This window comes from Tahibacter aquaticus, assembly GCF_004363655.1.
GTDB lineage: Bacteria > Pseudomonadota > Gammaproteobacteria > Xanthomonadales > Rhodanobacteraceae > Tahibacter > Tahibacter aquaticus.
The window spans coordinates 54,895-168,240 of sequence record NZ_SNZH01000010.1 but is presented as its reverse complement, the minus strand read 5'-3'; the positions used below and the strand labels follow the sequence as shown (position 1 = coordinate 168,240).

General features: G+C 66.4%; 98 protein-coding genes, 1 tRNA gene and 1 pseudogene (2 of these 100 cut by a window edge). 46 read left to right on the top strand and 54 right to left on the bottom strand.

Translation table 11 applies throughout. The features are described from left to right. Positions 1–1,013, bottom strand: partial view of a hypothetical protein gene (locus DFR29_RS16680; RefSeq protein WP_166654149.1) — the 5' portion only. 553 nt of this gene lie to the left of the window's left edge; 1,013 of the gene's 1,566 nt are visible here — the first part of the coding sequence; it begins with the start codon at positions 1,011–1,013; its stop codon lies beyond the left edge, outside the window. A 236-nt stretch (positions 1,014–1,249) separates the two neighbouring features. After that, positions 1,250–3,667, bottom strand: coding sequence for a winged helix-turn-helix domain-containing protein (locus tag DFR29_RS16675; protein ID WP_166654148.1), 2,418 nt, complete (start codon positions 3,665–3,667; stop codon positions 1,250–1,252). 67 nt (positions 3,668–3,734) lie between these two features. Here DFR29_RS16675 and DFR29_RS16670 point away from each other — a divergent pair, with 67 nt between their 5' ends. The 3 genes from DFR29_RS16670 to DFR29_RS16660 all read left to right on the top strand — a co-directional run bounded on the left by DFR29_RS16670 (position 3,735) and on the right by DFR29_RS16660 (position 6,140). After that, on the top strand, positions 3,735–4,481 hold the full coding sequence (locus DFR29_RS16670) for an alpha/beta hydrolase (RefSeq protein ID WP_133819743.1): 747 nt from the start codon (positions 3,735–3,737) through the stop codon (positions 4,479–4,481). Between the two features lie 96 nt (positions 4,482–4,577). Continuing rightward, on the top strand, positions 4,578–5,153 hold the full coding sequence (locus DFR29_RS16665) for a glycine zipper 2TM domain-containing protein (RefSeq protein WP_133819742.1): 576 nt from the start codon (positions 4,578–4,580) through the stop codon (positions 5,151–5,153). Positions 5,154–5,381: 228 nt separating this feature from the next. Continuing rightward, positions 5,382–6,140 carry a hypothetical protein gene (locus DFR29_RS16660; protein WP_133819741.1) on the top strand — a complete coding sequence of 253 codons (759 nt, stop codon included), beginning with the start codon at positions 5,382–5,384 and terminating at the stop codon, positions 6,138–6,140. Positions 6,141–6,183: 43 nt separating this feature from the next. On the opposite strand, the gene DFR29_RS16655 is transcribed toward DFR29_RS16660, so the two are convergent. Next, positions 6,184–7,566, bottom strand: a complete 1,383-nt coding sequence (locus DFR29_RS16655) for an L-serine ammonia-lyase (protein ID WP_133819740.1) — start codon at positions 7,564–7,566, stop codon at positions 6,184–6,186. A gap of 67 nt (positions 7,567–7,633) precedes the next feature. On the opposite strand from DFR29_RS16655, the gene DFR29_RS16650 reads away from it, so the two are divergent. Further along, positions 7,634–7,864 (top strand): glutaredoxin family protein, encoded by a 231-nt coding sequence (locus tag DFR29_RS16650; RefSeq protein WP_133819846.1) that lies wholly within the window; start codon positions 7,634–7,636, stop codon positions 7,862–7,864. On the opposite strand, the gene prfH is transcribed toward DFR29_RS16650, so the two are convergent. From prfH to DFR29_RS16620, 6 genes and pseudogenes are all read right to left on the bottom strand, one after another. Further along, the gene (gene prfH / locus DFR29_RS16645; RefSeq protein ID WP_133819739.1) at positions 7,861–8,487 is read right to left on the bottom strand and encodes a peptide chain release factor H; all 627 of its coding nucleotides are present in this window, start codon (positions 8,485–8,487) and stop codon (positions 7,861–7,863) included. The genes DFR29_RS16650 and prfH overlap by 4 nt on opposite strands. Further along, positions 8,487–9,839 (bottom strand): GTP-binding protein, encoded by a 1,353-nt coding sequence (locus DFR29_RS16640; protein WP_133819738.1) that lies wholly within the window; start codon positions 9,837–9,839, stop codon positions 8,487–8,489. The genes prfH and DFR29_RS16640 overlap by 1 nt, the downstream gene beginning before the upstream one ends. Positions 9,840–9,864: 25 nt before the next feature. Next, entirely contained in the window at positions 9,865–10,398 is a 534-nt protein-coding gene (locus tag DFR29_RS16635) for a YceI family protein (protein WP_133819737.1), read from the bottom strand. A gap of 121 nt (positions 10,399–10,519) precedes the next feature. Next, positions 10,520–11,056 (bottom strand): annotated as a pseudogene (locus tag DFR29_RS16630) (cytochrome b); the annotation flags it as partial. Continuing rightward, a complete protein-coding gene (locus DFR29_RS16625; RefSeq protein ID WP_133819735.1) occupies positions 11,037–11,729 on the bottom strand; it encodes a YceI family protein in 693 nt (230 codons plus the stop codon). The pseudogene DFR29_RS16630 and the gene DFR29_RS16625, both read right to left, overlap by 20 nt. An 89-nt stretch (positions 11,730–11,818) precedes the next feature. Further along, entirely contained in the window at positions 11,819–13,309 is a 1,491-nt protein-coding gene (locus DFR29_RS16620; protein ID WP_133819734.1) for a GTPase, read from the bottom strand. A gap of 224 nt (positions 13,310–13,533) precedes the next feature. On the opposite strand from DFR29_RS16620, the gene DFR29_RS16615 reads away from it, so the two are divergent. After that, entirely contained in the window at positions 13,534–17,049 is a 3,516-nt protein-coding gene (locus DFR29_RS16615; protein ID WP_133819733.1) for a hybrid sensor histidine kinase/response regulator, read from the top strand. Here DFR29_RS16615 and hemE read toward each other — a convergent pair. The 5 genes from hemE to aroK all read right to left on the bottom strand — a co-directional run bounded on the left by hemE (position 17,046) and on the right by aroK (position 21,342). Further along, entirely contained in the window at positions 17,046–18,107 is a 1,062-nt protein-coding gene (gene hemE / locus DFR29_RS16610) for a uroporphyrinogen decarboxylase (RefSeq protein WP_133819732.1), read from the bottom strand. The two genes, DFR29_RS16615 and hemE, sit on opposite strands and share 4 nt — an antisense overlap. Before the next feature lie 46 nt (positions 18,108–18,153). Beyond that, complete coding sequence (locus DFR29_RS16605) at positions 18,154–19,320, bottom strand: SPOR domain-containing protein (protein WP_133819731.1); 1,167 nt, start codon at positions 19,318–19,320, stop codon at positions 18,154–18,156. A 70-nt stretch (positions 19,321–19,390) separates the two neighbouring features. After that, positions 19,391–19,651: a WGR domain-containing protein gene (locus tag DFR29_RS16600; protein WP_133819730.1), complete on the bottom strand. Its 261-nt coding sequence runs from the start codon at positions 19,649–19,651 to the stop codon at positions 19,391–19,393. Positions 19,652–19,714: 63 nt separating this feature from the next. Continuing rightward, a complete protein-coding gene (gene aroB / locus DFR29_RS16595; RefSeq protein WP_133819729.1) occupies positions 19,715–20,797 on the bottom strand; it encodes a 3-dehydroquinate synthase in 1,083 nt (360 codons plus the stop codon). Further along, positions 20,794–21,342, bottom strand: a complete 549-nt coding sequence (gene aroK, locus DFR29_RS16590; protein ID WP_133819728.1) for a shikimate kinase AroK — start codon at positions 21,340–21,342, stop codon at positions 20,794–20,796. The genes aroB and aroK overlap by 4 nt, the downstream gene beginning before the upstream one ends. Positions 21,343–21,475: 133 nt before the next feature. Here aroK and xrtH point away from each other — a divergent pair, with 133 nt between their 5' ends. The 13 genes from xrtH (at position 21,476) to DFR29_RS16530 (ending at position 33,146) form a co-directional block, all read left to right on the top strand. Continuing rightward, positions 21,476–22,012 carry an exosortase H gene (xrtH, locus tag DFR29_RS16585; protein WP_133819727.1) on the top strand — a complete coding sequence of 179 codons (537 nt, stop codon included), beginning with the start codon at positions 21,476–21,478 and terminating at the stop codon, positions 22,010–22,012. After that, positions 22,009–22,869, top strand: a complete 861-nt coding sequence (locus DFR29_RS16580) for an SDR family oxidoreductase (protein WP_133819726.1) — start codon at positions 22,009–22,011, stop codon at positions 22,867–22,869. The genes xrtH and DFR29_RS16580 overlap by 4 nt, the downstream gene beginning before the upstream one ends. 181 nt (positions 22,870–23,050) lie before the next feature. Continuing rightward, positions 23,051–23,254, top strand: coding sequence for a dodecin family protein (locus DFR29_RS16575; protein ID WP_133819725.1), 204 nt, complete (start codon positions 23,051–23,053; stop codon positions 23,252–23,254). A gap of 42 nt (positions 23,255–23,296) precedes the next feature. After that, positions 23,297–23,995: a response regulator transcription factor gene (locus DFR29_RS16570; RefSeq protein ID WP_208113621.1), complete on the top strand. Its 699-nt coding sequence runs from the start codon at positions 23,297–23,299 to the stop codon at positions 23,993–23,995. A 37-nt stretch (positions 23,996–24,032) separates the two neighbouring features. Then, positions 24,033–24,767 (top strand): hypothetical protein, encoded by a 735-nt coding sequence (locus DFR29_RS16565; protein ID WP_133819724.1) that lies wholly within the window; start codon positions 24,033–24,035, stop codon positions 24,765–24,767. Positions 24,768–24,784: 17 nt separating this feature from the next. Further along, positions 24,785–26,527 (top strand): hypothetical protein, encoded by a 1,743-nt coding sequence (locus tag DFR29_RS29245; protein ID WP_166654147.1) that lies wholly within the window; start codon positions 24,785–24,787, stop codon positions 26,525–26,527. Beyond that, entirely contained in the window at positions 26,524–27,024 is a 501-nt protein-coding gene (locus DFR29_RS29240; RefSeq protein ID WP_166654146.1) for a Rab family GTPase, read from the top strand. The genes DFR29_RS29245 and DFR29_RS29240 overlap by 4 nt, the downstream gene beginning before the upstream one ends. After that, positions 27,021–28,553: an ATP-binding response regulator gene (locus DFR29_RS16555; RefSeq protein WP_133819722.1), complete on the top strand. Its 1,533-nt coding sequence runs from the start codon at positions 27,021–27,023 to the stop codon at positions 28,551–28,553. The genes DFR29_RS29240 and DFR29_RS16555 overlap by 4 nt, the downstream gene beginning before the upstream one ends. Before the next feature lie 152 nt (positions 28,554–28,705). After that, entirely contained in the window at positions 28,706–29,296 is a 591-nt protein-coding gene (pdxH, locus tag DFR29_RS16550; protein WP_133819721.1) for a pyridoxamine 5'-phosphate oxidase, read from the top strand. Between the two features lie 226 nt (positions 29,297–29,522). After that, positions 29,523–30,317 (top strand): ABC transporter substrate-binding protein, encoded by a 795-nt coding sequence (locus DFR29_RS16545; RefSeq protein ID WP_243746085.1) that lies wholly within the window; start codon positions 29,523–29,525, stop codon positions 30,315–30,317. A 91-nt stretch (positions 30,318–30,408) separates the two neighbouring features. Next, the gene (locus DFR29_RS16540) at positions 30,409–30,927 is read left to right on the top strand and encodes a hypothetical protein (protein WP_133819719.1); all 519 of its coding nucleotides are present in this window, start codon (positions 30,409–30,411) and stop codon (positions 30,925–30,927) included. 291 nt (positions 30,928–31,218) lie between these two features. Continuing rightward, on the top strand, positions 31,219–32,151 hold the full coding sequence (locus DFR29_RS16535) for a lipase family alpha/beta hydrolase (protein ID WP_279571521.1): 933 nt from the start codon (positions 31,219–31,221) through the stop codon (positions 32,149–32,151). Further along, positions 32,148–33,146, top strand: coding sequence for a lipase secretion chaperone (locus tag DFR29_RS16530; protein ID WP_133819718.1), 999 nt, complete (start codon positions 32,148–32,150; stop codon positions 33,144–33,146). Before DFR29_RS16535 ends, DFR29_RS16530 begins: the two co-directional genes overlap by 4 nt. Before the next feature lie 30 nt (positions 33,147–33,176). Here the strand turns inward: DFR29_RS16530 and DFR29_RS16525 are convergent, their stop codons facing one another. The 6 genes from DFR29_RS16525 to DFR29_RS16500 all read right to left on the bottom strand — a co-directional run bounded on the left by DFR29_RS16525 (position 33,177) and on the right by DFR29_RS16500 (position 37,662). After that, on the bottom strand, positions 33,177–34,214 hold the full coding sequence (locus DFR29_RS16525; RefSeq protein ID WP_133819717.1) for a phosphotransferase family protein: 1,038 nt from the start codon (positions 34,212–34,214) through the stop codon (positions 33,177–33,179). Positions 34,215–34,298: 84 nt separating this feature from the next. Then, complete coding sequence (locus tag DFR29_RS16520) at positions 34,299–35,003, bottom strand: histidine phosphatase family protein (RefSeq protein ID WP_133819716.1); 705 nt, start codon at positions 35,001–35,003, stop codon at positions 34,299–34,301. Then, positions 35,000–35,458 (bottom strand): DUF4426 domain-containing protein, encoded by a 459-nt coding sequence (locus DFR29_RS16515; protein ID WP_166654145.1) that lies wholly within the window; start codon positions 35,456–35,458, stop codon positions 35,000–35,002. The genes DFR29_RS16520 and DFR29_RS16515 overlap by 4 nt, the downstream gene beginning before the upstream one ends. A gap of 50 nt (positions 35,459–35,508) precedes the next feature. Continuing rightward, positions 35,509–36,084 (bottom strand): YggT family protein, encoded by a 576-nt coding sequence (locus tag DFR29_RS16510; RefSeq protein WP_133819714.1) that lies wholly within the window; start codon positions 36,082–36,084, stop codon positions 35,509–35,511. Positions 36,085–36,087: 3 nt separating this feature from the next. Beyond that, on the bottom strand, positions 36,088–36,924 hold the full coding sequence (proC, locus tag DFR29_RS16505; RefSeq protein ID WP_133819713.1) for a pyrroline-5-carboxylate reductase: 837 nt from the start codon (positions 36,922–36,924) through the stop codon (positions 36,088–36,090). 60 nt (positions 36,925–36,984) lie between these two features. Next, positions 36,985–37,662, bottom strand: coding sequence for a YggS family pyridoxal phosphate-dependent enzyme (locus DFR29_RS16500; protein WP_133819712.1), 678 nt, complete (start codon positions 37,660–37,662; stop codon positions 36,985–36,987). Between the two features lie 90 nt (positions 37,663–37,752). Here DFR29_RS16500 and DFR29_RS16495 point away from each other — a divergent pair, with 90 nt between their 5' ends. Both DFR29_RS16495 and DFR29_RS16490 read left to right on the top strand, forming a co-directional pair. Then, a complete protein-coding gene (locus DFR29_RS16495) occupies positions 37,753–38,790 on the top strand; it encodes a type IV pilus twitching motility protein PilT (protein WP_133819711.1) in 1,038 nt (345 codons plus the stop codon). A gap of 139 nt (positions 38,791–38,929) precedes the next feature. Then, complete coding sequence (locus DFR29_RS16490; RefSeq protein ID WP_133819710.1) at positions 38,930–40,057, top strand: PilT/PilU family type 4a pilus ATPase; 1,128 nt, start codon at positions 38,930–38,932, stop codon at positions 40,055–40,057. Between the two features lie 859 nt (positions 40,058–40,916). Here DFR29_RS16490 and DFR29_RS16485 read toward each other — a convergent pair. Further along, the gene (locus tag DFR29_RS16485; RefSeq protein WP_166654144.1) at positions 40,917–41,603 is read right to left on the bottom strand and encodes a histidine phosphatase family protein; all 687 of its coding nucleotides are present in this window, start codon (positions 41,601–41,603) and stop codon (positions 40,917–40,919) included. 318 nt (positions 41,604–41,921) lie between these two features. Beyond that, complete coding sequence (locus tag DFR29_RS16480; RefSeq protein ID WP_133819708.1) at positions 41,922–42,620, bottom strand: alpha/beta fold hydrolase; 699 nt, start codon at positions 42,618–42,620, stop codon at positions 41,922–41,924. Between the two features lie 299 nt (positions 42,621–42,919). On the opposite strand from DFR29_RS16480, the gene DFR29_RS16475 reads away from it, so the two are divergent. Continuing rightward, positions 42,920–45,091: a di-heme oxidoredictase family protein gene (locus tag DFR29_RS16475; protein WP_133819707.1), complete on the top strand. Its 2,172-nt coding sequence runs from the start codon at positions 42,920–42,922 to the stop codon at positions 45,089–45,091. Positions 45,092–45,169: 78 nt separating this feature from the next. Here DFR29_RS16475 and DFR29_RS16470 read toward each other — a convergent pair whose 3' ends face one another. From DFR29_RS16470 to DFR29_RS16450, 5 genes are all read right to left on the bottom strand, one after another. Further along, positions 45,170–45,955: a carbonic anhydrase gene (locus tag DFR29_RS16470; protein ID WP_166654143.1), complete on the bottom strand. Its 786-nt coding sequence runs from the start codon at positions 45,953–45,955 to the stop codon at positions 45,170–45,172. Positions 45,956–46,662: 707 nt separating this feature from the next. Next, positions 46,663–48,042 carry an MATE family efflux transporter gene (locus tag DFR29_RS16465; protein ID WP_133819705.1) on the bottom strand — a complete coding sequence of 460 codons (1,380 nt, stop codon included), beginning with the start codon at positions 48,040–48,042 and terminating at the stop codon, positions 46,663–46,665. A 751-nt stretch (positions 48,043–48,793) separates the two neighbouring features. Next, the gene (locus DFR29_RS16460) at positions 48,794–49,702 is read right to left on the bottom strand and encodes an NIPSNAP family protein (protein ID WP_208113620.1); all 909 of its coding nucleotides are present in this window, start codon (positions 49,700–49,702) and stop codon (positions 48,794–48,796) included. Positions 49,703–49,864: 162 nt separating this feature from the next. Further along, on the bottom strand, positions 49,865–50,287 hold the full coding sequence (locus DFR29_RS16455) for a DNA polymerase III subunit chi (RefSeq protein WP_133819704.1): 423 nt from the start codon (positions 50,285–50,287) through the stop codon (positions 49,865–49,867). 96 nt (positions 50,288–50,383) lie between these two features. After that, on the bottom strand, positions 50,384–51,862 hold the full coding sequence (locus DFR29_RS16450) for a leucyl aminopeptidase (protein ID WP_133819703.1): 1,479 nt from the start codon (positions 51,860–51,862) through the stop codon (positions 50,384–50,386). Positions 51,863–51,997: 135 nt separating this feature from the next. Here DFR29_RS16450 and lptF point away from each other — a divergent pair, with 135 nt between their 5' ends. Both lptF and lptG read left to right on the top strand, forming a co-directional pair. Continuing rightward, positions 51,998–53,125: an LPS export ABC transporter permease LptF gene (gene lptF, locus DFR29_RS16445; RefSeq protein WP_133819702.1), complete on the top strand. Its 1,128-nt coding sequence runs from the start codon at positions 51,998–52,000 to the stop codon at positions 53,123–53,125. Further along, the gene (gene lptG / locus DFR29_RS16440) at positions 53,122–54,219 is read left to right on the top strand and encodes an LPS export ABC transporter permease LptG (protein WP_133819701.1); all 1,098 of its coding nucleotides are present in this window, start codon (positions 53,122–53,124) and stop codon (positions 54,217–54,219) included. The genes lptF and lptG overlap by 4 nt, the downstream gene beginning before the upstream one ends. 48 nt (positions 54,220–54,267) lie before the next feature. Here the strand turns inward: lptG and rapA are convergent, their stop codons facing one another. The 3 genes from rapA to DFR29_RS16425 all read right to left on the bottom strand — a co-directional run bounded on the left by rapA (position 54,268) and on the right by DFR29_RS16425 (position 59,549). Beyond that, the gene (gene rapA / locus DFR29_RS16435) at positions 54,268–57,111 is read right to left on the bottom strand and encodes an RNA polymerase-associated protein RapA (RefSeq protein ID WP_133819700.1); all 2,844 of its coding nucleotides are present in this window, start codon (positions 57,109–57,111) and stop codon (positions 54,268–54,270) included. 153 nt (positions 57,112–57,264) lie between these two features. Then, the gene (locus DFR29_RS16430) at positions 57,265–57,489 is read right to left on the bottom strand and encodes a YbdD/YjiX family protein (protein WP_279571520.1); all 225 of its coding nucleotides are present in this window, start codon (positions 57,487–57,489) and stop codon (positions 57,265–57,267) included. After that, positions 57,486–59,549 (bottom strand): carbon starvation CstA family protein, encoded by a 2,064-nt coding sequence (locus tag DFR29_RS16425; protein ID WP_133819699.1) that lies wholly within the window; start codon positions 59,547–59,549, stop codon positions 57,486–57,488. Before DFR29_RS16425 ends, DFR29_RS16430 begins: the two co-directional genes overlap by 4 nt. Before the next feature lie 169 nt (positions 59,550–59,718). Between DFR29_RS16425 and DFR29_RS16420 the strand changes: the two genes are divergently transcribed. Both DFR29_RS16420 and DFR29_RS16415 read left to right on the top strand, forming a co-directional pair. Next, positions 59,719–60,090, top strand: a complete 372-nt coding sequence (locus tag DFR29_RS16420; RefSeq protein ID WP_133819698.1) for a diacylglycerol kinase — start codon at positions 59,719–59,721, stop codon at positions 60,088–60,090. A gap of 197 nt (positions 60,091–60,287) precedes the next feature. Then, the gene (locus tag DFR29_RS16415; protein ID WP_133819697.1) at positions 60,288–61,493 is read left to right on the top strand and encodes a class I SAM-dependent rRNA methyltransferase; all 1,206 of its coding nucleotides are present in this window, start codon (positions 60,288–60,290) and stop codon (positions 61,491–61,493) included. A gap of 738 nt (positions 61,494–62,231) precedes the next feature. Here the strand turns inward: DFR29_RS16415 and DFR29_RS16410 are convergent. Beyond that, complete coding sequence (locus DFR29_RS16410; protein ID WP_166654142.1) at positions 62,232–63,686, bottom strand: DUF4832 domain-containing protein; 1,455 nt, start codon at positions 63,684–63,686, stop codon at positions 62,232–62,234. A 219-nt stretch (positions 63,687–63,905) separates the two neighbouring features. On the opposite strand from DFR29_RS16410, the gene lgt reads away from it, so the two are divergent. Then, positions 63,906–64,760, top strand: a complete 855-nt coding sequence (gene lgt, locus DFR29_RS16405; protein ID WP_133819695.1) for a prolipoprotein diacylglyceryl transferase — start codon at positions 63,906–63,908, stop codon at positions 64,758–64,760. A 506-nt stretch (positions 64,761–65,266) separates the two neighbouring features. Here lgt and DFR29_RS16395 read toward each other — a convergent pair. The 3 genes from DFR29_RS16395 to DFR29_RS16385 form a co-directional block, all read right to left on the bottom strand. Next, a complete protein-coding gene (locus tag DFR29_RS16395; protein WP_133819694.1) occupies positions 65,267–65,902 on the bottom strand; it encodes a hypothetical protein in 636 nt (211 codons plus the stop codon). Between the two features lie 36 nt (positions 65,903–65,938). Further along, the gene (locus tag DFR29_RS29235) at positions 65,939–66,445 is read right to left on the bottom strand and encodes an RNA polymerase sigma factor (protein WP_166654141.1); all 507 of its coding nucleotides are present in this window, start codon (positions 66,443–66,445) and stop codon (positions 65,939–65,941) included. Between the two features lie 697 nt (positions 66,446–67,142). Continuing rightward, entirely contained in the window at positions 67,143–69,191 is a 2,049-nt protein-coding gene (locus DFR29_RS16385) for a putative bifunctional diguanylate cyclase/phosphodiesterase (RefSeq protein WP_133819692.1), read from the bottom strand. 138 nt (positions 69,192–69,329) lie between these two features. Here DFR29_RS16385 and DFR29_RS16380 point away from each other — a divergent pair, with 138 nt between their 5' ends. Further along, complete coding sequence (locus DFR29_RS16380; RefSeq protein WP_133819691.1) at positions 69,330–70,574, top strand: hypothetical protein; 1,245 nt, start codon at positions 69,330–69,332, stop codon at positions 70,572–70,574. A gap of 55 nt (positions 70,575–70,629) precedes the next feature. Here DFR29_RS16380 and DFR29_RS16375 read toward each other — a convergent pair whose 3' ends face one another. Next, complete coding sequence (locus tag DFR29_RS16375; RefSeq protein WP_133819690.1) at positions 70,630–71,544, bottom strand: LysR family transcriptional regulator; 915 nt, start codon at positions 71,542–71,544, stop codon at positions 70,630–70,632. Between the two features lie 115 nt (positions 71,545–71,659). On the opposite strand from DFR29_RS16375, the gene DFR29_RS16370 reads away from it, so the two are divergent. The 4 genes from DFR29_RS16370 to corA all read left to right on the top strand — a co-directional run bounded on the left by DFR29_RS16370 (position 71,660) and on the right by corA (position 75,481). Further along, positions 71,660–72,115: a VOC family protein gene (locus DFR29_RS16370; RefSeq protein ID WP_208113619.1), complete on the top strand. Its 456-nt coding sequence runs from the start codon at positions 71,660–71,662 to the stop codon at positions 72,113–72,115. Positions 72,116–72,165: 50 nt separating this feature from the next. Continuing rightward, complete coding sequence (locus tag DFR29_RS16365) at positions 72,166–73,155, top strand: polysaccharide deacetylase family protein (RefSeq protein WP_133819689.1); 990 nt, start codon at positions 72,166–72,168, stop codon at positions 73,153–73,155. Positions 73,156–73,296: 141 nt separating this feature from the next. Next, entirely contained in the window at positions 73,297–74,313 is a 1,017-nt protein-coding gene (locus DFR29_RS16360; protein ID WP_133819688.1) for a zinc-binding alcohol dehydrogenase family protein, read from the top strand. A 151-nt stretch (positions 74,314–74,464) separates the two neighbouring features. After that, on the top strand, positions 74,465–75,481 hold the full coding sequence (gene corA, locus DFR29_RS16355; protein WP_243746084.1) for a magnesium/cobalt transporter CorA: 1,017 nt from the start codon (positions 74,465–74,467) through the stop codon (positions 75,479–75,481). A gap of 341 nt (positions 75,482–75,822) precedes the next feature. Here corA and DFR29_RS16350 read toward each other — a convergent pair whose 3' ends face one another. The 7 genes from DFR29_RS16350 to DFR29_RS16320 all read right to left on the bottom strand — a co-directional run bounded on the left by DFR29_RS16350 (position 75,823) and on the right by DFR29_RS16320 (position 84,540). Further along, complete coding sequence (locus DFR29_RS16350) at positions 75,823–76,611, bottom strand: substrate-binding periplasmic protein (protein ID WP_133819687.1); 789 nt, start codon at positions 76,609–76,611, stop codon at positions 75,823–75,825. A 251-nt stretch (positions 76,612–76,862) separates the two neighbouring features. After that, positions 76,863–78,146: a lipoprotein N-acyltransferase Lnb domain-containing protein gene (locus tag DFR29_RS16345; protein ID WP_133819686.1), complete on the bottom strand. Its 1,284-nt coding sequence runs from the start codon at positions 78,144–78,146 to the stop codon at positions 76,863–76,865. Next, positions 78,136–78,978: a CorC family transporter gene (locus DFR29_RS16340; RefSeq protein ID WP_133819685.1), complete on the bottom strand. Its 843-nt coding sequence runs from the start codon at positions 78,976–78,978 to the stop codon at positions 78,136–78,138. Before DFR29_RS16340 ends, DFR29_RS16345 begins: the two co-directional genes overlap by 11 nt. 210 nt (positions 78,979–79,188) lie before the next feature. Next, complete coding sequence (locus tag DFR29_RS16335) at positions 79,189–80,550, bottom strand: DUF1501 domain-containing protein (RefSeq protein ID WP_133819838.1); 1,362 nt, start codon at positions 80,548–80,550, stop codon at positions 79,189–79,191. Positions 80,551–80,561: 11 nt separating this feature from the next. Continuing rightward, positions 80,562–82,349 carry a DUF1800 domain-containing protein gene (locus DFR29_RS16330; protein WP_133819684.1) on the bottom strand — a complete coding sequence of 596 codons (1,788 nt, stop codon included), beginning with the start codon at positions 82,347–82,349 and terminating at the stop codon, positions 80,562–80,564. 104 nt (positions 82,350–82,453) lie between these two features. After that, positions 82,454–83,512, bottom strand: coding sequence for a UDP-N-acetylmuramate dehydrogenase (murB, locus tag DFR29_RS16325; RefSeq protein ID WP_133819683.1), 1,059 nt, complete (start codon positions 83,510–83,512; stop codon positions 82,454–82,456). After that, positions 83,509–84,540 carry a quinone-dependent dihydroorotate dehydrogenase gene (locus DFR29_RS16320; RefSeq protein ID WP_133819682.1) on the bottom strand — a complete coding sequence of 344 codons (1,032 nt, stop codon included), beginning with the start codon at positions 84,538–84,540 and terminating at the stop codon, positions 83,509–83,511. Before DFR29_RS16320 ends, murB begins: the two co-directional genes overlap by 4 nt. Before the next feature lie 218 nt (positions 84,541–84,758). On the opposite strand from DFR29_RS16320, the gene DFR29_RS16315 reads away from it, so the two are divergent. After that, the gene (locus tag DFR29_RS16315) at positions 84,759–86,108 is read left to right on the top strand and encodes an OmpP1/FadL family transporter (RefSeq protein WP_133819681.1); all 1,350 of its coding nucleotides are present in this window, start codon (positions 84,759–84,761) and stop codon (positions 86,106–86,108) included. A 45-nt stretch (positions 86,109–86,153) separates the two neighbouring features. Here the strand turns inward: DFR29_RS16315 and DFR29_RS16310 are convergent, their stop codons facing one another. Next, positions 86,154–88,475 carry a discoidin domain-containing protein gene (locus DFR29_RS16310; protein ID WP_133819680.1) on the bottom strand — a complete coding sequence of 774 codons (2,322 nt, stop codon included), beginning with the start codon at positions 88,473–88,475 and terminating at the stop codon, positions 86,154–86,156. Positions 88,476–88,645: 170 nt separating this feature from the next. Next, on the bottom strand, positions 88,646–90,181 hold the full coding sequence (amaB, locus tag DFR29_RS16305) for an L-piperidine-6-carboxylate dehydrogenase (RefSeq protein WP_133819679.1): 1,536 nt from the start codon (positions 90,179–90,181) through the stop codon (positions 88,646–88,648). Positions 90,182–90,553: 372 nt separating this feature from the next. Here amaB and DFR29_RS16300 point away from each other — a divergent pair. The 5 genes from DFR29_RS16300 (at position 90,554) to arsJ (ending at position 94,463) form a co-directional block, all read left to right on the top strand. Continuing rightward, positions 90,554–90,630 (top strand) — tRNA-Arg (locus DFR29_RS16300). Between the two features lie 553 nt (positions 90,631–91,183). Continuing rightward, positions 91,184–91,543, top strand: coding sequence for an ArsR/SmtB family transcription factor (locus tag DFR29_RS16295; protein WP_133819678.1), 360 nt, complete (start codon positions 91,184–91,186; stop codon positions 91,541–91,543). 100 nt (positions 91,544–91,643) lie between these two features. Then, positions 91,644–92,168 carry an arsenate reductase ArsC gene (locus tag DFR29_RS16290; protein WP_133819677.1) on the top strand — a complete coding sequence of 175 codons (525 nt, stop codon included), beginning with the start codon at positions 91,644–91,646 and terminating at the stop codon, positions 92,166–92,168. A 34-nt stretch (positions 92,169–92,202) separates the two neighbouring features. After that, positions 92,203–93,210 carry an ArsJ-associated glyceraldehyde-3-phosphate dehydrogenase gene (locus tag DFR29_RS16285; protein WP_133819676.1) on the top strand — a complete coding sequence of 336 codons (1,008 nt, stop codon included), beginning with the start codon at positions 92,203–92,205 and terminating at the stop codon, positions 93,208–93,210. A gap of 5 nt (positions 93,211–93,215) precedes the next feature. Next, complete coding sequence (gene arsJ / locus DFR29_RS16280; RefSeq protein WP_133819675.1) at positions 93,216–94,463, top strand: organoarsenical effux MFS transporter ArsJ; 1,248 nt, start codon at positions 93,216–93,218, stop codon at positions 94,461–94,463. Between the two features lie 276 nt (positions 94,464–94,739). Here the strand turns inward: arsJ and DFR29_RS16275 are convergent, their stop codons facing one another. The 5 genes from DFR29_RS16275 to DFR29_RS16255 all read right to left on the bottom strand — a co-directional run bounded on the left by DFR29_RS16275 (position 94,740) and on the right by DFR29_RS16255 (position 99,472). Then, positions 94,740–95,669 carry a sterol desaturase family protein gene (locus tag DFR29_RS16275; RefSeq protein ID WP_133819674.1) on the bottom strand — a complete coding sequence of 310 codons (930 nt, stop codon included), beginning with the start codon at positions 95,667–95,669 and terminating at the stop codon, positions 94,740–94,742. Between the two features lie 36 nt (positions 95,670–95,705). Further along, entirely contained in the window at positions 95,706–96,839 is a 1,134-nt protein-coding gene (locus tag DFR29_RS16270) for an MFS transporter (protein ID WP_166654140.1), read from the bottom strand. 62 nt (positions 96,840–96,901) lie between these two features. Continuing rightward, positions 96,902–98,344 carry an NAD(P)-binding domain-containing protein gene (locus DFR29_RS16265; RefSeq protein ID WP_133819672.1) on the bottom strand — a complete coding sequence of 481 codons (1,443 nt, stop codon included), beginning with the start codon at positions 98,342–98,344 and terminating at the stop codon, positions 96,902–96,904. Next, complete coding sequence (locus DFR29_RS16260) at positions 98,337–98,891, bottom strand: arsinothricin resistance N-acetyltransferase ArsN1 family A (protein WP_133819671.1); 555 nt, start codon at positions 98,889–98,891, stop codon at positions 98,337–98,339. Before DFR29_RS16260 ends, DFR29_RS16265 begins: the two co-directional genes overlap by 8 nt. Positions 98,892–98,938: 47 nt before the next feature. Further along, the gene (locus DFR29_RS16255; RefSeq protein ID WP_133819670.1) at positions 98,939–99,472 is read right to left on the bottom strand and encodes a MarR family winged helix-turn-helix transcriptional regulator; all 534 of its coding nucleotides are present in this window, start codon (positions 99,470–99,472) and stop codon (positions 98,939–98,941) included. A gap of 987 nt (positions 99,473–100,459) precedes the next feature. Here DFR29_RS16255 and DFR29_RS16250 point away from each other — a divergent pair. The 3 genes from DFR29_RS16250 (at position 100,460) to DFR29_RS16240 (ending at position 101,907) form a co-directional block, all read left to right on the top strand. Beyond that, a complete protein-coding gene (locus tag DFR29_RS16250; protein WP_133819669.1) occupies positions 100,460–100,603 on the top strand; it encodes an RHS repeat-associated core domain-containing protein in 144 nt (47 codons plus the stop codon). Positions 100,604–100,684: 81 nt separating this feature from the next. After that, positions 100,685–101,128, top strand: a complete 444-nt coding sequence (locus tag DFR29_RS16245; RefSeq protein WP_133819668.1) for a hypothetical protein — start codon at positions 100,685–100,687, stop codon at positions 101,126–101,128. 356 nt (positions 101,129–101,484) lie between these two features. After that, on the top strand, positions 101,485–101,907 hold the full coding sequence (locus DFR29_RS16240; RefSeq protein ID WP_133819667.1) for a universal stress protein: 423 nt from the start codon (positions 101,485–101,487) through the stop codon (positions 101,905–101,907). Between the two features lie 371 nt (positions 101,908–102,278). On the opposite strand, the gene DFR29_RS16235 is transcribed toward DFR29_RS16240, so the two are convergent. Further along, positions 102,279–103,283, bottom strand: coding sequence for a hypothetical protein (locus DFR29_RS16235; protein WP_133819666.1), 1,005 nt, complete (start codon positions 103,281–103,283; stop codon positions 102,279–102,281). 163 nt (positions 103,284–103,446) lie between these two features. Between DFR29_RS16235 and DFR29_RS16230 the strand changes: the two genes are divergently transcribed. Next, positions 103,447–104,178 (top strand): Crp/Fnr family transcriptional regulator, encoded by a 732-nt coding sequence (locus DFR29_RS16230; protein WP_133819665.1) that lies wholly within the window; start codon positions 103,447–103,449, stop codon positions 104,176–104,178. A gap of 18 nt (positions 104,179–104,196) precedes the next feature. Here DFR29_RS16230 and DFR29_RS16225 read toward each other — a convergent pair whose 3' ends face one another. Beyond that, entirely contained in the window at positions 104,197–106,188 is a 1,992-nt protein-coding gene (locus DFR29_RS16225; protein WP_133819664.1) for a PAS domain S-box protein, read from the bottom strand. Then, entirely contained in the window at positions 106,185–106,916 is a 732-nt protein-coding gene (locus DFR29_RS16220) for a response regulator (protein ID WP_133819663.1), read from the bottom strand. Before DFR29_RS16220 ends, DFR29_RS16225 begins: the two co-directional genes overlap by 4 nt. Before the next feature lie 216 nt (positions 106,917–107,132). Between DFR29_RS16220 and DFR29_RS16215 the strand changes: the two genes are divergently transcribed. The 3 genes from DFR29_RS16215 to DFR29_RS29230 are packed head-to-tail and all read left to right on the top strand — an operon-like array spanning position 107,133 to position 109,043. Then, complete coding sequence (locus DFR29_RS16215) at positions 107,133–107,840, top strand: universal stress protein (RefSeq protein ID WP_133819662.1); 708 nt, start codon at positions 107,133–107,135, stop codon at positions 107,838–107,840. Between the two features lie 22 nt (positions 107,841–107,862). Continuing rightward, positions 107,863–108,681 carry a universal stress protein gene (locus DFR29_RS16210; RefSeq protein ID WP_133819661.1) on the top strand — a complete coding sequence of 273 codons (819 nt, stop codon included), beginning with the start codon at positions 107,863–107,865 and terminating at the stop codon, positions 108,679–108,681. 26 nt (positions 108,682–108,707) lie between these two features. Further along, positions 108,708–109,043 carry a hypothetical protein gene (locus tag DFR29_RS29230; RefSeq protein ID WP_166654139.1) on the top strand — a complete coding sequence of 112 codons (336 nt, stop codon included), beginning with the start codon at positions 108,708–108,710 and terminating at the stop codon, positions 109,041–109,043. An 838-nt stretch (positions 109,044–109,881) separates the two neighbouring features. Here the strand turns inward: DFR29_RS29230 and DFR29_RS16205 are convergent. Continuing rightward, on the bottom strand, positions 109,882–110,520 hold the full coding sequence (locus DFR29_RS16205) for a DUF2238 domain-containing protein (protein ID WP_133819660.1): 639 nt from the start codon (positions 110,518–110,520) through the stop codon (positions 109,882–109,884). A gap of 207 nt (positions 110,521–110,727) precedes the next feature. Here DFR29_RS16205 and adhP point away from each other — a divergent pair, with 207 nt between their 5' ends. Together adhP and DFR29_RS16195 are read left to right on the top strand one after the other, a co-directional pair. Then, on the top strand, positions 110,728–111,756 hold the full coding sequence (gene adhP, locus DFR29_RS16200; protein ID WP_133819659.1) for an alcohol dehydrogenase AdhP: 1,029 nt from the start codon (positions 110,728–110,730) through the stop codon (positions 111,754–111,756). A 138-nt stretch (positions 111,757–111,894) separates the two neighbouring features. Continuing rightward, positions 111,895–112,779 carry a CHAD domain-containing protein gene (locus tag DFR29_RS16195; RefSeq protein ID WP_133819658.1) on the top strand — a complete coding sequence of 295 codons (885 nt, stop codon included), beginning with the start codon at positions 111,895–111,897 and terminating at the stop codon, positions 112,777–112,779. Positions 112,780–113,084: 305 nt separating this feature from the next. On the opposite strand, the gene DFR29_RS16190 is transcribed toward DFR29_RS16195, so the two are convergent. Further along, a protein-coding gene (locus tag DFR29_RS16190; protein WP_133819657.1) for a murein L,D-transpeptidase catalytic domain family protein crosses the window boundary here: on the bottom strand, positions 113,085–113,346 show its end. It continues 434 nt past the right edge of the window; 262 of the gene's 696 nt are visible here — the last part of the coding sequence; the start codon falls outside the window, past its right edge; the stop codon is at positions 113,085–113,087.

The window sequence follows — 113,346 nt, the reverse complement described above, 5'->3', positions numbered from 1 at the left end:
TTGACCGCGTTGTCCGGATCGTAGCCCCAGCCGCCGATGACCAGGCCGTCGCCGGAAACCGCGGTCACTGCGTTGAAGCTCCAGCCGTCGGGATAGGTGATGCCGTGCTGGGCCAGGTAGTCGGTCAGGAGGATCATGCCGGTCTGCGGCGTCCACAGCACGGCCTTGCGCTCCGGACCGGCACCGCTGCCGCCGCCGATCAGATTGCCGTCGTCGCTGACGCCGAAGGCATAGGCCTGGTCGAAGAAGCTGCCGGTGCCGATGATGCCGATGGCTTGCAGGCCGGTCGCCGCGGTCCAGCGCCAGGCCTCGTTGCCCATCTTGCCGGCGCCGTTGCCGACGATGCTGCTGCCGTCGCGGTTGGTGCCCAGGGCTTCGCCGACCTGCAGGCCATCGGCGTCGAGGAATTCGCTGATCTTGCCGTCGACCCATTTCACGCCGCGGCGGTAGCCCTCGTCAGTGTCGTTCCAGCCGATCACGACGCGGCCGTCGCGGCTGACCGCATTGGCGCGGGAATAGCTATCCGGATTCAAGCGCGGCAGTTCGCTGATGCCGCTGGCGGCATGCCAGCGGAATGCGACGGCGTTGTTGTCGGCGTTATAGGCCAGGCCGACCACGCTGCCGTCGTCGGCGACGTCGTAGCCCGCGCTGAGCATGCCGTCGACGGACTGTGCGCCGGGCAGGCCGCCGACCAGGATGGGATCGAAGAACTCGGCATTGCTATAGGCAATGGCGGCGACCCAGCTCTGGTTCGCATCCTGCGCCTGGCCGGCCAGCGGCTGGCCCCAGCTGTTCATGCCCTGGATGGCCTGGTAGCGATCGATCAGCACAGCGCCGTTTGCCTTGGTCCAGCGGAAGGCGCCCTGGCCGAAGAAGCTGCCGGCGCCGATGCGGCCGTGTTCGGACAGGCTGATCAATTGACTGCCTGGCTGACCGACGGAATGGAAGGTGCCTGCCAGGCTGGTGCTGGACAGGATCAGGCCGACGAGGCCAGCGATGACACGGACACGCATGCGGTAGACCCTCGATGGTGCGGAAAGAAGGTCTGCCGGAAGGCCGGCGGGGGGCGTGGGGAGGCGGGCCGACCGGCAGACGGCTGCAGTATTGGTGCTGGGCGCACAACTGCTTTCACGCTCCATGCGGCGGCGTTTCACGTTGCCTTACTTTTCCATCACTTTGTTGATTCTGTTTGGGTTTTTTGTACTCGTACGGGGTTCGCCAATGTGATGGCCATCACGTTGCGGCAAGCTCAGTGGATCTGCGCCGGCTGCGGTGGCTGGGTCAGGATGGGGGCGATCGGGCGTTCGCCCGCCAGGCCGCGGGCTTTTTGCAGCGCCTGCTGCCAGGCCGGCAGGTCGCCCTGGGCCCAATACGCCCAGACCTGCAGCAGGGCGCAGCCGAAATCCGCATCGGCCCAGCGCGCGATACGGGCGATCACCGGCGCAGCGGCCTCGCTGTCGCCGGCATCGAGCAGGGCGCCGCCGTAGCTTTGCACTACCAGGGCCAGATCCAGTGCGACGCCGGCCTGGTCGGCCTGATTGAGCAGTTCCGCATAGCGCTGGCGTGCCGGCTCGCGCCGGTTCTGCGCCCAGTCCAGCTCGGCACTGGCCAGGCCGGCGTAAAGCGGCGCGGCGGGGTCGTGCGTGCTGCCGGCCCAGTGCTGGAATTCTTCCAGGCGGCGGCGTGCTTCGTCGAACCGTTCCAGCCCGCGCAGGGCGCGCAGGCGCAGCAGCCAGAGCTGGGCGCGTTCGCGTTCGAACTGTTCTTCGGGCAGGCCTTCCAGGCCGGCGTCGGACAGTTTCAGGGCCAGGGCGGCATCGCCGTCGGCCAGGGCCAGGCGCGCCAGCACGGCATCGGCGCGGGCCTGGGTATCGTTTTCGGCGGGCAGTTCCAGTTCGCGCCGCAGGCCGGCGAGCAGGTTGCGCGCTTCCTGCAGGCGGCCGCACTGGGCCAGCACATCGGCGCGCACCACGGCCATCTGGTGACGCAGGCGCGGGCTGGCACTGCGTGCGGCCAGGCTCCAGAACTCGTCGGCGGTCTGGCTGGCGCCGGCGGTATCGAGCATTTCTGCTTGCGCCCGGGCCAGGCCGATCAGGCTGGTCAGCTGCTCGTTGACGGCGCCGAAGGCGGCAAAGCGCGCCGCGGCGCGGCGCAGGCCGGTCACGGCTTCCGGATAGCGCTTGCGTTCTATGTCGAGAATGCCGAGGTTGGCGTCGACGCGGGCCACGGCGAGTTCGTCGCCGGCCTTTTCCAGCTCGACGCGGGCGTGGGCGAACGTGCCCAGTGCCAGGTCGAAGCGGTGCTGCGCCGCCTGGGTTATCGCCAGGCCGGTATAGGCCTGGCCCAGGGCGCGCGCATCGCCGCGGTTGCGCAGCAGGTTCACCGCTTCGCTGAAGTAGCGCTCGCCCGCGAGCATCTGGTTGCGCCGTATGGCGATGGAGCCCAGTCCGTTGAGTACCTGGCCGCGCAGGCCGGCCTGGGTCTTGGCATCGAGCTTTTGCAGCAGCGGCAACAGGCGCTGGTCGACGCCTTCGTAGTCGCCGGCGCGGAAGTCGATCTGCGAGCGGCGATAGGCCAGCTCCGCATCGTCGGCGCTGGCGGCGACGGCATCGAGTTCGCGCCGGGCCGTGGCCAGATCGTCGGCCAGCAAGGCAGCTTCGGCACGCTGCAAGTGTTCGGCGCGCTGGCTGCCGGCTCGCGGCTCGGCCAGTCCCGCGCCCAGCAACTGTTGCAGCGCCTGTTCGCTGGCCTGCAATACCGTGTCGGCGCGGCCTTCGCCCTGGCGCCGGCTGCCGTCGGTGGCGTAGGCGGCAATGCTGACCTGCCATTGGCCGGCCAGGCGCCGGGCCTGCGGCTGCAGCACTAGGCGCGCGCCGCTGTCGCGGGCAGCTTTCAGGTCGCTTGCCGTGCTGCGTGGCGCGGGCTGGCGGGCCAGCAGCACCAGGGTGGTATCGCTGGGCAGCGCCGCCTGGCCGCTGGCCCGCAGGTGCGAAGCAATGAAATCCATGCCGCCCAGGCGCACCCAGGACCATTCGGCACCTTCGTCCAGTTCGACCGGCAGCACAATCGCGGCGTTGCTGCTCAGGCGCGGCTCGGTGCCGCTGCCGGTGGCAGTGACGGGTTTGTCGGCGCTTAGCCGCCACAGGCCAAGGGCAAGCAGAACCGCAGCGGCCGCGGCGACCAGCCAGGGCCACAGGGGCCGAGGTGACGGCGGCTGGACGGGTGGTGCGGTGCGGGAAGGTGCCCTTTGCGTTGCCGCGGGGGCCGCACCTGCTGCGGCGGGTGGCTCGGGTATCGCCAGCGAAGCCGCCGCCGTTTCGCGGCGAGGCTCGCCGCGTTCGGGCGCTGTCACGACTTCGGTCGGCACTACCCAGCGGTAGCCGAAACGCGGCACCGTACGTACGGCATGCTGTTCGTTGCCGGTGTCGCCGACGGCACGGCGCACGCGCAATATGGTCTGGGCGAGCAAGGTGTCGGACACCTCGGCCTTGCCCCAGACCGCGGCAATCAGTTCGTCGCGGCCGACGGCGCGTTCGCGCCGCTCGACCAGGTAGGCCAGGCAATCGAAGGCACGCGGCGGCAGGGCGACAAGCTCGCCGCTGCGCTGCAATTCGCGGGTGGCGGGGTCAAGGCGGTAGTCGCCGAAGCGGTAGGTCGGGGCAGGCATCGCCGGCAGCGTAGCTTGCCCTTGCCGCGGCGCGCCATGGGCCAGGGCGAATCGCCATAATGCGGCGATGCCGTCGTCCTGCGTATGTCCGCCCGAATCCACGCTCGCCATTCATGGCGCCGGCGGCGGCGGCTGGGAATGGGCGATCTGGCAGCGCGTCTGGCGTGCACACGCAGCGACCCTGTACGCGCCCGACCTGCAGCCGCTGGCAGCGGGACTCGGCGCAACCCTGCTCGATGATTACCTCGCACAGATGCGTGCGGCGGCCTCAGGGCTGTCGCGGCCGGTGATTGTCGGCGCCAGCCTGGGCGGACTGATCGCCCTGGCCATCGCCCGCCAAGTGCAAGCCCGTGGGCTGGTATTGGTCAATCCCCTGCCGCCGGCCGGCATCGCACCGCGGCCAGGCCGGCGGGTCGATACAGCAGGCATCATTCCCTGGGCCAGCCGGCGTCGCCTGGCCAGCAGCCAGCGCAGCCTGCCCGATGCGGATGACGCGGCCGTGCTCTACGCGTTCCGGCACTGGCGCGACGAGTCAGCGGCAGTGCTGGACCAGGCCGTGACAGGGCTGAATGTCGAACTGCCGGATTGCCGCATCCTGGTCATCGCCAGCAGCGCCGACGGTGACGTACCCACCGAGTCCAGTCGCAACCTGGCGGCTGCCTGCGCGGCGCAGCTGTGGATCTTGCCCGGCGTCAGTCATACCGGTCCTTTGCTGGGCCGCGACGCGGCGGCCCTGGCTCGGCGCGTGCTGGGCTGGACACAGGCCGAAACATTCCATACATCGCCGTCACAAGTTCCCCTGCAAACTGAATGAACGCCACGTAACTGCTGGAATTAACTAGGAATTCATCCCGTCGCCCCTACCTTGTGAGACATACGAACGGGCATGGTGCCCGGAGCAGGAGGCGGTATGAAGAACATTCCTCTCACTTTGGCCCTGGTGGCTGGCGTGGCGCTTTCCGGTCCGGCCCTTGCCCGTCGCGGCGACGACTACGGTCGTTATGACACGCGCTATGACTGGGCAACCGTGGTCGACGTCGATCCCATCATCGAACGTTCGCGTCGCCCGGTAAGCCGCGAAGTCTGTTACGACCAGCCGGTCGAGCGCTATGAGCCGGGCTATACGGCCCGCCGCAATCACACCGGCGCCACCGTGCTCGGTGCGGTCATCGGCGGTGCCCTGGGCAACCAGGTCGGCAAGGGCGACGGGCGCAAGGCCGCCACCATTGCCGGTGCAGTGATCGGCGGCGCGGTCGGCAACAACACCTCGCAGCGTCGTGGCGACTACTACGAAACCAGCGGCGGCTATACCACCGACTACGAAACCCGCTGCCGTGAACAGACCGCCTGGCGCGGCAACGACGAGATCGTCGGCTACCAGGTCACCTACCGTTATCGTGGCGACGTTTTCCACACCACGATGGATCATCACCCGGGCAATCGCCTGCGCGTCCGGGTTGACCGCGGCGTAACGCCGGCGGAATAAGGCGGCCAGCGGCTTGAAGCGCCGCGCCGTTCGCTCAACGTAAGAGCGCAGACACACCGGCACCAGGATGGTGCCGGATCGGGACGACGGGCACCTTCGGGTGCCCGTGGTTTTTCTGCGTCGGCTCAGCTGAAGCGAACCCTACCGTCCCGCAGCGCGCTAACCCTTTCGTAATCTCTGCCCGACAGCCCCTGGCTACACTGCGCGCTCCCCCCATTGCCTGATTGCATGAGCGCCGATCCGCAGCTCAACCGGCCTGAGCCACCGCGTGCCCCGCCGATCGATCCGGCGCGTGTGGCCGCGCGCGTATTGCCGATGCGCCGCGCCATGCTGCACGAATTGCGCTGGCGTGCGCCGGATGTGAACTGGCGCCGCGTGGCCGTGGCGATTCTCGTCGCGATCCTGGCCCATCTGCTGCTGATCTGGCTGGTGCGCGATGCGATGCGGGCCAAGCCCTTTGTGGAAAACCGGCGCGATGTGATCCAGGTCAGCCTGATCGAAGTGGCGCCGCCGCAGGATCTGCCGGCAGCGGTGCATGAGCTGCCGCCGCTGTCGGTCAGTTCGCCCCAGGGCGGCACGGCGCGCAATGCACCGGCGCCGTTGCGGCGCGAACGCGGCCAGCGCCCGGTAGCGGCGCCGGCTGCGGCGGCGGAAGGTGTCGATGCCATCGTCGCCACGCCCAGCGCACCCAGCCTGTACAACGCCGATGGCAGCCTGCGCCTGGCGCCGGCGCCGCAGGAGCCGGCACAGCCGCGGGCACCGATCGAGCAGGGCAAGCTGGCGGCGCAGGAACTGCTCAAGCGCGGCCACAACGTGGTGCGCTGCAAGTCGACGCGCTTCGCCCGTGCCTACGCGCCGGACGAAAGCCTGGGCGAAACCGCGGCGCGCAAATATGGACGTTATGTAGGTCTATACAATCCGGCAACGGCCAAGAAGGCCGCCGAGCGGGCGATGGAAACGCAGGAGTCCTGCGACTGGCAGGATTGAGCCGGCAAGCGCGGCGGACCCGGATGCCGCGCCGCCGCGCCGCTCAACATTCGATGACGTTGACCGCCAGCCCGCCGCGGCTGGTTTCCTTGTACTTGTCCTGCATGTCCTTGCCGGTATCGCGCATGGTCTTGATCACCTTGTCCAGCGACACGCGGTGCTTGCCGTCGCCGCGAAGGGCCATGCGCGAGGCATTGATCGCCTTGACCGCCCCCATGGCGTTGCGCTCGATACAGGGAATCTGCACCAGGCCGCCGATCGGATCGCAGGTCAGGCCGAGGTTGTGTTCCATGCCGATCTCGGCGGCATTCTCGACTTGGTAGATGCTGCCGCCGAGTGCTGCGGTCAGCCCGCCGGCAGCCATGGAACAGGCCACGCCGACTTCGCCCTGGCAGCCCACTTCGGCACCGGAGATCGAGGCGTTTTCCTTGTACAGGATGCCGATGGCGCCGGCGGTGAGCAGGAAATCGATGATCCTGTCTTCGCTCGCACTCGGGCAGAAGCGGTCGAAATAATGCAGCACCGCGGGAACGATGCCGGCGGCGCCATTGGTCGGTGCGGTCACGACACGGCCGCCGGCGGCGTTCTCTTCGTTCACCGCCAGGGCGTAGAGATTGACCCAGTCCAGGATGGTGAGCGGGTCTTTCAGCGCTGCCTCGGGCCGTGCCAGCAGTTCCGCCTGCATGTTCGGCGCGCGCCGGACCACCTTGAGCCCACCGGGCAGCACGCCCGATTCGCGAATGCCGCGGGCGACGCAGGCCTGCATGGCCTTCCAGATGGTGAGCAGGCCGCTGCGGATGTCCGCTTCGCTGCGCCAGGACAGTTCGTTCGCCAGCACCACTTCGGCGATGGTCTTGCCCGATTCGGCGCATTGCTGCAGCAGTTCGTCGCCGCTGTGGTAGGGATAGGGCAGGGGCGTGGTATCGGGCACGATGCGGTCTTCCGCCGCTTCGTCATGGTTGACCACGAAGCCGCCGCCGACCGAGTAGTAGTCGCGCGTGGCCAGTTCTTCCTCGTTGCTGCCGTAGGCGGTGAAGCGCATGCCGTTGGTGTGATACGGCAGCTTCTGGCGCTTGTTGAAAACCAGGTCGCGTTTTTCGTCGAAATCGATTTCGTGCTTGCCCAGCAGGCGGATGCGCTTGCTGTTGCGGATGCGCTCGACCGCGCCCTCGATGATGTCCGGGTTGATGCGGTCGGGCCATTCACCTTCGAAGCCGCACAGCACGGCCTTGTCGGTGCCGTGGCCGCGGCCGGTATGGGCGAGCGAGCCGAACAGCTCGCCGCGGATGCGTGCGACGCGGTCGAGCAGGCCGCGTTCCTCCAGCCAGTGGCTGACGAAGCGCGCTCCTGCGCGCATCGGGCCGACCGTGTGCGAGGAAGACGGACCGATGCCGATCTTGAAGATGTCGAATACGCTGACGCCCATGAAAAACGATTCCGGCGGTGGCTAGGCCGACTATTCTAGCCGTCCTGGCCCGGTGGACCTCATGACAATGCGACTTGTACTTTTCCAGCGCGACGAGTGCCATTTATGCGATCTCGCGCTGGAGGTGCTGGCCCAGGCGCGCGCGCCCGATTTCGCCAGCGTCTGGATCGACTTTGACAACACCTTGGAAGCCCTCTACGGCGAACGCGTGCCGGTACTGCGCGACGACGATACGCGGCGCGAGCTGGACTGGCCGTTCGATGCACAACGGGTGAGTGCCTGGCTGGCCGGCGACTAGACTGCGGAGGGGTCGGGCTCGAACGCCGCGCCGCGAAACGTGCGTACGGGGTTGCCGCGGTCGATGTCGTAATGCGCCTGGCGCCGGTCGGCGCGCTGGCCGGCGGCGGCAGCGTCGGCGCGTTCGGCCAGACGTTGCTGGATCAGCGCCAGGGCCAGGCGCTTGTTGGCGTGCTGGCTGCGTTCGCTCTGCACCTTCACGCTGAGGCCGCTGGCCAGATGGGTTGCGCGTATCGCGCTGGCGGTCTTGTTGACGTGCTGGCCACCCGGCCCTGAAGAACGCAAGGCTTCGAAACGCACGTCGTCGCCCGCAGCCAGCGTGGCGGGCACAAACCGGCGGCCACCGAAAAACCAGTTCTTGCGCCGGTGTTGCGGCCGGTACGGGCTGGCGCAGATCCACAGCAGCGAACCGCTCCAGCGCTGCGCCAGCGCAGCGGCGGCAGCACCGTCGAGGGCCAGCAGCAGCGATTGCCAGGTGCCGGGTTCCGCGCCGGCCTCGGCCTCGAGCAGGTCGACCTGCAGGCCCAGCGCCTCGGCTTCGCGTTGCAGCAAGGTCCAGGCCTTGGCTACGGCCAGCGCGCACTCGGCCGGTCCCTGCGCCGCGGACAACTGCAGCAGTTGCATCAGCGGGCCGGCCCGGCGCGCAGGCGGGCGAGAATTTCGTCGCGCGCTTCGCGCAGGATGGAATCGCGATCCAGCTGCGCGACGATGTCCTGTACCGCGCGCTTGGGTCCCGATTCGCCCCAGGATTTACCCGCCACCAGATAGCGCTCGGCGGCGCGGCCGACCACCAGCGTCGCATACCAGGCCAGTGCGCCCTGGGCGCCTGCAGTCAGCACGGTCGACAGGCCGGCGCTGGCAACCTTCAGTGCCGAGGCGACCAGGTGCACACCCCAGATCGCACCCATCAGCGCAATCAGCTGGGCACAGATGGTGGCGATCAGCTGGCCGGCTTCGCGCCGGGTCAGCGGCATGCCGTATACCTTTCCCAAATGCATGACCAGCGCCGCGTCCAGCGCGGCGGCAGCGAGCAGGTCGGCCACCGGCACGGGATTCAGCGCCACCGCCACGCCTTTGCCCAGGCAGTAGTGGCGGATAACGCGATCGGCGACGTCGCGGCGTGCCTCGGCCACGCGCTGGGCCACCTGGTCGGACAGGCGTCCGGCAAACAGGCCGGCATTCAGCGCCGACAGGGTCTTGCCCTCGCGCGCGCAGATTGCCAGCAGGCGTTCGCGCAGTTCGGCCACGTCGGCCGGACGCGGCTGCTGGCGTTCGCGCTCCACGCCCTGGGCGTCGACCTCGATCAGGCGCAACGGCGCCGGGCTGGCGGCGCAGGCGAGTACGTTGTCTGCCGGCAGCAGGCCGGCGGCGTGCTGGCGCAGCCGCGTCAGCAGGCGTTCGCGTTCGGCCTCGTCGTAGCGGTCGGCTTTGTTCAATACCAGCAGCAGCGGCCGCTCGGTGCGCGCCAGTGTGGCCAGCGCATCGCGTTCCACTTGCGTCATGTCGCCGTCGACGACGAACAGCACCAGGTCGCTGATCTCGGCTACTTCGAAAGCCAGGCGTTCGCGCGATTCGCCGTCGAGTTCATTGATGCCGGGCGTATCGATCAGGTGCAGTCCGGCGCCGCCGGCTTCGGTCCAGCGCTGCTGGTTGGCGCTGACTGTGGTGCCATGCAGTACGCCGGTCTCGAATGCGCTCTGGCCGAGCAGGGCATTGCCCAGTGCCGATTTGCCCACCGACACGCGGCCGAATACGGCCACGTGCAATTCATCGCGGGCGAGCTTGGCCAGCAGCGATTCGATGCGTGCGAATTCCTCGCCGAGTTCGCGCCGCACCGAATCGGGAATGCTCGGATCGTCCAGCAGCTGGCGCAGTGCATCGCTGGCCTGGTCAACCGGCGTGGGCGGCGCAGTGGCCGCCGCATCGCCGCGCCACCACTGGCCCAGAGAATCGATCCAGCCGCCGAGCGACTTCATGCGCGAATGGCCGGCGCGGCGTCGATTACTTCAGGACCAGATGCGAGGTGACCGTGACGTCGGCTCCGATGGTCGAGGTATCGGCGTAGTCGTCGGTGCCCACGTCGAAATCCAGCCGCTTCAGCGTGGCCTGTACGTCCAGCGTGCCGCCGTCGCCGGCGGGCTTGAAGTCGAGCTTGAGCTGCACCGGCCTGGTCTTGTCGCGGATGGTCAGGTTGCCGTCGGCTGTCAGTGCGCCGCCGCTTTCCTTTACCGCGGTGCTGACGAAGTGCGCCTTGGGAAACTTGGCGAAATCGAAGAACTTCGAGCCTTTCAGTTCGCTGTCGTAGTCGGCATTGCCGGTTGTGATGCTGGTCACGTCGATGTCGACTTCGAGCTTGGCCGCGGCCAGGTCGGCCTTGTCCAGGCTGATCTTTGCGCTGAAACGCGGGAACTTGCCGCTGAATTTCTCGCCTTGGTAGTTGCCGGAAAAGCCCAGCGTGCTGGAAGGATCGACGGTGTAATCCTTGGCCTGGGCAGCGCCGGCAAGGCAAAGCAGCAAAGCGAGGGCGAGACGCATGGGTTCAATCTCCATCGGTGGCAGGGGAATCGGGAACGCCGGCGGGCACTGGCCCCGGTGGCGGCATTGCCGGTGCGGCGACGCTCGCCACAGTGGGGGCGGCCTGGCGCCGGCGCAACAGCGGCAACATGCGGACCAGGGTTTCGTCCTTTTCCACGAAATGATGCAGCAGCGCACCGCCGATATGGCCCAGCAGCAACAGTACCAGTACGTAGAAGCCCCATTCGTGGATGGCATGGGCGATTGCTTTCAGGGCAGGGTCGGCACCGCCGCTGAGGCTGGGCAGGTTGAAGCTCCAGAACCACTGCAGCGGATAGCCGGATGCGGAGTTGTACAGCCAGCCCGACAAGGGCAGCGCCAGCATCAGCAGATACAGCAGCGCGTGCGTCGCATGCGCGGCATAGGCCTGCCAGGCCGGCATGGGCACATCGCGCGGGCGGCGGTCGAACAGGCGCCAGGACAGGCGCAGCAGGGCCAGTGCGAGCACGGTCAGGCCGACAGATTTGTGGATGGCGTATATCTTTATTTTCTGCAGCGAATTCGGCTGGTCGGCCATCCACAGGCCGACGATGCCGAGCACGATGATGAGTATCGCCATCAGCCAGTGGAAGGTGCGCGCGGCGGCGCCCCAGCGGGTGTCATCGCTTTTCAGTGCCATCGTTGCCATCCTGGTCGGGCGCAGGGGTAGTAGGTAGTGAATCCGTGGATTGTGGATCAGTGGACACTGCAGCAGCCGGCGCCAGCGCATCGGGGTCGGCGTCGCGGTCGCGCACGGCGGCGACTTCCAGGCGTAGCTGTACTTCGTCGCCGACCACGCTCAGCACCTTGTCCATGCCGAAGTCGCTGCGTTTCAGCGTCGCCGTGGCGGAAAAACCCGCGGTGCGCTTGAACGAATACGGATCGTTGCCGAGCTTGTTCAGGCGGAAGGCGATGTCCAGCGGCCGGGTCTGGCCGTGCAGGGTCAGTTCGCCGCGGATTACGCCGCTGTCGCCTGCGCGCTTTTCCACCGACAGGCTGCGGTAGTGCGCCAGTGGCCAGCGCTTGCTGTCGAGAAAGCGCCAGGAGCGGATAGTTTCTTCCCACTTCGCGTCGCCGAGCAGGATGCTGGCGCTGTCGATATCGACGGCGAGCTTTGCCGTGCTCCAGTCGTTGTCGTCGAAGCGCAGCGCGCCGGTGCGGATCTTGAACAGGCCCAGGCTCTGGTTGAAGGCCTGGTGATCGATGCTGAACTGGATCTGCGTATGCACCGGGTCCAGGCGCCAGGATGTTTCGCCAGCGCGCAGCGGCAGCACGAACAGCAGCAGCGACAATGGCAGCAGGCGCAGGGACATGCGGCCTAGCTTGGCAGAAGCGGGCAGGCGACAGAAGCCGAACCGGCTGAACGGACTTTTGTCGCCATCGCGCACAATCGCTGTGGCACTTAGGCCTCGCTGCCGTTGTCGCGGCGCAGGCTTTGCAAGGCCAGTTGAGCCACATGCGTCAGCCGCTCGCGTGCCTGCTCCGTCAGCAGGCGCTGCAGCGTGGCCTGCGCCTGGTCCTGGTCGAAGCGGTGCTGGTCGAGCAAGGTCTGGCTGACGGCGCGGCCCAGGCTGTCGAAGATCAGGCCGTACGCGATCGCATGCAGTACGCCGCCGCCCAGCGTGCCCAGGCCGGGAAACGCCTTCAGCGCATTGCCGGCGATGGCGAGGATGACGGAACTGGTGGTGCGCAAGGTCAGCGTGGCCTGGCGCAGGAACGCATCCAGGTCGAGCTGCTTGATCGGTACCTGGTGCAGCGTAGCCAGTTCGCGCAACAGCGACGTGGCCAGCGCGCCCTGGATCAGCAGGTCGGTACCTGGCGCCACTGCCGCCAGCGCACCGACGATGGCGCGGCGTGTATAGCGCTCGACGATGGCGCGGGATTCGCGTTCCAGCATGCCGCGCTCGGCGGAGCCGAGCTGCTCGTCCAGATGACCGAGGACGGCGCTGGCGCGGGCCTGTTCCAGCTGCTGCGGGCTGGCGGCCAGGCAGGCGAGCAAGCCTTCGCGCAGTGCCACGGTATCTGGCGTGGCCTGGCGCGTGAGCGTTTCCTCGCGGCCGTCGGACAGCCGGCGCAGCACGGTTTCGCTGCCGCCGGCACGTACGCCGACGATGCGGTCTACCGTGCCGGCGTAACGGCGCTGCAGCGTGGCCAGCAGTTCGTGGCGCTCGGCGTCGCTCCACTGGTCGGTCTTGTTGAGGGCCAGCAGCAGCGGCTTGCCGTAGCCGCGCAGCCATTTCAGCTCGGCATCCTGGGCGCGGGTCAGATCGCCGCTGGCGACGTAGATCACCGCATGTGCGCGCAGGGCTTCGTCGCGTGCCAGCTGCTCGCGCTCGCGCGCACCGATTTCCTGCGTTCCGGGCACGTCGGCCAGTACCAGCCTGCGCTGGCCCAGCTCGCCGCGGTGATGGCTGACCTGGGTGGTAGTACCGCCGAGCACATCGACATCGACCGGGGCCTGCGGCGCCAGCGCGCGCACCAGGCTGGACTTGCCCGCGCTGATTTCGCCGAATACCGCGATGTAATAGTCCTCGGCCGCGGCGCGGCGGTCGAGCTCTTCCAGTTCGGCCTGGAAGCGCGCGGTTTCCGCTTCCCGCGACTGCAGCCGCTCGATGCGTTTCTCTATGCCGGCGCGGTCGGCCACGACGACCGGACGCGGCGGCCGCGCGCGGGGATGCAGCAAACGCCAGACCAGCCAGGCGCTGGCACCGAGGAAGGCCGCGGCCAGCGCGATCAGGCCCAGGCGCAGCACCAGCGGCAGTCCGGCCAGTTCACGCCACAGCTCCAGCGCGCTGCGCGTGGCGCCCAGCGCCAGCCAGAGCAGACCCAGGCTGGCCAGGCCGACGCAAAGCGCCAGCAGCAGGCGTAGATGACGAGTATCGGGCGTAGTCATGCGGCCGATGCTAGCAGGCCGCCGCTGGCGCACGGGTTGCCAGGCCGTACAGTCAGGTACGCAACAAGTGCACTTTGCGCGGGGCGGTGCCGGCTTCTGGCATGATCGGGGCCGGCGCGGCGCCGCCACGGGCGGATCACGCTGCAATCGAACGGGAAGCCTGTCGTGCGGGGACGATTCCGCCTCGCCGGTGAGTTGCTGCCACGCTTTCGCGAGGAAAGGCAATGAAGTTGCGCTGGCTGTTGCCATGGCTGCTGGGCAGTGCGGTTGCGCAGGCGGCCGAGCTGGCGGACACGCCGATGTTCCGCCGTCATGGCGTGGACGACGGCCTGCCTTCGTCCATCGTCTATAAGCTGGCCGAAGACCGCGACGGCTTTATCTGGGTCGGCACTCAGGACGGCCTGGCGCGCTACGACGGCATCGCCTTCCGCGTCTGGCGCAACCTGCCGGAGGACGCGGCCTCGATCGGGGGCAACGAAGTTTCGGCGCTGTACGTGGACAAGGCCAATCGGATCTGGGCGGGCGGCGAGGGCAGCGGCCTGAATATGCTCGACGCCGGACGGCAGAAGTTCCGCCGCTATCGGCACGATCCGCAGGACGCCGCCAGCCTTGCCGCCGACGATGTCTGGGCGATTGCCGAGGACGCTGCCGGCGCGATCTGGGTAGGCACGTATTCGGGTGGACTGGATCGCCTGCGCGCCGATGGCAGTGGCTTCGACCATCTGCGCAGCGCGCAGGGCTCGGGCCTGCCGTCAGATACGGTGCTCAGCCTGCTCGGCCGTCCCGACGGCAGCCTCTGGGTCGGCACCGAGCTGGGCCTGGCGCGGCGCCTGCCGGATGGAAAAGTGGACACGGTCGCATTGGCGCAAACGCCGCCGCAGGTGCTGGCCTTGTGTGCCGACGGTGTCGATGTGTTGGCCACGACCTCGGCCGGGCTGTACCGCATCGACGCGGCGCTGGCGGTGACGCGGCTGGACCCGCAGGCACCGCCGCGCATGCTGTATGCCTCGGTGCGCGATCGCCGCGGCGAGCTGTGGCTGGCCACGCGCCAGGGCGCGGCGCGGCGCGGCAGCGACGGCAGCGAGACGGTCTATCGTGCCCAGCCCAGTCTGGCTGGCGGTCTGCCAGGCGAGGCCGTATTCGACCTGCTGGCCGATCGCGAAGGCGGCGTATGGTTTGCCACCATCGACGGCGGCGTGGCCTATCTGCCGCCGACCTGGCCGTTGTTTGCGCAGTGGCGCGAACTGCCCGGTGTGGCGGAAAGCCTGTCGCCGGGCCGCATCCAGGCGGCGGCGCTGGGCAGTGGCGATACCGTCTGGAGCGTCGGCATGGCCGGCACGGTCGACAGGCTGGATCTGCACAGCGGCGCGGTAGAGCGCTGGGGCGCGCGCACGGTCGGCACCGAGAAGCGCCAGCGATCGGTGCTGCAGGACAGTCGCGGCCGGCTTTGGCTGGGTCAGCACCGCGGCGTGCGCGTGGTTGACCTGCATTCGGGTGAGACGCGCGATATTGCCGCCGACCCCAAGGCCGCGCAGACCCTGCCGGCCGGGCCGGTCGACCTGTTGCTGGAGCAGTCCGATGCGGTCTGGGCCAGCGCCCGCGGCGCCGGCGTCGCGCGCATCGACGCGGCTACGCTGCTGCCGACGCGCTTCCTGCCGGAAGTCAGCGGCTTGCGCGACGCCGATGTGGAACAGATGCGCGCCGCCCCCGACGGTTCGGTCTGGGTATCGCATGTGCGCGGCATCGACCGCTTCGTCGCCGACGCCGGCCGTTTCGAGCTGGTGCCGGGCCTGCCGCAAGTGCGCATCCACGCGTTCGCGTTTTCGCCTGACGGCAGCGTCTGGCTGCATCGCTTCGGCGTGCTGGAACACTTTGTTCGCAATGCCGAGAGTTACCAATTGCGCGAACAGATCGGCGCCGCGCAGGGCTGGCCGGCGCTGGATGCCGGCAGCATGGTGCTCGACGCGCAGCAGCGCCTGTGGATTGGTACGCCGCGCGGGCTTTACCAGGTCGATACGCGCACCGCCCGGGTGCGCCGCTTCGGCGCCGAGGCGGGCCTGCTCAATTCCGAGCTGATTGACCGCAGCCTGCAGCTGCGTGGCGACGGCGTGGCCCTGGCCGTGACCACGGCAGGTATCGTTGCTTTCGATACGCGCGCCGGCGAACCGCCGCTGCCGCCGGCCCCCTTGTTGCTGACCGGTGTCGGTGTACATCGCGGCGGCGAGGAATTTCGTTTCGATCCGGCGGCGCCGGCGAACCTGGCCTGGAACGATCGCGACCTGCGCGTAGAAGCACGGGCCTTGTCCTATGCGGCGCCGAACCGCTACGAATTCCTGCTGCAGGGACTGGACAGCGACTGGACTGCCGGCAGCGCCGACGGCCGGCGCGAACTGGCCCAACTGCGCGCCGGCAGCTACCGCCTGCATGTGCGCGCATTTACCGGTCTGGACGGCAGGGTGGAACTGGCCGCGCCGCTGCAGCTCACGGTAGCTGCGCCACCCTGGGCGCGGCCCTGGGCGTATGCCCTGTACTTGCTTGCGCTGCTGCTGCTGGCCTGGCTGATTGCGCGGGCTTGGCGCCGGCGCGTCACGCGCGAGCACGCCCTGGCGCTGTCATCGCAGCGGCGCGAGCTGGCTGAGCAGGCCAGCCTGGCCAAGACCCGCTTCCTCGCCCATATGGGACATGAAATCCGCACGCCGATGACTGGCTTGCTCGGCATGGCCGAACTGCTGCAGCGCACCCCGCTCGACCCGCGCCAGGAAAGCTACGTCAACGGCATACGCACCTCGGGCGAGCACATGCTGCGCCTGGTCAATGACTCGCTCGACCTGGCCCGGGTCGAAGCCGGCCGCCTGAGCCTGGAGCAGGAAAGTTTCGATCCGCAGCACGTACTGCGCGACGTGGCCGATGTCGGCCATGCGCTGGCAGCGCGCAAAGGACTGGGTTTTCTCGTGCGCCTGCCGGTACAGCCGCCGGTGCCGCTGTGCGGCGATGCGCAGCGGCTGCGCCAGATACTGTTGAACCTTGTAAACAACGCAATAAAGTTCACCGATGTCGGCGGCGTCACCCTGGAGCTGTCTCAGGCTGGGCCGGGTGAGCAGTGCTTCCGCGTCAGCGATACCGGTCCGGGCATGGATACGGCGATGCAGTCGCGCCTGTTCCAGCAGTACAGCCAGGACGAGATCGGCCGCCGTGCCGGCGGCAGCGGCCTGGGCCTGGCTATCTCGCAGGAGCTGGCCCAGCTGATGGGCGGCCGCATCGTCGTGGAAAGCGCGCCGGGCCGCGGCAGCATTTTCACGGTGCAGCTGCATTTGCCGGCGGCTGCGGCCGAGCCAGCGCCGACGCCAGTGGCGACGGTGGCCGCGCTGGACGTGGTGCTGGTCGAGGACGACGCGGCGGTCGCACGCGTGGTGAAGGAACTACTGGAATCGCTGGGCCACCAGGTACGCCACGCCAGCCAGGCCCTGGCGGCGCTGGCGGAAGTTTCCGCGCGCCGGCCGCAACTGGTCGTACTGGATCTGGATCTGCCCGATGTCGACGGCTTCCAGCTGGCGCGGCTGTTGCGCGCGCAGGAGCTGGGCAATGTCAGCCGCCTGCGCCTGGTGGCGCTGAGCGCGCGCGGTGACGGCGAGGCGGAAGCGCTGGCGCGGGACGCGGGGATCGACGGCTTCCTGCGCAAGCCGGCAACCCGGGCGATGCTGGCTGCCGCCTTCGGCGACGCCAGCGGCCGAGTGGCTTAGCGAGGCGCCTGTTCGCGCCGCGACAGTTCGTGCACCGCATCGACCAGCGCGCCGACATGCTCGGGCTTCACATCGGGTGTGATGCCGTGGCCGAGGTTAAACACATGGCCGGGGGCGTTGCCGTGGCTGGCGAGTACGCGGCCGACTTCGCGCCGTATCGCCTCGGGCGAAGCGTGCAGGGCCGCCGGATCGAGATTGCCTTGCAGGGCGACATGCGGGCCGACCAGCGTGCGGGCACTGGACAGGTCGATGGTCCAGTCCACGCCCAGGCCGTTGCAGCCCGTGGCGGCGAGAGCCGGCAGATGGCCGTTGGCACCCTTGGAGAACAGGATCAGCGGCACGTCCCGCGTGGCGGCGTTTTCTTTCAGCGCGGACGTGATCTGGGCCAGGTAGTGCAGCGAGAATTCCCGGTACTGCGCCGGGGCGAGCATGCCGCCCCAGGTGTCGAACACCATCAGCGCCTGCGCACCGGCGGCGGCCTGCGCGCTCAGGTAGCTGGCTACCGAACGCGCCAGGGTATCGAGCAGGCGATGCATCAGTGCCGGTTCGTTCCACAGCATGGCCTTGGCCAGCGGGAAATTCGACGAGCCCTCGCCTTGCACCATGTAACAGGCCAGTGTCCACGGGCTGCCGGAGAAACCGATCAGCGGCACGCGCCCGTCGAGCTCGCGCCGGATCGTGCGTACCGCATCCATCACGTAGCGCAGTTCGCCTTCCGGATCGGGTACGCCCAGGCGTTCGATATCGGCGGCGCTGCGAAGCGGTGCGCGGAATTTCGGCCCTTCGCCTTCGGCGAAATGCAGGCCCAGGCCCATCGCGTCGGGAATGGTCAGTATGTCGGAAAACAGGATCGCCGCGTCCAGCGCAAAGCGCCGCAGCGGTTGCAGGGTGACTTCGCAGGCCAGATCCGGATTCATGCACAAGGCCATGAAGTTGCCGGCCTGGGCGCGGGTGGCGCGGTACTCGGGCAGGTAGCGGCCGGCCTGGCGCATCAGCCACACCGGCGTGCAGTCCACCGGTTCGCAGCGCAGGGCGCGCAGGAATCTATCGTTGCTCATTGGGTATCTTTGTAATTTGCAATTGGTATGAAAAGTGCGGGGCGGCTCAGCGCAGTTCCTGCTTGAGCGGGCCGGCGCGGCGTGGCCAACCGGCGGCGGTACCGGCGGCATTCGCTTCGGCGCGGGCCGCGCGCGCGGCGTCGACCGATTCGAAATCGCCCCAGACGGCGAGGAACCAGGGCTCGCCGTTGCGCTGCAGGGCCAGCAGGTAGATCTGGCCGCGCCCGCTGGCGAACTGGCCGGCACTGGCTTCGACCTGGTCGCGGTCGCTGCCGCTGGCCAGTTCCAGCACGTAGCGGCTGTCGCTCAGGCGGCGGAATTCGCTGCTGCCCAGGAGCGGGGTGCTGCCATGTACTGCGGCAGTGCCGGCGGCGGGCGATGCGGTAGGGCTGTCCGCGGCGGCTTCGGTAGCTGCTGTTGCGGCTGGCGTGCGGGAGGCGCTGCTGGCAGGTGTTTCGTTGCTGGGCTGGGCTGCCGTCGCGCTGGCGGTTGCGGCCTGCGGCGGTGCAGGCTGGGTGGATGCTGCCTGCGCTGCCGTGCTGCTCGCCGCTGCGGAAGCCGCCGGTGGCGCAGCGGCGGGGGCGGGGGCAGAGCTTGCGGCGGTGGTAGTCGGCGCGGTGGCTGCCGGTGCAGACGCTGTGGCGGCGACCGGAGCGACCGCCTCGCTGCGGACCGCCGCTGCAGGCGCGCGCGGCGGTTCGGCGGCAATGCTGGGTGCTGCAGGCGCGACGGTGGCAGGCGCCGGCCTGACGGCTGCTGGCTGTGGTTTCGGCGCCTCTGCCTGGCGTACAGCGGCGGCTTCGTTACGTGCGGTAGTGGTCTGTACTTCCGGTGCCAGCAGATAGTTCGGCACTTTGCGAGAGCGCGAACTGGCCGTGTCGCTGCTCGCAGAACTGGGCACTGCTGTCGCAGTGCGGGGCGATTCGGTCGCAGCCATCGGTGCGGTCGCTGCAGGCGCAGGCGGTGCTGCTGGTGTGGCGGCTGCTGCCGCCATTGCGGCAGCAGCGCTGGTTTCCGCCTCTGCCGGCACCGCGCTGCTGCTGCGCAGCTTGGGTTCGCGTGGCTTCGCGGTGGCCTTGGCTTCGCTGGCAGCGGCATCGCCGCCGGCTTCGGCAGAACGGCAGTCCCAGCCCTCGCCGTTGCTGGCCGGCAGGCAGACATGCTTGGTGCCCGGCTCGAAGATATGTTCGTCCTGCGCCTGTAGTGGCGCCATTGCAGCCATTCCCAGGCACAGCAGCAGGCCGCGAATGGCGTGTCGCAGCGGGTGCCGCAGGCGGCGTTGCCTAGCGGGCATGCGGCGCCTCCAGGCCCTGGCTGAACATTACGCGGAAACCGCGCTTGACCTGGGCGTCGCGCGCCTGGGCAAAGGCAGTCAGGGCGTCGTCGCGTTCGAGGTAGACCTCGCGCTTGCTGCTGCTGCGGCCGCCTTGCTGGCCCCACTCGCGGTAGAGCGTCCAGCCGCCAAGCAGGTCCTGTTGCAGGATGATGTCGTAGTAGCGCGGCGATTCCGCCGCGGCCACCTGGGTTTGCAGATAGATGCGCATGAGCCGGGATTGTAGCGGCGGAAGCCGCAACGGTGTCGCGGCGCCGCGCAATTCGGCCCGCGCTCAGGCCTGTTGCAGCACCTGGCGAATGGCCACGTCGCTCACGTCGGGCACGATCTCGGCCTGGCCCAGGCCGCGCCAGAGAATCAGGCGCAGCTGGCCGCTGAGGTTTTTCTTGTCCAGGTACATCAGCCGCAGCAGGGTTTCCGCATTGCTGCCGGGCGGCAGTGCAACCGGCAGCCGCAATGCCTGCAGCAGCGCCTGCAGGCGCTCGCTGTCGGCTGCGGGGGCACGGCCGAGCTGGGCCGACAGGCGCGCTGCCAGCAGCATGCCAATGGCGACAGCCTCGCCGTGCAGCAGCTGGCCGTAGCCCGACGCGGTCTCGAGCGCATGGCCGAAGGTATGGCCGAAATTGAGCAGGGCACGCTCGCCGTCTTCGCGTTCGTCGCGGGCGACCACGCCGGCCTTGTGCAGGCAGCTGCGCGCAATCGCCTCGGCGACGGCGGCGCTGTCGCGTGCGATCAGCGCAGCAGCATGCTGCTCCAGCCAGGCGAAGAAATCTGCGTCGCCGATGGCACCGTACTTGACCACTTCGGCCAGGCCCGAGCGGTATTCGCGGGCGGGCAGGCTGCGCAAGGTATCGGTGTCGATGACGACAGCACGCGGCTGGTGGAAGGCGCCGACCAGGTTCTTGCCCGCCGGCAGGTTCACGCCGGTCTTGCCGCCGACCGAGGAATCGACCTGGGCCAGCAGCGTGGTCGGGATCTGCAGGAAGTCGATGCCGCGCATCCAGCAGGCCGCGGCAAAGCCGGCCAGGTCGCCGACGACACCGCCGCCCAGTGCGATCACGCAGGCATCGCGGTTGGCTTTCTGCTGGGCCAGCGCGTCGAGTACCACGCTGCAGTGGGCCAATGTCTTGTGCTGCTCGCCGTCGGGAAGCACGACGCTGACCACGTCCAGGCCGGCCAGGCCGTGCCGCACGGCATCCAGGTATAGCGGCGCAACAATGGTGTTGCTGACGATCAGCACATGGCGGCCGCGGATGGCACGGCGCCAGCGCGCGCTATCGCTGAGCAGGCCGGCACCGATCCAGATCGGGTAGGAGCGTTCGCCGAGTACGACGTCCAGCTGTCGCGGTTCGCTCATGCCGCCGCCGTCGCGGGCTGGCGCTGCCATTCCAGCGCGAGTCGCTGGGCCAGGTCGGCGGCCACCTGGGCCGCATGTTCGTTGTCGGAGATCACGGTGAGGTCGGCCAGGCTGCGATAGAGGGGATTGCGCAAGGCGGCCATCTGTTCCAGCCGCTCGCGCCGGTCGGGTGCGGCCAGCAGCGGCCGTTTGCGGTCGCGCGCCAGCCGCGCCAGCTGAATATCGACGGCGGTTTCCAGATAGACGATGAAGCCGCGGCGGGCGAGCAGGGCGCGATTGTCCGGGTCGAGCACGGCGCCGCCGCCGGTGGCCAGCACGATGCCTTGCAGCGCGGTCATTTCATCGAGGCAGCTGCATTCGCGCCGGCGGAAACCGGCTTCGCCTTCGAGTTCGAAGATCAACGGAATGGTTGCGCCCGTCTGCTCCTCGATCACGTGATCGAGGTCGTGGAAGGGCAGCTGCAACTGCTCGGCCAGGCGCCGGCCTATGGTGGTCTTGCCGGCCCCCATCGGGCCGATCAGGAACAGATTAGGTGCGGGATTCATGCACTTGATGCTAGCACGCAGCTCGCGCGCGCCTTTGTGCAGCGATGGCATGAGCACATCCCCGCGATCGCGGGTTTCGCCTGCGGCAGCGTCACGGCGTAAGCTACTGCGAATCTCCCGCGCGTGTTTCGCCATGTTCCGCTTCCTCGCAATTTTCCTGTTGTCCTTGCTGGTGCTGTTCACGCTGGACGTACTGGCCGTGGTCGAGCTGCACGTGATCGATCCGTTCAATGCACTGCTGGCGAATATCTCGGCCAAGATCATCGCCCTGTGCGGCGGCGATGCGATCGCCCAGGGCAAGGTCATCATCAGCATGCGCACCGGGCTTGCGGTATCGATAGAGCGCGTCTGCAACGGTGTCGAGGCGGTCATCATCCTGGTGTCGGCGATGCTCGCGTTTCCGGCGCGCTGGCATCACAAGCTGATCGGCATCGCGATCGGCACGCTGGCGATCCAGAGCCTCAATCTCGTGCGCATCATCAGCCTGTATTACCTCAACCAGTGGGACGAGGTCTGGTTCGAGTGGTTCCACAGCTACATCTGGCAGGCGCTGATCGTGCTCGATGCGCTGGTGGTATTCCTGGTCTGGCTGCGTTACCTGCCGCGCAGCCGCGACGACGATGCGCCGCCGCCGCCGCTCGATCCGCCGCCGTTGCAGGCAATGGCGTGACCCAGCCCGCCGTACTGCTGGCCGGTTGTGGCGATGTGGGCATTCGCAGCGGCCTGCTGCTTGCCGCGCAAGGTCGCAAAGTGTACGGATTGCGGCGCAGCGTCGGCACTCTGCCGGCGCCGCTGCTGCCGTTGCAGGCGGACCTGACCGATGCCGCCAGCCTGGCCGCCCTGCCGTCCGATATTGCCGACGTGATCTTTCTGCCTACGCCGGGCCGGCGCGAGGAGGCGGCCTATCGCGGGCTGTTTCTGGACGGGCTCAGGCATCTGGTCGAGGCCTTGCGCGGGCGCGGTCCGCTGGGGCGGCTGCTGTTCGTGTCGTCCAGTGCGGTCTATGGCGAGCACGACGGTAACTGGGTGGACGAAGACAGCGACTGCCGGCCGCTTGCTTTCAACGGCCGATTGTTGTTGCAGGCCGAACGCTGGTTGCACGAGGCTGTGCCCGATGCGGTGGTTGCGCGCTGTGCCGGCATCTACGGTCCCGGCCGCAGCCGGCTGGTCGACCAGGTGGTCGGCGGCAGCGCGCGGCGCCCGGCCGGAGCGGCCGAGTTTTCCAATCGCATACATGTGGACGATGTCGCCGGTGCCCTTGTCCATCTGCTCGGGCTGGCGCAGCCGGCACCCTGCTATGTCCTCAGCGACGACTGCCCGGCCAGCCTGGGCGAGGTGCAGTGCTGGCTGGCCGACCAGCTCGGACTGCCGCCGCCGCCGCAGGAAACCGTCGCCGGCGAACGTGCGGTCGGCAACAAGCGCCTGCGCAACCGGCGCCTGCGCGAGTCGGGCTACGCCCTGCGCCACGACGATTTCCGCAGCGGCTATGGGACTATCCTGGCCGCAATGCGTAGAACCCCGGATTGACCGCAGCCCGGTGTTTGGGTCAATCATCGCGTTTTATCCAACGCATGTTGCGCCGCGCCATTGGACGTAACATGCCCTGCGCTGGCAGCGCGGTTGCATACTGCTACACTGCGCGCACGTCGCCATAGTTTGCACAATCGTGCAAGCCGGCCGCGCAAGCTGACCCAAACAGGGAGCCGTCATGTCCATCGCCAAGGTCATCGAAGTCAGTTCGTCCTCGCCCAAGGGCATCGACGATGCCGTGCAGTCGGGACTGCTCAAGGTCGCCACCACAGTCAAGAACGTGAAAGGCGCCTGGGTCAACGAGATCAAGGTCACCACCGACGACGACGGGCGAGTAACCGAGTGGCGGGTCAATCTGCGCGTGAGCTTTGTCGTCGAATGAGGAGCGAGGAATGGGCCGAAGGCTTGCGCTGGAAGGAGTCGCATGAGCAAGCATGAAGTGGTCATCGGTTTCCTTGAAGACGACGCCGATCAAGCCGACCTGATTTCCTTGTGGCTGGAACGCGCTGGCTATACGCCGCGCGTGTTCCGCAGCGCGAACGAGTTTCGCCGGCGCCTCGGCATCGAAGCGGTCGACCTTCTGTTGTTGGACTGGATGCTGCCGGATGCGACCGGGCTGGACGTGCTGGCGTGGATCCGCGGTTCGGCCAATGCCGAGCTGCCGGTGATCTTCCTGACCGCACGCTCGCTCGACGAAGACATCGTCAAGGGGCTGGAAAGCGGCGGCGACGACTACGTCATCAAGCCACCGAAGCAGGCCGAGCTGCTGGCGCGCGTCGCCGCGGTTCTGCGCCGTCGTGGCGTCGATGGCGAGGCCAGCACCGACCTCAGCGTGCCGCCTTATCACATCGACCTCATGCGCCGGCGCGTGGCCATCGAAGGCCGCGACATCGAATTGACCCAGCGCGAGTTCGACCTGGCCACCTACTTGTTCCGCCGCCAGGGCCGTATCGTCAGCCGCGATGCCTTGCTGGAAAACGTCTGGAACATGAGCGCCCAGGTTTCCACGCGCACCGTCGACACCCATGTCAGCCGCCTGCGCAAGAAGCTGGAGCTCGGCGGCGAACATGGCTGGCGACTGACCGCGGTTTACCAGCACGGATACCGGCTCGAACAGGCCTGAGCCGGTCGGCCAGCTGTTCCACCCGGGAATCGAGGCCATGTCCAGCAAACGTCAGTCCGGCAAGAGTGCGCCCCACAAGCCGGCAGCAGGCAAGCAACCGCCCGGCCGGGGCTTGCCGGCCGCATCGTCGCAGGTAGCATCCAAGCCGGTGTCTGCCGCGACCGTTCCAGCCCAGGCCGATGCGCAGCCCGCAGCCCTGCGCCACGTTTCGGAGACCAGTGTGAGCGAGAAGAAATCCGTCGGTCTGGACGTCAGTGCCGACCGCAATGTCGACCAGATCCGAGACATCCTGTTCGGCGGCCAGATGCGCGACTACGAGCGCCGCTTCCAGGAACTCAACGAGCGCATCGAGGCTGACCTGGCCAGCCTGCGCCAGGACCAGGAACGCCGCTTCAACCAGCTCGACAAGCGCCTGGACGAACAGCAGGAACGCCTGTCCAAGGCCCTGCGCCAGGAAATCGCCGACCGCACTGCCTCGCAGGACGATCTGGAATCGCGCCTGAGCCAGAGCGCACGCAGCCAGCGCAGCGAACTCAATACCGCCATCGATGGCCTGGCCCAGGAACTGTCCGCCAGCGAAGAGCGTCTGCGCGCCGCACTCGGCGAACTCGATGCCGCGCTGAAGGAACAGGCCAGCCGCAGCAACCAGAACCTGACCCGCTCGCGCGACGAACTGCGCGCCGACAAGGTAGGCCGCGAAGACCTGGCCGCGCTGATGACCGAGCTGGCATTGCGGCTGAAGGGCGACTTCGATCTTCCCGGCGCGCGCTGAGCGCGCGGCTCGGCGCCGTGGACGAACACCAGCGACTCCGGCGACTGATCCTCGGCGAGCAGCTCGCCGACTGGGAGACACACGCTGTGCGCATGGCGGCGCTGGAAGCTGCGCGCTCGGCGCTGCCGGAAGAATTGCCGCTGCTGCTGCAGCAAAGCCAGCTCGGCGATGGCCGGCGCAAACTGTCGCAGGCACTGGTGTTGCCGCTGACCGACGCGCTGGGCCGTGCCGCGCAGGAACAGCGCCAGGGCGTGGTCGATGCATTGTTTCCGGTGATTGGCCCGGCCATCCGCAAGGCCATCGCCGAATCGCTGCGCGATTTCACCGAAGGCTTCAATCGCGCGCTGGAGTCGAGCTTCACCCCGCGCGGCCTGCGCTGGCGGCTGGAATCCTGGCGCACCGGCATTCCCTACGTGCAGGTGGTATTGCGGCATAACCTGCGCTTCCGCCTCGACCACCTGTTCCTGATCGACCGCGCCAGCGGCCTGGTACTGGCGCGCCAGTCGGCAGCCGACCTGCCCGATCTGGATGCGGATGCCATTGCCGGCATGCTCACCGCGATCGGCGATTTCGTGCGCGATTCGGTCGGCGGCGGCAGCGAAGAAAACACCGGCACACTGGATTCGGTCAGCGTCGGCGAACACCTGGTCTGGGTGGAGCACGGGCCGCGTGCCAGCTTTGCGGTATTCCTGCGCGGCGTAGCGCCGGCCGCACTGCGCCTGATCCTGCGCCAGCGCCTGGAACAGGCGCATGCCTGGCTGTCCGATCCGCTGCGTGGCGCGTCGGCGGGCGTGCCGGACGCCGGCACCGACCCGCAGCTGCAGGAAACCCTCGGCCTGCAGCGCCTGGAACTGGCCGCGGCGGCCGATTCGGCCGCCCGGGATGGCGCGCCTGTGCGGCGCTGGCCCTTGCTGCTGATCGGTGCCGTGCTGTTGGCATTGCTGGGCGCCTGGTTCTGGCGCGACTGGCAGTGGCAGCGTCGCGTCGACGCTGTGGCGCAACGCCTGGCTGACTGGCCCGGACTGCATGTCGAAGAACTGAGCAGCGAACACGGCCAGCTTCTACTTCGCGGCCTGATCGATGCGGATGCGTCATCGCCGCGCACGGCGATGGCCGAATTGCTACCGGACGACGTCGATATCCGTACCGATTTGCGTGGCTATCTGTCCAGCGACGACGCGATTGTGCAGCGGCGTGCGCAACGCCAGCTGCAGCCGCCCGAGGGCGTGCACCTGGCTGTGCGCCAGGGCGTTCTGCACCTGCGGGGCGAAGCCGCCGCTGACGTGCTCGCGCGCCTGCGGCAGCAGGCCGGCTGGGTAGCTGGCGTCGCCCGCGTCGACGCCAGTGGCCTGGGCGAGAGCAACGATGCCCAGGCCCCGCTGCGCGCCGAATGGGAAGGTCTGCTGCAGCAACTGGCACGGCAGCACGTGTACTTTGTGCGCGAAGTGGAACTGGCCGATGCCGCCGCTGCGGCGGCGCTGCAGGCGAATGCGCTGCGCCTGGTCGAACTCGGCCGCCTGTTGCAGCGCCCCGTCGCGTTTACCTGCCATGGGCACAACGACGAGCCGGGCACGGCGACGATCAACCAGCGCCTGCGCGAAAGCCGCGCCCGCTGGCTGTGCGACCGGCTCGCCGCGGCCGGCATCGATCCCGCCAGCTTGCAGGTCGGCCGCACCGAAGCCACGCCGGCCCAGCCTATGATTCAGTACCGCGCCGCCAGCCTCAGCCTGGACGGAGCTCATCAGGGAGAGATGGAATGACGGAACTGGCGCGCAAGATCTGCATGCTCGGCGACTTTGGCGTTGGCAAGACCAGTCTGGTTGCCCGTTTTGTGCGCAACACCTTCTCTGAAAAATACCTGACCACGGTCGGCGTCAAGGTCGACAGCCGCGTCGTCGATCTGGCCGGCGGCGACCGCATGAAGTTCGTGGTCTGGGACATAGCCGGCAAGGCCGTGCTGGACAGCCTGAACCAGAACTACCTGCGCGGTGCCAGTGGCCTGATCCTGGTCGCCGACGGCACCCGCGAAGCCAGCCTGCGCGCGGCGCTGAACCTGCTGATGCAGGCGCGCGACGTACTCGACAACCCCGCCTGCGTGCTGTTCGTGAACAAGCTCGACCTGGTCGAACGCTGGGAAGTGGCACCGGAAACCCTGGCCGAGATGCGCCACAGTCTGCCGGTATTCGAGACCAGCGCCCTCAGCGGCGACGGTGTCGAGGCGGGTTTCGGCGAGCTGGCGACGAGGCTGCACGCATGAGCGAATTTCCGCAGGCGGTGGAAAATTACCTGAGCCAGGCGCTGCGCGATCGCGCCCATCCGTTGCTGTTGAGCTTCGATGCGCAGTGGCAGCTGACCGAGGTGTCCGGCGCGGCCGGCTACCACGGCCTGGAGCAGGGCGGTCCGGCCGAACTGGTACAGCAGCTGCAGGATCTGTTCCTCGGCCTGCCGCTGGACCAGACCCAGGATCTTCCCTTTGTGGAACTGTCCGACGGCCGCCATGCCCACGTGCATCTGGTGCCGGATGCGAACGACACGTTCCACCTGCTGCTGCTGGACGCCAGCGAAGAACACGAACGCACACAGAGCCAGCAGCAGCTAGGCAACCAGGCCGTGCTGGCCGGGCTGGAGAAATCGCGTACGCTGGCGCGGCTGCGCCAGATCAAGTCTGAACTGGAACAGCAGCGCGCCCGGCTGGAAGAAGCCAATGCGCTGAAAAACGCGCTGTTTGCCACCCTCAGCCACGAATTCCGCACGCCACTGACCTCGATCTTCGGCTATCTGCACCTGCTCGAACGCGGCGGCGGCGAAGGCGGCCGGGCACAGGCGCTACAGGCGCTGCGGCGCAATGCCAGCCATTTGTTCGCGCTGGCGGAAAACCTGCTCGAATACGGCCGCAGCGAAGCCGGCGAAACCCTGCTCGACGCAGCCGAGCTGCCGCTGGCGACTCTGGTCGACGACCTGGATGCGATGTTCCGCCCGCTGGCGGCGGAAAAAGGCCTGGCCCTGGTCATCGAAGCGGGCGAGGCGCCGCCGGCGACTGCCCTGTTCGACCAGATCAAGATCCGCCAGGTAGCCATCAACCTGCTGTCGAATGCCTTGCGCTATACGCCTAAGGGCTATGTGCGCGGACAGCTGGGCTGGGACGGCGCGCTGCTGCGGCTGGAGGTCAGCGATACTGGCCTGGGCATCGACGCTGCTTCGCGCGCGCGCGTGTTCAAGGCGTTCAACCGCGGTGCCCAGCACGGCGGGCGCGGCGCGGGCCTTGGCCTGTCCATCGTCAAGCGCCTGGTCGAGCGCATGGGCGGCGAGATCGAGCTCGATTCGGCGCCCGGCCTGGGCAGCACGTTTCGCATCGCCTTGCCGGCACTGGGCGCTACTGGCCTGCCCGCATTGCCGCAGGAGCAGCGCCGGCGCGGACTGGACGCACTGATCGTCGACGACGATCCCGACGTGGCCGCGCTGCTGGAAGTACTGCTCGGCGACCTGGGCGCCACCACGCGCGTCGCGTCCACCGCGGCGGCGGCTTTGGCGGAAGTCGGGCAGCGCGCGCCGGACCTTGTGCTGGTCGATGTGGAACTGCCCGGCCTGTCGGGCAATGCGGCTGTTTTCCAGCTTCGTTCACAAGGTTACAAAGGCGGCATAGTTACAGTTTCGGCAAATGCTACAGAGGAAGCGCGTCGCGCTGCGCTGGCCGCCGGTGCCGATCACTACCTGACCAAGCCGCTGGATTTCGCCCAGTTCGCCCGCGTTGTGCAGAGCCTTGGCGAGCGCGCAGCGCCGCCGTAGATGGAGGCCGGGCGAGCGCGCAGCGCCACCGTAGATGGAGTCGGGTAAAGCGCGCAACGTCGCCGCAAACCGCCACCTGCGCGCTTATGCCGCGGCCGCGCCGGCGCCTGCGTGCTAGCATTTGCGGTCTTCGTTCGACGGAGTCCTCCGCCATGTCATTGTGTGTTCCCGCGCTGGAAGAGCTGCGCCGCCTGCTGGCCGAAGCAGCCCTCAGCGGCGATCCCGAACCGACGGCCATGAATCTCAGCACCATCGACGCGCGCGGCCGTCCGCATTCGCGCATCGTGCTGCTCAAGGGCGTCGCCGAAGACGGCTTGCGCTTCTTCACCAACTACACGAGCGCCAAGGGCGAAGAGCTTGCCGCGCATGCCCAGGTTGCCCTGTGCCTGCACTGGAAGCAGCTGCGCGAAGGCATACAGGTGCGCGTCGAAGGCACGGTCAGCAGGCTGCCCGAGGCCGATTCGGACGCCTATTTCGCGTCGCGCGCGCGCGGCAGCCAGATCGGCGCCTGGGCTTCGCTGCAGTCGCAGACCCTGCCGCAGCGCGAGGATTTCGAGGCACGTATCGCCGAAGTCGAAGCACGCTTTGCCGGGTGCGAAGTGGAGCGGCCGCCGCACTGGGGCGGCTATCGGGTCGATCCCGATCTGATCGAATTCTGGTACGGCGCCAATTTCCGCTTGCACGAGCGTCAACGCCATGAACTGATCGACGGCCAATGGCGCCAACGCATGCTGTATCCGTGACCGAGTCCGGCAGCCGATGCACGAGGTTTCTGCTCGGCTGCCTGCCTCCACGGCGCCGCCAAGCGTGAGGAAGAACTGCGCACGCATCGAGGCAATGTCTCCTGTACTCGGCGCCTGCCTCGACAACTCTGCAAGACCCCTGCGCAGCAGAGGTCTTGCTGCTCCCTTGACTCAGGAGGGGGCTCCACAACAGCCCATCGCCATTGAGCGGGCAGGAGCGGCCACCTTGTATCCCTCGCGTATCGTCTGCCTGACCGAAGAACCGACCGAAGTGCTGTACGCGCTGGGGCAGGAGCACCGCATCGTCGGCATTTCCGGCTTTACCGTGCGGCCGCCGCGTGCGCGCAAGGAGAAGCCCAAGGTCTCTGCCTTCACCAGCGCCAGGATCGGCGAAATCCTCAAACTTGAGCCGGACCTCGTCATCGGTTTCTCCGATATCCAGGCCGACATCGCCCGCGACCTGATCAAGGCCGGCGTGGAAGTGTGGATCAGCAACCACCGCTCGGTGGACGGCATACTCGGCTATATCCGCCGCCTGGCCGGCATGGTCGGCCAGGCCGCCGCGGGCGAAGTGCTGGCGCAGCAGGCCGAGGCGCATATCGCCGCGGTGCGCGCCGCGGCGGCAACATTGCCGCGTAGGCCAAAAGTATATTTCGAAGAGTGGGACGAGCCGCTGATCACCGGCATCCGCTGGGTCGGCGAACTGGTGCGCATCGCGGGCGGCGACGACATCTTTCCGGAACTGACGCAACATTCCCTGGCGCGCGACCGTATCCTCGCCGACGGCAGCGAAGTGATACGGCGCGCGCCGGAACTGATCCTGGGCTCCTGGTGCGGCAAGCGTTTCCGCCCTGAACAGGTCGCTGCACGGCCGGGCTGGGATGCGATACCGGCAGTGCGCGACGGACAGCTGTTCGAGATCAAGTCGCCGATCATCCTGCAGCCCGGCCCGGCGGCGCTGTTCGACGGACTCGATGCGATTCATGCCGCCATACTGCGCTGGGCGCGGCGCGAAGATTGACCGCCGCACACCTCGGCGTTCGCTGGACTGCGTGATGTCAGGCCTGCGTGCCGGCCTGCGTATTCTGCTTCGACCGCTTACGGAGCTTGCCATGCGAACCTCTTCCCGCTGCATTGCGCTGTTTGTCCTGCTGTCTGCCGGTGCCGCCGCGCAGGCGGCCGAAACCCAATCGCTGAGCGCGCGCGTCGGCGATGCAGCCTTTGTCAGCGACGACGACGGCATCACGCTGGTGCCGCTGGGCAACTCCAGCGGCAGCTTCAGCCTGAGCGCCACTACCGCGGGCGGCAGCGCCTATCCGCCGCCGAAGACGCCGATCGACCGGCTGTCGATCATCTGCAGCGGCCTGGCTGCCGGTAAGCCGATACGCCTGGACAGCGCTTCGTTCGGCCGCGCCGAGTGCGATGTGCGGTTTTATAAAGGTGTAAAACCAATGGGCGGCGACCCCGACGCCGAATACACGCTGGACAAGCAGCACGCCGGTAATGTGTTCGAGGTACAGAGCGTTGCGGGCAAGCTGTATGCGGGCCGTTTCAGTTTTCATCTGATCGATGCATCTGGCGCTAAGCAGGCGGTCGAAGGCGAGTTCAAGGCCGAAGATCGCCAGCTCTGAGTGGCCGGTTGGCGGCCTCGGCCGTCATTGAAACGCCCGTTTGAAATCTGCGTTTGGCCGGTGTAGAGTCGGCCGGCCGGCGCAACCTGCGCGCGGTATCCAACCATCGTTTCGTCATGCTGGGGGCCTCGTCAGGAGCTGCCGTCGGTTGAACGAAGTGGTTGCCGGCGTGGCGATTCGTCGCCGCACCGGCAGCTCGCCGAAGACGGGAATCCGCGCGGCAGGAGCAACATCTCCAGGATGAAACCGGCGTAACCGGTCCAGGCCAGGCTTCCCTTGGGAGAGGGAAGTATGATGCGTTCCGTTCTCGCACGCCTGCTCGGCGTGCTGCTCTGCCTGTTCGCTGCCGCGCCGGTCGCGGCCCAGTCCGGCTATACCCAGACACGCCATCCCATCGTACTTGTACACGGCCTGCTCGGTTTCGACAGCCTGCTCGGTGTATACGATTATTGGTATGGAATTCCCTCACAATTGCGCTCCGGTGGGGCCAAGGTCTACGTCGCCAGCGTGGCGGCGGCGAACTCCAGCGCGGTGCGCGGCGAACAGTTGATCCGCGATCTCGATCATCTGCGTGCGCTGTACGGCCATGCCAAGTTCAACCTTATCGGCCATAGCCATGGCGGACCCACCATCCGTTACGTCGCCTCGGTGCGGCCAGATCTGGTCGCCTCGGTGACTTCGGTGGGCGCGCCGCATAAAGGCAGCAAGGTGGCCGATGCGCTCGATGCGACCTTGCCGCCCGGCTCGCCGCTGCGGCCGCTGGTAGCCGGTTTCGTCGATGCATTGGGCGGCTTCCTTGCTTTCCTGTCCGGCAACAGCGATCCACAGTACGCCCTCGGCGCACTCGCATCGCTCAACACGGCGGGTTCGACCGCGTTCAATACCCGTCATCCCCAGGGCATGCCGGCCAGCAGCTGCGGCGAAGGCGCGGCGACAGTGAATGGCGTGCGCTACTACTCCATCGGCGGCACCTCGGTGCTGACCAATATCTTCGATGCGTCCGATGCGCTGCTCGGCGCCGGTGGTCTGTTCTTCGGCTTCGAGGCGAATGACGGCCTGGTCGGCCGCTGCTCCAGCCATCTTGGCGTGGTGCTGCGCGACGACTACGGCTGGAATCATCTGGACGAGGTCAATCAGGTATTGGCCCTGCGTGGCCTTTTCGCCTCCGATCCCGTCAGCGTACTGCGTGCCCAGGCCAACCGGTTGAAGAACGCGGGCTTGTGAAACGTCTCTTGCCGGTGATGGCAGCAGCCCTGCTCGGGCTGCTGTTTTTTTTATTTCTATCAAAAGCGCCATCGCCGCGGGGCGTGGCGCAGCCGGTGCCGGCTACTGCTGCGTCGGTGCCCGCGGTCTCGGCCGTGGCGCCGGCAACGCCACGCGGCGCGCCTCGCCTTTCCGCGCCGCCTGCCCAGGCCGATTCCCTGCGCGGCACCGACGTCGACGGCAGCGTGCGCCGCGATGCGCAAGGCCATGTTGTCGCGGATCGCGAACTGCGCCGCCTGTTCGACTATTTCCTCTCGCGGCTCGGCGAACGCGACACGGTGCAGATCCGCGCCGACCTGCTGGCCTGGCTACAAAGCCAGGCCCAACTCGATGCGCGCGCGCGTGCCGAGGTGCTGAACCTGTTCGACCGCTACGCCGAGCTGCAGCGTGCCAGTGCCGCGCTGGGCCGCAGCAGCGATCTGCGGGCCGACCTGCAACGCCTGCGCGAGCTGCGCCGGCGTGAGCTGGGCGAATCACTGGCGCAAGCCTGGTTCGGCGAGGAAGAAGACTATGCCGCGGCGACGCTGGAACGTCTGGCCCTGGCACGCGACAACACGCTGGATCTGGCTACCCGCACGCAGCGGCTGGCGCAAGTCGAGGCCAGCGTCGATCCTCGGCAACGCGCCTCGCGTGCGGACAGCACCGACTATCAATTGGCCGTGGTGCAAAGCGAACAGCTCGATACACAACACGCCGATGCGTCGCAGCGCGTGCAGCAGCGCACCGAGCTGTGGGGCGCGGATGCGGCAGCACGCCTGGCCGAGCTCGACCAGCAGGATCTGGACTGGCAACTGCGGCTGCGTGCGTATGCACAGGCGCGCGAGAAACTGTTTGCGGACGGCACTCTGGCGTCGGGCGAGCGCGAACTGCGCCTGCTGAAATTGCTGGAAGTTTTCAGCGAGGCGGAGCAGCGGCGGGTGTTGAGCCTGGCCGAGGAAGGGCTGCTGCCGAAGTAGACGGCTGCGGCCGCGTCTCGACTGCCGGCGTTACTTTGCAGCGCCTCGATCCAGTACTTCCCACCCCATCTGCGCAATCGTGCCGGCCATGCGTCCGGCCGCCAGGGCCTGCTCGCTCGATGCATTGCCCTGCAGTGCGCGCTTCATCACGCCCTGGGCGATCGCTGCCAGGCGGAAAAAATGGAAGGCCAGATGGAACGGCCAGGCATCGCCCGGGTCCAGCCCGGTGGCGGTGCCGAAGCGGCCGAGCAGGGCAGCTTCGTCGGGAATGCCCAGGCTGTCGCGCTGCAGGCTGGCCAGGCCCGGCAGCACCGGGTTGCGTGGCAGGCGCAGCGCCATGCAGTAGTAGCCCAGGTCGGCCAGCGGATGTCCCAGTGTGGACAATTCCCAATCCACTACGGCGAGCAGTTCGCCGCTGTCGGACCACATCAGGTTGTCGAGGCGGAAATCGCCGTGGACCAGCGCGATGCGGCCGTCGTCGGCCGGCGCCGCGGCGGGCAGTGCCTCGATCAGGCGGTCCATCGCGACGAGGGTTTCGGTTTCGCTGGCGCGGTATTGCTCGCTCCAGCGCGCGATCTGGCGCACAAAATAGTTGCCGGGTTTGCCGTAATCGGCGAGACCGCAGGCCGCTACGTCCAGCTGCGCGAGCGCGATAAGCGTGTCGACGGCACGGTGGTAGTAGAAGGTGCGCTGTTCCGGCGTGGCATCGGGCAGGGCCGGATCCCAGTGCACGCGGCCGGGCACGAAGCTCATCAGATAGAACGCGCTGCCGATGACGCTGTCGTCCTCGCACAGGTGCAGCGGCTGCGCCACCGCAACAGCTGAGCCTTGCAAGGCCTGTAGCACGCGGTATTCACGTTCTACCGCATGCGCCGAGGCGAGCAGCTTGCCTGGTGGCTTGCGCCGCAGCACGTAGCGGCCGGAGGCCGCGTCGATGCGATAGGTGGGATTGGACTGGCCGCCCTTGAACTTGGTCGCCGTAAGCGGTCCGCGGAATCCCTCGACCTGCGCCTGCAGATAGTCGGCCAGGGTTTGCGTATCGAGCACGCTGTCGGCGGAGCTGGTCATGGGCTGGATTCTCCTGGGCGCCAGATTCGGCGGGAAATCGTCGCAAACCGTGGCTATCGCGCGCCTGTCGGCGCCGTGCCGGCTTCAATACCAGCTGTGCAGGGCGCGGTGCTGTTCGTCCTGCAGGTGGGGCAGGTGGCTCCAATGCTGCAATTGCCATTCCGAATCGTTTCGTACAAATTCCACAATGCCGGAATTGGCCAGGCTGAGGTTGTGCCGTATCGTGGTCGCTTCGTCCAGCGCCAGCAGGGCCTGGGCGCAGCGCGCGATGACGCCACCGGAACTGACCACCAGCGTGGTGCCACCGGCGGCCCTGGCCTCGGCGCGGTCATGCGCCCGGCGCACGCGGTCGCGGAAGGTCTGCAGCGTTTCCGGCATATGTTCGTCGAGGCGGCCCTGGTCCCAGGCTGCGAAGGCGCGGCCGATCAGGGCCTGCACCCGCGCCGGTTCCAGTCCGTCGCGCAGGCTGGGCAGGTCGGGATCGTCCAGCGCGATGCTGGCATAGCCACGCAACAGGCTTTCGTGGTCGAACTCGTTCCAGTCCGCATCGATGCTGTGTGCCGGCAGCGGGCGGTCGACCGCGGCGGCAGCCAGCTGCAGCGCGTGCAGGGTCTGGGCGTGGCGTTTCTGCGCACCGGCGACGACATGGGCGAATTCCAGCTGAGGCTGCGCCGCCAGCCATTGCGCCAGCAGTTCGGCCTGGCGCAGGCCGCGCTCGGAAAGCCGGTCGTAGTCGTCGGTGCCGAAGCTGGCTTGGGCGTGGCGGATCAGCAGCAGGCGTGCAGTCATCGGTCGGTAACGTAGTTCTTGCTGAATTTGAGCTGGTAGCTGCGCTTGCTGCCGGCCGGCGTGATGTCGATGCTGAAATTGATGGTGTCGCTGCCGCGCACGTCGAATTCGCCCAGGTAATAGACCGCGTCGGCTTCGCGGATTTCGCGTACGGCCAATTCGCTGCGCTGGCCGGCCAGATTGGCGGCGGTGCCGCTGACCTTGGCCGCCACGGCCACCGGCTGGCTGTCGCTGCCCAGCTGCTGCACAGCGATATTCACCAGTCCCTGCTTGCTCGACCGGGAAAACTTGTACTGCCTGGCGACTTCCGCCGGCAGCATGTCGGTGGAGAGGGCGTTGTAATGCACCTGGTAGTTGTCGAAGCGCTGCACCTGTTCGGCACGGCCGCGGGCGGGGAACAGCAACAGCAACAGCAGCGCGGCTGCAGCGAGGGAAAGTTTGTAGGCGAGCTTCATGGCAGGCTCCTGCAGGCGCGGGTTCGATCTTACACGCGCCCGGACTGGCATCAGAACTTGAGGAACAGGGTGCCGGCCGGGCCGACCGCATGCCAGATGGCCAGCTTCAGCAGCAGCAGGGCCAGGGTGGCGTAGAGCGGCGACAGGTCCAGCGCTGCGTTGCGCGGCGGCCAGCTGCGGAAAGGCCGCAGCAGCGGTGCGCTCAGGCTGGTTATCACTTCCACGGCCGGGTTGCGCGGGTTGGGCGAGAAGAAGCTCATGACTGCGCTGATCAGGATGATCCAGAATGCCGTATTGACGATGTAGTAGATCAGCCCGGTCACGCTGAACAGGGCGATCGCGAGCGGGTCCAGGGCCATGCGCAGAAGCAGCATGGACAGCACGAGCTGGATCATCGCGGTGAGCAGCATCAGCACCGCTGTGGCCAGGCTGAACTGCTTGTACGGCGGTATCAATTGCGCCAGCGGCCCGACTACGGGGTTGGTGAATTTATAAATAAACTGGCAGATGGGATTATTGAAACGCACCCGCGTCAGTGGCAGCGTCAGGCGCAGCAGCAGGATCAGCAGCAGCGCACTGAAAACCGCACTGATGAGCAGCATGCCTGCGTCGGAAAAAAAGCCCATGCCTCAGCCCTCCGACTTTGCGGCGAGCTCGCGCCCGCGTTCGGTCGCCGCGGCGACCGCCCTGGCTACCGTCTCGCGCAAGCCGCTTGCGGCGAAACTGTCCAGCGCGGCCTGGGTGGTGCCGCCGGGCGAAGTCACGCGCTGGCGCAGCACGGCCGGTGCTTCGCCGTCTTCGCGCAGCATGCGGCCGGCGCCCAGCGCAGTCTGCGTGGCCAGGGCGCGGGCTGCATCGCGCGGCAGGCCCTGGGCCACGGCGGCGTCTTCCAGTGCTTCGACCAGCAGGAAGAAATACGCCGGTCCCGAACCCGACAGGGCGGTGACCACGTCCATCTGCGCTTCCTCGTCTATCCACACCGCGAGACCGGCGGCGCCGAGTATGGTTTCCGCCTGGCCGCGCTGCACCGCGCTGACCTGCGCGTTGGCGCACAGGCCGCTGGCACCGGCACCGACCAGGGCCGGCGTATTCGGCATGCTGCGCACGACGGCGACGCTGCCGCCGCACCAGTGCTCCAGCTGGTCGATGCGGATACCCGCAGCGATCGAGATCAGCAGCGGTGCCTGCGCCTGCACGGCGGGCTGCAGCGATTCGCAGACCGTGCGCATCACCTGCGGCTTGACCGCGAGCAGGATGACTGCGGCACCGGCTGCCGCCGCGGCGCCCTCTGCATGGACGCCGACACCGAAATCGCGGGACAGGGCCTCGCGCAGTTCGGCATTCGGCTCGGCTACGGCGATCAGCGACGGCGCCATGCCCTGGCGTACCAGTCCGCCGATCAGGCTGCGTGCCATGTTGCCGCCGCCGACGAAGGCGATGCGCACGTTGAGTTGCGTCTCAGGCATGAGTCTTCGACTGCTGGATTAGGAACGCCGAGCATAGCCGCGCCGTGCAGCGAACTGAAATCACGCGCTGCGTGCACCGAACAGGGCCGAGCCTATGCGCACCATGGTTGCGCCATGGGCCAGTGCCAGTTCGAAATCGTCGCTCATGCCCATGGACAAGGTATCGATGCCGGCGTGCCCGGTGCGCAGCGTGTCGAACAGGCCGCGCATGGCCGCGAAGGCGCGTACGCGCAGCGCCCGGTCCGCATGCGGCGCGGGAATCGCCATAAGGCCGCGCAGGCATAGCGCCGGCTGTGCGGCAATGGCCTCGGCCAGCTCGGGCAACTGCTCGGGCCGGCAGCCCGACTTGGACGCCTCGTCATCAATGTTGACCTGGATCAGCACCTGCAACGGCCCGCGCGCGGGCGGCCGCCAGCGCGCCAGTGGCGCGATCAGCTTGGCCCGGTCCAGGCTCTGCAGCCAGTCGAAATGCTCGGCTACCTCGCGGCACTTGTTCGATTGCAGCGGGCCGATCAGATGCCATTCCAGCGCCAGGTCGGCCAGCTCGCCCTGCTTGGCCAGGGCTTCCTGCACGTAGTTCTCGCCGAACGCGCGCTGGCCCAGGCCGGCCAGCCGGCGCACCGCGTCGGCGGGCTTGGTCTTGCTCACGGCGAGCAGGCGCGCGGACTGGCCATGCTGCGCCGCAGCATGGGCGATACGGGCATGGATCTCAGTAAAGGAAGTTTCGGAGGAACTCATCTCAAGCGCGTGCGCCAGCGGAAAATTGCCGAGCTATACTCGGGCGAAACCACGCCGGCCAGCGGCGTCGACTGCATTTGGGGGATACGCATGGATATTGCCGAGCTGCTTGCTTTCTCGGTCAAGAATAAGGCTTCCGACCTGCACTTGTCCGCGGGCCTGCCGCCGATGATCCGCGTCGACGGCGACGTGCGCCGCATCAATATTCCGGCGCTGGACCACAAGCAGATCCACTCGCTGATCTACGACATCATGTCGGACAAGCAGCGGCGCGACTACGAAGAGTTCCTCGAAGTCGACTTCTCGTTCGAAATCCCCGGCCTCGCCCGCTTCCGCGTCAACGCGTTCAACCAGAACCGCGGCGCCGGCGCGGTATTCCGTACCATTCCCTCGGAAGTGCTTTCGCTGGAAGACCTGGGCTGTCCCAAGGTGTTCAAGGAGCTGATCGCCCAGCCGCAGGGGCTGATCCTGGTCACCGGGCCTACCGGTTCGGGCAAGTCGACCACGCTCGCGGCGATGGTCGACCACGTCAACAAGAACGAATACGCCCACATCCTGTCGGTGGAAGATCCGATCGAGTTCGTGCACACCTCGCAGAAATGCCTGATCAACCAGCGCGAAGTGCATCGCGACACGCACGGCTTCAACGAAGCACTGCGCTCGGCCCTGCGCGAAGACCCCGATTACATCCTGGTCGGCGAATTGCGCGACCTGGAAACCATCCGCCTGGCGCTGACCGCGGCGGAAACCGGCCATCTCGTGTTCGCCACCTTGCACACCTCGTCGGCGGCCAAGACCGTCGACCGCATCATCGACGTGTTCCCCGCCGGCGAAAAGCCGATGGTGCGCTCGATGCTGTCCGAGTCACTGCGCGCGGTGATTTCCCAGTCGCTGCTGAAGAAGGTCGGCGGCGGGCGTATCGCGGCGCACGAAATCATGGTCGGCATGCCCGCCATCCGCAACCTGATCCGCGAGGACAAGGTGGCGCAGATGTATTCGTCGATCCAGACCGGTGCCCAGTACGGCATGCAGACCCTGGATCAGTGCCTGCTCGATCTCGTCAAACGTGGACTGGTTACGCGACAGCAGGCCATCACTTATGCGAAGAACAAGGAATCCTTCAAGTAGCAGCGCAGGCCCCTTCCGCGGGCCTGCATTGCACAGGAAGTGGTCCCGCAAACTGGTTACGGCGGGCGGTGCGGGAAATGTGCGGCGGGACTGAGCCCGGCCGCCGCTAACCGGCGTCGCCGCGCTCTTGGAGCAGGCAATGAGCAGCGTAGATTTCACCTCTTTCCTCAAGCTGATGGTGCACAAGAAGGCTTCCGACCTGTTCATCACGGCCGGTGTCGCGCCGTCGATGAAAGTGCACGGACGCATCAGCCCCATCACGCAGAACCCGCTCACGCCGCAGCAGTCGCGCGACATGGTGCTGAACGTGATGACGCCGTCGCAGCGCGAGGAGTTCGAAAAGACGCACGAATGCCAGTTCGCCATCAGCGTCACCGGTGTCGGCCGCTTCCGCGTTTCCTGTTTCTACCAGCGCAACTGCGTCGGCATGGTGCTGCGTCGCATCGAGACCAAGATCCCGACCGTCGACGAACTGTCGCTGCCGCCGGTGATCAAGACACTCGCGATGACCAAGCGCGGCATCATCATCTTCGTCGGCGCGACCGGTACCGGCAAGTCGACCTCGCTCGCGGCGATGGTCGGCTACCGCAACCAGAATTCGACCGGCCATATCATCACCATCGAAGACCCGATCGAATACGTGCACAAGCACGAAGGCTGCATCATCACCCAGCGCGAACTCGGCATCGACACCGACTCCTGGGAGAACGCGCTGAAGAACACGCTGCGCCAGGCGCCCGACGTGATCCTGATCGGCGAAGTGCGTACGCGCGAGACGATGGAACACGCGATCAACTTCTCCGAAACCGGTCACCTGTGCCTGTGCACATTGCACGCAAACAACGCCAACCAGGCGCTTGACCGCATCATCCACTTCTTCAGCGACGACCGTCGCGAACAGCTGTTCATGGATCTGTCGCTGAACCTCAAGGGCGTGGTCGCGCAGCAGCTGATTCCCACGCCCGATGGCAAGGCCCGCCGCGTCGCGATGGAAATCATGCTCGGCACGCCGCTGGTGCAGGACTACATCCGCAAGGGCGAGATCCACAAGCTCAAGGAAATCATGAAGGAGTCCACCAACCTGGGCATGCGCACCTTCGACCAGAGCCTGTTCGAACTGTACCAGGCGGGTGAAATTTCCTACGAGGACGCCCTGCGCCATGCCGACTCGGCGAACGAAGTTCGTCTGCGCATCAAGCTGGCCCAGGGGGGCGATGCGCATACTTTGAGTCAGGGGTTGGATGGGGTGGAATTGATGGAGAGTTGAGCGCGGGGTTTTGCGCGCTTTGCTTTTGATACAACTGCAGAAATGGTTCGTGTGGTTGCAGGGGTTTGTTGCCTTGTTTGGAAGGCTTGCGTTGTAGGGCTTTTGACGGCGTGTCGTGTGTTTGCGAGGCGCCTGCTGCTTCGTTTGGGTAGGCTTGCCTTGTTGGGCTTTTAACGGCGCATCGCGCGCCTGCGGCGCGCTCGTTACTTCTCTTTGTGTGGACAAAGAGAAGTAACCAAGAGAAAACCACCCCAGATGCCGCGGTTTTGGGCCATCCCTGGCCCAAAACTTCGTGAGGCCGCTACGGCGGTCGGCGCACGGGACATCCTGTCCCCTGCGCCGACTCGCGGCCATCCCTGCCGCGACCCTTCGGGCTTTTCCCTACACGACCTCACCGCGGCATATGGGGCCCCGGGTAGGCGCGCTTCCTGCGCGCAGAAGCCACAGCCACAGCCAAAGCACCATCACGAGCAACGGCAACGGCAACGGCAACGGCAACGGCAACGGCAACGGCAACGGCAACGGCAACGGCAAGATAGGCTGCTGGTGTTGCGGCAGGTCTTGCGGCAGGCGGCTTTGCTTCTGGCCCCTCTCCTCCAAGCTCTGCTTGGGGGGTGAGGAGACAACGTACAGAGCCATTGGCTCTGGCCTCCGAACGCCCAACGGGCCAGAGATGCTGGGAGAGGGGGGGCGGCCGGTCACGCTGGCCGCAGCGCCAGGTTTGGCGGCGTCAAAATCCGAGTATCGGCAACAGCGATAACTTCAAACTAAACGTGCACAAGTACACCGCCGCTCCGCATCCCCACGCCGAGCGGCGCCGACTAAAAGCCTCGGCGAGGGATGTGCAGCCACCCGCCTTTCAGGCCGCAGCAGCGGTGTCTTCCACCACGGTGCTCGTTTCGCCAAGCTGGAAGGCGAACAGGCGCGCGTTCGGCACCCAGCCGTCGTCGTTGGTGGAGAGGGGGTCCTGGTCGCTGGCCATCAGCAGATAGCCCAGTGCGTTGATCACGATCTGGTGGGTAACGAGCAGCACGCGTTCACCCGCATGGCGGCGGCGCAGGTCGTGCAGGAAGTCGCGCACGCGCAGTACTACGTCGCAGCGCGATTCGCCGCCGGGCGGGCAGAAGTGGAAGCGGCCTACGCGTTCGCGCTCGGCAGCCAGTTGCGGAAAGCGTTCGGCTACGCCTTTGCGGGTCAGTCCTTCGAGTACGCCGAAGGCTTTCGGTGTCAGGCGGCGGTCGAGGGAGAAGGCGATGCGGCGGTTGGCATAGCCATGGCGAATGATGCCGTCGGCGGTTTCCAGGGTGCGCCGGTGCGGCGAACAGAGGATGCGCGTCGGCTGCTGCGCCGTGGGCAGGCTGGCGATCTTGCGGCCTAGCCATTCGGCCTGTTCCCGCCCCAGGGCGGTCAGCGGCAGGTCCGCATCGCCGCAGTTGCTGGCGACATCGAGCAGGCCGCTTGCCTCGGCTTCGGCACGGGCAGTATTGCCGCGGCTCTGGCCATGGCGACAGGCAAATACGGTGGCTGCGGGGTCGAACGTGTTCATTCTGCTCCTCCGGTGAGCATGGGCGCCGCGATCGCTGCGCTGCCATATCCAGGCGACGGCGCCCGATTGCGTCGTCGTATGTCCAGCGCAGGGCAATGGTCGTGCCAATGCATGACAAGGCCGTGTTCTGGACAAAGAAGTGAAGCATGAGCGCGCGTTGTCGCAGCTATTCAGACGGCGACCGGGGTGCGCTGGCGACATCGCGCAATGCAATCTGCCGGCTGGTGCGCCGGACAGGCGTGCAGGCCGCGGCAAGGCGGCCTACGGCAAGGACGCCGGCAATGGCGCGGCGTCTTCGCAGCGGTACAGGCGTTGCGCTCAGTCGACCAGGTCGGCCTGCAGAACCGAGGTAAACCAGAGCAGCTGGTAGTGATAGTAGGGATAGGTATAGCTGGCGTTCTCGCCGGCGATCGACGAGGAATGTACGCCGTAGACCAGGCAGGTGCCGGTGGAGCAGACGATTTCGTCGACGTAGGACTTGATCGAGTATTCCCGCGTGGCGAGCTTCTTGTTGTAGATGCCGTTCAGCAGTGGGCTGCCTATCGACAGGCCGTTGCTGCCGCAGGTCGAGGTGGGCACGTTGTAGGGATAGATGCCGCAGCTGTACAGGCCCCGATAGCCGCCGGCGATGCCGACGAAGGTGTCGACCTTGCTGGCCAGGTTGAGCTTGAGGATTTCGCGCGCGGCCAGGGTCACGCCCATGGAGTGGCCGATCACGTCGATCTTGCCGGTGCACGAAGAGGCGATGGCTGCCGTCAGCGCATTGGCGACGGGGGTCTCTTCCGTGCCGCTATGGTCGTTGCAGGCGGGACAGGTCTTGCTGCCCCAGTCGGGCAGGCGGATCTGGGCATCGGTATAGCCGCGTGCGCGCAGCTCAACATAGGTATTGTCGAAATCGGTCGGCGAGCCGCTGTTGCCGTGGACCAGAACGACGGAGTCGACGCAGGCCGCCTGTACGGACGTGGCGGCCGCCAGCGGCAAGGCCACGGCCACGGCAAGACGAATCAGCAGATGCATGGTGTATCCCTCCCAAGGACGCCGTGCAGCCTAGCGCCGGTGCAGCGGCCGCGGACGTGTACATTCGTACAAGTCGGCAGCTTGCGCAGTGCCCGCACCGGCCTGTGACGGCGGTCACAGGCTGGCCATCGACCTTGGTCGAGCCGAGGCATTCTCGTCGGCCATTTCTGTCCGTTCGTTCGCCGCAGCGGCCAGGCAGGGCAAACGCCCGCTATCGTCGTCGCCGACGCTGCGGGGGCGCATTCGTGGGGAATGGGCAACATCCGTATCCGCAGCGCACTACCGATCAAGGTGATAGCGTGGCCTCTTTCAAGAATCTGCTGGCGCTGGCCTGCGGCGCTGCCGCTGTTGCAGCGGCCGAGCTGGCTGCTGCGGGTACGCCGCCGGCGTACGCGCCGCTGTTCGCAACCACGTATACGCCGGCCGAATCGGTCAACTGGCGCATAGCGCCCGACGGCACCATCGTCACCTTCGGCAGCGGCCGCGCGCGTTCGCGGCACGAGTCAGAAAGTATTTTCTATACCTTTCCCGTTCGCTACCACGAGCACCGCACCTTCGGTTTCGAGATCCACGACCATGTCGCCGCCGGCGGCAACAGCATCGAAATCTTCTACGAACCGCAGTATGCGCACTGGCGCCAGCCCGAATGCCGCTCGGCCTACGGCAATCCGTATCGCGCTGCGTTCAATAACAATGCGACCTTCAATCCGACGCCGGTGGCAGTGGCGCGGCCGGACGGTACGGGGCAGAAATGGGTCTGCCGCATCACGCGCAACGCGCATGCGGGCAGCGACGGCGTGTTGCGCATTGGCGACTGGATGGAGGTGGAATTCCAGCAGTTCCTCGGCATCAGCCAGGGCGATCCGGTGGTGCAGGGGCAGACGGTGTATTACACCGACACCTACCGTTTCCACATCGGCTATCCGGGCCTGTTCATCGAAGGCAACGAGGCCTTGAATACCCGCCTCAGCGCCGGCGGCGCGGCGACGGCGCCGTTCGTGCGCGCCGGCGAGTCGGTGCCGCCCTCGGCGGTGATCTCGCAGCAGGGCAACCAGCTGACCTATCGCAACGATGCCAACCAGGTCGTCACGCACACGATTCTCGACGGCCTGGGCAACTACAACAACTACATCGTCGACAGCGGTGCAACCGATTACACCAGCTTCTTCCGCGAGGCGCTGAATATCCGCTGGCCCACGCACAACGATTTCCTCAACGGCCGGCGCCTGTTCCACAGTTCGTTCAAGACCGGCGCGCATTTTGAGCCGGGCAATCCCGCCAATACCGCCATCGCCGGGCTGGCCAACAGTCTTGCGGTGCAGGAGTCGTGCATCGCCTGCCATGTGCACAATGGCCGCGGTGCCGCGCCGCAGGAAGCACAGGCGTTGACGACGTCGGTGATGAAAGTGTCTTCCGGGCAGGTCGATGCGAACGGCCAGCCATTGCCGCACTACCATTTCGGCGACACCTTGCAGCCACGTACGCTGAATGCGGCACTGGCGGCCGAACCGGCGACGCGGGTTGCTTTCAGCGAACAGGCGGGTAATTACGCCGATGGTCAGGCCTTCGCCCTGCAGCGGCCGACCTACCGCTTCGTCGACAGCGACGATCGCATTTTCGCCTCTGCGTTCCAGGCGCAGGAGCCGCCGGGCCGTGGTATCGCCTATTACTCGGCGCGCATGCCGCAGACCATCGCCGGTCTCGGCCTGCTCGAAGCCATCGACGAGGAAACCCTGCTGCAGCGGCACGATCCCGACGACAGCAACGGCGACGGCATTTCCGGCCGCGTAGCGCTGGTGCCAGCGGCCGGGGCGGGTCTGCCGCGCATAGGCCGCTTCGGCTGGAAGGCGGATAAATTCAGTTTGCGGCATTTTTCCGCTACGGCGCTGCGCGGCGAGATCGGCGTAAAGACCTCGCTGCTGCCGACGCTGGACTGCGGCGTCGCCCAGCTGGCCTGCCAGCAACAGGCACAGGGAGCCGGCAGTCTGAGCGATGCAGACCTGGCGCTGATCACGACTTATGTGCAGATGACGGGCGCACCGTCGCGCCGCCCTGACAGCATCGACTTGCCCGGCGCGATTGCCGGCGAGGCGGTGTTTACACAGATCAATTGTGGCGGCTGTCATGTGGCGACCCTGCAGACCGGCTACCGCCATCCGCTGGCGGAACTGCGCGGCCAGACCATCCATGCCTATACCGATCTGCTGCTGCACGATATGGGCGATGCCTTGGCCGACCAGCTGACGCCGCAGGCGCAGGCGAATCGCGAATGGCGTACACCGCCGCTGTGGGGGCTGGGCCTGCGCGAAGCGGTGAATGGCCATGGCCGTCTGCTGCACGATGGCCGCGCCCGCAACATCGCCGAGGCCATTCTCTGGCACGGCGGCGAAGCACAGGCGAGTCGCGAAGCCTTCCGCAATCTGCCGGCGGCGGCGCGCGCCCACCTAGTGGAGTTTCTCGAGTCGCTGTAGAGCGGCGGTGGCCTGGCGATCGAAAGGCGGCTGGACGTTTCCGTCCGGCCGCCTCTACCGCCAGAGCGTCGAAGCGGCTCAGTCGTCGCGCGCCTCGGTGGATATCGCGCGACCGTTCAGCGACTGCACGGGACGGCGATTGCCGCCGGGAAATTCCAGGCCGGAATACCGCGCGTCGAACGCGGCGAGTTGCGTGATCGATGCGGTCTTGGGCCTGCCCATGACGTGCCAGGCGATGCCTTCGCTGCACGGCGGCGTGGTCAGCGAACCACTGAAACGATAGCTTGATCCGCTGGGAATCAGGCTGCGCAGGTTAAGTGCGTTGACCCTGCTTTGTCCGCTTTCCTCGGATGGAATCGCCGTGATGATTTTCTGCAGTTGCGCATCGGCGGGACCTTCGTCGTAGAACACGCCGACGACGGCGCGGCTGCCGTCCGCCGCCTGGTGCACGAAATGTACTTCCAGTGGGTACTGCTCGCCGTCGAGAAAGTTTTCGCTGGGTGTGTGTACGTGGAACTGGGCCAGCTCGTAGCGCTTGTTGCCGATGAGCAGCGCGTTGCCGGCGGCGGCCGGCTCGGTCTGTATCGTGTGGCCTTTGTTGATCACATTGACGCTGGCCGAGGTCGCGTAGGCAAAACTCAGCGCCGGCAGCGCTCGTGTATGCGCCGCCACGCGGCTCACGTCGATCGGCGACTGCATCAGGCCATCACGGCAGGCAGAGAATTCTGGGCTCAGATAGCCCCAGTGCTCGGTGCCTTCGGCATAGTTCCAGGGTGTCGGTTCGCTGGCGGCTGCCGTGGCGCCGAAGGCCAGGCTGGCGATGCTGGTCGCGGCAAATAAGGTTTTAAAAATGACTGAATGCATTGTCGAATTTCCCAAAAATTGAGCTGTGGACAGGTTCAATGGAAAAATTGCGGGCGGCATGAAGCCGGCCGCTGTTGTTGCGGCGTGCTGATTGTGCAAGTGGTTTGTTGAGTCTTGCCGTTGGCGGCGCTGCAGTCGCCACAGGGCCTGGTCAAGCCTGAGCGCGGCGCCGGAGCAGGCCTCCCAGATCTGCTCCGGCGCGCGTACGGCAACGCGCATCGCGCGATTTACGCCGCGTAGCGAGAACTTCTCGCTGGCTTCCCATCCCCCGACAGGACGCGGTAAAGCTAGTCGCAAACGGCTGTGGCAAACGGCGGGTCCATCACGCAATCTTGCCAACAGCTGTTCGGATTTGGCTGTATTTCATAAATTTTATTTTTGAAACAATTTTCATAAATTGTTGCTTGGATTGAAACTGGCATGGGGGCGGATTTTGATCGGCGCCGCTGCCAGCCTGGCCGGCGAGCAGGAGTTCACTATTATGCAAACTCACAATCTTTGCCGGCGCCGCTTGGGTCGGTAGCGACGAAGGTCGCGGGGAGCAGTGGTTCCACCCCGCGAATGCGGGGTGGCCTGGCACGCGGCGAGGCGGGACACTGTTGTCGCGGGCGTCGAAGGGGCTGCGACCTGCCGGCGGGGGCTTGCTAGCCACCCGCCGTCTTTTCTTTACGCCTGGCTGCTGGCACCTGCGCTGATGGAGCAGGGTTTCAGGGCGCCACGGTTTCCGCTGCCGGCGCAGTGCGCGGTTTCAGCAGCGGCAGGCGGCGATTGAATTCGCGCTGCAGCAATACGTAGCTCAGCAGCGCCTGCAAGGCCAGCGTCGCCACCGACAGCCACCACAGGTGGTGCAACTGGAACCAGGGCTGCTGCGACAGCCACACGGCTGGCACGACGAAGGTGACCAGGCGGCTCGCGCCGCTGGCCAGGCCCGGCAAGGTATTGCCCAGTGCCTGGAACATACCCGAGCAGCTGAAGATCAGGCCCGAGGCGACGAAATTCCACGACACGATGCCGAGGAACTCCGTGGCCACGTCGATGACCGCCTGCTCCTGCGTGAATGGCGTGAACAGCAGCTGCGGCTTCCACTGGCAGAACAAGGTCAGCGCAAACATGATCGCCGCGCCGATAAGGGCCGCGGCGCGGAAGGTTTCGCGTACGCGTTCGCCCAGGCCTGCACCGACATTCTGTCCCGCCACGGGGGCAGTGGCGAAGGCGATGGCCATGGCCGGCAGGAAGATCGCCTGCATCACGCGCGAACCTATGCCGAAACCCGCCTGGGCCGATGCGCCGAAATGGCGGATCAGCCAGTACATCACACCCATGTAGACGAACATCAGCGCGATCTCGCCGCCTGGCGGCAGGCCGATGCCGAGGATACGTTTCCACGCTGGGAATTGCGGGCGGAACAGGCGAGCGTCGAAGGCGACGTAGTGTTCCAGGCGCAGGAAGTACCAGGCCATCATGGCCACGCCCGCTGCGATCGCCAGCGAACTGGCCATGCCGGCGCCGGCGACGCCGAACGGCTTGCCGGTGAGCCAGCCGGCAATGAGTATCGGCGCAAGCAGTGCGTTGAGTACAACAGTAAACATTTGCACCAGCATGGTCGGCTTGGCAATGCCGGTGCCGCGCAGGGCCGAGCCCATCGAGATCATGGCGAACTGCAAGGCCATGCCCGGGAGGAACCAGTGCAGATAGTCCAGCCCGGCCGCCACAGTCGCCGCATCGGCGCCAAGCGTACGAACATAGGCGTCGGCCAGGCCATAGCCGCCGGCCAGTGTCACTGCTGCGCAGATCAGGGCCAGCAACAGGCTTTGGTTGAAGACGAGGTTGGCGTCGTCCTTGTCCTTGCGACCGGCGGCCTGGGCGATCAGGGCCATGGTGCCTACGCCGAGGATCTGGGTCAGCGCCATGATGATGAATTGCACGTTGCCGGCGGCGCTGACTCCGGCTACAGCCGCATCGCCTATCCGCGCAACGAAGTAGAGATCGATCAGTACATACAGCATCTGGAACAGCATGCCGATCGCGATCGGCGCGGCCATGCGCAACACATGGCCAGGGATGGGGCCTTGGGTCAGGTCTTTCATGAGAGGGCGCGCGCCTGCGGGGAAGAGTGCGCACGGTACGCCCGGCCTGGGGTGTTGCCAAGACTGCAATTTGGCGCGATACACTAGTGTGGTGGAGGGGGGTTCCTTTTTTTTGTCTCACTGTATTTGTGATTTGTTTTATTTTGAAACTGCAACTGCAACTGCAACTGCAACTGCAACTGCAACTGCAACTGCAAAAAGGCGTTTCGTGTGCCTGCGGCGCCCGAGTCACTTTCTCTTGCTGGTGGCAAGAGAAAGTGACCAAAGAGAACACACCCCGGATGCCACGGTTTTGGACCATCCCTGACCCAAAACATCGTGAGGCGCTACGGCGGTCGGCGCACGGGACATCCTGTCCCCTGCGCCGACTCGTGGCCATCCCTGGTTACGACCCTTCGGGCTTTTCCCTACGCGACCTCACCGCGGCATACGGGGCCCCGTTAGAGGCGCGCGCTTCCTGCGCGCAGAAGCGACAGCGACAACCAAATCTTGAGCGATGACTGGAGTACGTTACGGTATTGGCTGCGACTGCGACTGCGACTGCGACCGTGATGGCGACGGCAGAGCGCTTTGCGCTTAGTCCTCTCCCCCGACGGCGTCGGGGGTAGAGAGCTGGAAGAGGGGGCAGCCGGTCACGTATGCGGCGCGGCAGTTTTTTGCGATGGCTTTCGCACAGCAGTTTTCGCTATCTTGCGGCGCAATTCGCTGTGCTCATCGCGCCCTACAAATGAGTTTGTTGAATTTTATATATTCAACGCAAGAGAGAGCGCCGCGTCGGCGCCAGTCGCACTATCTCCGGCTCGCCTTTGAGGTAAGCGTGCAGGCGCTTGTCCAGTTCCTGCCAGTCGGCCGACGCTGCTTGCCTTGCAGCAAAGTCTGCATGGGCCTTCGCGTCGTCGAATGCGGTGAACACGATCAGTACGTTTTCGCCAAGTCGTATGGGTAGTTTCGGAAAGGTGTTCGGCGACGATTCGCTGGTCAGGCTGGCCAGTACCGTTGCACCATCGGCGCGCAGTTGCGGCTCCAGGCGGGTGCGCAGCAGTTTCAGCAAGGCCGGTGTCGCGGGTTCCTGCAGATGCCAGAGGGTTGCGACAATCAGGCCGGCCTTGCCGGTAGCGGCATCGTTTGCAGGCCGGCCAAGGCCATCGAGACGAAAGCCTGCCTGTTCGTGTGCGGGGCGCAGCAGCAGTACGTTGTCGGAGTCGATCATGGTTGCATTGGCGGCTTCGCGGTGCGCCTGCCAGACGGGGCCGCTGTAGAACGCTTCCAGCGAAGCTTTGCGCGCTGGCATGCTGGGGAAGCTGCGCAGCCAGACGAAGCGGTCGGGTTTGTCCAGGTCGCGGAACTGGCCGAGGACGCGCATACCGGCCTGTTCCTGGCCTTCGATGAAATTCTGTTCGAAAATTTCAATCAGCGTGTCGCGCTGGCCCGGATGCAAGGTGTATTGGCGCAGTTCGATCACGGCTTGGTCGTCGATGGCTGCGGGTGCTGCGGCCTGGGCGCTGCTGCCGGCTGCGGCGAGCAGGCCAAGGGCGCGAAGAATGTAGGCGATGGCCGGGCGAATGCGCAGGCGCCTGCGGTCGCTGCGCCGCAGCAGGCGCAGCCAGTTGTAGTCGGTGGGGGCGGCTTGCGCCGCGCCGTAAACGGTATCCATGGTCATGGCGTCAATCCTTGGCTCAGTCGTCGAAGCGCGACTCGCGCAGGGTGTCGCCAATTCAGGACAGAAGCCGCCCGGTTTGCTGGAAGCGTCGTGGTTGCAGCGCGAAAGCGTAAAAAAGCGAACGTAGGTCGGATAAGCCTCAGGCGCACCCAACCATCGCCGTCACATATCGAATTTCTTCAGCTCGAAGCCGGCCTGCTTGTAGGTCTTCCAGCGTTCGCGCGAGCCCAGGCGCTGCGATTCGTCGGCGGGGACGACTTCGAGCACGCGGTCGAACAGGCCGGGAGCGCAGTCGTCGCGCAGGTTGATCACCAGCGGACGGTCTGGCGTCGGGTTTTCCGGCGCGGCGATCAGTACCGGCGTGATTTCGTCGTCTTCGTCGCCGGCGACCTGGTGCGGAATGAAGGCGTCTTCGTCGAATTCCCACAGCTTGCCGTCGATTTCCTCAGCCTGTTCCAGCGAGCGCGCCAGGATCAGCGTGGGCTGGCCGCTGGCATAGGCGCGCTTGGCCAGTTCGCAGACCAGCAGCAGCGGATCGGCGCGGAAGCGCGGTTTGTCGATCAGGTAGAAGTCGGCGCGCGGCATCGATGGCTATGGCGTAGGGGAGGGCAGGATGTAGCTGCAGCGGCTGTGATGGAAAAGTGGTTTTGTGCCAACTTTCCGCCGCAGCCGCTACGCGATTCAGCAGCGGTCGAGCAGGTATTGCACCAGCAGCGGTACCGGGCGGCCGGTGGCGAAGCCCTTGCGGCCTTCGTCCCAGGCAGTGCCGGCAACATCGAGATGCGCCCAGCGCTGGCCTTCGGTGAAGCGCGCCAGGAAGCAGCCGGCGGTGATGGCGCCGGCGTTCTTGCCGCCGATATTGGCCACGTCGGCGAAAGCCGAGTCGAGCTGGTTCTGGTAGTCGTCCCACAGCGGCAGGCGCCAGGCGCGGTCGAGGCTGGCGTTGCCGGCGGCGAGCAGCTGCTCGGCCAGTTCGTCGTCCTTGGTCATCAGGCCGGAGGCGTGCTTGCCCAGCGCGATGACGCAGGCGCCGGTCAGGGTGGCTGCGTCGATGATGACCTGCGGATTGAATTTCTGCGCATAGGTCAGCGCGTCGCAGAGAATCAGGCGGCCTTCCGCATCGGTGTTGAGCACTTCGATGGTCAGGCCGGACATGCTGGTCAGCACGTCGCTGGGGCGATAAGCGTTGCCGTCGGGCATGTTTTCCACGGCGGCCAGGATGCAGACCAGGTTGAGCGGCAGCTTCAGGCGGCTGGCGGCGACGAACGTGCCGAACATGCCGGCGGCGCCGCACATGTCGAACTTCATTTCTTCCATGCCCGGGCCGGGCTTGAGCGAAATGCCGCCGGTATCGAAGGTGATGCCCTTGCCGACCAGCACGTAAGGCTTGGCTTCGCCGCCGCCGTTCCAGCGCAGCACGATCAGCTTGGGCGGATTGGCCGAGCCTCGCGCCACGCCGAGCAACGAGCCCATGCCGAGTTCCTGCATTTGCTCCACGTCGAGCACGTCGCAGCTGACGCCTTCCTGCTGCCCGGCGAATTTCTGCGCCTGTGCCGCGATATAGGCCGGGTTGCAGATGTTCGGCGGCAGGTTGCCCAGCTCGCGCGCCTGGCGCACGCCATAGGCGATCGCGGCGGCCTGGTCGAGTGCGGCCTGGCTGGCGGCATCGCCGGCAAACGCGATGGCGCCGAAGCTTTCGCCGCGGGGCTTGTCCTTGGACTTGAAGGTGGCGGTGTACTTGTAGGCGGCGTGATCGGTAGCCAGCGCCGCGGTGCGCAGCTTCCAGTGCAGGTCTTTGCCGGGTACCTCGACTTCGGCCAGATACGAGGTGGCCGAGCCCAGCGGCAGGCCTTTCAGTGCGCGGGCGGCGTCGCTGCTGGCGCGGTGATAACGCGCGGCGTCGAACTTCTTCTGCTCGCCCAGGCCGACCACCAGCACCCGCGCGGCGGCGATGCCGGACAGGCCGAACAGCATCTGCGTGCTGCCCAGCTTGCCGTTCAGATCGTTGCTGTCGATCAGGCGCTTGAGCGCGCCGCCGGAGGCTTCGTCGATGCGCGCCGCGGCGCTGGTCAGCATTTTGTCTTCATAGACGCCGACGACGGCGCAGGGCGTGGCTTGCGTTTCGGGAGAGGCGCTGGCGAGGGAGAACTGAATCGACATGAACGGGCACCGGACGAAAGAGGCCCAAAACAGCGGAGGCAATGCCGCGCCGCTGCGTCAGGCCGGTTAAACTCGGGGAATGTTCTTGTGCGGCGACTGGCACAAGCGCCCGGATTATCGCACAAGCCCTTGGCAATGCTCAGAATCATTGATCGTTATCTGTTGCGCGAATTGGCCTTCGGCTTTTTTGCCAGCGCTGTAGTCCTGTTGGTCGTCACTCTGGGAGGCACGGTTTCCGACGTGCTGAGCAAGGTGCTGCGCGGCCGTCTGCCCGGCAATCTGGTGTTTGAAATCCTGGGCTTGCGCACGCTCGACGCACTGACGGTACTGGTGCCGCTGGCGGTTTTCCTGGGTGTGCTGCTGGCCTATGGACGGCTGTGGCGGGACAACGAAATGGCGGTGCTGCAGGGTGCCGGCATGCCGCTGAGCGATCTGCTGCGGCCGCTGGCCTGGCTGGCCGTGCCGGTGGTCTTGCTGATCAGCGTGATCTCGTTCTGGCTGGCGCCGGCGGCAGTGCGCCTGTCGCACAGCCTGGTCGACGAAGCCAACCGTTCGCTGGTCGTGGCCGGGCTGGAAGCCGGCCGCTTCGTGCAGCTGCCTGGGCGCGGCGGCGTGATGTATGTCGGTGCGATGGACGAGAACGGTCAGCGTTTCGAGCGCATGTTCGTCGAGACCGAGCGTGCCGACGGCGAAGACACGCGCATTGATGTGATCACCGCCGAGCGCGGCGAACTGCGCCGGGAAAGCGACGGCGAGGGGCGTTTCCTCGCCTTGAGCGACGGGTTCCGCGTCGAAGGCCGCATCGGCCACGACGATTTCCGCCTGCTGCGCTTCAAGGGCAATGACATTGCCCTGGCCGACAGCGATCCGGACAGCACGCCCGAGGCGCTGCAGCGCGCCGCACCGATGCGCGAACTGCTGGCCAGCCGCGAACCGCTGCAGCAGGCCGAAGTGCATTGGCGCCTGGCCGCGCCGCTGTCGGCCCTCATTCTGGCGGTGTTGGCAGTGCCGCTGTCGCGCACGCGGCCGCGCGAGACGCGTTACGCCGGGTTGCTGCTGGCGCTGCTGTGCTATTTCATCTATCTGGGCCTGCTGGGCGTGGCGCGCAGCCTGATCGAGCAGGGCAAGATCGCGCCGGGCTTCGGTCTGTGGTGGATCCATCTGCCGACACTGGCGCTGGCGGCCTGGATGCTTTGGCGCAGCGATCGCCTGCCGCGACCGGCCCGGCCGAATTCGCGCCGGGGCAAGAAGGTACGTGCATGAACTGGCGCATCAAGCAAGTCGACCGGCTGGTCGCCTATTCGGTATTGAGCGCGGTACTGGCCACCTGGCTGTTGCTGACGGGACTGGATGCGGCCAAGGCCTTCATCGGCGCCGCCGCGGATATTGGCCAGGGCAACTATGGTATTGGCGCGGTGATGCTGCAGATTCTCTGCACGGTACCGCGGCGCGCCTACGAGTGGTTCGACAGCGCTGCGCTGATCGGTTCGCTACTGGGCATGGGCGCACTGGCCGGGACTGGCGAACTGATAGCGTTGCGCTCGGCGGGATTGTCCAAGCTGCGGATCTGTCTTTCGGTGGCCTGGTCGCTGGGCGTGCTGACCCTGCTGGTCGCGGTGATGGGCGACACGCTGGGCCCGCGGGGCGAGCAGCAGGCGCAATCGCTGCTGCTGCAGGCGAAATCCAGCAGTGTGGCGATAGGCCAGCGCTCCATGGGCGTGTGGGCGCGCGACGGCGACACCTTCATCAATGCCAAGCGTGGCATCACGCGCCAGGTCCAAGGCCTGCGCGAAGTGCAGCTGTCGGATGTGCGTGTGTTCGAGTTCGCACCGAAGGGGCAGCTGCTTTCCATCGCCGTGGCCGAGAGCGCCGTACACAGTTCCGGCCAGTGGACAATGCAAAAAGTGCGCAAGACAGAATTCGTCGATGCCCAGGCCAACAGCACCACCGAGGCGTCGGTGAGCTGGAAGTCGGGCCTGGACCCGCGCTACCTGGCCTTGTCCATCGTGCAGCCGGCTTATCTGTCCATCAGCGACCTGCGGCGCAATATTCGCGCGCTCAAGCGCAACCAGGAATTTTCGCGCCCCTTCGAACTGGCCTACTGGGCCAAGGTCTTCTGGCCGCTGAACGTACTGGTGCTTGTGGTCTGCGTGCTGCCGTTCGCCTTCGGCGCGCTGCGCAGCGGCGGCATGGGCAAGCGCATCTTCGTCGGCATGGTGCTGGCCATAGGCTGGAATTTCCTGCAGCGCGCGCTGGTGAACGTGGGCGCGGTCTACAACATCAATCTCGCCTTCGCGACCCTGCTGCCGGCCTTGCTGCTCGCGCTGCTGGCGTATCTGTATTTCCGCCGTGCCTGATGCTGGCAGGCCGGGCTGCGCAGACGCCGCCCGGTCGCCTTGGCCGTATCAACGCAGGCTGAGGAAATCCTGGCTGCAGACGAAGCGCACCGCATCCAGGCGCGGACGCGCCCGCGGCAGGGCGTCGACGATGCCATCGCGTTCGGCGCGCAGCGCGTCCACTTCTTCGGCGCGTACGGCCGGGTTCACCGCGCGCAACGCGTCGAGGCGGGCAACATCGCCGTCGAGAGCCGCCTTGGCCGTGGCCAGGGCCGTATCGATCTCGCGCACGGACACATCGCGCGCCAGCGTTTCGCAGCGCTCCAGCATCGGCGGCACCAGCTGGGCGAGGAATTTGCGATAGCGGTTGAAATCCACCGCGCGGTCTACCGATTTCTTCAGCGACACCGGATTCGGCCGGTATTCGCGCGCCTGCAGCTTAGTGTCGACCACCACGCGCAGCGGCAGCGGCGGCAGGAAGCGATCGATGCCGAGACTGCGCTGGGCAATGCATTCCAGCACATAGACCGCCTCGATCAGCACCGTGCGCGGCGGCAAGGCGTCGTCGACCAGGAAGGCCGCATTGCCTTGCTCGCCTTCGAGCAGCAGATCGAGCGCGCCGACGACCATGGGATGGTCGTTGCGCAGCAGCGGCAGTTCTTCCCGTGCCAGCGCAGTGGCGCGGTCGAAGGTAACGGTCTGCGGGCCGTCCTTGAGACCGCTGAAGCCTTCGGTGCTGAGGTATTCCGGGTCCAGCACCCAGGTGCGCGGTCCGGTTTCCTCGTGCTCTACGCCGAACTGTTCGAACAGGCGCAGGATGAAGTCTTCGGTTTCCAGGTCGGCGTCGACGGCGAGCAGGGCTTCACGCAGGGTTTCGTCGCGTGCTTCGCGGCTGCTCGCCAGTTCCAGCAGGCGGTCGCGGCCGGCATGCACCAGGCGCGAAAGTTCTTCGTGGCTGGCGCGGGTTTCGGCGATCAGCGAATCGAGTTCCTGGTCCGGGTCGGTGCCTTCCAGTGCATGTGTGGCGGCACGCTCGGCCAGGTCGGCGCCGAAGCGCTTGTACAGTTCGCGGCCGTCGGCAGGGCTGACGCGCAGGGCATCCAGGCCTTCGCTGTACCAGCGCAGCAGCACGTGCTGGGCGCTGCCGCTGAAGGCGACGGCGTGCAGCACGATGTCGTGCTGCTGGCCGATGCGGTCGAGGCGGCCTATGCGCTGTTCCAGCAGGTCCGGGTCCAGCGGCACGTCCCACAGAATCAAATGATGCGCAAACTGGAAATTGCGGCCTTCCGAGCCTATTTCCGAGCAGATCAGCAGGCGCGCACCTTCCGGGTCGGCGAAATAGGCTGCGTTGCGGTCGCGATGGATGATGGACAGGCCTTCGTGAAAGCGCGCCAGGTTGATGCCGCTGCGCGTGCGCACGGCTTCTTCCAGCGCCAGCACTTTGGCCTGGCTGCGGCAGATCAGCAGGAATTTGTCGCGCGGGTGTTTTTCCAGCACGCCGATCAGCCAGGGCAGGCGCGGATCGTCGGTGTAGTCGTATTCGTGCTGGGTCGGCGGCTGCTGGATGTCGGACAGGAATTCGGTCAGCAGGCGCTGCTGCTGGTCGTCGCGCAGCTCGGCGCCGTCCAGTATCTCGATCGTCGGCACGCGCTTGGGAAAGCCGCCGACCACGGCGCGGCGGTTGCGGAACATCACGCGGCCGGTGCCGTGGCGGTCGATCAGCGCATCGAGCAGTTCGCTGGCAACGGCGGCGTCGCCGTCGAGGCGCTGCAGCAGTGCCTGGCTGGAAGCGTCGTCGCCGAGGCGCCGGCCGAGTTCGGTTTTCTCGTCCGCATCCAGTGCATCGCCGTCGGCCAGCTTGGCCGCGATGCGCGACAGGCCGAGATAGCCTTCGGCTTCGGCGGTATAACGCTCCAGGTCGTGGTAGCGCGCCGGGTCGAGCAGGCGCAGGCGGGCGAAATGGCCGGTACGGCCCAGCTGTTCCGGCGTCGCGGTCAGCAGGATCACGCCCGGTGTCGCCGTGGCCAGGGTTTCCACCACGCTGTATTCGCGGCTGGCCGCCTGCGGCGTCCAGGCCAGGTGATGCGCTTCGTCGACGACGATCAGATCCCAGCCTGCGGCATACACCTGCTCGGCGCGGCGCGCATTGCCGGACAGGAAGGCCAGGTCGGTGATGACCAGCTGCTCGTCCTCGAACGGGTTGCGCTTGTCGCCGCCGACCTCGATCGCTTCGCAGCGTTCTTCGTCAAAAATGGAAAATTGCAGATTGAAGCGGCGCAGCAGCTCGACGAACCACTGGTAGACCAGCGGTTCCGGCAGCAGCACGAGTACGCGTTCGACGCGGCCCGAGGCGATCAGCCGGGTCAGGATCATGCCGGCTTCGATGGTCTTGCCCAGGCCGACTTCGTCTGCCAGCAGCAGCCGCGGCGGACGCCGGCTGGCGCCGATCTGGGCTACGCGCAACTGATGCGGCACCAGCGCGATGCGCGCCGCACCGAGGCCGAAATCCACGCCGCGGCGCGCACCGGCACGGCGGTTCAGGGCTTCCAGGCGGAAATCGAAACGGTCGGGCCGGTCGAGCCGGCCGGACAGCAGGCGCTCGTCGGCCTGCGACAGGCTTTGCACATCGTCGAGTTCCCCTTCCACCACGCAGGTGGCGCCGCTGTAGTAATGCAGCAGGCCCTGGTGGGTCTCGACGCGCTCTACCGTGAAACTGCTGCCCTTGCCGCTGATTTTCTGGCCAATGCGGAACTCGGCCCGCACCAGCGGTGCCGCGTGTGCGGCGTAATGACGCAGCACGCCGGCTTTGGCAAACAGGACCTGAATGCTGCGCCCCTCGATGCGCAAGATGGTGCCGAGGCCCAGTTCGGGTTCGGCATTGGAGATCCAGCGTTGACCGGGGGAGAAATGCATCAGCAGGGTGTTCCGAACGGCGGGCCGCGGATTATCCCTTGCGCGGCCCGCACTGGAAACCTTTTTACGCCGGAGCGTGCTGCCCGGTCATTGCATAAGGCCGCGTTGCAGCGCGGCAATCGCCGCTCGCTGCCGCGCGGGCCGTGCCGAAGTTCAGCAGCAGCGCGAGCGGCCGCGCCCGTAACGCGCGGCCAGGCGATTGGCAAAGAATTCCTCGTAGCTCAGCGGTTCGACATCCGGATGCTGGGCTCGTGCGTGACGCAGGTAGCTACCGTAGTCGGGCACGCCGACCGCCAGCCGCGCGGTTTCGCGCAGCTGGCGCCAGCCGGCGCGGGCCAGGGCGAGCCAGCGGTTCGGGCCCGCCCCGGCCCTGTTCACGTGCCCACCGTGGCGGCGCTGACATACGGCGTTTCCAGCGCCGTCGGCTGGCTGTTGCGCCGCGCCTTCAGCGCCGCAAGGATGCCGAACACCAGCGTGATCAGCACGACGACAGCGAACAGCGCGCAAAGCGCCGCGTCCAGGTAGTTGTTGAATGCGATCTGCTGCATGGCCGCCTGGGTCTTGGCTGGGGCGAGCAACTCGCCCTTGGCCGCGGCATCGGAGAAACGATGCGCATTGGCAAGAAATCCAATTTTTGGATTCTCATGGAACAGCTTCTGCCAGCTGGCGGTCAGCGTGCACAGCACCAGCCAGCCGGCCGGCAGCGCGGTGACCCAGAGATAGCGGTCGCGCTTCATCTTGATCAGCACGGCGCAGGCGAAGATCAGTGCGAGTGCGGCCAGCATCTGGTTGGCGATGCCGAACAGCGGCCACAAGGTGTTGATGCCGCCCAGCGGGTCGACCACGCCCTGGTAGAGGAACCAGCCCCAGCCGGCCACGCACAGCCCGGTCGCGATCAGGTTGCCGGCCCAGGATTCGGTCTGGCGCAGACCCGCATGCACGGTGCCGAGCAAGTCCTGGATCATGAAGCGGCCGACCCGCGTACCGGCGTCGATGGTGGTCAGGATGAACAGCGCTTCGAACAGGATCGCGTAGTGGTACCAGAAGGCCATCATGCCTTCGCCCGACAGCACGCTGTGCAGAATCTGCGCCATGCCCACGGCGAGGGTGGGCGCGCCGCCGGTGCGCGACAGGATGGTGCTTTCGCCGATGTCCTTGGCGGTCTGGGCGAGCACCTCGGGGGTGATGACGAAGCCCCACTGGCTGATCGCCGCGGCAGCGGATTCGACCGTGCCGCCGAGCACCGCTGCCGGACTGTTCATGGCGAAGTACACGCCAGGCTGCAGCGCCGCGGCGGCGATCAGCGCCATGATCGCGACAAAGGCTTCCATCAGCATGCCGCCGTAGCCGATCAGGCGGATGTCGGATTCGCTGGCAATCATCTTCGGCGTGGTGCCCGAGGAGATCAGCGCGTGGAAGCCCGATACCGCGCCGCAGGCGATGGTGATGAACAGGAACGGGAACAGCCCGCCGGACCAGACCGGACCGCTGCCGTCGATGAACTTGGTCACCGCCGGCATCTGCAGGTCCGGACGCACCCAGAGAATCGCGATGGCCAGCCCGACGATGGTGCCGATCTTGAGAAAAGTGGAAAGATAGTCGCGCGGCGCGAGCAGGAACCACACCGGCAGCACCGAGGCGATGAACCCGTAGGCAATCATCATCCAGGCCAGCTGGCGGCCGTCGAAATGAAAGGCTGCGGCCCATTCCGGATCGTGCGCGACCACGCCGCCGAGCCAGATGGAGACGAACAGCAACACCAGGCCGATCAGCGATGCTTCCAGAATCCTGCCGGGGCGCAGCCAGCGCATGTACACGCCCATGAACATCGCGATGGGAATGGTGGCGGCGACGGTGAAGGTGCCCCAGGGACTTTCCGCCAGTGCCTTGACCACCACCAGGCCGAGTACGGCGAGCAGGATGATCATGATGGCGAGAATGCCGAGCATGGCCACGCTGCCGGCGGTATTGCCCAGTTCTGCGCGAATCATGTCGCCGAGCGAGCGGCCGTCGCGGCGGGTGGAGCAGAACAGGATCACCATGTCCTGCACCGCGCCGGCGAAAACCACGCCGGCCAGGATCCACAAGGTGCCGGGCAGATAGCCCATCTGCGCAGCGAGTACCGGCCCGACCAGCGGCCCGGCGCCGGCAATCGCGGCGAAGTGATGGCCGTACAGCACCCAGCGGTCGGTCGGTACGAAGTCGAGCCCGTCGTTGCGCCGCAACGCGGGCGTGGCGCGGCTGGGGTCCAGCCCCAGCGCGCTAGTGGCGATAAAGCGGCCGTAGAAGCGGTAGGCAATCACCAGTGCCGCGACGGCGGCGCAGACCAGCCAGATCGCATTCACCGGTTCGCCACGTTGCAGCGCAACAACGGCGAGGCAGGCGGCGCCGAACAGCGCGAACGCGACCCAGCCCAGTTTGTTCAGTATGTTCGTCATTGCTCCCTTCCCCAAGCTCGCAGACGCCGCAAGCCTGTGCAGGTCGGCGGCTGCGGTCAAGCACTGCTTTGGTCGCGAGGCGCGCGTACGGTGAAAAAAGCTCGCGAACGGCCGTTTGAACCGCCTGTGGCAGAATACGCGGCCTTTGCGCCAGCCACCGTCGACAGCCATGCCCAGTACCGAACCGCGCGGCCCCAAACAGATCCTCAAAGCCATGCGCTGGTCCTGGCAGGGCATGAAAGCCGGCTTTACCTACGAGGCCTCGTTCCGGCTTGAGGTCTATCTGTTCGCGATCTTCGCGCCGCTGGGGCTGTGGCTGGGCCAAGGGCCGCTGGAAAAAGCCCTGTTGGTCGGCAGCCTGATCTCGGTGCTGGCGGCGGAACTGCTCAATTCCGCCGTCGAGGCCATCGTCGACAAGGCCAGTCCGGAATTCCACGTGCTGGCCGGACGCGCCAAGGACATGGGCTCGGCTGCGGTTTTCCTGCTGATGATGAACGTAATCCTGTGCTGGGGCCTGATACTGGGCACGCGCTGGCTGTAAGTCTGCCGCCCGCTGCGCCGCCGCCGGCATTCCGATCGGCGCATTTCCCGCGCGTGCGGCGCCAGTGCTGCCGCGCGCTTCGCGCCGCCGCCGCCCGCGGTGCTTGCCGACAAGCCTTGTGCCGCCGCTTCGGGCGCAGGGCGAAAATCCGTAAATTGCATTTTGTGGACGTGTAGTCCGCCCAACCAGGATCCGCCATGTCCGATGCCGTCGAATATTCTCCCCTCTATCTCAAGCGTGGCGAGGAAGCGCGCCTGCGCGCCGGACACCTGTGGGTGTTTTCCAACGAAGTCGACGTCAAGCGCTCGCCGCTGACGGCTTTCGCGCCGGGCGATATCTGCATCATCCTCGACCATGCAGGCAAGCCGCTGGGCGTGGGCTATGTCAATCCGAACTCGCTGATTTGCGCGCGCCTGGTCGCCCGCGGCCTGGATCACGCGCTGGACCGCTCGCTGTTCGTACACAAGCTCAATGTCGCGCTGAGCCTGCGCCAGCGCCTGTATGCGGAACCGTTCTACCGCCTGGTCTTCGGCGAATCCGACGGCCTGCCGGGCCTGACCCTGGACCGCTTCGGCGATGTCATCGTCGGCCAGACCACCACCGCCGGCATGGAGCGGCTGAAGGACGAGATCACCGAAGCCGTGGTCAAGGTGCTCAAGCCGTCGGCGCTGGTGTGGAAGAACGACGCGGGCATTCGCAGCATGGAACAGCTACCCGAGTACGCCGACATCGGCTACGGCAGCCTGGATGCACCGGTCGTGGTGCGCGAAGGCGGCGTCGAGTTCGAATGCGACGTGATCGGCGGGCAGAAGACCGGCTGGTTCTACGACCAGCAGGCCAATCGCGATCGCATGGCCAGGTACGTCGCCGGCAAGCGCGTGCTGGACGTCTGCAGCTATCTCGGCGGCTGGGGCCTGCGCGCTGCAGCGATGGGCGCCAGCGAAGTCGTCTGCGTCGATGTTTCGCAGCATGCGGTGGATGCGATCCGGCGCAATATCGAGCGCAACGGCCTCGGCGACAGGGTCACCGCGGTCAAGGCCGACGCCTTCGACGAACTCAAGCGCCTGCGCGAACAGCGCGAACGTTTCGACGTCGTCGTGCTCGACCCGCCCGCCTTCGTCAAGCGCAAGAAAGATTTTTCCGAAGGCCGCATCGCTTATCGCCGCCTCAACGAGATGGGCATGCAGATCCTGGCGCGCGACGGCATCCTGGTGACCTGTTCGTGCTCCTACCATATGCCGCGGGCGGCCCTGCTCGACAGCGTGCAGCAGGCGGCGCGGCATCTGGACCGGCATGTGCAGGTGCTGGAGCAGTTGCAGCAAGGGGCGGATCATCCGGTGCATCCGGGGATTGCGGAGACGGATTATTTGAAGGGGTTTATTTGTCGGGTTTTGCCGGCTTAGTTTTTTTTTCGGGGAAATTTGGAGTTGCTGTTACGGCGGCGGCTACAGCTACAGAGAATGGCGATTTCGACCGCCTGCGGCGCGCGAGTTGCTTTATCTTTGCCTGCCCAAAGATAAAGTAACCAAACAGAAAGGGCACCCCAGATGCCGCGGTTTTGTGCCTTCCATGGCCCAAAACTGCGTGAGGCCGCTGCGGACTCGCGGCCATCCCTGGCCGCGACCCTTCGGGCTTTTCCCTACGCGGCCTCACCGCAGCATATGGGGCCCCGGAAGAGGCGCGCTTCCTGCGTGCAGAAGCAACTGCAAAGGCCAAAACCAAAGCCAAAGTCCCATCACGAGCAACGGCAAGATAGGCACTGGTGTTACGGCAGGCGGCTTTGCTTTTAGCCCCTCTCCTCCAAGCTTGGAGCGTTCGAAGGCGACAGAGCCATTGGCTCTATCGCCTTCGAACGCCCAACGGGCCGGAAGGCTGGGGGGGGATGGTGTTGTCTTTCGGCGATACAGTCAGCTGTTTCGGCAACCCTTTGATGCGGTTTGCGCTTGTGTTTGTCCGAAGCCACGAATCGCGCAAAAAAGCCGGGGAAACGTCAGGGTTGAGGGGGCAGGCGGTCACGCTGGCTACAGCCTAAGGTTTTAGCCCGAGGCTCCAACGACGAACCGCTTCTCAGCGGTCGATACGAAAGCGCCTATTGATGTACCGCTCTGTCAAACCTCGATCGGGTGAAATCCTGCCTTGCCTCAATACACCGCAAAATCATCGGCAAATATGCGTTCGCCGATCACCCCCAGCGTGACCTGTCCCAGGCGCACGCCAGCCGCAGCGGGATAGCGCGGCGTGTTCTGCAGGATGATGCCGGGACGGCCAGGCAGCGCATCGGCTATGGCGATGCGCACGGTATAGATGCCGGCGGGCAGTCCGCCGAAAAACAGGCGGCCGCGGTAGATGGTGGTGGTAGCGGGTTCGGCCTGGCGCAGGTCGGCGCTGAGTACGGATGTGGAGCGCACCACGTCGCCACCATCGAGCAGTTCCATTTTCAGCTGCGCAGCATGATAGACGGGGGCGCTGCCGCGGTTGGCCAGTTCCAGTCGCCAGGGCAACGAGCTGCCCTGGGCGATGAGCGGATCGCCCAGGGCGAATCTGACGATGCTGAGGTCGTAGCCGAGTGCGCGCTTGATCCGCGCCAGCGGGGTGGCGAAGCCGGCTTGTTCGTGTTTGCCGGCGGGGCCCAGAAAGCTGAAGTGGTAGTCGCGCAATACCGTGATGACGTCGTCGGTGTCGCTGCTCCAGGTGTTCTGCTGGCTGGCCAGCGGGCTTTCGCCGGAGACGGGATTGACGCGCCAGTTCTGCCGCGCGGCCGGTACGACGTTGCTCAAGCCGTATTCGAGGTTCCAGTCGCCACTGGCGTCGCAGGCCGGAAAGCCGTAGATGCAGTTGGCGGTGAAGGACGGGAAGTAGTCTTCGTGGAAGCCAAAGCTGGCGCCGGCGACGTCGGGCGAGCGTGCATAGCGGGTCTGCAGCCGCGTTGTGGAAAATGCTGCGGTGTATGCGTCGCGCAAGACGGTCTTGATCGCGTTGCCGGGCTGGTTGGCTTCGCAGCCGCTCTGGTGCCATTCGCCCCACAGGCCGATCAGGCCGACCTGCACCGCGGTGATGCGCGGGTCGCCGTCGTAGCGCTGCGCCAGGGCCTGTACCAGTTGGACGGCCTGGTTGGCGAAGGCCGGCGCGTTCCAGTCGGGCGTGCGGCCGGGACCATCGCCGTCGCAGCTGGTGTAGTCGACGGCGCTGATGTTCAGCGGTGGCTGTTCCAGGAACAGCGGGTAGTCGCGTTCGGGCTGGCCACCGCTGTAGTAGAAGCTCAGGCCGGTGCCGACGCTGTCGGGATAGTCGGCGACCGGACGCAATACGAAGGTTGCGGCGGGATCGACGGCGAGTATGGGTTGCAGGTGGCGCTGTTCGAAGCCGGTCCAGTCGAATACCTGGTCGGCGGTCTCCAGTTCGCGCCAGGGTACGTAGACGTGGTAGATGCTGGCACCGTAGTAGTTGTCGCCGCCGCCCTGCGACCAAGTGCTGCCCCAGAGCATGAAGCCCTTGTGCGGGTTGTTCAGATCGTCGCTGCTCGGGGGCGGCGCGAATTCCGTCGCCAGTGTTGCGCCGGCGCTCAGCAGCAGGACCAGCAGCGCAGCAAAACGCATGGTTTGCATCCAGTAGGCGAATTGCGCGCGACTGTAGCGCCGGCCCGCCGCGGCGGCGAGCGCGGCGACGGCAAACGGCGACCGCGCACGCACATTGCGCGCCTCTGGTCTGCCGCGGCGATGGCGTAATCGTTGCGGCTGCGGCTGCGGCTACGGGACTGGACGCGCCGCGCCTGCCTGCCGAGAATCCAGCTCTTGCCTCGCCAGGTTGTGTATTCGATGCCCTATTTCCATGACATCAACCCGATCGCCGTGTCGCTGGGGCCCATATCCATTCACTGGTACGGGCTCATGTACGTGCTGGGAGGGGTGTTCGCCTGGTGGTTGGGCAAGCGCCGGCTGGCGCAGGGGCGCCTGCCGGTCAGCTACGATCAATATTCCGACCTGATTTTCTACGGCATGATCGGCGTGATCCTCGGCGGCCGCATCGGCTACATGCTGTTCTACGGCTTCGAGCAGATCCTGCAAAACCCGCTGGCGCTGTTCAAGGTGTGGGAGGGCGGCATGTCGTTCCACGGCGGCCTGCTCGGCGTGGTGGCCGCGGGCTGGTTCTGGTCGCGGCGTAACAATATCCACTTTTTCGATACGATGGATTTCGTCTCGCCGCTGGTGCCGATAGGCCTGGGTTTCGGCCGCCTGGGCAATTTCGTCGGCGGCGAGCTGTGGGGACAGAAGACCGACCAGGCCTGGGGCGTGATCTTCCCGCGTGCGCTGGAACATCTGAACAAATCGCAGGCGGAGCTCGTCGCCATGTACCAGGCCGGCCAGCTCAACGGCGAGGCGCGGCATCCGTCGCAGCTGTACGAGATGCTGCTCGAAGGCGTGGTGCTGTTCCTGGTGCTGTGGTTCTGTTCGGCCAGGCCGCGCCGGCGCTATGTGCTGTCGGGATTGTTCGCCCTGCTGTACGGCGCGTTCCGCTTCGGCGTGGAGTTCGTGCGCCAGCCGGATGCGCAGCTGGGCTATCTGGCCCTGGGCTGGCTGACCATGGGGCAGATCCTGTCGCTGCCGCTGATCCTGCTCGGCATCTATCTGCTCTGGCGTTCGCGCGGGCAGCCGCAGCCGGCTGCCGCCTGATACCCGGCGGGCGCGGCGAAGACCGCGCCCGCGCCCGGGGTTTGCGGCAGCGGCTGGTCGTCTCCGGCGTAGCCGCTTTTACGTGCGGCGATGCGGCAGCCCTGCGCGCAGGTTCCGGCCCGGTTGTAGTGGCCGGTCGCGTCGCTGAGCGTTTCGGCATGGACGACGAGGTCGGAGGTGAGGCTGATCAGCGAAACCGGGGCGTCTTCGATCGCCGCGGCGCTGGTGTAGTCGGTGACGCGTCCGGAGAGTTGATAGTCGGCGGCGTTGGCGCAGGCGCTGAACAGCGCCAGGGCGAGCAGCGCAAGACGGCGGTGGTATCCATGCGGCTACAGCTCCTTGGTGGGTTTACCCCCTAGCAGACGCCAGGACGACGTACCTCCCCCAAGGCCGATGTGCCCGGAATTGCGCGACAGGACGCTGTCGACACGGGGCGTTCAGGGTCGCCCCGCTCCAGCCGCGCGACAGCGCCTGCCTTGTTCCCTCTCGTGCGTAGTCGCCTGGCCTCAGCGCGCCAGCGTGAAGCCCTGGCGCAGTACTTCGACGCGCTGGCCGTCGCCCTGGCGCGCAAACACGCGCGCCGTATATACGCCGGCCGGCAGGCGCTGCGAACGGATCGCGACCGAGACCAGGCCGTCGCTGCGCGGATGCAGGGCAGGCACGCGCAAGGCCTGCTGATTGTCGCTGGCGTTGGCGATTTCCAGCTCGTAGTCGCTGACGCCGCTTTGCGCCAGCAGCGGGAACTGCAGGATCAGGCGCGGTGCATCGGCCGGGGCGAGCAAGGTCGTGCCGCTGCCGCCGCGCAGTGTGTCCAGGCGCAATACGGCGACATTGGCCTCGGCTTCCGGTACTGCGGCGTCGCGCTGCCACAGCACCAGGCTGGGCAGGGCGGCACCGGCCAGCAGTGCCGCGGCAATCGGCCAGTAGCGCCGCGGCGGCGTGGTGTAGACGGTTTCCGCGACGCCGGGTATTTCGGCCAGGCTTTGCATGCCCAGGCGCAGCAGGCGCTCGGCCTCGACGGCGTCGACCAGTTCGGGGTTGTGGAACAGCTCCAGTTCGAAGCGTTCGAGCTCGGCTTCGTCCAGGGTGTCGTCGAGGTAGGCGCGCAGGCGCTCGCTGCGCAGCGGCGAGGGGGCGTTCATGCGATCACCCGCAGGCGCCGGCACGGCGCGGCGTGTTCAGAGTGCGCCATGGTTTTTCTCCACCAGTTCGCGCAGGCGGCCGCGGGCGCGGTGCAGTACGCGGTCGAAATGTTCGACGCCGAGCGAGAAATCGCGGCACAGCCGGTCTTTGTCATGGCCCAGTACGTAGTAGCGCCAGAGCAGCTCGCGGTCGCGCTGCATCGGCAGTTCGCCGATCAGGCGGCGCACCATGCCGCCGGCCTGTTCGCGTTCCAGCTGAGCGGCCGGGCCAGCCGTTTCATCGATGGCGCTGGCAATGCTCTGGTTGTCGGACTCGGTGCGGCGCCGGTTGAGCTTGCGCTGCTCGCCGATGGCCAGGTTGATTGCGGTCTGGCGCAGGAAGCCGGCCAGGCGGTCGGGATCGTCAATGCCGTCGCCGCGCAGGCGCTCGAATACGATGAGGAAGGTTTCCTGGGTCAGGTCCAGCGCCAGTTCGGTCTGGCGCAAGCGCTTCTGCAATACGGTCATGACAGCCCGCGTATAGCGCTGCACAAGGGCAGTCATTGCCTCGCTGTCACCCTTGGCGACACGCGCGGCGAGCTCAGCATCGATAGGAAGGGCTGGGGCAGGCACCAGTTCCGGGCCATTGGGCATGCAGGATGGTCGCAGGCTGGGTCGTCCACCGGATCGTAACCAAATGGTTAAAAACTGCCTAGCAGCCGGGCGGCACGTTAGCGGCCTCAGCGGGGTGTGCCACCGGGGCAGGCCAGGTTGGGACCAGCCGCCATACGCGGGTAGGACGGTGCGGGGGCGACGCGGGCGTTTGTGCGTGGCGCTGGCAATCAGGGACTTCATCGGCAGAACTCGGTTCAGGGGAAGAGCGACCGTTGCGTTCGGCGGCCTGCGTTCCCTGGGCGCAGGCACGGGCTTTCGCGCGTCAGTCCAAAGGCAACTGTCGCGACGGTGCGTTTCCTCGCAGCGCGTTACGGTTGATTACAAAAAAGGCGCAAATTTGTGAGCGGCGTCACAGGTTGCGGGCTGCTGAAAAAAGCCTCGCCGTTTTCACCGATTTTTCACTCTGGCGGCCGGCAGCTGCAAATGACAGCGCGAAGACCGCAATGCGGGCGATTGTTCTGTTGCGAAAGAATGCCGTAATGCAAAGTACTTGCGCGACGCTTGGCGCGCCTCGCCGGAAGGCGCAAAAATTATTTTTTGCATTAAAAACTAGTGCAAGAAAGGAATTGATGGCGCGCGTTGCATTTCAGGCGCGCGCTGTGCGCCGGCCCTGGCGGGCGAAGCTCAGCGCTTCGCTCTCGCGCAGGCCGCAGCCGAACAGCATGCCTTGCAGCAGGTCGCAGCCAATGTCTTCGAGGAAGCGGCGCTGCCCGGTGGTTTCCACGCCTTCGGCGGCAACCTGCAGGCCCAGGCTGTGGCCCAGGCCGACGATGGCGCGCACGATGGTGGCGTCGGACAGGTCGGTCAGCACGTCGCGTACAAAGCTCATGTCGATTTTCAGCTTGGTCACCGGCAGCTGCTTCAGATAGCCGAGCGAGGCATGGCCGGTGCCGAAATCGTCGATCGCGATGCCGACGCCCAGCGCGCGCAGGCGGCGCAGCGATTCGGCGGCGTACTTCATGTTGTCGATGATCGCCGTCTCGGTGATTTCCAGCTCCAGCGCCGTACCAGGCAGGCCGGTCGCTTCCAGTATTGCGGCGACGCGCTCGTGCAGGTTGCGCTCGCGCAACTGCGCGCCGGATACGTTGACCGACACGGCCAGGCCCGCATGACCTTGCTCGCGCCACTGCACGGCCTTGGCGCAGGCCTGCTGCAGTACCCAGTCGCCGAGTACGACGATGCTGCCGTTCTCCTCGGCCAGGCGGATGAAATTGCCCGGGCGCAGCAGGCCGAACTCCGGATGCTGCCAGCGCAGCAGCGCTTCCAGCCCCTGTACGCGGCCCTTGCCGCTGGCGACCAGAGGGTCGAACACCAGGCACATCTCTTCGCCGATGGTGCGCCGGCGCAGATCCTGGCTCAGGCGCCGGCGCACGACCGATTCGTCGTCGCGGCCGGCATCGTAGAAACCGGCGCCGCCCAGGCCTTCGCGCTTGGTCTGCGCCAGTGCCGATTCGGCATTCAGCAGCAAGGATTCGGCGCTGTCGGCGTCGTCCGGATAGGTCGCCGTGCCGGCGCGCACCGCCAGCTGGAACTGGCCGGCGGGCAGGTCCAGCGGCCAGGCCAGTGCTTCGTTGATGCGCGCGACCAGGGCTTCCACGGTGCTGCGGCTGGCGCCTTCGTGCAGCAGCAGGGCGAACTTGTCCTCGACCAGGCGGGCAAGGAAGGCGTCGCCGTTGACTGCATCCAGCCGGCGCGCCAGTTCGCGCAGGATGTCGTCGCCCAGGGCGCGGCCGTAGGTTTCGTTGATCGCGCGCAGATTGCACAAATCCAGAATGATCAGCGCCACCGGCGAGCCGCGTCCGGCTGCCGTGGCGACGGCATGGCTGAGACGGGTCATCAGCAGATGGTGGTTGGGCAGGCCGGTAAGGTCGTCGAACTGCTGCAGATAGTTGGCGCGGGCTTCGGCCTCGGCCCGGCGCGCGAGGTTTTCGCGGATGCCGGCGAGCAGGTTGTTCATTGCGCCGGCCAGGCGGCCCAGTTCGTCGTGTTCGTGGCCTGGCGGCATGGTGACCGAGGCGGCTTCCGGCGTCAGTGCATCGGTATCGGACAGCTCATCGGCCAGCCGCTCCAGCGGCCGTGTCAGCACCCTGTTCACCACCGCCAGCAGCACCAGCCCCAGCAGCACTGCCCAGGCCACGCCTATGCCCAGTACCAGCGCTGTGCGGGCGAGGAAATCGCGACCGCGCACGAAGGTGTCCACGTCGACCCGCAACTCGCCCAGGGCATTGCCGCCGCGCGGGTCGGGCAGTTGCTCGCGGTACTCGCGCTGCGCGCCGAACAGCCGGTCGGTGATGAAACGCCAGGGGCTCTGCGTCAGGTTGCCGTCACGCCGCGCCAGCGTGGTGTCCGGATACATGCGGATCTCGGCGCGGAACACGCCGGGGTAGGCGGTCAGTCCGTCCAGCACCTGGCCGGCCAGATCGGTGTCGATTTCGTACACCGCCTCGGCCGCGGCGCGGCGCAGCGTGGTCAGGGCCTGCAGGCCGGAACTGTCCAGCTGCTGCGCATGCACGTGTGCATCAATGACGACCTGGCCCAACGACAAGGCACCACCGATCAACAACGTGCCCAACAGCACGATGCGGGTAAGCCGGGTACTCAGACGATCTCGTCGCGACTGGCGATCGTGTTCCACGCGAGCGGCTCGGGCGAGGGGCAATCCCGAGTGTAGCCGACTCGTCGCGGCCGCTGGGCGGAAGGGGCAAAAATGTACGCTGGTGCAGCGTAGGGGCTATCGCTGGCTGATGCAGCCGCTTTCCGCTAGCGTCGCGGCATGTACCAACACACGCCCGAACGACCGCGTTATTTCCTGCTGCTGCTGGTTGTCAGCGCCCATGTCGCCTTGTTGGCCTATGCGCTGCAGCCGGCGCGGCCACTGCCGGCGGCGCCGCGCAGCGAATCCCGCGCACGCCACGATCCGGCTTCGGCGCTGTCACCGCCCGCTGCCGCGGCAAGCCGGCCGCGGCAGAACGCAACGACAGCCGCGCCGCCCGATGACAGGGCGACGGCGCTGGACGACGACGATCCGCGCCACGCCTTCAGCGCGCAGCAGTGGCACGACAACCAGCTCGCCGCACAGGCACAGCGCCAGCGCCGTGCCATGGCGGATCTGTCCGCGCTGGTCGACAGCCAGCCGGCCACGGCAATCCAGCGCGTATTGCAGCGGCTGCACTCCGGCGATGCCGTTGCCGCCGATACCGCGCAATCGCTGCAGGACGAATGCAGCACGCCGTTGCCACGCCTGGCCGAAGCGGCGCCCGCCGCGCTGGCACAGCTCGACGCCGCAGCCGGCCGGGCCATCGCGGCGCTGAAGCAGGCGCAGGGCGAATTGCTGGTCGCGCGCGAACGCCGCTGCAAGGCCTGGCGCGACCGGCAGGCCGAGTTGGCGCAGGCGCTGCAGGACTATCGGCCACAGGATCCGGCCGCCGCGCAATTGCAGGCACTGCAGCGCGAATTCGCCCTGCCGCAACCGCCGCCCGGCCTGTTCGAGCGCCTGCTGGAACATCTGCGCGGGCTATGGCACAGCAACCGCAGCGAGAACGTGCCGCTGTCCCTGGCCGGCGAACTGCTGGCCGCGGCCGAGCCCCGCCGGCGCGAGCTGGGTCTGCAGCTATTGGAACAAGTCGCCGAAGAGAACGACCGCTACGCCGCGCTGGTAGCGGATTTCCTGCGCCGCAGCGACGGCCAGCAACTGGCGCCGCAACGCGAGCCGCGCTGGACCGAACGTGCCGCTGCGCTGGGCGACAACGCCTCGGCCGATGCGCTGCTGGCGCGGCCGCATCGCGCCGATGCGGCGACGCAGGACTGGTCCTGGCATGCGTACGGCGTCTGGTTCGCAGCGCACGGCTGCCAGCCTGTGGCCTACAGCGCCGAACGGCTGCAGCGCGACCTGGCCGCGTTGCAGCAGCTCGACCGGCAGCTTTCGCCGGCCGAGCGCAGCGAGGCGGCTCGTCTCTATCGCGAGCGCGTGGCCGGCTGGGGAGCACGCGCGCGGGCGCTGCACGGCTGCGCCGACTGAGCGGCGCGGCGAACCCGACGCGCCGGCGTCGCCGATTGTTGCGGCAATAACCGCATCAGGCAGGAGCCGGCGGCAGCGGCAGGCGCGCGCAGCATTGCTGCAGGTGTTCGCGCAAGGCGTGTACTGCCGGGCTGAGCAGGCGCCGGTCGGCGCAGACCAGGTTCAGCGGAGCGGCTTCGCCGCGCCAGTCCGCCAGCAGCACTTCCAGCCGGCCGGCCTGGACGTCGCTGCAGACATCCAGCCATGACTTGAAGGCGATGCCATGGCCGGCCACCGCCCAGCGCCGTACCGCGTCGCCGTCGTCGCTGACGCGGTCGCCGTCGACCGCGACCACGCTGTCGCCGCTGTTGCCGTGAAAACGCCAGCGCGCGTGCACGTCGTCGCTGAGCAGGAAGCGCAGGCAGTTGTGCCGCTTCAGATCCTGCGGTTGCTGCGGCCGGCCGTGGCGTTGCAGATAGGCGGGGGCAGCACAGGCGACGCGGCGGTTGTGCGGCAGCAGCGGCAGTGCCACCAGGGCTGAGTCGGCCGGTGCGCCATAGCGCAAGGCCAGGTCTACCGGCTGGCGGTAGACATCGGCCAAGCGGTCGGACAACTGCACGCGCAGGCGCAAGCCAGGATGGTGCGCGAGAAACTCGTCCAGCCAGCCGAGCACACTGCCGCGGCCCAGGTCCGACGGCAGCGACAGCTGCAGCTGGCCGTGCAGCTGCGAACCGTCGCCGCGCAAGGCCTGCTGTCCGTCGCTGAGGGTCTGCAAGGCAAGGCGGCAATGCTGCAGGAAGCGTTCGCCGTCGGGGGTCAGGCGCAGGCTGCGGGTAGAGCGCACGAACAGGCGCGTGTGCAGCTCGGTTTCCAGGCGTTTGATCGCGGCGCTGGCGGCGGCGGGACTCAGGTCCAGGCTGCGCGCTGCGGCGGAGAAGCTGCCGCTGTCAGCGGCGCGGACGAAAAACTCCAGTTCGATCAGCGCTTTCATGACTGCCAACGCTAGCAGATTTTCAATCACCGTTTGAAACTGATTTGCCTTTTCCCCGGTTTTTCTCTCGGTTCCAATCAACCAACATGCCGTCCTCGCCAGCCCGGAGACGCCCATGACCTGCCAGCCAACCCTGCCCGGCGCTTACCGCTGGCAGTTCGACCACCTGAACCTGCACGCCGCGGCGGACGCACCGCTGCAGCGCCTGTTCGGCGACATCATGGGCCTGACCCGCGGCTACCGCCCGCCGTTTCCGTTTGCCGGCGACTGGCTGTACCGCGACGGCGAGGCCTGGCTGCACCTGGTCAGCGCCAGGCCGCAGCCGGGCCAGGGGGTGCGCCTGGGCCATATCGCCTTCCGCACCGACGAACCGGCCGACAGTCTGCTGGCGCGGGTACGCGATGCCGGACTGGAACATGAAGTCGCTTTTGTTCCCGAAGGAAATTGTGTGCAGATTTTCGTGCGCCTGCCCGGCGGCCTGGTGATTGAGCTGGATGCCGGCGCCGGCGCGGGCCTGCCCCGTGACGAGGCCTATGCCAGCCGCCTCGCGCTGGCGCAAAGCACCGAATGAACGCCTGCGCCAAGCGCAACGCCAACCCTGCCACGAACAACGAGAGCACCATGAGCAACGCTAATCCTGTTTCGCGCCGCGAATTTCTCAATACAGCTGCGGCTGCCGGCCTTGCCGCCGGTACGCTGGCCCTGGGCGGCCGCGCCGACGCTGCGCCGGGCGACAGCGAACCGCCGCGCCGTGGCGACGGCAAATACTGGCCCGGCGGCGAGCGGCTGATCCTGTCGGTGTCGATGCAGTTCGAGGCCGGCGGCGAACCCGACAGCGGTGCCGACAGCCCGTTTTCCGGCAATCCGCTGCCGGCCGGCGTGCCGGATCTGCCGGCCCGCACCTGGTTCCAGTACGGCTACCGCGAAGGCATTCCGCGCCTGCTCGACCTGTGGGACAAGCACGCCATCAAGGTGACCTCGCACATGGTCGGCACGGCGGTGCTGAAATCGCCGGCGCTGGCGCGGGAAATCGTCCGCCGCGGCCACGAAGCCGCCGCTCACGGCATGAGCTGGAAGCCGCAGCACAGCATGAGCCGCGCCGAGGAACTGGCCTTCATCCGCGAAGGCGTGGACGCGGTGGAAAAGATCACCGGCCAGCGCCCGCGCGGCTACAACTGCAACTGGCTGCGGCGCAGCCGCAACACCTTGTCGCTGCTGCAGGAACTGGGCTTCACCTACCACACCGACGACCTGAGCCGCGACGAACCCTTCCTGTTGCCGGTAGCCGGCAAGGATTTCGCGGTGGTGCCGTATACCTTGCACTGCAACGACATCGTGCTGATCGAGGGCAGCAAGTTTTCCAGCCGCCAGTTCTTCGAGCAGCTCAAGGACGAGTTCGACCAGCTGTATGCGGAAGCCGGCAGCCGCCGCCGCATGATGTCGATCAGCACGCACGATCGCATCGGCGGGCGCCCGGCCGTGGTCAAGGCGCTGGACGATTTCTTCGCCTATGCCTTGGCCAAGCCCGGCGTGGCGACCGCACGCAAGGACCAGATCGCGCATTGGGCGCTGGCCGACAAGGCCACGCGGCGCGAAGCCGAGGCGACCTGAGGTGCGGTGTTTTCCCGTAGTTTCCTGTTTCCCGGTGCGAGCATCTGCCTTGCGCGCCAGCCGCCGGCCTGTGCCGGTCGCCGCCGGACTGCCGCCTCGCCATCCGATTTCCCTGCTGTCGATCACCAACCCGGAGTTGCCATGAAAGCCATCGGTTACTACAAGAATCTGCCCATAGACCAGGCTGATGCCCTGGTCGAGCTGGAACTGCCCGATCCGGTGCCCGGCCCGCGCGACCTGCTGGTCGAGGTGCGCGCGGTATCGGTCAATCCGGTCGATACCAAGGTGCGCCGCAACGCCGCCCCCGCCGACGGCACGGCGCGCGTGCTGGGTTTCGATGCGGCCGGCGTGGTGCGCGCAGTCGGCAGCGACGTCAGTCTGTTCAAGCCTGGCGACAAGGTCTGGTATGCGGGGTCCATTGCACGGCCCGGTTCCAACGCGCAGCTGCAGCTGGTCGACGAGCGCATTGTCGGCAATCTGCCCAAGACCCTGGATTTCGCCCAGGCGGCGGCCTTGCCGCTGACCGCGATCACTGCCTGGGAACTGCTGTTCGACCGTCTGCAGGTGCCGCGGGAAGGCAGCGGCAAGACCTTGCTGGTGATCGGCGCGGCCGGCGGCGTCGGCTCCATCCTGGTGCAACTGGCGCGGCAACTGACCGGATTGCGCGTGATCGGTACCGCCTCGCGCGCGGAAACGCGCGACTGGGTGTTGTCGCTCGGGGCACACGAGGTGATCGATCATGCCCTGCCCCTGGGCGAAGAACTGCGCCGCATCGGCGTGGCCGAGGTCGACTATGTCGCCAGCCTCACGCATACCGACCAGCACTACGACGCCGTCGTCGAGGCACTCAAGCCGCAGGGCCGCCTGGGCCTTATCGACGACCCGGCCACGCCGCTGGACGTGATGAAGCTCAAGCGCAAGGCGCTGTCGCTGCATTGGGAAATGATGTTCACGCGGCCGGTGTTCGAGACAGCCGACATGATCGAGCAGCACCGGCTGCTGGAGGCGGTCGCCGCGCTGATCGACGCGGGCACGCTGAAGACCACGCTGGGCGAGCATTTCGGCCGCATCGACGCGGCCAATCTGCGCCGTGCGCATGCACTGATCGAGAGCGGCAAGGCGCGCGGCAAGATCGTGCTGGAGGGCTTTGCCGACTGAAACCGGCTGTGCCGGCTGCAGGAGGCACAGCCGCGCATGCCAGCTGGCGCGACGGCACCGGCGCGGGCAGGCTTCGCGCCGGTCGCGCGGCGGTAGGCGCAGCGGCAGGCTTGCGGCATCATTGCCGCGCCTTCCGACGTGCGAGCCGCTCATGAATCTCAACGCCAGCACCAGCGTGCCCGTTTCCGTCGATCCGAACACGATGGTCGTCAACTGCGTGGCGTACTCCACCGAGACTGGCCAGCGCCTGCGCGACATCACCATCGCCGAGATCAGCGAGGTGCTCAAGGACCGCAATCATTTCGTCTGGGTAGGCCTGCACGAGCCCGACGAAAGCCTGCTCGAACGACTGCAGGAAGAATTCGACCTGCACGAACTGGCGGTCGAGGACGCGCATGCGGCGCACCAGCGTCCCAAGATCGAGGTCTACGGCGATTCGCTGTTCATCGTCGTACACACAGCCCAGGCCGTCGGCGGCAAGATCGAGTTCGGCGAGACGCATATCTTCCTCGGCCGCAATTACCTGGTCACGGTGCGCCATGGTGCGTCGCTGTCCTACCAGCCCGCGCGGCGCAGCTGCGAACAGTCGCCGGAACTGCTGGCGCTGGGGCCGAGCTACGGCCTGTATGCGGTACTCGATTTCATCGTCGACAATTTCCTGCCCATCGTGCGCGAATTCCGCACCGAGCTGCAGGAACTGGAAAAGGATATTTTCGAAGACACCTTCAAGCGCGACACCATCAGGAATCTGTACGAGTTGAAAAAGGAACTCGTCACCCTGCGCCTGGCAGTCGCGCCGCTGCAGGACATCCTCAACCAGCTGATGCGCTTCCACCCCAGCCTGATCCGCGACGACGTGCGCCTGTACTTCCGCGACGTGTCCGACCATGCCGCCCGCATCAACGAGGCCACCGACACCATGCGCGAAATGCTCACCGCCGCGATGAGCGTAAACATGTCGCTGGTGACGGTGGCGCAGAACGAAGTGGTCAAGCGTCTGGCCGGCTGGGCCGCCCTGCTGGCCGCGCCGACCTTGCTGGCGAGCTGGTATGGCATGAACTTCCGTAACATGCCCGAGCTGGAAAACGGCTACCACTATTTCATCGTCGCTACCGTGGCCATCATCGGCGGTCTGTTCCTGGTGCTGCGCCGGGCCAAGTGGCTGTAGACCGCCGCCGCGCCGCACAGGCCAGCGTTTTCGTAGGGTGCGACGAGCGCAGCGAATTGCACCGTCGCGGTGTTGCATCCAGCCGTTCCTTGAATGTCTTGCGGTGCAATTCGCATCCGCTCATCGCACCCTACGAAGCGCCGCGCGGCAAGTTAGAGGGTGCGATATGAGCGCAGCGAATTGCACCATCGCGGTCTTGCATCCAGCGGTCCCTTGAATGACTTGCGGTGCAATTCGCATCCGCTCATCGCACCCTGCGAAGCGCCGCGTGGCAGGTTTCTACAGGGGGCGATGAGCGTGGCGAATTGCATCGTGCGCGTTCCGCAGCGACAGCATCGCTCTCATGGCATGGCCACGCCATGCTTCTCGCGCAGCCGCGACAGCGTGCCGTCGGCCTGGATGGCGCCGAGGCCGCGATCACAGGCGGGCCGGGCCTGGGCTACGACGTCCGCCGTGCGCGACCAGGCCACGTGCAGTGCCGGTTCGGCGATCGGCGGCTGCAGCATTTCCAGTGCAGCGTCCTTGAGCAGCGCATCGGTGCGCAGCACGTATTCAGCCACCCAGCGATCGATGAAGACCAGGTCGATGCGCCCGTGCTGCAGCTTGCGCAGGTTGATGGTGTCGCTGGCCGACTCTTCGCGCTTGAGGTAGTCGGCACGATCGAAAACCTCGTTGTTGACGAAGTCGCGCACGGTGCCGATGCGGTAGCGCGCCAGGCTGCGCAGGGCGGCGTCCAGATCCTCAGCTGGGCTGCGTGCATAGGCGATGGCATCGCCGTGCCGCTTGTACAGGCCTACCGGGCCGCCGGGAAACGGCGCGGAAAAGACGAATTGCCGCTCGCGCAACGGGTTGCTGTATTCGGGCAGTACGCCGGCATAGCTGCCTTGCTGTGCCAGCATCAGCGCGCGCGCCCAGGGCATGAATTCGAAGCGTACCTCTATGCCGCCGCGAGCACAGGCCGCACGCACGACTTCGGCCGCATAGCCCTGTCCGGGCAACTCGGCACCGACATACGGCGGCCATTCCAGCGTAGCCAGCTGGATCTGCAGTGGCAGCACCTCGGCCTGCGCGGCCGCGGTTGCGGCGGGCAGGCAGAGCAGCAACGGCAGCAGAAGGCGGAAACAGGGCATGTGCCCGATTCTAGGCGGCTTGCGCCATGCCGGGGCGGTGTCGCGGCAAAAAAGTGACAAAGCTCGCCAATGCGGCGTATGGCCTGGTGGCCTGTAACGGATGAACCGGTAGAGGGATGGCGAAGGACTGGTCGAGCAGGACGCCGCTGCTAAGCGCGGCCAATAGCCCGCGCTGTCGGCCAAGTGAGCAGCAATTGCTGCGCGCCCAGGCCGAACGAACTGCCATCGATTTGTCCGTTACAGGCCCGGGCTCAGTCCTGACGACGCAGCAGGCGCCAGGCCAGCAGCAGGTGCGGCGGCAGCAACAGTGCCAGCCAGACCGCGTTTTCCTGCACGAACCAGGGCAACACCTTGCCGGCCAGGGCAATGCCGGCCAGCGCCAGAATCAGGCCGGCCAGCACGCGCACGAAACGGCCGCTGCGCCAGTCCGGCCGGCGCGTGCGCCACAGGGCCGGCAACAGCAGCAACAGCAGGGGGTTGAGCAGCAGCAGGTTTTCGTTGCGCCAGGCAGAGATGTGATCGGTCAGGCTCCACAGGCCTAGCAAGGCCAGGCCCGCCGTGCCGGCCAGCAGTGCGAAGACGCTGGCGCACAGCGCGAATAGCAATGCCAGGCGCGGCCGTGGCGAACGCGCCGTCAGCCAGAGCAGCAGGCACAGTGCGATGCTGATCGCCGCCACCGGCAGCGCATAGCCGATCGGATACGGGCCGGCCCGGCGCAGCCAGCTGCGCTCGTCGGCCTGCAGGCGCGCATTCGGTTCGCTCCAGCGCTTGCTGTACTCGACCAGCGGCACGCTGCGGCCCTGTGTGTCGATAATGTTTACTTGTGCAATATGTTCGGCGAAGGCGGCGGGGATGAAGCTTTCGTCCCAGAACGACAGGCGACGGTCCGCATATGGCCCCAGGCCCATATCCATGGGCAGCATCAGTTCGGGGATGGGTGCCATCAGCCGGTCGGCCTGCAGGCGGTAGGTATTGCCGCGGGAACGTGATTCCAGGCTGCGCCGGATCGCACCGCCGAGCACCTGGTCCAGCGCGTCGCGCACCTTGGTCGAGCAGTTGGAACTGAAATACTCGTAGCGGTACTTGGCGTTTTCCGGGCGCAGGTTCCACAGCAGGAACTCGCGCAGCTGCAGGCGCTGCGCCGGACTCAGTGCCAGGCGCTGCTCCAGTACGGCGCGGCCTTCGTCGCGGTACAGGGCGATGTCCTCGTCCAGCGTGCTGGCCTCCATGCTGTATTGCATATGGCCGCGCAGGAAGTTGAGGAAGAAATCTTCTTCCTCGAAATCGAAGATGCCGTAGTTGAAGCTGATCGCCTCGCCGCTGCGCAGGTCGCGCACGGCGATGGCGTTGTGGCCGAAGCGCTCCCAGTAGATTTCGCCCGGGCCGAAGGTGAACAGCGATACCTGCAGCTGTGCGCCGGGTTCGTCGGCAGTGCTGTCGGCGGCGACCGGCTGCGCGGCGACGGTGGCGGCGAACAGCCAGCACAGTAGGACGAGGACGAGGCGGATGCCGCCCCGCCCGCGCTCAGCTGGCATGCACGCGCACGGCGAATTGATGCACGCGGCGATCGTCGGCCTTGAGCACATGGAAATCGAAGCCGCCGACCGCGATCTCTTCGCCTACTTCGGGCAGATGGCCGAATTCGGAGGTGACCAGGCCGCCCACGGTGTCGTATTCCTCGTCGAGGAAATTCGAGCCGAAGCGCTCGTTGAATTCGGCGATGGGCGTGAGTGCATTCACCAGCCACTGGCCATCGACTTCGCTCAGGTATTGCTTGCCGCCGTCGTCCGCGTCGTCGTGTTCGTCGTCGATGTCGCCGACGATCTGCTCCAGCACGTCCTCGATGGTGATCAGGCCGGCGACGCCGCCCCATTCGTCGACCACGATGGCCATGTGGTTGTGCGAAAGGCGGAATTCCTTCAGCAGCACATTGAGTTTCTTCGACGCCGGAATCAGCGCGACCGGCCGCAGCAGCAGGCGGATGTCGGCCGGTACGCCGTCGGAAAGACAGCGCAGCAGATCCTTGGCCAGCAGGATGCCGAGGATCTCGTCCTTCTCGTCGCCATGCACCGGAAAGCGCGAATGGCCCGACTCGATCACGATGGCGAGGTTGTCCTGGAACGGCGCCTGCGCCGCCAGTGCGACGACCTGGCCGCGCGGCACCATGACGTCGGCGACGGTGAGGTCGGCGACCTCGATCGCGCCCTCGACCATGGACAAGGTGTCGTTGGAAAGCAGGCCATTGGCCCGGGCATGGCGCAGCTCTTCGAGCAGTTCCTCGATATTGCGCGGCTCGCCCGACAGTGCCTGGCTGAGACGTCCAAACCAGGAACGGTGGGCGGGCGTACTAGGGTGGTCCTCGCTCATCAGTGGCGGCAGCTTGCCCAAGTGGGGCGGGAGGCCGAGTTTAGCAGAGCGTTGCGGCAGTGCTGTTTCGCAGTGCAAAAACGCTGGCAGACCGGAAGGGCTGCGGAAGTGCACCGCAAAACAATGGCTTGTGCGCCCTGCCAGAGGGCAAGGCGATGCCATTGCTACGGCGCCGTATGGCGCCGCTGCGGAGTCCTGTTAGTTGCTGGCCTACTGGAAGCCGTTGCCGAAGATGCGGTCATAGTTCTGCGGCGGCAGATCGGTGCCCTGGAACACGCCCAGCGGCGCATAGGCCGAGTAGGTCGGGAAGGCGTAATACACATTGGGATTGCGCAGGCGGCGGATCAAGGCCTCGGACAGCACGCGGCGGTAGTCGGTAGTCACCTGCACGTCGGCGCCTTCGAACAGTTGCGCCGTGGTCAGGCCGCCGAAAGTGCCGTACATCTGCCCGCCGTTCACCGCGCCGCCCAGCGCCAGCATGATGCTGCCGTAGCCGTGGTCGGTGCCGCCGTCGTCGTTCTCGCGCACGCGCCGGCCGAATTCGCTCATCGTCACGACGCTGGTGGTGGCGGCGTAGTTGTTGGCGCCGACGCCGTTCAGATCGGTGTAGAACGCCGCCAGTCCCTTTGCCAGCTCTTCCACTTTGTTGCCGAAGTAGTCGTAGCTGCTGGCCGGGTTGCCCTGGCCGTCGTGGGTGTCCCAGCCGCCCAGGTCGACCGTGCAGACGCGCAGGCCGACATCGCGCTTGATCAGCTGTGCCAGCATTTTCAGCTGGCGCGCGAAATCCGTATCCGGATAGACCGCGCCGTTGGCCGGAGCGTAGGCGCCGAAGTCGATCGGCTTGATCACGTTAAGCGCGTCCAGCGCCTGGCGGCCGGCGGCTTCGAGCGGATCGCTGCCGCCCCACAGTTCCGGCAGCATGCTGAAGATGCCGCGCGCACCGGGCGGTGCCGTGGTGCGGAAATCGGGTTCGACATTCCAGGCCCAGGAACCGGAATCAATACGGAAATCCGCACCGCTGCCCAAGGTTATGGACTCGGTACTGCCCAGCAGCGCGGTCGAGGTGATGCTGCCGGCGCTGACGGCGGGAATCTGCACTGTCGGCGGCAGGTTGGCCGAAGCCAGCGCCCGCGTCAGCCAGCCCATGCCGCTGCTTTGCCCGGCCAGGCCGACTTCCATATTGATCTGCGCATCGAAGTGACTGCGCGTGACCGGTGCCGGCATGCCACTGCCCAGCACGATGGCGAGTTTGCTGGCGGTGAACAGGTCGCGCAGCGGCGCGGCGCGCGGATGCAGGCGCCACTGGTCGGCGGCGATGGCGAGGCCGGCGCCGGTTCCGCTGAGCGGTACCTTGAGCGAGGGGCGCGCGGTCTCGTAGGCGGCGCGGTTGCTGTTGCTGCCACCGGGCGAGAGCAGGGTCAGTGCATCCATGCCGCCGCGCAGATAGACCACGACCAGGGTGTCGTAGCTGTTGGCCGTGGTGGCGGCGAAGCCGAGTCTGGACGTGCCGGCCAGGGCCAGGGCGCTGCCGCCGGCGGCGCTGGTCTTGAGGAAATCACGACGATTGAACATGGGCCCGGGCCTCAGCGACGCAGCGCATCGGGGCTGCACATGATCAGTGCAACCGTGGCACGCAGTCGCGACTGCGTGTAGTGGTTTTTCAGGTTCGGCGAGCTGCCGCCAGCCCAGACTTCGTTCAAGGTCAGCACCTCGGTTGCCGCCGCGTTCTGGCGCAGATAGTCCACCGCCTTGGTATAGGTGGGCTCCGGCCGGAAGCCGAGCAGGCGGTCGCACCAGTAGTTGACGATGTTCACTGCCGTGCGGCTGCCGGCGGCGACGGCGCCGTTGGTCAGGCCGATGATGTCGATGAGGTAAGGACGGGTGTCGTCGTAGCCGACTTCCTTGTGGATCTCGGTCAGACGTACCAGCATTTTCCAGGTCATGGCCAGGCTGCCGCTGCTGCTCCAGGCCGCGGCGGTATCCGGATAGCCGTTGGGCGCCGGCCAGTAGAACTTGCGCTGGCCGGTTTGCTGCAGGCGCGAATTGACTTCGTCCTTGGTCGACCAGGTACCGCTGCCATAGCTGGCCAGGGTCGGCGTGAAGTCCGCACCGGCGCCGCGCAGGGCGCCGATCACCGCATTGAACGGCCGCTTTACCTTGGTGCCCCAGCTGGTCTTGAATTCGTTGCTGAGCAGGATGGCCTGGGTCACCTGCTTGAGCTGGTCCGGCGCCTGCCAGGTGCTCATGAACAACTGGGCAATGCTGGTCACCAGGCTGGACGGCGGGTTGTCGCCGACGAAGCGCCGGCACAGCTTGCGCGCAATGAAGTTTGCCGTGCCCGGATGCGAGGCCAGCGTGTCGAACAGCTTGAAGCCGTCCTGCTGGCCCTGGTCGGGCGCGAAGCGGCGATTCAGTACGTACTTGGTGAAGCGGTCGTGCCAGGACTCGGCGTCGCGGAAGATGAAGGTGCCGTCGTTGTCGGCCGGGTATTGCCAGTGGCCGTTCTTGATGGTCCAGCCGGTCAGTACACGGGTGGATTCGTATACATCCTCGTCGACGTACTTGAGCCGCGCGCTGGTGCCGTCGCCGCTGATGCCGACAGGCAGGGACGGGTCTTGCGGGTCCATCACGCCGGCGTAGTTCTCGGCGCCCAGGGTATGCAGCTCGATCAGTTCGCGCGCGTAGTTCTCGTTCGGCCCGGCCACGGTACTGGCCTGCAGGTCGAGGTAGTACATCATCGTGGTCGACTTGCACACTGCCTCGAGCAGCGTGCGGAAATTGCCGAATACGTTGGGGCGGATCACGTCGCGGTCGTAGTGCACGAACACCGGGCCGCCGTCGTAGTCCCAGCCGAAGGTGCTGAAGTGGTCGTGCCAGAAATCGGCCATCACTTCGTATAGCTGGCGATTGGAATAGATCGCCCGGATGCTGGTGGCGCACTCGATCTCGGCAATCGGCTGCATGCGCGTGGTGTAGTTGTCCACGCGGTGCTGTGCCCACAGCTGCGGCAGGGTCTTGCCCAGGGTGGTGAAGCCCGCACCCGCCAGGCGCGCGTCGCAGGCCGTGTCGCTGATCGCGGCCGGGTTCAGCTGCTGGCTGACCCAGCTTTGCCAGCGCAGGTCGTCGTTCGCGCCGGGCAGGGAATAGAAGGCGGCGTAGTCGCCCTGGGTAAAGCCGAAGGTGGCTTTCTGCAGCCAGCGCACCGGGCCGGGCGGCGTGGCGGCCGTGGTCTGCGGCAGGCTTTTCTCTTCCAGCAGCGGCGCCTTGCCGGGGCGGCGCATGGCCGTTTCATCGGTAACGCCGATGGCGCCGGCCATGGCCTGGATCAGGTGGCGGCGCGAGAAAACCTGGCTGGCAAAAGCGCTGGCCATGGGGACTTCCGGAACTGTGGGAGTCCGCCAAGGCTAAACAATACGTGTACGAATGGTGTGAGGGATCTCGCAAATAGACGATGGTCATGGACCGCCGGTACGGCTCAGACGACGCGCGGCTCGGGTTCCAGCATCACGCCGAAGCGCTGGGCCACGCCGGCCTGGACCTTCTGCGCCAGCGCCCAGAGCTGGGCGCCGCTGGCCCGGCCATGATTGACCAGTACCAGGGCGTGCTGGGCAGCAATGCCCGCATCGCCTTCGCGCACGCCCTTGAAGCCGGCGGCCTCGATCAGCCAGGCGGCCGACAGCTTGACCTCGCCATTGGGCAGCGGCCATTGCGGCATGCCGGGGTGCGCTGCTCTCAGCGCATCTGCCTGGGGGGCAGAGGCGACAGGATTCTTGAAGAAGCTGCCGGCGTTGCCGATCACGGCCGGGTCGGGCAGCTTGCGCCGGCGCAGGCGCGAGATCGCCTCGGCCACGCGCGACGGCGTGGCTTCGCCTTCCCCCAGCGTGGCCAGCTCTTCGCGCACGCCGGCATAGTCCAGCCGCAGCGCCGGCTGGCGCGGCAGTTTCAGTTCCAGCGCGGTGACGATGTGCCGCTCGCGTTCGCGCTTGAAGCGAGAGTCGCGGTAGCCGAAGCCGCACTGTTCATTGTCAAAACGTATAAAAGTGGCGGATTTGCGATCCCAGGCTTCCACCGCATGCACGAATTCGCGCAGCTCCACGCCGTAGGCGCCGATGTTCTGGATTGGCGCGGCACCCGCCGTGCCTGGAATCAGCACCAGGTTTTCCAGCCCGGACAGGCCGTGGCCCAGGCTCCAGTGCACCAGGTCGTTCCAGGATTCGCCGGCTTCGGCGCGCACGATGGCGTGGTCGGCGGTTTCGTCGACGACACGGATGCCGCGGGTGGCCAGGCTCAGCACGGCACCAGCGACGTCGCGCGTCAGCAGCAGGTTGCTGCCTTCGCCCAGCACCAGCAGTGGCGAAGATTTCAGCAGCGGAAAGGCGAGTACTTCGGCCAGCGCGGCGCTGTCGCGCACGTCGACCAGCAGCGCGGCACGCGCGGCCACGCGCAAGGTATTGCGTCCGTCCAGTGCAGCGTCTTCGAGAATGCTGTAGCCCTTGCCGTCCAGGCGCGCCGGGGCAACACGAAAATCGCTCATGCGGCTGCTTTCCGCGCCGCGCGCAGCGCGGCGACGCAGTCGCCGATGAGTGCCGGGCCGCGGTAGACCATGCCGCTGTAGAGCTGTACCAGGCTGGCGCCGGCGTCGATCTTGGCCTGGGCGCCGGCGCCGTCGAGAATGCCGCCTACGCCGATCAATGCGATGCGTCCGCCGACGCGCTGCGCCATGCCCTTGAGCACGGCGGTCGAGCGGGCGAACACCGGCCTGCCGGAAAGCCCACCGGCTTCGCCCGCGTGGCGGTGGCCGGCGACGGCATCGCGGGCAATCGTGGTGTTGGTGCAGATCAGCCCGTCGATGCCCGTGGCCAGCAGCACCTCGGCGATCGCGTCGAGCTCGCTTTCGCTCAGGTCCGGTGCAATCTTCAGCAGCATCGGCTTGCGCGCGCCATGCTGGGCGGCCAGCTGTTCCTGCCGTTCGCGCAAGGTCGAGACAAAGCGTTTCAGGGTTTCCTCTTCCTGCAGATCGCGCAGGCCCTGGGTATTCGGCGAGGAAATATTCACCGTGACATAGCTGGCGCGGGCGTAGACACGTTCCAGGCAGTGCAGGTAGTCGTCCACCGCGTTTTCGTTCGGTGTGTCCTTGTTCTTGCCGATATTGATGCCGAGCACGCCGGAAAAGCGCGCTGCCTCGGCGTTGCGCACCAGCGCGTCCACGCCGGCATTGTTGAAGCCCAGGCGGTTGATGACGGCTTCGTGTTCGGGCAGGCGGAACATGCGTGGCCGGGGATTGCCGGCCTGCGGCCGCGGCGTGGTCGTGCCGACTTCGACAAAGCCGAAACCCAGTGCGGCCAGCGCGTCGATATGCGCTGCGTTCTTGTCCAGGCCGGCGGCAAGTCCGACCGGGTTGGGAAAGTCGATACCGCAGAGCGTGACCGGCAACGGCGCCGGCCGTGACGCCAGTAGCGGATTCATGCCGCTGCGATAGGCCAGTTCCAGGCTCTTGAGGCCGAGTTCGTGGGCTTTTTCGGCATCCAGGCAGAACAGGAAGGGGCGGGCGAGTTGATACATGCGAAGGAATGGCGGTGCGGGGGCGCGCATCGTGCCATGGATGGAGCGCGGGATCACCGTCGGCCTGCGGCGGCTCCGGCCGGCGACGCAGCGGCCGTGGCTGCGGGCGGCGCGACGTGTATACCGCATGAACGCTCGTTCGGACAGGGCCGTGTTCTGCGCGCCGCCGCGTACTAGCATTCGTGCCGGGGGAGTCGGGACACTACGGAGCTTCCCCTGTGAAACCTAGCCAATTACAGTTTTCCCGTTATTTCCTTGTGCGCGGCCTTGCTGCAGGCGTGCTCTGCGCCCTGTCCGCCGCTTATGCGCAGCACGCCTCGGCGAGCGCGTTCCAGCTCAAGGAAAACAGCGTCAAGGCGCTGGGCCGGGCGTTTGCCGGTTCCGCCGCGGCGCCGGACGATGCAGCGGTCGTGGTCAATAACCCCGCCGCGATGGGCGAAGTCGATCGCGCGATCTTCCAGGCCGATGTCACCGGCGTGCAGTTCAGTACCGAGTTCTCCGGCCAGGGCCGCGATGCGGCCGGGCGCCCGCTCAGTGGCGGCGACGGCGGCAACGGCGGCGTGACCAAGCCCATTCCCGCGCTGTACTACATCAAGCCGCTGGGCGAGCAATGGCGCCTCGGTGTCGCGGTCAGCGCGCCGTTCGGCTTCGAGACCGACTACGACCAGGGCTGGGTTGGCCGCTACAGTGCATACAAGTCGATGTTCCAGTCCATCGACTTGACCGTGTCGACCTCGTACCGCATCAACGACAATTTCTCAATCGGCGCCAGCGTAGTCGGCCAGCGCACCAAGGCCGAGCTGACCCAGGCGATCGATTTCGGCGCGGTGCTGGCCGGCGCTGGCGCGCCGGTATTGCCGCAGTCGCTGGACGGCCGCGGCAAGGTTGTCGGCGACGACTGGGGCTGGGGCTGGGGCATAGGCCTGCTGTGGAAGCCGACTGAGGCCGATCGCATCGGCCTGAATTTCCACTCGCAGGTGACGCACCAGCTGTCCGGTACCGGCAGTTTCCAGGTGCCGGCGGCCGTCACGGCGATCAATCCGGCCTTGGGCTCTGCGGTATTCGTCGATACGCCGGGCACGGCCGGCTTCACCACGCCGGCGAATGCATCGGCCAGCTGGTGGCATACCGTCAACGATCGCCTCAGCATCGGCGCCGACGTCGGCTATACGCGCTGGTCGACGTTCAAGAATCTCGTTGTGGACTATGCCAATCCGCTGCAGCCGAATACGGTCGAAGCGTTCGACTGGGAAGACACCTGGTTCGGCTCCATCGGCATGGAATACCGCTTCAACCCGGCCTGGGTACTGCGCGGCGGCATTGCGGTCGACGGCTCGCCGACGCAGCTGCAGACGCGTACGCCGCGCGTGCCCGACGGCACGCGACGCTGGGTGACCGTGGGCCTGGGCTATACGCCCAGCGACACGCTGTCGTTCGACTTCGGCTACGGCCATATTTTCGTCAACGACGCCCATGTCGATACCACCGCTGCCACGCGCGACCGGCTGACCGGGGCATTCGACAGCAGCGGCAACCTGCTCGGCGCTTCGGCGCAGTTCCGCTTCTAAGCCCAACCACAAGCCCGGCTCGGGCGCGAGCCGGGTCTGTCTTTGTTACAACTGGAAATTGTCGCGAAACAGGCGGTCCTGCGGCGTCATGCGGATGCCGTCGCCTTTCGCGATCACTTCGATCTCGGCCAGGCCCGCCGCGGCAGAGCCATCGAAGGTGCCGGTCACGCCGGTGATTTCCACGCGCACGCGGCGTGCACCGACATCGACGAAATTCACGTCGGTGCCGAACAGCAGCACGCTGCCGCTGGTGCGCGTATCGACGACATTGCCCGCGCCGTCGCGCAAGGTCACGCGCGTGGAAGTGACCTGCACGCTGCTGTCGGCTTCGTCGCCAGGGCGAGGGTTGTACAGCCGCACGCGGCGTACGATGACCGGCACCGGGAACTCCAGTTCGGCCCACTGGCCGCTGACCTGGCCCGGCGCCGACGTCCAGTAGGCGCGGACAGGGCCGAGGAACACCTTGCGGTCGATCAGGCCGTCGCCGCCGGCACCGGCCCGGGCGCTGCTCACCGTCACCTGCGCGCCGGGAGCGAGATTGCTCCAGGGAGCGTTGCTTTCGCTGGGCACGGGAATCAGCGTATGCCCCGCATGACAGCCTGTGCACTGCGCCACCACACCGGCGCGGTCGTGGTTCATGCCGGCTACATGGGCGACGCTGTTGCCGCGCGGCCAGCCGGTGCGCGGCACTGCATAGCCGGCCGCGGCGCTGCTGCGCAGTTGCTCGAACAGCGGCAGGAAAGCCGGTGCGTTCGCGCTGACCTTGCCCGCCGCGGAAATGGCCTGCTCACCGAGAAACAGCGGCCAGTCCAGCGAAGGAAAGGTGCCCGGCGCCTGGCGCTGGTGATCGGCATAGAAGCGGATGCTGGCAGCGCTGCCGACAGCCGGTGCGCTGGGAATATCCACGTCTACGGCGGCATTGGCGTAAACATTGCGCGCATCGAACACGAAGGTGCCGTCGCGGGGCGCCGTGCCCGCCGGCGGCGGCAGGAATTGCGGATACGGCGCCGATGCGGGGGCGTCGCGATAGATGTCGGGTATGACCGGCGGCACGCTGCGCGCAGCCAGCACGCGCGGGCGCAATTCGGCCGTGCCGGCTTCGTCCAGCAGCAATTGCGCTGTGCCGCCGGGAGTGGCGACCCACAGGCCGTAGTCCTGGTCCAGGTCGGCGGCGCGGGCGAATACCACGCGGCCATCGGCCAGCACTTCTGCATCGGTTGCATACGGCCCCTGGTACAGCTGGGCCGCTTCGGGCGTGCCGGCCAGGCGCAGGTTCGCATCGCGCCGGACCACGCCGGCATAGGCAGTCCATTGCGTGGCGCCGCGGCCCAGCACGCGGATGCCGCCGAAGCCGGCGGCGGAGGCCAGGTCGAGTGCCGGAAAGTAATTCGTATACAACACGCCATTGCCGGCAAAGCCGCCGCCGTAGCCGAAACCGTCGCTGTCGGAATCCGGCTTGCCGCCGAACAGGGCCAGCTCGGCGCCGTCCGGATTGATGCCGACGATCTGCCAGCTGTTGCGCGCTGCAGGCACTGCCTGGGTGCTCAGGCCCTGGCGACTGATCCAGCCCAGTTGCGGCTGGCTGGCAGCGACCGGCTCGTCCGCCAGGCTGTCGTAGGCCAGGCGCTGGTTGCGCCACCAGCGAAAAAACACGATGCGCCCGCTGACCGGATCGACCAGGGGGCGGTCGGCGCCGTTGCGTTCGCTGGTGATGCGATGCAGGCCGTTGCCGTCGCTGTTGACCACCCAGAGGTTGGATGTGCGCGCATCGGCAAACTGGGCAAATGCCGGCCAGCGCGTCGAAGCAAACACAACGCGGCCGTCGGGCAGGAAGGCAGGGTCGTAGTCGTCGTAGGCCCAGGGCACGGCGCCGCTGCCGAACTGGGAATAGTCGGCGTGGATGTCGCTGACGGTCAGCGCGCGCAGGCCGCTGCCGTCGGCGTTGATCAGGTACAGGCGCCAGCCGCCGGGATTGCCCAGCGGCGTGCTGTTCCAGTTGCCGGCCGGCAGTCCGGCGAACACGATGCGCGTGCCGTCCCAGCTGACGCTGGGCGCGGATACGTCGATCAGTGGGCTGCCGGAAGCCGCACCGTCGACCAGGGGGCGCAGGCTGCCGTCGCTGTTGCGCACGCGCAGTTTTCCCGGTGCGGCCGGGCGCAGGCGCGAATGCGCGCCGACGCCTGGCAAGGCCGCCGCTGGCCAGGCGCTGTTGCCGTCGGCGGGAATCTGCCGCTGCACGAATACCAGCGGCGGCAGCTGCTGTGCGTGGACACTTGTCGCGAGTGCGGCGAAAGAAAGAAATACAGAAAGCACTATCGGCAGGCAGTGGCTGCGCGGCGGGCAGTGGTCAGGCCGTTGATGGTGCACGCGCAGTCTCCCCCGCAGGACAACCTCAATACTAGTGCGTACTGAGTGGCCAAGGGCGAGGCCAACTGGCAATCATTGTGACGCTGGCGGCAAGTCGCTGCGGCCACAAAAAACCCGGCCGCGCTGTCGCGGCCGGGTTTGGTCATGCCGGATCGGGCGGTATCGCTACCTCAGAACTCGAACTTGATGCCCTGGGCCAGCGGCAGTGCGTCAGAGTAATTGATCGTATTGGTCTGGCGGCGCATATAGGCCTTCCACGCGTCCGAGCCGGATTCGCGGCCGCCGCCGGTTTCCTTCTCGCCGCCGAAGGCGCCGCCGATTTCCGCCCCCGAGGTGCCGATGTTCACATTGGCGATGCCGCAGTCCGAGCCGGCGGCCGAGAGGAAGGCTTCGGCCGTCTTCACGTTCTGCGTAAAGATGGACGAGGACAGGCCCTGTGGCACACCGTTCTGGTAGCCCAGTGCTTCGTCAATGGTCTTGAACGGCATCACGTAGAGGATAGGCGCGAAGGTTTCGTGCTGTACCACTTCGTCGCTGTTCTTCAGACCGGTGATGATGGTCGGTAGCACGAAATTGCCCGGGCGGTCGGTCAGCGCGGCACCACCGGTGGCGACCTGGCCGCCGGCGGCCTTGGCTTTCTCGATCGCGCCGAGGTAGCGCTGCACCGAAGCCTTGTCGGTCAGCGGACCCATCAGCGTAGCCGGCAGGGTGGGATCGCCGATCTTGCCTTCGACCTGCTTGTACGCGCCGATCAGCGTGTTGAGCACGCCTTCATAGATCGATTCCTGCAGGAACAGTCGTCGCGTGCTGGTGCAGCGCTGGCCGGCCGTGCCGACAGCGCCGAACACGATGCCCGGAATCGCCAGCTTCAGGTCGGCGGTTTCGTCAACGATGATCGCGTTGTTGCCGCCGAGCTCCAGCAGCGAGCGGCCCATGCGCTGGGCAACGCGCTCGCCGACGAGGCGGCCGACCTGGGTCGAGCCGGTGAAGCTGATCAGCGGAATGCGCGTGTCGTCGACGAACTTCTGCGCCAGTTCGGTGCGCGCATCGTTGAACAGGAAGAAGATGTCGGGGAAGCCGGCGGCCTTCAGCGCGGCATTGCAGATCTGCAGCGAAGCAATGGCCGACAGCGGCGTCTTGGGCGACGGCTTCCAGATGGTGATGTTGCCGCAGATGGCCGAGAGGAACGAATTCCAGGCCCATACCGCGACCGGGAAATTGAACGCCGAGATCACGCCGACGATGCCCAGCGGATGCCATTGCTCGTACATGCGATGGCCCGGGCGTTCCGAATGCATGGTGTAGCCATACAGCATGCGCGATTGGCCGACGGCGAAATCGGCGATGTCGATCATTTCCTGCACTTCGCCGTCGCCTTCCGGCTTGATCTTGCCCATTTCCAGGGCGACCAGCGAACCCAGTGCGTCCTTGTGCTGGCGCAGCGCCTCGCCACACAGGCGGATGGCTTCGCCGCGCTTGGGCGCCGGCGTGGTGCGCCAGGTCTTGAACGCTTCCTGGGCACGCTGGAGGATGACTTCGTAATCGGCTTCCGAACTGGCGTGGACGCGGGCGATCACTTCATTGTTGCTGGGGTTGATGGCTTCCAGCACGCCGGCATCGCTGGTCGAGGACCACTCGCCCTGGCCAAGATAGGTACCCGAATTCATCTCGGCCAGGTTCAGGGCCTTGAGGATCTGCTGCGACATGGGAACTCCGGAATCTGCGGGAAAATTGTTGCGGAACGGGGACGGCGCACGGCACGGCGGCCGGCGCAAAGACCGCGGATTATATCAACCGCCCTGCGTCGCGGCCGGCTCAGGGCCGGACAGGAACCGGTGGTCCCGCCGGTCCGGCGCGAATTGGCTCCGTTCCGGTGCCCGCCGGTGCCGCATTCCGCCATCCATCTGAACGCCGCTGCTGTCTCGCCCTGGGACAGACTTCCATGCGAAAATCCGCGCCGCTGCGAAACCGGCCTGGCCGGAAAAGCAGCAGCTCCGCCCCGGTGGCCCTGGCCGTTCGACCAGCCCGGCTCACTCCACGGCGCGGCAAGCGCCACGCATTCTGCACGCGGTACATCAGGCCCCGTAGCTCAGCTGGATAGAGCGTCCCCCTCCTAAGGGGAAGGTCGTACGTTCGAATCGTATCGGGGCCGCCATCTAAGTTTGCGAGTTTTCTCCGATCGTCGATCGAACCGTGCAACCGGCGGATCGTGGTCGGGGTAGGCAACCGAAAAAGGTTCGTGATGCGGCCCGTAAAGAACGGGTGATGAGCTTTCTCGGTGCTGTATTGGCGTGCCTGGATCGCGCGGACATGGCCGCTGACCTGCCACCGGGGCGGTCAGTCGGGGAACGTTCCACGCTGTAGGTCGGGCATGGGCGTCTCGCGCCCGTCGGCTACTCCTGTTGCTGCCCGCCGCCTGAGGGGCGCGATCAACTCAGCAACGGGTCGGGCGGCGTGCACAATCTCGAAGGCATTAGCCATCGAAGAACGCCGGCCACGCCAGCGTTCTTCGATACGTGAGCGTTGGCACCGTAGCCTGAGTCAAGCCGAGTGCTGCCGTGGCGTATCCGTAACCGCGCAGACCCGTTCGTTCTCCCTGGTGGCCGTGCCCGATCCGGTTCGGACCGCTGGAGCCTGCGGTTGCTGTCGGGGACTGGTCCGGCGAATCGGGGCTTGCAAGAATTCGTTGTTTCCAGAATAATCGAAAGATGGAAACAAAAGCCGCACTCAAAGCTCTTGCCGCCCTGGCCCAAGACTCGCGCTTGGCGATCTTCCGTCACCTGGTCGAGGTTGGCCCGGAAGGCGTCCACGCCGGCGCGATCGCCGAAACGCTGGGGTTACCCGGCGCAACCCTGTCTTTTCACCTGAAAGAACTCCACCACGCCGAGCTGGTGGAGAGCCGGCAGGAAGGCCGCTTCGTCCGCTACACGGCCAACCTTGCCACGGTTCAGGCCATGGTGGGCTATCTGACCGAGACGTGCTGCGGAGGAAGGCCAGAAATGTGCATGCCGGTTGCCACGCCGCTGCCGCTGCCGACGGTGAAGCGCAAGCCCACACGGCCCCAATAACACCGATGCGGCCGACACCTTCAGGTTCCGCGCCGGCGCGCCGGCGTAGCCGCCGCGCGCCAACGCTGTGAACCACGGGATCGTTTATCCGGAGATTTCCATGCATCCGACCTACCGCGTGCTGTATGTCTGTACCGGCAACTCCGCCCGCAGCATTTTGGCGGAAGCCTTGACCCGTCGTCTGAGCGGTGGACGTTTCGAGGCGTTCAGCGCCGGCGCCGATCCACGGGGCGAGGTGCACCCGCTGGCGCTGGAGCTGCTCCGCAACAACGACCTGCCGACGGAAGGGTTGCGCAGCAAGAGCTGGCACGAGTTCGCCGCGCCGGACGCGCCGCCGATGGACTTCGTCATCACGGTCTGCGACCGCGCCGCCGGCGAGTCCTGCCCCGTGTGGCCCGGCCAGCCCATCACCGCGCAGTGGAGCGTTCCCGATCCCGCGGCGGTCGTCGGTTCCCCGCTGGCGCAAAAGGCCGCGTTCCGGGAAACCTTGTTCCTTTTGCAGCACCGCATTTCGCTGCTGACCGAACTGAAGGCGGAATCGCTGGACCGGTTGGCGCTGCGCACACGGTTGGGCGATCTCGCGGGGCACGCCGGCGGCAAGCGCATACCGGGGGCTGCGTCGTGATTCCCCTTCATCTTTCGAACTGCTGAGAACCGCCATGACGATTCGCGTCGGCATCAACGGGTTTGGCCGCATGGGGCGGTTGACGCTCCGCGCTGCCTGGGATTCCCCTGACTTCACGTTCGTACGCATCAACGACCCGGGCGGTGATGCCGCCACCTTCGCGCACCTGCTCAACTTCGATTCGATCCACGGCCGTTGGTCGCACGAAGCGCAAGCCGACGGAGAGGCGTTGGTCGTTGGCGACCGCCGTATCCCGGTAACACGCAACAAAGCGATTGCGGATACCGATTGGTCGTCCTGCGACGTCGTGGTCGAAGCCTCGGGCAAGTTTCGCAAAACCGAAGTGCTCAGGCCGTATCTCGACCAGGGCGTCAAACGCGTCGTGGTCACGGCACCGGTGAAAGAAGCCGGGGTGCTCGACTGCGTGGTCGGCGTCAACCACGACCGTTTCGATCGGTCCGTTCACCGCATCGTGACCGCCGCTTCCTGCACCACGAACTGCTTGGCACCCGTGGTGAAAGTGATCCACGAAGGCCTGCGCATCCGCCACGGCAGCTTGACGACCATCCACAGCCTGACCAATACGCAGGTCATCGTGGACGCGCCGCACAAGGACCTGCGCCGGGCGCGGGCGTGCGGGTCCAGCCTCATCCCGACCTCGACCGGTTCGGCCACTGCCATCGCCCAGATCTTTCCGGAATTGAAAGGCCGCTTGAACGGGCATGCCGTGCGCGTGCCGCTGACCAACGCGTCGCTCACCGACTGCGTGTTCGAGGTCGAGCAACCGACGACGGTGGAGGAAGTGAACGCACTGCTGAAGGCTGCGGCCGAAGGCCCGTTGCGCGGAATCCTCGGCTACGAAGAACGGCCGTTGGTTTCCATCGACTTCCTGGGCGATTCGCGTTCGGGCATCGTCGATGCGATGTCCACGCTGGTCGTCAACGGCACGCACGTGAAAATCTACGCGTGGTACGACAACGAATGGGGCTACGTGAACCGCACGGCAGAGCTGGTTCGCCTGGTCGGCACGGCGGACCGATAACACCGATGGCTGCGTTGCGTTCCGCCGCGGTCCGCCAGTATTTCCTGATCACCGGGAACTACTGGGCGTTCACCCTGACGGACGGCGCGCTGCGCATGCTGGTGGTGCTCCACTTCCACCAGTTGGGCTACACACCGTTGCAGGTCGCGCTGCTGTTCCTGTTCTACGAACTCTTCGGCGTCATCACCAATCTGGTGGGCGGTTGGCTTGGCGCGCGCATCGGCCTGAACCGTACGATGAACCTGGGCTTGGCTTTGCAGGTCGTTGCGCTGGGCATGCTGACGGTGCCGGCCGCTGCGCTCACCGTGCCGTGGGTTATGGCGGCCCAGGCCTTGTCGGGCATCGCCAAGGATCTGAACAAGATGAGCGCCAAGAGCAGCATCAAGCTGCTCGTGCCGGGCGATGAGGCGGGTGCGTTGTACCGCTGGATCGCGGCGCTGACCGGCTCGAAGAACGCGCTCAAGGGCGTCGGTTTTTTTCTTGGTGGTGCGCTGCTGACCGCGTTCGGTTTTCGCGTAGCGATCGCCGGCATGGCCATGGCTCTGATGCTCGTGTGGGTGGCCAGTCTGCTCCTGCTGCAGCGCGATCTGGGCAAAGCCAAGAACAAGCCGAAGTTCCGCGATCTGTTTTCCAAGAGCCGCGCCGTCAACCTGCTGTCCGCGGCTCGCTTGTTCCTGTTCGGCGCTCGTGACGTCTGGTTTGTGGTGGCGCTGCCGGTATTCCTGGCGACGGCGTTGGGCTGGAGCGATTGGTCGGTCGGTGCCTTTCTGGCCAGCTGGGTGATCGGCTACGGCATCGTGCAATCCCTTGCGCCGTATCTCACGGGCCGGCGCAGCGGTCGCGTGCCCGACGGCATTAGCGCGTTTGCGTGGGCGGCGGTGTTGGCTGCCTCGCCCGCGACCATGGCGTTGCTGCTGGGTTACGCGGTCGATGCCACCGCGGTGCTCGTCGTCGGGCTCGCCGTTTTCGGTGTGCTGTTCGCCGTCAACTCCTCGTTGCACAGCTACCTCATCGTGAGCTACGCCAGCGAGGACGGCGTCTCCCTCGACGTCGGGTTCTACTACATGGCCAACGCGTTGGGTCGCTTGCTCGGTACGGTGCTCTCCGGTGCGGTGTTCCAGGTCGGCGGGCTCGTCCCGTGCCTGTGGATCGCCGCGGTGTTGGTCGCGTTGGCCGCCCTGATTTCCCTGGCCTTGCCGAAGCATCTGCCGGTGGTGGCGTTGCCCGAGGGGCGCTTGACGTCCGACGACTGAGCAAGGCCTGCGATTGATTTCGCTGCGAAGGGCAGATGTTCGATTGTGGAGGAGCGCGACTCGTTGGCTCTCGAACCGCGTGCAGACGCCGGGCACCTAGTGTCCCGTCTCGCCAATACCATTAACTAAGCCCGGAATCTTGACCAGCTTCGCTGTTGAAAACCGCCGCGATACGTCGTTGCGATTCGTCGCCGTAGCGCTGCTACGCCTCCTCATCGCGCCTGGTCTCCCGGCGAAATCCATCCGGAATTTCTTTAACGTTGACAAGACAGGACACTAGGCGGCCGCGCAACAGCATCCGCACCGAACGCTTCGGAGACGGTGTACGACCCGCTCGCTGATGCCGGAGAACGGGTGTAGCCATTGATTCCTCAGGCGGCGCGGCACCGCGCTTCCCGTCCAAAGCCCCACGCCGTCGTCCGCGACGCCGTGCCCGGGGTACCGCCGCGTGCCGAAAAGCCAATCCCAGATCAGCACGGTCGCGCCGTAGTTGCCGTTCGCCCAACGCGGATCGCGCGCGTGGTGCCAGCGATGCAGTTCGGCCATGCTGAAAACGACGTTGAGCGGTCCCAGGCGGAAGTCCACGTTGGCGTGGCTGAGAACACCGTGGACGTTGTGCAGAACACCCGCAACGAACAGCACGCTGGCCGGGGTGCCGAGGACCGCCAGGGGAAGCAGGGTCAGCGCCGCGGTCAGAAAGGCGTTGATGGGGTGGAAACGTGCAAAGTTGAACGCGTACAAGTGTTCGGGCGCGTGGTGGATGGCGTGCACGCGCCACAGAAAACCGGTCGATTCGTGGCTTGCGCGGTGGTAGAGGTGGGGGAGGAAATCACCAACCGCCAAGGCCAGAAAAACCTGCGCCGCGAACGGCCAGCGTGTCGGCCAAAGAGTGCCGTCGTCTGCCGCCCACGGGCTGAGCAGCGCGATCGCACCCGCCCACACGGCGGCTTCCGCGATGGCGACAACGACCGAGGTCGTGCCGAGGTAGACCAGGTCGGTCCCCGCGCCAGATCCTGCGTTCCAGCGGTTTGCGTAGGGCAGGAGCCGCTCCAGGCCGAATGTCACCAGCAGTACCGTCGTAACGATGACGGGCATCAGCCAGCCGATGGAATCCGGCGAGTAGCCGTTCCACGCGGCGACGCCAGCGCCGCCGAACAGCAACGGGAACGCGGCAAAACGGAGCAGGGGGCGGAGCAGGGTGCGCATCGGTCGGTGGTCCTCGATGGAAAGCGGTTGATGCCTTCAGGCCGCGGAGTGGGCCGAGAGGCTGGGGTGGCGGGACAGCGCGTAGGCCAGCGGACAGCACGTCAGAAGTGCCAGAGACAGAACAAGAAACACGGCGTTGCTGCCCACCCATCCGGATGCAGCCGCTACCGCAAACGGGCCGGCAGCACGGGCAAAGCCCTGAGCGCGGGCGATGACCCCGTTGGTGCGGCCGGCGGCCTCGATCCCGAAGATCAACGGCACGATCCACGGCCTCGCCAGCGTGTGCAGGCCGGCACCGATCCCGAAGATCGCCACGCCTGAAAACGCGCCGGCCAGTGAGCCCGCGGTGCCGAGCAAGGCCAGTCCCAGGACTTGCAAGGCCATGGGGGCTACCAGCAGGCTGCGGGGCGACAGGGGGCGGCTGCCTCGGCGCAGCAGCCACAACCGACCGGGCAGCTGCATCACGCCCAAGGCGGCCAGCACCCACGCCGCTTGCTCGATGGGATGGCCGCGTGCGACCAGGCTGGGCACCACCAGCGTGGTCAGCGCCATGGCGGCGAAGGTCGCGGTGACGAAGGGTGCGCCGGTCCACCAGAGCAAGCGACGGTCCACCTGGCCGATCGTCGGCGTCGACGACAAGGCGGGACGTGTGCTTCGGTCCGACGCGTACAACCCCGGCAACGCAGCGCGCTCCAGCCAGAGCGTCGTGATCAGCCAGGCCACGACCAACAGCCGCAGGGTGAGGCGCCAGCCCAGATGCGCCACACCGGCACCGACCAGGGGAAGAAACAGCGTGCTCGCCAGCCCACCCATGACGGTCACGCTGGCCAAGGCGCGCAGACGGGCTGCAGGATCGCCGTAGGCCCGCGTGATCAACGCAAACGCCGTCTCGTAGAGGACCAGGGCCATGCAGGCGCCCAGGCCCATCCAGACGGCGTAGAGACCGGCCAGGTTTTCGACCCACGACCAGGCCAGCAGCAATCCGGCACCCGCCAACGCGCCGCCGCGCAGCATGGCCACGCCGCCGCCGCGGTCGAGCCAGCGGCCTACGGCGGTGGCCAGCACGGCGTTCACGGCCAACCCGGCGGACAACGCGCCGGCTACCGCCGCGTCCGAGGTGCCCAGCTCGTTGCGCACGGGCACCAACAGTACGGAAAAGGCGTAGTACAAAATGCCCCAATAGACGCATTGGCCCGCGCCCAGGATCCAGGCTACGGTCCAACGCGGGTGGCTCATGCGCGGGCCGGGCCGCAGCAGGATGACTTGACGGGAGCGGCAACCGCAACCACAGGCACCGCCACGGCCGCAGGACCGCAGCCGCAGCCGGCTTCTCCGCTGGCCTTGGCGTCGGCGTCGGCTACGCAGCACGCGGCGGCATCGGCCGGCGCAGGGCCGCCGCAGCACGCCGCTGCTGCGGCAGCAGCTTCGTCGTCCGCAAACTGGGTGTTGCACACGCCGGTCTCCGGCAGCACCAGTTCCACGCGCCGCGCCGCTTCCCAATCGCCGGCGATGGCAGCGGCGACCGACCGCACCTGTTCGTAGCCCGTCAGCAGCAGGAAGGTCGGCGCCCGCCCGTAGCTCTTCATGCCGACGATGTAGAAGTTGGCGTCGGGGTGCTGGAGTTCGACCGCGCCGTGCGGGCGCACGCTGCCGCAGCTGTGCAGGTTCGGATCGATCAGCGGGGCCAGCGCGGCCGGCGCCTGCGTGCCGGCATCGACGTCGAGCCGTACCTCACCGAGGATGCTCAAGTCCGGCCGAAAACCCGTGGCGCCGATCAGCTCATCGACCGGTGGCAGCGCGACGGTGCCACTCCACGCGACCCACCCGGTGTCCGTGCGTTCGATGCGCTCGATGTGGGCGTTGGTGTGAACCACGATGGCCCCTTCTTCGACGAGGCGCGCGATGCGCAGGCCCAGTCGGCCGCGTTCCTGCAACTGGTCGTTTTCGCCGCCGCCCAGCACCCGCTGCAACGAGGGGCGCCGCACGGCCCAGTGGATCTGCATGCCGGGTGCGGTTTGAGCCAGGCGGGCCAGGTCGGTCAGTAGGTTGAACGCGGAATGGCCGCTGCCCACCACGAGCACGCGCTGGCCGGCGTAGCGGCTGCGTGCTGTACCCAAGACGTCGGGCATGCCGTAGACGATGTGCGCAGCCGCGGCGCGCTCGCCCAGCGCCGGAAGGCCCGCCGCGCCGATCGGGTTGGGAGTATCGATGGTGCCGGAGGCGTCGACGACGGCCTGCGCCAGCAGTTCGCGCTCCTCACCGTCCTGCAGGTAGCGAACCACAAAGGGCGTGGTGCCGCGCTGGGCGTTCTTCATGCGGTCGCGCTGGTGCTTGGTGACGCCGACGACCCGTGCGTTGAACTGGATCTGCGCAGCCAACTCCGGCGTGGCCGCCAGCGGCTCCAGATACCGCTCCACGACGTCGCGCCCGGTGGGGAACTGCGCCGGGTCCGGCGGCTGCCAGCCGTGCGCCGCCAGGAGCTCTGCGCAGCGGGCGTCGATGTTGTATTCCCAGGGCGAGAACATGCGCACGTGCGACCACGCACGGATGCCGGCACCGACGCGCGCACCGGCTTCGAGCACAAGGGGCGTGAAACCGCGTGCGCGGAGGTGGGCGGCGGCGGCCAGGCCCACAGGGCCGGCACCGACGACGACAACGGGCAACGAACTAGACATGGTGAACCTCACGTTCTGTGGGCAGGCTGCCGGCGGCGCCGGCAAGGTTTTCGGGGATCAGCCGCTCGACGATCACGACGTCGAGCCATTGGCCGTCGAGCTGGCCGTGTTTTTCGTACCGCCCAACTTCGCGGAACCCGCAGGCGCGGCACAGCGCCAGGCTGGCGGTGTTGAACGGAAAGACACGCGACAGGACTTTCCAGAATCCGGCCGCGCGGGCCGCGTCGATCAGGTCGTTGAGAAGGACGCGGCCCACGCCTCGGCCGCGAGCCGCCGCGTCGATGTAGACCGAGAACTCGGCGATGCCGGCGTAGCAGGCGCGGGGCCGGTAGCTGCTCAAGCCGGCCCACCCGATGATGCTGCCGTCCGCGTCTGTCGCGACTCGCAGCGGATAGCGGCTGTCGGCCACGCGGAGCAGCAGGTCCTCGGCGGTGCGGAGCTCGGTCTCGAACGTGGCGCTGCGCGCGGCGATGCCCTGGTTGTAGATGGCGGTGATCGCCGGTGCGTCGGCGGCAACCGCCGGCTGGGTGGAAACGCGTACGTTCATAGTGTTGTCAGTACCAACTATACGGGCAAATAAAAGATCAGCTGCAGTCAGCTGCAGCCGGTGGTGTCGCACGAAGGCGCGCACGTGCCAACGCTGACCCCGGACACAAAGCGGGCTTCGGCGGCCTTGGCCAGGCGGCGGATGACATCGGTAACGCTGGCTCGTACCTGAGGATCCAGGTCGGCCAGCAGTTCGGCCTGTTGCGCGATTAGGCCGCGGTTGATGGTGTCGTAGAGCGATCGGCCGTTGCTGGTGATCCGCAAGGACACCGCCCGGGCATCATCCTCGTCGGTGCGACGCTCGACGTAGCCCTTGCGCTCCAGCGCATCGATCACCCGAGTAGTGGTGCTCTTGTCGAGCAAGAGCAAGCCTGCCAGGGTCTGACTGCGCATCGGACCATGGTCCGCCAGAGCCTCCAGCGCGTAGCACTGGGTCACGGAGATGTCGTAGCAGCAGATGCGGTCGCGGTCGCGGAACTGGTAGACGCGAACCAAGTCCGCGAGCGCTGCGTTCAACGCTTCAGCATCAGTCAGCAGGGCTTGAGAAGGCGAGTGCTCGCGGTCGTTGCGATTTGGTTGCATGTAGCAACTATACGTAAATTGGCGGCCGATGCAAGAGGGCGTCGACCTGTGTCCCGTAGATTGTGTCGGAGCAAGAGAATCTTCGGTTCAGCCGTGGACAATCCAGCCCGTCGATAGCCTCGATTGCCTCAGGCGCGGCCAACTTAATTTTGATGCCGCGCCAGGTAGGTTGCTTTTCACCGGTCTGAGTTCGACCGAAGGCGGCGAGCTGCTTGGTGCAGATCCTGAAGCTGCTACGTGCATCCCGACTTCTTCGGCCTTCCCAAGGTCAACCAGCTAGTGTCCTGTCTCGTAAATACGTTAAGGAAATCCACCCGGAATTATTTAATGGTATTGGCGAGACAGCACACTAGCATTGAGCCGATGACGCCCTGTGCGGATCTGGCGAGCAGCACGTTCCCGCCAATCTATGCGAACAACAGAAGAAGGTTTATTTGGAGCGTCGAAGAAGGCTGCGTAATTCTGGCCAAGCGAGGAAAGCCCACAGCAGGATCGAACACGTTCCGAACGCAAACAGCAAGGATCGCGCATTGAAGTGATGGTTGGGATGCCAGATAACGCCCAAAACGAAGATACCTACGGAGCAAACGATCCACTGTGCCAGCGCGAACATGAGCAACAGCGATCCGAACGTGCGTCGTGTGCTATAGCTCAGCATTACCAACCAAACAACCAGGCCAAGGAGGAGGGAGACCGCGATCACTTGAGCGGGAATCTGCACTGGATGCTCGTCGCATTTTTACCCGTTGGACAGACCGGCAATTTACGCTGGCCTTTCAGGCGCCGCAAGCAACCGGGACCCAATGCGATCGTGGGAGCATTGCAGGCTTGAGGGCGCACGTCTGACTGTCGGCAGCATCCGTGGCGAGCAAAAAGTGTCGCGAAGCCAAGTGTTCGCTGGCGGGTGAGGCGCGGCTGTTTGCGGTCCAAACTCTTGACGCAAGTAACGTCGCTGGGAATGCCGCCAATGATCAGTGAACATAGCGATTGCGAAGGCATCGAATCCAGGGGCAATACTTCGACGCCGAAACCGGGCTTCATTACAACCGGTTCCGGCACTACGACCCAGGCGTCGGTCGTTTCGCCAGCCATCCGGTAGGGTTGCCGGGTGGGACCAGCCTGTACTTTTAGGTCGACATCCCGACCGGTGGTATAGACCCGCCGGGCCTGGCGTCCACGGCGTTCAAACTGCCGGGGAAAATTTTAATCATTGTGGACAATTTTCACATTGGTTCGGCGGAATCGCTGGAGTTGCAGCACTTCACCAGACGGTGGAACGCGCAGATCCAGAAGCAGGGCGGGTCCATGGCCTGCCGCAAGCTGAGCGATGCAGACAAGCTCGCCTCCCGAAAATGGAAAGAGTCCACGTGCTGCCTTTGCGGAGCCGGCAGGGTCGCCAGCCACGTTCCTGATGCGAGCGCCGGCGGCCCGGCAGTCCCGCTGGATTGGATGGCCCAGCTTGAAGCGGTGAACTCGTACGTTGGCGGCATCGTGCGTCATTTGCCGCTCGGCTACACATACGACACAGTAAAAAAGTGGCCACAAGTTTGGGTGGCTGCAGTCGCGGGTTTAACCGGTTTCTGCGGGCTTGCTCGCGCGATCGCCAAGATGCCCTGGAACAAGCGTGTTGGATCCCCCGCCGATTCAAGGCGGTGACCCGGAGGTAGTCGGTTGGCCCAGCAGGCAGGGTTGCCGATGACCCGCGCGGTGTTGCCGGTCGCGGCGGCCGGACGAAGGGCGGCCCGCTTGTACGGCGGCGCTTTCTGGTCGATGCCGGTGTTCAGAATTCGGTTCTCCCCGAAGCCGTACGAACTGGCGCGCGCTCATGTTGGCTCCTTGGGGTCAGGATCAGACAGCCCCCCGCTTGATGTGGATCAACACCAGAAGGTGGTACCCCGGCGAAGCTGATGGCGCGCGCGGCCGCCGAATTCGGCGGCTTGCACCCAGCTGCGCAGCATCGCTGATAGCGCAAGCTGAAGTTTGCCTCGTTCATCCGACCAGGGAGTTGATCCATGAAATTGCTTATCGCTACCGACGGCAGCGAGCACAGCCGCCGGGCCGTCGACTACGTCATCGCGCATTGGCCGGTGCTCGATTCCCAGCTGAATGTGGTGCTGTGTCATGGCGATCCTCCGCTCACGCCGCACGTGGCCAACGCGCTGGGGAGGGCTGAGGTCGAGCGCTACCACGCCGACAATGCCGCCGACGCACTTCGGGACGCCGCAACAGCGTTCGCAGCGGCCGGGATCGCGGTGGAGAGCCGCACGGCCGTTGGCGACCCGGCCGATGTCGTTCTACAGGAGCAGGCGGCCACCCAGGCCGATTTGGTGGTGATGGGGTCGCACGGTCGCGGTGCGTGGCGCAACCTGCTGCTGGGCTCGGTGGTCACAAAAGTATTGGCTCGTAGCCCCGTTCCTGTGCTGGTGGTGCGCTAGGCCTCAATCGGGAAGAGCCGGCCAGATCGTCGACCGCCCTGCGCCGTGCCGGCGGGGGCTGTGGTCTACGGGAGCCTTAGGCTGCGCTGCCGTGGCAGCTCTTCCAAGGAACAGCGGATCCCGGCGCAAGCCAGGGTGCTGTCTCGCCAATACCATTAACCAGTTCCGGTGTCTTTCGCCGCGCTTCGTCGTTGCGATTCGTCGCCGTAGCGCTGCTACGCCTCTTCATCCCGCCTGGTCTCCCGGCGATATCCATCGGGAATTTCTCTGACGTATCGACCAGACAGGACACTAGCTCCGCGGAGCCACCTGGGTAGCTTGCGCGCAGCTCGCAACAGTGCTGACGTTGCGCCCACGTCTCAAGCTGCGTTTCAGCGCTGGACCGCTGTCGTGTGCGCAGGGTAGTCGAGCCAGGGCTTTACAGTCGCCTCGATGCGACCCTGATGCTCAGCCGTTGTGGTTGCTGCAGTTGGGTGAGGGTAGGCTTCCTCGCCGGAGCGGGCGCCGAGTTGGCGCCACAGCGTCAGCGCGAAGCCCGACCCGACCACTTGGCGTCCGCCACGCGGCCCCCTGACCTCGTAGGTTTGCCGTTCGCCGCGCAGGGGCTGCAAGGCATCGGCGACGTTGTTGGCAAGCAGGGCGAGGTGGGGTTGGCTGTCTGCGGTCGTAAGTGGGCCGAATCGGAGGCCGTGGCGAAGAATGGTGCGTCTTTCTGTTACGGACAGTTGCCCGCTGAAGCGTCGCAACGCGTGCTCGTCGCTGACGACCAGCGAGCCCCTCTCGCAGGCCAGTTGATTGCTGGCGACGAGGCTGGCGGCGGCGAACAGGCGTGCGGCCTCTTCTGCGGCCGCCACCCCGCTCGGGCCCGTGTAGTCGGCGCCCAGCAAGGCCACCGCATCGGCCAAACCAACGATGCCCAGCCGCAACTGGGCGTCGTCGCATCCGGTGGCTTGACGGACGTCGTCCATCAGCCGTAGCGCCAGCAGTACCGTCGCTGCAAGCGCGTCGACTTGGAAGCTTGCACGCTGGGTAAAAGGCAGGGAGACGAAACGCGCGATGTTGATGGTCGCGTTGAGCCCTCGGCTGGGCCAGGCAAAGCCCCGCGTGCCGGCGCCGGCGAGGATGCGTTCGTCCGGCAGCAGCCGCCAGCTGCTGATCGCATCGCCGATCTGCTGCTCGTGCTGCACCGGGTGGCCCGGGGACAGCGAGGACAGTGCGCCGGTGACCCTTGACCACGTCGCATCAATGGTCAAGTCGCGCAGGTCGTTGCCTTCTCGCCAGCGAAACCAAGCGTCCCAGGCTTCGACGGCAACGGGGTCGACGAAGGAAGTTGGCGTGGCGTGCACGCCGGAGCGGTAGCGGAAGCCGTAGTCCATGGGCGCACTGTGGGATTGATCCGAATTACCGGTGTTGAGCCATGTCAATTCCGGCGTCGTTACGCGCTGTTACTCACCGTTGCTGGCGCGTGGTCGTCGTGTGATCGCCGGTCGTTAGGCTTGCTCCCGTAGCAAACGCCAACGTCGTCGACCAGGAACCGCCATGACCGCCATGACCGCCACGACCCCCGCATTCGTTCCGTTTCCCGCGTCGATGCTGCGGCTCGTTCCGGACTCGCTCGACATCGCTGCCTTGTCCGCGCAAATGACTGTCCTGCGTCGCCGGGTGCGAGGTGGCCAGCACGTCTACCGTGCCGGTCAGCCGTTCCGGGCTCTGTTCTTCGTCCACGCGGGATTCCTTCGTCGCAGCGTTGCCACGGCGGACGGGCGCGAACAGGTGACCGGATTTCCCATGCGCGGCGAACTGGTCGGGGTGGAGTCCATCGGCAGCGGGCACTACACGGTCGACGTGGTTGCCCTGGACGACTGCGAGATCATCGAACTGCCCTATCCAGCGGTGCTCGACGCCTGCGCAGCGATGCCGACCCTGCAGGGCGCACTGACGCAGGCGCTGGCGCAGGAACTGCGCCGCGACCAGTACTGGATGCTGACGCTGGGAACGCTGAATGCGGATCAGCGCGTAGCCGCCTTTCTGCAGGATCTCGCCGCACGTCATCGCGCGCTGGGTTTTTCCGCCAGCCATTTCGTGCTGCGCATGAGCCGCATCGACATCGCGAGCTTTCTTGCCCTCAAGCACGAAACGGTCACGCGTGCCCTCTCCCACCTGGCGGCCGCGGGCATCATCGCGGTCGAGCGGCGGGAGATCCGTATCGCCTGCGCCGAGCGCCTGGGCCGCTGCGCCGGTGGTGCCGAGCTGGCGCGGTGTGCCGCCTGAATCCGGCGGGCCAGGACACTAGCTTCGACGCAAGGCGGCGTGTGAGGCGCTCGCCAGCTCTTCCCGGCGATAAGGCTTGCGCAGCAGCGGGAATTCGTGCGGTGTGTCCGTGCTGCCCAGCTCGTACCCGGAGGTCAGCAGTACCGGCAGCGTGGGACGCAGTGCACGAGCCGCATGGGCGAGTTCTATGCCGTTGGTGCTGCCGCCCAGCACGACGTCGCTGAAGAGCAAGGCGATGGAGGAATCGTCGCGCAGGTGTTGCAGGGCTTGTTCGGCGTCGCCGGCTTCATGCACGGCGTAGCCGAGCGCACGCAGGAACGCAACCGCGATGCCGCGCACCTCAGGTTCATCCTCGACGACCAGCACGGTTTGGTTGCCGCGCGGGCCAGGCATGGTCTGCACGGTTTCTGGCCGGACAGCCCCGGACGGCGCAAGCGGCAATATGAGGTTCATCTGCGTGCCGTAGCCGAGCTGGCTTTGCGCCAACAGCTGTCCGCCGGACTGCTTGACGAATCCGTAGACCATGCTCAGGCCCAGGCCACTGCCTTTGCCCGATTCCTTGGTGGTGAAAAACGGTTCGAAGGCACGTGCCAGTACGTCCGGGGGCATGCCGACACCGGTGTCGGCGATGGTGAAGCGGACGTAACGGCCCACAGGCAGCTCGGCGCCTTCGCCGGTCTCCTCGATGCGGTGCTGTCGGGCGCTGATCGACAGGCGGCCACCGCGCGGCATGGCGTCGCGCGCGTTCAGGGCCAGATTCAGCAGGGCGCCTTCCAGCTGCACCGGATCCGCGAACACGGCCGGCAGCTCCGCAGGGCAGTCGATCTGCACCTGGATGGTTTCACCCAGCGTGCGCTCCAGCATGCGGCCCAGTTCCAGCAGCAGGTCCGCCGGAGCGACTGCGTCCGGGCTGAGGCGCTGGCGTCGGGCGAAGGCGAGCAGCTTGCGCGTGAGTTCTGCGCCACGCCCGACGGCGCGCAGTGCGCGCGTGACGGCGTCGTTGGCGACCGGATCGCGTTCCGCCAGATCTTCGAGCAACTGCAGATTGCCGGATACGATGGTAAGCAGGTTGTTGAAGTCGTGAGCAATGCCGCCGGTCAAGTGGCCGACCGCTTCCAGCCGCTGGGAATGGGCGAGCTGCTCCTGCGCGTGATGACGCAGGGCTGCCGTCGCCAACACGTTGGTCACCATGCTGAGGAAATGATCGGTATCGCGATCGGCGCGCCACGGGGCGCTGCTCAGCACGATCAGGGCGCCCAGCGTGCGGTCGTGGTCCAGAATCGGAAGAATGCGTCCACCGCCGATTCCGGCCCGGGACCAGACAGCCGCGTGCGCCGCATCCCGCAACCAGACGTCCGGTTCGGCCGGGCAGTTGCCCGGGCCGAGGTCCAAGGCGGCGCAGACTTTTTCCACGATGTCTTCGTCAGTGCCGTCCACGGCGTTGCCGAGCATGCGGGCGTGGGGTGACTGGAACAGCACGATGCCGACGGCGCGCGCCTGCAGCGCATCGCGCATCAGCACGGAGATCTTTTCGCCGAGCTTTTCGAAATCACCGGTCTGGAGGGCGAGCTGGCCGATCTGTGCTGCATACGTGTCGAAGCGCGCGCGCGCCAGGGCCTGACGCTGGCGGAGCGTCTCGGAGATGTCGCGTATCGAGGCGGCGAACAAGGTTTCGGTGCCACTGTTGATCGGGCTGAGGGCGATCTCCACCGGAAACTGACCGCCATCGCGGCGGCGGCCGACCAGTTCCTGGCCCGCGCCCATGGGACGCTCGCGCGGGCGCTCCATGTATCCGGTGCGATGGGCATGGTGGCGGCCGCGTACCTGCTCGGGCATAAGTAGCTCTACTGGCTGGCCCGCAAGCTCTTCCAGCGCGTATCCGAACAGCCGCGCCGCCTGTGGATTGGCCAGCACGATCCGCCCGTCACGGGCGACCACGATCATGGCGTCGGGCGCCGTCTCGAACAGCGCCCGGTACAGCGGAGAGGGGACTTCACCGGAGACGCTCATGGCTGATGCTCCACCGCAGGGACAAACATATAGCCGGCGCCACGCACGGATTTGATCAGCGCGGGGCGCTCCGGATCGGCCTCGATCTTGCGCCGTAGCCGGCCAATCTGCATGTCGATGGCCCGATCGTAGGGGCCGGCTTCGCGGCCATGGATGCAGTTCATCAGTGTGTCGCGGGAGAGCACTTGATTGGGCTGCTGCACGAAGGCGCGCAGCAGTTCGAACTCGCCGCTGGTCAGGTCGATGCACGTGCCGGCGCGATCATGCAGAGTGCGAGCTGCCAGATCGAAGCGCAAGCCAGCGAATACGGCAACTCGGCGAGGCTGATCGATGGCCGGCGCCGCAGCGCGACCCGCTTCCAGTCGTCGCAGCACGCTGCGCACGCGCGCCAGCAGTTCGCGCAGGTCGAAGGGTTTGGTCACGTAGTCGTCGGCGCCCAGTTCGAGGCCGACAATGCGGTCAACCGCATCGCTGCGGCCGCTGACGATGATCACGGCGCCATTCCACTGCTCGCGGAGATGGCGCATCAGGCTCAGGCCGTCGTCCCCTGGCAGGCCCAGGTCGAGCAGCACCAGGTCCACGCCGCCCTCGGCAACGAAACGGCGCATCTCGCTGCCGCTGGCGGCAAGGCTGATGCGCATCCCGTGCTGGCCGAGGTAGCGGCTGAGCAGGACTCGGATTTCTTCCTCATCGTCCACGCAAAGGATATGTGGAATCTTCGCTTCCATCGAGATCGCCAGTGGATGGCTCCGTTGATCATAGGCGCGCACAGTCGGGCATGCACCTGCCGCGAACGGCACGTCCGTTCCTTTCCCCGCCGTTACCGACTGTTACCGACGGTTGCTGCTCTGTGGTCGTTCCCGCGTTGTGTTGGGCCTAGCCTGTGCTTCATGAGTGCGGCGCAGGCCGCTGGCGACCCTTCACCAACCGGCTGATTCGCTGTCATGTATCAGGATCTTCTCGTCTATTGCCGCGACCCGGCACGCTGGCCGATCGTTATGGCCTACGCCCGCTGCCTGCTCACGCCGGGCGCCGGACTTATCGTACGGTTGTGCGACGACTGCCCGGTCGGTACACCGGCCTGTGGTTCGGCTGTGGAAGACGGGGTGCTGCTGACACAGGTGGCGCGAGGGCATCCGGTGCTGGCAGAAGCACTTGTACAGCATTCGGCCTGGGCCGATGCCGTACTTATCGATGGTCTGGACGATCTCACCGTCTGGCGCGGCGTAGTCAACGACAGTGCCCGACCTTGTCTGGTGCTGCCTGCACACCACGGAGCGGAGCCACGGCCGCCCCGGCACATCGGCCTGGGCTGGAACGGCTCGCTGCAATGCCGGCGCGCGTTGCACGCGGCACTGCCCTTATTGCAAGACGCCACACGGGTCGTGGTGTTCCAGGCAGCTGGTCATGCTGCCGATGCTGACGCGGCGTGCGCGTATCTTGGCCGGCACGGAGTCGGAACCCTGCGAATCGACAGCGCAGCCGAGCCGGCGGATGCCTGCACGCGCCTGACGGAGCTGTCCCGTCGGTATGACCTCGACCTGCTCGTACTCGGCGCTTTCCCGCACGTCCGCTTCAGCGAGTGGGACGGAGCGACGACCCTGGCCCGGCTGCTGCGGAGCGCCGAGGTGCCGCTGTTGCTGGCCCACTGAACCTGCTTCCACGGAGACGACAATGCGCGACCTGCTGCTACCCATTACGCGCGCCTACGCGCGACCGGCCAGTTTCGAATACGCCGCTTGGCTCAGTGCCGAGTTCGACGCCCCGCTCACTGCGCTGTACGTGATTCAGGCCTTTCTCGGCGGCCCGGTGTTTGATTCCCCTGCCGTTCTGTCCGACGCCATCGAGTACATTCGGGAACAGCGCCGCGCTGCCGGCGAAGGCGGTGCGGCCTTCGCCGAATGGGCGCAGCGGCGCGGACTGGACGGGTATCGCTGGCAGGCGGTCGAAGCGCCGTTTGCCAGAACCGTCGCCGCCGCCGCCGATTGGCACGACGTGGTCGTGCTGGAAGCCGACGAGGGCAACGAGTGCGCCGATGCCACAGCGTTGGGCCAGCTCGTGCTGACCGGCCGGCGTCCGTGCCTGGTGGTGCGCAGCGACGCGGTGTTCGTTCCGCCGCGCCGCATCGCCCTGGCTTGGAACGCCTCGGCCGAATGCATACGCGCTGTGCGTTCCGCGCTCGGTCTGCTCCAGCGTGCGGAAGAAGTGGTAGTGCTCGGTGACGTCGGTCTTTCGCGAGCGCGTGATTGCGGCGACCCGCCGGGTGGCATTGCCGCCTACCTCGAATCGAAGGGCGTGCCTGTCAGCTCCGGCCGGCGCCGCATCGACGTCGGTGCGGCCGGAGAATCCTTGGCGAGCGCGGCCGCCGACGTCGGCGCTGACCTGCTGGTCATGGGCGCTTACGGCCACAGCCGCATCAGCGAGTGGATACTGGGCGGCGCCACGCGCCATCTGCTGCAACACGTTCCTCTGCCGCTGTTCATGCAGCACTGATTCCCGGTAAATCGCCGGCGGCATGGATGCCGCGCTATACGAACCGGCGTCCGAACATCGGATGTTTCCGCGTGAAGAACGCGGCCCGCACCGGTGTTGAAACGTCTGTGTGGAATGCCGCAAGTGCTCCGGGTGCCGGCTACGGTGCCGGTGCTGAAATTCACGCCGGTGTTCCGTGTGCCTCCCTGGCACAGCGGGCGGCTGCGAAAAACCAGCCGAAACGTTCCTTGCGAAGGTTCGCAAACGCCCGCGAAAAATACGGCGAGAACCCGATTTTATCCATCGGCTCCAGCGGATGGCGGGACGAAGGCGACCGTATCTCCCGTCGGCCCGGGTCGGCGCAGCAGGGTGCCACTCTGTGAGTGTTAACTATTTGAAATAGTAAACAGATTATTTTAATGGAAAATAGCCATGTCTTGATGTCGCTTGACGTGGGTCAAGCCGAAGGCGCATTTTGGCACTAGCATGCATAAGTAGATATTTGACCAAGTAAATAAATGGTCAAATTATTGAAAGTCACGCGCCGAGGTGGTTATGTCGCAAGCTGATCGTGGTCGCAGGTATGTCTTTTCGGGCGGACGAAAGCCTTTCCGCGGTGCCGTCTTCATCGCCTTGGCGATCTGCCTTCCGCTTCCTGAAACAAGCTGTAGCGCTGCAGACGTGGCTGTTTCCATTCACCTTGACGCCGACTCTGTGGAGATCATCCGCGGCATGCGCAGGGCGAATGGCATCGACCCACCCGATAGAGCGGCCGATCAACGGGTGGCCAACATCCTGACTAGAGCCAGGGACCGACAGCGCGAAAAAGCGGTCGCGGCACGGTTTCCGGCGCGGCTGCCGCCGGCGTCCGCACCGCGAACCTGGCCGAATTTCATGCAGACAAATTGGGGGGCTGGTGACGTTCTCCCGCTCCTTGCTGTGGCGGATGCGGGAACCGGGAACAACGTCCTGGCCTATCCGGGCAGCACGGGGCGCGGTCGATGTCACCGCACTCTTGCGTACCCCTAGTGTCCTGTCTCGCAAAACCCATTAACGAATTCCGGTGCTTTTCGCTGCGCTACGTCGTTGTGATTCGTCGTCGTAGCGCTGCCACGCCTCCTCATCGCGCCTGGTCTCCGGGGGAAAGACACCGGAATTTAATCAACGCGGCGAGACAGGACACTGGCAATCATCCGGCAAACCCGAATACCCAGCGAAACCTTACGGCGCACGCGCCTTCCGACGTGTGCGCCATCGCGCGAAGGCGACGGCCAGCGCTGCGCCGACTGCGGCAAGGGCGGAGTCCTTCTGCGAGTCCCACACATCGCCTTGCATGCCGACGTAGGCCTGGCCCAGGTCGCCACCAAAAACACCAGCGGCCGCTGCTTCAACGATCTCGAACAGCGTCGCATGAGAGACGACGAAGAGCCATGGCAGCAGCCAGCGCCACATTCCGCGCTGCGGCGCGCGGGCATCGAGCAACTGCACCGCCATGGGGGTGATCAGCACCCCGTACAGGAAATGCACGATCCGGTCGAAATGATTGCGCGACACCGCCGCGGTTCCGTCTGAGACGGCGCCAGCCATCCAGGACGGCAGTGGGACTTCTGAATACGTGTAGTGCGCACCCACTTCGTGCAGCACCAGGAATACAAACAAGCACGTATAGGCAGTGTTGGAAAAAGGCAGCCGGCCATGGCCTGCCACGAGCAGCGGCACGGCAATCAGTACGAGCACATTTTCCAGCAGCCAGTCCTGACGGTAGTTCGGCGCTATGGCAAGTGCGACCCACACAATCGCAAACAACGTCAGGAGCAACAACGGATAGCGCGACGAGGCATTCCAGGGGGGCGCATTCATAGGGGTCCTTTTCGAGGGCACGCGATGGGCGCATCGTTGCCTCGTTCGTTAGCGGCAACCAACTACCGCGTGCAATGGTGTGGCCGCCAGCCGCGGCATCGTTGACCTGGATCAATCGCGGGCCAGTGATGGCATTGATTTCGATCAAGCGCGGCGTCCGAGCTTCCGGCTAGTTTCGGTCCTTCAAAGACACTGCGGGATGAAGCCATGTCCACAACGATGAAAGCTGCTGTCGTGCGCCAATTCCGCCAGCCGTTGCAGATCGAAACCGTGATCGTACCGACACCCGGGCCCGGCGAGGTGCTGATTCGACTGCGGGCCAGTGGTGTCTGCCACACTGACCTGCATGCTGCCGACGGTGACTGGCCGGTCAAGCCGTCGCTGCCGTTCATTCCCGGTCACGAAGGCACCGGTGTCGTGGCCGCACTCGGGGCGGGCGTGAAGAATCTGCACGAGGGCGATGCCGTCGGCGTCGCCTGGCTGCACGATGCCTGCGGCCGCTGCGAACACTGCATCGGTGGGTGGGAAACGCTGTGCGAATCGCAGCACAACAGCGGCTATAGCGTGAACGGCACGTTTGCGGAGTACGCGGTAGGTGCTGCGGACTATGTCGCGCGTCTGCCGGACCAGCCGGATTTTCATGCGCTCGCGCCCATCCTTTGTGCGGGCGTGACGACGTACAAGGGCATTCGAGAAACCGAAGTCAGGCCGGGCCAATGGATCGTCATCTCCGGGATCGGAGGGCTGGGTCACATCGCCGTGCAGTACGCGAAAGCCATGGGCTTGTTGGTGGCCGCGTTGGATGTGCGTGAAGAAAAGCTCGCACTGGCGCGCTCACTCGGTGCGGATCTCGCCGTCGACGCCAGCGCCGTCGATGCCGTGGCGCAGGTGATCAAAGCAACAGGTGGCGGCGCGCACGGCGTGCTGGTCACGGCCGTGTCGTTGCCCGCATTCCGTCAGGCGCTGGAACTGGTGCGCCGGCGCGGCACCGTCAGCCTGGTTGGCCTGCCGCCGGGCGAGTTCGCCACGCCGGTGTTCGACGTGGTGCTCAAGCGAATCACGTTGCGTGGCTCCATCGTCGGCACCCGCAACGACCTTGCGGAGGCGATTGCGCTGGCAGCGGAGGGCAAGGTGCGTGCGCACTACCACCGTGCTCCTCTGGAAGACATCAACCGCGTGTTCGCCGACCTCCGGCACGGTCGTGTGGACGGGCGCGTGGTGCTCGACCTGGGCTGAGCCGCGGATGGGTGTTGATACCGGGCAGGTCGGTGTTGGAAGCGGAACGGCACCTGGTCCGTCGCGAGCGGTTGCCGATGCGGGCCAGGCACGCGGACTGCTCGCTTGAACGGCTGATGATCCGGATCGAATGAACCCATGGGTCAGTTCATCATGCTGCCGTCAGGAGATACCACCATGGCACCTGCAACCTCCACCGATCGTGCGAGGGAATCCAGTCAGAACGGTCGTTCTGCCGCATGCCAGTTCGGGACGGAACTGCGGCGCTTCGTGCACGGCCAACTGGCAATGGCGCGGATGCATCTGGCCCGTCCTGGCAACGATCGTCACGATGGCGTACATGAGGCCCGCAAGTGTTTGCGCCGGACGCGCGCTGCGTTGGCTTTGGGCGCGAAACCTTGGCGACAAGCGGTCGCTGCATCGGATCATGAATTGCGCCGTATCTGTCGCGGATTGTCGTCGGTTCGGGACGCGCAGGCCCTTGTGGAAGCCTTGAGTCGCCTGCAGGGGGACGAGGAGTTCACTGCCAACCTTTGCCAGAACTCACGGGTCGCAGCCACGCAACACCGGGACAACGTGCTGACGCTGGCGTTGCGGCGAGACGGGGACTTTGCAGCGCGCCGTCGCCGCATCGAGAAGGTCGATGTGCGACTTGCGGCGCTCGACTGGACTGTGTTGGAGCCAGGGGACGCACGCGCGGCACTCAAGCGCAGCGAGCGTCGCCTGCGTGGTGCAAGGCAAAGGGCGATGTCAAAGCCCGATCAAGCCGCCGTGTGGCACACCTTCCGGCGTCGCCTGCGGCGGTTGCGTCAGCAAGTCACCCTGCTGGGCGCGATCGCACCCGAGATCGTGCGAGGCATCGAAGACCGCGACGATCAGGCCGTCATGTTGGGCGAACTGCAAGACGACAGCTTGCTGCTGGCGCGATGTGCCGGTCGATCGCCGTTCGCCATCGAGTACCGCGGGCCGCTCCGCCGGATCGCACGTCGACGCCTGTCGCGCCGGCTTGCAGCGGCGATGTGATCCGCAGCGCCCCTTGCGGCCATTCCATGAATCGCGCGGCGGTGGCGACCATCGAAATCCGTATCCGAACGTTGGAGCAACTGTTCGAGTCGCTCGATCCGGCGCCTTTCCGCGAGCGCACGCTGCATCAGGACGCGGAAAGATACATCGTGGATTGTGCCTCGGAGCTTCCGCCGCGAATCGATTTTCACCTGCGCATCAATGCACCGGAAGCAGCCGTCGTGCGAAGCGACGTTTGGATCTTTGCGCAAACGGCGAACAGGCGTGCGCATTTTCCGAGCGATCCGGCATGTGACCGATACGGATCAGCGAGCCGCGCGTGCAAAGACCTGCTGATGCGCGCTGGCGCAACGCAGGTACGGCGAAGTCGCGAGCCACTGCGAATCGGGGTAGTACGCGAAAACGTATTGACCGTCTTTGAGATGATTGATGAGCGGCTGCGCGATCGCAGTACGGATTGCCGGGCAGCCCCAGCTGCGGCCCAGACGGCCTGTGGATGGGAGGCGATCCGGATTCACATAGGCCGCTCCGTGGATGACGATTGCTCGAGACATGGCCTGATCATTG

Bases quoted from the DNA above. Each gene is read 5' to 3' on its own strand.
- DFR29_RS16675 (WP_166654148.1), bottom strand. From the start codon at position 3,667: ATGCCTGCCCCGACCTACCGCTTCGGCGACTACCGCCTTGACCCCGCC.
- DFR29_RS16670 (WP_133819743.1), top strand. From the start codon at position 3,735: ATGCCGTCGTCCTGCGTATGTCCGCCCGAATCCACGCTCGCCATTCAT.
- DFR29_RS16665 (WP_133819742.1), top strand. From the start codon at position 4,578: ATGAAGAACATTCCTCTCACTTTGGCCCTGGTGGCTGGCGTGGCGCTT.
- DFR29_RS16660 (WP_133819741.1), top strand. From the start codon at position 5,382: ATGAGCGCCGATCCGCAGCTCAACCGGCCTGAGCCACCGCGTGCCCCG.
- DFR29_RS16655 (WP_133819740.1), bottom strand. From the start codon at position 7,566: ATGGGCGTCAGCGTATTCGACATCTTCAAGATCGGCATCGGTCCGTCT.
- DFR29_RS16650 (WP_133819846.1), top strand. From the start codon at position 7,634: ATGCGACTTGTACTTTTCCAGCGCGACGAGTGCCATTTATGCGATCTC.
- prfH (WP_133819739.1), bottom strand. From the start codon at position 8,487: ATGCAACTGCTGCAGTTGTCCGCGGCGCAGGGACCGGCCGAGTGCGCG.
- DFR29_RS16640 (WP_133819738.1), bottom strand. From the start codon at position 9,839: ATGAAGTCGCTCGGCGGCTGGATCGATTCTCTGGGCCAGTGGTGGCGC.
- DFR29_RS16635 (WP_133819737.1), bottom strand. From the start codon at position 10,398: ATGCGTCTCGCCCTCGCTTTGCTGCTTTGCCTTGCCGGCGCTGCCCAG.
- DFR29_RS16625 (WP_133819735.1), bottom strand. From the start codon at position 11,729: ATGTCCCTGCGCCTGCTGCCATTGTCGCTGCTGCTGTTCGTGCTGCCG.
- DFR29_RS16620 (WP_133819734.1), bottom strand. From the start codon at position 13,309: ATGACTACGCCCGATACTCGTCATCTACGCCTGCTGCTGGCGCTTTGC.
- DFR29_RS16615 (WP_133819733.1), top strand. From the start codon at position 13,534: ATGAAGTTGCGCTGGCTGTTGCCATGGCTGCTGGGCAGTGCGGTTGCG.
- hemE (WP_133819732.1), bottom strand. From the start codon at position 18,107: ATGAGCAACGATAGATTCCTGCGCGCCCTGCGCTGCGAACCGGTGGAC.
- DFR29_RS16605 (WP_133819731.1), bottom strand. From the start codon at position 19,320: ATGGCGCCACTACAGGCGCAGGACGAACATATCTTCGAGCCGGGCACC.
- DFR29_RS16600 (WP_133819730.1), bottom strand. From the start codon at position 19,651: ATGCGCATCTATCTGCAAACCCAGGTGGCCGCGGCGGAATCGCCGCGC.
- aroB (WP_133819729.1), bottom strand. From the start codon at position 20,797: ATGAGCGAACCGCGACAGCTGGACGTCGTACTCGGCGAACGCTCCTAC.
- aroK (WP_133819728.1), bottom strand. From the start codon at position 21,342: ATGAATCCCGCACCTAATCTGTTCCTGATCGGCCCGATGGGGGCCGGC.
- xrtH (WP_133819727.1), top strand. From the start codon at position 21,476: ATGTTCCGCTTCCTCGCAATTTTCCTGTTGTCCTTGCTGGTGCTGTTC.
- DFR29_RS16575 (WP_133819725.1), top strand. From the start codon at position 23,051: ATGTCCATCGCCAAGGTCATCGAAGTCAGTTCGTCCTCGCCCAAGGGC.
- DFR29_RS16570 (WP_208113621.1), top strand. From the start codon at position 23,297: ATGAGCAAGCATGAAGTGGTCATCGGTTTCCTTGAAGACGACGCCGAT.
- DFR29_RS16565 (WP_133819724.1), top strand. From the start codon at position 24,033: ATGTCCAGCAAACGTCAGTCCGGCAAGAGTGCGCCCCACAAGCCGGCA.
- DFR29_RS29240 (WP_166654146.1), top strand. From the start codon at position 26,524: ATGACGGAACTGGCGCGCAAGATCTGCATGCTCGGCGACTTTGGCGTT.
- DFR29_RS16555 (WP_133819722.1), top strand. From the start codon at position 27,021: ATGAGCGAATTTCCGCAGGCGGTGGAAAATTACCTGAGCCAGGCGCTG.
- pdxH (WP_133819721.1), top strand. From the start codon at position 28,706: ATGTCATTGTGTGTTCCCGCGCTGGAAGAGCTGCGCCGCCTGCTGGCC.
- DFR29_RS16540 (WP_133819719.1), top strand. From the start codon at position 30,409: ATGCGAACCTCTTCCCGCTGCATTGCGCTGTTTGTCCTGCTGTCTGCC.
- DFR29_RS16535 (WP_279571521.1), top strand. From the start codon at position 31,219: ATGATGCGTTCCGTTCTCGCACGCCTGCTCGGCGTGCTGCTCTGCCTG.
- DFR29_RS16525 (WP_133819717.1), bottom strand. From the start codon at position 34,214: ATGACCAGCTCCGCCGACAGCGTGCTCGATACGCAAACCCTGGCCGAC.
- DFR29_RS16520 (WP_133819716.1), bottom strand. From the start codon at position 35,003: ATGACTGCACGCCTGCTGCTGATCCGCCACGCCCAAGCCAGCTTCGGC.
- DFR29_RS16515 (WP_166654145.1), bottom strand. From the start codon at position 35,458: ATGAAGCTCGCCTACAAACTTTCCCTCGCTGCAGCCGCGCTGCTGTTG.
- DFR29_RS16510 (WP_133819714.1), bottom strand. From the start codon at position 36,084: ATGGGCTTTTTTTCCGACGCAGGCATGCTGCTCATCAGTGCGGTTTTC.
- proC (WP_133819713.1), bottom strand. From the start codon at position 36,924: ATGCCTGAGACGCAACTCAACGTGCGCATCGCCTTCGTCGGCGGCGGC.
- DFR29_RS16500 (WP_133819712.1), bottom strand. From the start codon at position 37,662: ATGAGTTCCTCCGAAACTTCCTTTACTGAGATCCATGCCCGTATCGCC.
- DFR29_RS16495 (WP_133819711.1), top strand. From the start codon at position 37,753: ATGGATATTGCCGAGCTGCTTGCTTTCTCGGTCAAGAATAAGGCTTCC.
- DFR29_RS16490 (WP_133819710.1), top strand. From the start codon at position 38,930: ATGAGCAGCGTAGATTTCACCTCTTTCCTCAAGCTGATGGTGCACAAG.
- DFR29_RS16485 (WP_166654144.1), bottom strand. From the start codon at position 41,603: ATGAACACGTTCGACCCCGCAGCCACCGTATTTGCCTGTCGCCATGGC.
- DFR29_RS16480 (WP_133819708.1), bottom strand. From the start codon at position 42,620: ATGCATCTGCTGATTCGTCTTGCCGTGGCCGTGGCCTTGCCGCTGGCG.
- DFR29_RS16470 (WP_166654143.1), bottom strand. From the start codon at position 45,955: ATGCATTCAGTCATTTTTAAAACCTTATTTGCCGCGACCAGCATCGCC.
- DFR29_RS16465 (WP_133819705.1), bottom strand. From the start codon at position 48,042: ATGAAAGACCTGACCCAAGGCCCCATCCCTGGCCATGTGTTGCGCATG.
- DFR29_RS16460 (WP_208113620.1), bottom strand. From the start codon at position 49,702: ATGACCATGGATACCGTTTACGGCGCGGCGCAAGCCGCCCCCACCGAC.
- DFR29_RS16455 (WP_133819704.1), bottom strand. From the start codon at position 50,287: ATGCCGCGCGCCGACTTCTACCTGATCGACAAACCGCGCTTCCGCGCC.
- DFR29_RS16450 (WP_133819703.1), bottom strand. From the start codon at position 51,862: ATGTCGATTCAGTTCTCCCTCGCCAGCGCCTCTCCCGAAACGCAAGCC.
- lptF (WP_133819702.1), top strand. From the start codon at position 51,998: ATGCTCAGAATCATTGATCGTTATCTGTTGCGCGAATTGGCCTTCGGC.
- lptG (WP_133819701.1), top strand. From the start codon at position 53,122: ATGAACTGGCGCATCAAGCAAGTCGACCGGCTGGTCGCCTATTCGGTA.
- rapA (WP_133819700.1), bottom strand. From the start codon at position 57,111: ATGCATTTCTCCCCCGGTCAACGCTGGATCTCCAATGCCGAACCCGAA.
- DFR29_RS16425 (WP_133819699.1), bottom strand. From the start codon at position 59,549: ATGACGAACATACTGAACAAACTGGGCTGGGTCGCGTTCGCGCTGTTC.
- DFR29_RS16420 (WP_133819698.1), top strand. From the start codon at position 59,719: ATGCCCAGTACCGAACCGCGCGGCCCCAAACAGATCCTCAAAGCCATG.
- DFR29_RS16415 (WP_133819697.1), top strand. From the start codon at position 60,288: ATGTCCGATGCCGTCGAATATTCTCCCCTCTATCTCAAGCGTGGCGAG.
- DFR29_RS16410 (WP_166654142.1), bottom strand. From the start codon at position 63,686: ATGCGTTTTGCTGCGCTGCTGGTCCTGCTGCTGAGCGCCGGCGCAACA.
- lgt (WP_133819695.1), top strand. From the start codon at position 63,906: ATGCCCTATTTCCATGACATCAACCCGATCGCCGTGTCGCTGGGGCCC.
- DFR29_RS16395 (WP_133819694.1), bottom strand. From the start codon at position 65,902: ATGAACGCCCCCTCGCCGCTGCGCAGCGAGCGCCTGCGCGCCTACCTC.
- DFR29_RS29235 (WP_166654141.1), bottom strand. From the start codon at position 66,445: ATGACTGCCCTTGTGCAGCGCTATACGCGGGCTGTCATGACCGTATTG.
- DFR29_RS16380 (WP_133819691.1), top strand. From the start codon at position 69,330: ATGTACCAACACACGCCCGAACGACCGCGTTATTTCCTGCTGCTGCTG.
- DFR29_RS16375 (WP_133819690.1), bottom strand. From the start codon at position 71,544: ATGAAAGCGCTGATCGAACTGGAGTTTTTCGTCCGCGCCGCTGACAGC.
- DFR29_RS16370 (WP_208113619.1), top strand. From the start codon at position 71,660: ATGACCTGCCAGCCAACCCTGCCCGGCGCTTACCGCTGGCAGTTCGAC.
- DFR29_RS16365 (WP_133819689.1), top strand. From the start codon at position 72,166: ATGAGCAACGCTAATCCTGTTTCGCGCCGCGAATTTCTCAATACAGCT.
- DFR29_RS16360 (WP_133819688.1), top strand. From the start codon at position 73,297: ATGAAAGCCATCGGTTACTACAAGAATCTGCCCATAGACCAGGCTGAT.
- corA (WP_243746084.1), top strand. From the start codon at position 74,465: ATGAATCTCAACGCCAGCACCAGCGTGCCCGTTTCCGTCGATCCGAAC.
- DFR29_RS16350 (WP_133819687.1), bottom strand. From the start codon at position 76,611: ATGCCCTGTTTCCGCCTTCTGCTGCCGTTGCTGCTCTGCCTGCCCGCC.
- DFR29_RS16345 (WP_133819686.1), bottom strand. From the start codon at position 78,146: ATGCCAGCTGAGCGCGGGCGGGGCGGCATCCGCCTCGTCCTCGTCCTA.
- DFR29_RS16340 (WP_133819685.1), bottom strand. From the start codon at position 78,978: ATGAGCGAGGACCACCCTAGTACGCCCGCCCACCGTTCCTGGTTTGGA.
- DFR29_RS16335 (WP_133819838.1), bottom strand. From the start codon at position 80,550: ATGTTCAATCGTCGTGATTTCCTCAAGACCAGCGCCGCCGGCGGCAGC.
- DFR29_RS16330 (WP_133819684.1), bottom strand. From the start codon at position 82,349: ATGGCCAGCGCTTTTGCCAGCCAGGTTTTCTCGCGCCGCCACCTGATC.
- murB (WP_133819683.1), bottom strand. From the start codon at position 83,512: ATGAGCGATTTTCGTGTTGCCCCGGCGCGCCTGGACGGCAAGGGCTAC.
- DFR29_RS16320 (WP_133819682.1), bottom strand. From the start codon at position 84,540: ATGTATCAACTCGCCCGCCCCTTCCTGTTCTGCCTGGATGCCGAAAAA.
- amaB (WP_133819679.1), bottom strand. From the start codon at position 90,181: ATGTCGCAGCAGATCCTCAAGGCCCTGAACCTGGCCGAGATGAATTCG.
- DFR29_RS16295 (WP_133819678.1), top strand. From the start codon at position 91,184: ATGGAAACAAAAGCCGCACTCAAAGCTCTTGCCGCCCTGGCCCAAGAC.
- DFR29_RS16290 (WP_133819677.1), top strand. From the start codon at position 91,644: ATGCATCCGACCTACCGCGTGCTGTATGTCTGTACCGGCAACTCCGCC.
- DFR29_RS16285 (WP_133819676.1), top strand. From the start codon at position 92,203: ATGACGATTCGCGTCGGCATCAACGGGTTTGGCCGCATGGGGCGGTTG.
- arsJ (WP_133819675.1), top strand. From the start codon at position 93,216: ATGGCTGCGTTGCGTTCCGCCGCGGTCCGCCAGTATTTCCTGATCACC.
- DFR29_RS16275 (WP_133819674.1), bottom strand. From the start codon at position 95,669: ATGCGCACCCTGCTCCGCCCCCTGCTCCGTTTTGCCGCGTTCCCGTTG.
- DFR29_RS16265 (WP_133819672.1), bottom strand. From the start codon at position 98,344: ATGTCTAGTTCGTTGCCCGTTGTCGTCGTCGGTGCCGGCCCTGTGGGC.
- DFR29_RS16260 (WP_133819671.1), bottom strand. From the start codon at position 98,891: ATGAACGTACGCGTTTCCACCCAGCCGGCGGTTGCCGCCGACGCACCG.
- DFR29_RS16255 (WP_133819670.1), bottom strand. From the start codon at position 99,472: ATGCAACCAAATCGCAACGACCGCGAGCACTCGCCTTCTCAAGCCCTG.
- DFR29_RS16240 (WP_133819667.1), top strand. From the start codon at position 101,485: ATGAAATTGCTTATCGCTACCGACGGCAGCGAGCACAGCCGCCGGGCC.
- DFR29_RS16235 (WP_133819666.1), bottom strand. From the start codon at position 103,283: ATGGACTACGGCTTCCGCTACCGCTCCGGCGTGCACGCCACGCCAACT.
- DFR29_RS16230 (WP_133819665.1), top strand. From the start codon at position 103,447: ATGACCGCCATGACCGCCACGACCCCCGCATTCGTTCCGTTTCCCGCG.
- DFR29_RS16225 (WP_133819664.1), bottom strand. From the start codon at position 106,188: ATGAGCGTCTCCGGTGAAGTCCCCTCTCCGCTGTACCGGGCGCTGTTC.
- DFR29_RS16220 (WP_133819663.1), bottom strand. From the start codon at position 106,916: ATGGAAGCGAAGATTCCACATATCCTTTGCGTGGACGATGAGGAAGAA.
- DFR29_RS16215 (WP_133819662.1), top strand. From the start codon at position 107,133: ATGTATCAGGATCTTCTCGTCTATTGCCGCGACCCGGCACGCTGGCCG.
- DFR29_RS16210 (WP_133819661.1), top strand. From the start codon at position 107,863: ATGCGCGACCTGCTGCTACCCATTACGCGCGCCTACGCGCGACCGGCC.
- DFR29_RS29230 (WP_166654139.1), top strand. From the start codon at position 108,708: ATGCCGCGCTATACGAACCGGCGTCCGAACATCGGATGTTTCCGCGTG.
- DFR29_RS16205 (WP_133819660.1), bottom strand. From the start codon at position 110,520: ATGAATGCGCCCCCCTGGAATGCCTCGTCGCGCTATCCGTTGTTGCTC.
- adhP (WP_133819659.1), top strand. From the start codon at position 110,728: ATGTCCACAACGATGAAAGCTGCTGTCGTGCGCCAATTCCGCCAGCCG.
- DFR29_RS16195 (WP_133819658.1), top strand. From the start codon at position 111,895: ATGGGTCAGTTCATCATGCTGCCGTCAGGAGATACCACCATGGCACCT.